The 89,073-nt window shown below is 39.0% G+C and carries 78 protein-coding genes, 5 tRNA genes and 2 pseudogenes; 27 read left to right on the forward strand and 58 right to left on the reverse strand.

The annotated features are described in order from the left end of the window. Window positions 1-90: 90 nt before the first annotated feature. The 3 genes from HNQ41_RS16945 to HNQ41_RS14315 form a co-directional block, all read right to left on the reverse strand. A complete protein-coding gene (locus HNQ41_RS16945) occupies window positions 91-363 on the reverse strand; it encodes a TIGR04104 family putative zinc finger protein (RefSeq protein ID WP_184665121.1) in 273 nt (90 codons plus the stop codon). 31 nt (window positions 364-394) lie between these two features. After that, window positions 395-1,219: a hypothetical protein gene (locus HNQ41_RS14310; RefSeq protein ID WP_184665122.1), complete on the reverse strand. Its 825-nt coding sequence runs from the start codon at window positions 1,217-1,219 to the stop codon at window positions 395-397. Window positions 1,220-1,730: 511 nt separating this feature from the next. Continuing rightward, the gene (locus tag HNQ41_RS14315) at window positions 1,731-1,871 is read right to left on the reverse strand and encodes a hypothetical protein (RefSeq protein WP_184665123.1); all 141 of its coding nucleotides are present in this window, start codon (window positions 1,869-1,871) and stop codon (window positions 1,731-1,733) included. 126 nt (window positions 1,872-1,997) lie between these two features. On the opposite strand from HNQ41_RS14315, the pseudogene HNQ41_RS14320 reads away from it, so the two are divergent. Further along, a pseudogene (locus HNQ41_RS14320) lies at window positions 1,998-2,270 on the forward strand (IS3 family transposase); the annotation flags it as partial. 428 nt (window positions 2,271-2,698) lie between these two features. On the opposite strand, the gene HNQ41_RS14325 reads toward HNQ41_RS14320, so the two are convergent. Both HNQ41_RS14325 and HNQ41_RS14330 read right to left on the reverse strand, forming a co-directional pair. Beyond that, on the reverse strand, window positions 2,699-3,160 hold the full coding sequence (locus HNQ41_RS14325; protein ID WP_184665125.1) for a hypothetical protein: 462 nt from the start codon (window positions 3,158-3,160) through the stop codon (window positions 2,699-2,701). Between the two features lie 84 nt (window positions 3,161-3,244). Beyond that, window positions 3,245-3,385 (reverse strand): hypothetical protein, encoded by a 141-nt coding sequence (locus tag HNQ41_RS14330; protein ID WP_184665126.1) that lies wholly within the window; start codon window positions 3,383-3,385, stop codon window positions 3,245-3,247. 131 nt (window positions 3,386-3,516) lie between these two features. On the opposite strand from HNQ41_RS14330, the gene HNQ41_RS14335 reads away from it, so the two are divergent. Then, entirely contained in the window at window positions 3,517-4,428 is a 912-nt protein-coding gene (locus HNQ41_RS14335; protein WP_184665127.1) for a helix-turn-helix domain-containing protein, read from the forward strand. Window positions 4,429-4,496: 68 nt separating this feature from the next. Here HNQ41_RS14335 and rd read toward each other — a convergent pair whose 3' ends face one another. Genes rd through HNQ41_RS14350 form a run of 3 tightly spaced genes read right to left on the reverse strand, consistent with a single transcriptional unit; the run spans window position 4,497 to window position 7,160 of the window. After that, a complete protein-coding gene (rd, locus tag HNQ41_RS14340; protein WP_184665128.1) occupies window positions 4,497-4,664 on the reverse strand; it encodes a rubredoxin in 168 nt (55 codons plus the stop codon). A 17-nt stretch (window positions 4,665-4,681) separates the two neighbouring features. Further along, the gene (locus tag HNQ41_RS14345; RefSeq protein WP_184665129.1) at window positions 4,682-5,920 is read right to left on the reverse strand and encodes an NAD(P)/FAD-dependent oxidoreductase; all 1,239 of its coding nucleotides are present in this window, start codon (window positions 5,918-5,920) and stop codon (window positions 4,682-4,684) included. A 10-nt stretch (window positions 5,921-5,930) separates the two neighbouring features. Continuing rightward, the gene (locus tag HNQ41_RS14350) at window positions 5,931-7,160 is read right to left on the reverse strand and encodes an FprA family A-type flavoprotein (RefSeq protein WP_184665130.1); all 1,230 of its coding nucleotides are present in this window, start codon (window positions 7,158-7,160) and stop codon (window positions 5,931-5,933) included. 181 nt (window positions 7,161-7,341) lie between these two features. On the opposite strand from HNQ41_RS14350, the gene HNQ41_RS14355 reads away from it, so the two are divergent. The 3 genes from HNQ41_RS14355 to HNQ41_RS14365 all read left to right on the forward strand — a co-directional run bounded on the left by HNQ41_RS14355 (window position 7,342) and on the right by HNQ41_RS14365 (window position 8,964). Then, a complete protein-coding gene (locus HNQ41_RS14355; RefSeq protein WP_184665131.1) occupies window positions 7,342-8,439 on the forward strand; it encodes an SDR family oxidoreductase in 1,098 nt (365 codons plus the stop codon). Window positions 8,440-8,565: 126 nt separating this feature from the next. Then, a complete protein-coding gene (locus HNQ41_RS14360; protein ID WP_184665132.1) occupies window positions 8,566-8,751 on the forward strand; it encodes an H-type small acid-soluble spore protein in 186 nt (61 codons plus the stop codon). Between the two features lie 18 nt (window positions 8,752-8,769). Then, on the forward strand, window positions 8,770-8,964 hold the full coding sequence (locus HNQ41_RS14365) for an H-type small acid-soluble spore protein (RefSeq protein WP_184665133.1): 195 nt from the start codon (window positions 8,770-8,772) through the stop codon (window positions 8,962-8,964). A 50-nt stretch (window positions 8,965-9,014) separates the two neighbouring features. Here HNQ41_RS14365 and HNQ41_RS14370 read toward each other — a convergent pair whose 3' ends face one another. Beyond that, window positions 9,015-9,272: an SHOCT domain-containing protein gene (locus tag HNQ41_RS14370; protein ID WP_221301958.1), complete on the reverse strand. Its 258-nt coding sequence runs from the start codon at window positions 9,270-9,272 to the stop codon at window positions 9,015-9,017. A gap of 88 nt (window positions 9,273-9,360) precedes the next feature. Further along, on the reverse strand, window positions 9,361-9,648 hold the full coding sequence (locus HNQ41_RS14375; protein ID WP_184665134.1) for a hypothetical protein: 288 nt from the start codon (window positions 9,646-9,648) through the stop codon (window positions 9,361-9,363). Window positions 9,649-9,807: 159 nt separating this feature from the next. On the opposite strand from HNQ41_RS14375, the gene HNQ41_RS14380 reads away from it, so the two are divergent. Both HNQ41_RS14380 and HNQ41_RS14385 read left to right on the forward strand, forming a co-directional pair. Continuing rightward, window positions 9,808-10,521 (forward strand): response regulator transcription factor, encoded by a 714-nt coding sequence (locus HNQ41_RS14380; protein ID WP_184665135.1) that lies wholly within the window; start codon window positions 9,808-9,810, stop codon window positions 10,519-10,521. Beyond that, on the forward strand, window positions 10,499-11,884 hold the full coding sequence (locus HNQ41_RS14385; RefSeq protein WP_184665136.1) for a sensor histidine kinase: 1,386 nt from the start codon (window positions 10,499-10,501) through the stop codon (window positions 11,882-11,884). The genes HNQ41_RS14380 and HNQ41_RS14385 overlap by 23 nt, the downstream gene beginning before the upstream one ends. Before the next feature lie 310 nt (window positions 11,885-12,194). Here HNQ41_RS14385 and HNQ41_RS14390 read toward each other — a convergent pair whose 3' ends face one another. The 3 genes from HNQ41_RS14390 to pulA form a co-directional block, all read right to left on the reverse strand. Further along, window positions 12,195-16,100, reverse strand: a complete 3,906-nt coding sequence (locus tag HNQ41_RS14390) for a YhgE/Pip domain-containing protein (protein WP_184665137.1) — start codon at window positions 16,098-16,100, stop codon at window positions 12,195-12,197. 90 nt (window positions 16,101-16,190) lie between these two features. Further along, window positions 16,191-16,772, reverse strand: a complete 582-nt coding sequence (locus tag HNQ41_RS14395; protein ID WP_184665138.1) for a TetR/AcrR family transcriptional regulator — start codon at window positions 16,770-16,772, stop codon at window positions 16,191-16,193. A 167-nt stretch (window positions 16,773-16,939) separates the two neighbouring features. Further along, window positions 16,940-19,051, reverse strand: coding sequence for a type I pullulanase (gene pulA / locus HNQ41_RS14400; RefSeq protein WP_184665139.1), 2,112 nt, complete (start codon window positions 19,049-19,051; stop codon window positions 16,940-16,942). Window positions 19,052-19,320: 269 nt separating this feature from the next. Between pulA and glgB the strand changes: the two genes are divergently transcribed. From glgB to HNQ41_RS14430, 6 genes are all read left to right on the forward strand, one after another. After that, window positions 19,321-21,243, forward strand: a complete 1,923-nt coding sequence (glgB, locus tag HNQ41_RS14405; RefSeq protein ID WP_343043376.1) for a 1,4-alpha-glucan branching protein GlgB — start codon at window positions 19,321-19,323, stop codon at window positions 21,241-21,243. Next, entirely contained in the window at window positions 21,243-22,385 is a 1,143-nt protein-coding gene (locus HNQ41_RS14410) for a glucose-1-phosphate adenylyltransferase (RefSeq protein WP_184665140.1), read from the forward strand. The genes glgB and HNQ41_RS14410 overlap by 1 nt, the downstream gene beginning before the upstream one ends. 33 nt (window positions 22,386-22,418) lie before the next feature. After that, the gene (gene glgD / locus HNQ41_RS14415) at window positions 22,419-23,534 is read left to right on the forward strand and encodes a glucose-1-phosphate adenylyltransferase subunit GlgD (RefSeq protein WP_184665141.1); all 1,116 of its coding nucleotides are present in this window, start codon (window positions 22,419-22,421) and stop codon (window positions 23,532-23,534) included. 19 nt (window positions 23,535-23,553) lie between these two features. Further along, entirely contained in the window at window positions 23,554-24,996 is a 1,443-nt protein-coding gene (locus tag HNQ41_RS14420) for a glycogen synthase (RefSeq protein WP_184665142.1), read from the forward strand. A 13-nt stretch (window positions 24,997-25,009) separates the two neighbouring features. Next, entirely contained in the window at window positions 25,010-27,439 is a 2,430-nt protein-coding gene (locus HNQ41_RS14425; protein ID WP_184665143.1) for a glycogen/starch/alpha-glucan phosphorylase, read from the forward strand. A gap of 271 nt (window positions 27,440-27,710) precedes the next feature. Next, window positions 27,711-28,997 carry an L-lactate MFS transporter gene (locus HNQ41_RS14430; RefSeq protein WP_184665144.1) on the forward strand — a complete coding sequence of 429 codons (1,287 nt, stop codon included), beginning with the start codon at window positions 27,711-27,713 and terminating at the stop codon, window positions 28,995-28,997. A 132-nt stretch (window positions 28,998-29,129) separates the two neighbouring features. On the opposite strand, the gene HNQ41_RS14435 is transcribed toward HNQ41_RS14430, so the two are convergent. Beyond that, on the reverse strand, window positions 29,130-30,422 hold the full coding sequence (locus HNQ41_RS14435) for an MEDS domain-containing protein (protein WP_184665145.1): 1,293 nt from the start codon (window positions 30,420-30,422) through the stop codon (window positions 29,130-29,132). A gap of 205 nt (window positions 30,423-30,627) precedes the next feature. On the opposite strand from HNQ41_RS14435, the gene HNQ41_RS14440 reads away from it, so the two are divergent. Then, complete coding sequence (locus HNQ41_RS14440; protein WP_184665146.1) at window positions 30,628-30,759, forward strand: DUF4023 domain-containing protein; 132 nt, start codon at window positions 30,628-30,630, stop codon at window positions 30,757-30,759. A gap of 102 nt (window positions 30,760-30,861) precedes the next feature. On the opposite strand, the gene HNQ41_RS14445 is transcribed toward HNQ41_RS14440, so the two are convergent. Then, complete coding sequence (locus tag HNQ41_RS14445) at window positions 30,862-31,200, reverse strand: ASCH domain-containing protein (RefSeq protein ID WP_184665147.1); 339 nt, start codon at window positions 31,198-31,200, stop codon at window positions 30,862-30,864. Window positions 31,201-31,637: 437 nt separating this feature from the next. Then, the gene (locus HNQ41_RS14450; protein WP_184665148.1) at window positions 31,638-32,510 is read right to left on the reverse strand and encodes an ion transporter; all 873 of its coding nucleotides are present in this window, start codon (window positions 32,508-32,510) and stop codon (window positions 31,638-31,640) included. A gap of 515 nt (window positions 32,511-33,025) precedes the next feature. On the opposite strand from HNQ41_RS14450, the gene ahpC reads away from it, so the two are divergent. Next, window positions 33,026-33,589, forward strand: coding sequence for an alkyl hydroperoxide reductase subunit C (gene ahpC / locus HNQ41_RS14455; RefSeq protein WP_184665149.1), 564 nt, complete (start codon window positions 33,026-33,028; stop codon window positions 33,587-33,589). 28 nt (window positions 33,590-33,617) lie between these two features. After that, a complete protein-coding gene (gene ahpF, locus HNQ41_RS14460) occupies window positions 33,618-35,147 on the forward strand; it encodes an alkyl hydroperoxide reductase subunit F (protein WP_184665150.1) in 1,530 nt (509 codons plus the stop codon). 130 nt (window positions 35,148-35,277) lie between these two features. Here ahpF and HNQ41_RS14465 read toward each other — a convergent pair whose 3' ends face one another. The 3 genes from HNQ41_RS14465 to HNQ41_RS14475 form a co-directional block, all read right to left on the reverse strand. Then, window positions 35,278-36,807 (reverse strand): malate:quinone oxidoreductase, encoded by a 1,530-nt coding sequence (locus HNQ41_RS14465; protein ID WP_184665151.1) that lies wholly within the window; start codon window positions 36,805-36,807, stop codon window positions 35,278-35,280. 482 nt (window positions 36,808-37,289) lie between these two features. Then, window positions 37,290-39,026 (reverse strand): nitrilase-related carbon-nitrogen hydrolase, encoded by a 1,737-nt coding sequence (locus HNQ41_RS14470; protein ID WP_184665152.1) that lies wholly within the window; start codon window positions 39,024-39,026, stop codon window positions 37,290-37,292. Window positions 39,027-39,120: 94 nt separating this feature from the next. After that, a complete protein-coding gene (locus tag HNQ41_RS14475) occupies window positions 39,121-40,392 on the reverse strand; it encodes an ATP-binding protein (protein ID WP_184665153.1) in 1,272 nt (423 codons plus the stop codon). A 322-nt stretch (window positions 40,393-40,714) separates the two neighbouring features. On the opposite strand from HNQ41_RS14475, the gene HNQ41_RS14480 reads away from it, so the two are divergent. Continuing rightward, window positions 40,715-41,623: a nuclease-related domain-containing protein gene (locus HNQ41_RS14480; protein WP_184665154.1), complete on the forward strand. Its 909-nt coding sequence runs from the start codon at window positions 40,715-40,717 to the stop codon at window positions 41,621-41,623. Window positions 41,624-42,549: 926 nt separating this feature from the next. Here the strand turns inward: HNQ41_RS14480 and rlmH are convergent. The 26 genes from rlmH to HNQ41_RS14610 form a co-directional block, all read right to left on the reverse strand. Next, window positions 42,550-43,029, reverse strand: coding sequence for a 23S rRNA (pseudouridine(1915)-N(3))-methyltransferase RlmH (rlmH, locus tag HNQ41_RS14485; RefSeq protein WP_184665155.1), 480 nt, complete (start codon window positions 43,027-43,029; stop codon window positions 42,550-42,552). 56 nt (window positions 43,030-43,085) lie between these two features. Continuing rightward, entirely contained in the window at window positions 43,086-43,256 is a 171-nt protein-coding gene (locus tag HNQ41_RS14490) for a CxxH/CxxC protein (protein WP_184665156.1), read from the reverse strand. A gap of 179 nt (window positions 43,257-43,435) precedes the next feature. Further along, the gene (locus HNQ41_RS14495) at window positions 43,436-44,671 is read right to left on the reverse strand and encodes a S1C family serine protease (RefSeq protein ID WP_184665157.1); all 1,236 of its coding nucleotides are present in this window, start codon (window positions 44,669-44,671) and stop codon (window positions 43,436-43,438) included. A 162-nt stretch (window positions 44,672-44,833) separates the two neighbouring features. Then, window positions 44,834-45,628, reverse strand: a complete 795-nt coding sequence (locus tag HNQ41_RS14500) for an MBL fold metallo-hydrolase (protein ID WP_184665158.1) — start codon at window positions 45,626-45,628, stop codon at window positions 44,834-44,836. Window positions 45,629-45,674: 46 nt separating this feature from the next. Further along, window positions 45,675-46,445, reverse strand: coding sequence for a two-component system regulatory protein YycI (locus HNQ41_RS14505; protein WP_184665159.1), 771 nt, complete (start codon window positions 46,443-46,445; stop codon window positions 45,675-45,677). After that, window positions 46,432-47,793 carry a YycH family regulatory protein gene (locus HNQ41_RS14510; protein ID WP_184665160.1) on the reverse strand — a complete coding sequence of 454 codons (1,362 nt, stop codon included), beginning with the start codon at window positions 47,791-47,793 and terminating at the stop codon, window positions 46,432-46,434. The genes HNQ41_RS14505 and HNQ41_RS14510 overlap by 14 nt, the downstream gene beginning before the upstream one ends. Beyond that, window positions 47,790-49,607 (reverse strand): cell wall metabolism sensor histidine kinase WalK, encoded by a 1,818-nt coding sequence (walK, locus tag HNQ41_RS14515; protein ID WP_184665161.1) that lies wholly within the window; start codon window positions 49,605-49,607, stop codon window positions 47,790-47,792. Before walK ends, HNQ41_RS14510 begins: the two co-directional genes overlap by 4 nt. A 3-nt stretch (window positions 49,608-49,610) precedes the next feature. Further along, window positions 49,611-50,321 (reverse strand): response regulator YycF, encoded by a 711-nt coding sequence (yycF, locus tag HNQ41_RS14520; protein WP_184665162.1) that lies wholly within the window; start codon window positions 50,319-50,321, stop codon window positions 49,611-49,613. A gap of 245 nt (window positions 50,322-50,566) precedes the next feature. Further along, entirely contained in the window at window positions 50,567-52,096 is a 1,530-nt protein-coding gene (locus HNQ41_RS14525; RefSeq protein ID WP_184665163.1) for a LysM peptidoglycan-binding domain-containing M23 family metallopeptidase, read from the reverse strand. Window positions 52,097-52,300: 204 nt separating this feature from the next. Further along, a tRNA-Thr gene (locus HNQ41_RS14530) sits at window positions 52,301-52,376 on the reverse strand. Between the two features lie 5 nt (window positions 52,377-52,381). Next, window positions 52,382-52,457 (reverse strand) — tRNA-Phe (locus HNQ41_RS14535). Between the two features lie 4 nt (window positions 52,458-52,461). After that, a tRNA-Asp gene (locus HNQ41_RS14540) sits at window positions 52,462-52,537 on the reverse strand. 100 nt (window positions 52,538-52,637) lie between these two features. Further along, a tRNA-Met gene (locus HNQ41_RS14545) sits at window positions 52,638-52,714 on the reverse strand. A 4-nt stretch (window positions 52,715-52,718) separates the two neighbouring features. Continuing rightward, window positions 52,719-52,793, reverse strand: a tRNA-Glu gene (locus HNQ41_RS14550). A 295-nt stretch (window positions 52,794-53,088) separates the two neighbouring features. After that, a complete protein-coding gene (locus tag HNQ41_RS14555) occupies window positions 53,089-54,375 on the reverse strand; it encodes an adenylosuccinate synthase (RefSeq protein WP_184665164.1) in 1,287 nt (428 codons plus the stop codon). Window positions 54,376-54,558: 183 nt separating this feature from the next. Further along, window positions 54,559-55,923, reverse strand: a complete 1,365-nt coding sequence (gene dnaB / locus HNQ41_RS14560; RefSeq protein ID WP_184665165.1) for a replicative DNA helicase — start codon at window positions 55,921-55,923, stop codon at window positions 54,559-54,561. A gap of 33 nt (window positions 55,924-55,956) precedes the next feature. Beyond that, on the reverse strand, window positions 55,957-56,400 hold the full coding sequence (gene rplI / locus HNQ41_RS14565) for a 50S ribosomal protein L9 (RefSeq protein ID WP_184665166.1): 444 nt from the start codon (window positions 56,398-56,400) through the stop codon (window positions 55,957-55,959). Then, window positions 56,397-58,364, reverse strand: a complete 1,968-nt coding sequence (locus tag HNQ41_RS14570; RefSeq protein WP_184665167.1) for a DHH family phosphoesterase — start codon at window positions 58,362-58,364, stop codon at window positions 56,397-56,399. The genes rplI and HNQ41_RS14570 overlap by 4 nt, the downstream gene beginning before the upstream one ends. A 14-nt stretch (window positions 58,365-58,378) precedes the next feature. Next, window positions 58,379-59,317, reverse strand: coding sequence for a YybS family protein (locus HNQ41_RS14575; RefSeq protein ID WP_184665168.1), 939 nt, complete (start codon window positions 59,315-59,317; stop codon window positions 58,379-58,381). Window positions 59,318-59,576: 259 nt separating this feature from the next. Beyond that, entirely contained in the window at window positions 59,577-59,804 is a 228-nt protein-coding gene (rpsR, locus tag HNQ41_RS14580) for a 30S ribosomal protein S18 (RefSeq protein WP_184665169.1), read from the reverse strand. 59 nt (window positions 59,805-59,863) lie between these two features. Beyond that, a complete protein-coding gene (ssb, locus tag HNQ41_RS14585; RefSeq protein WP_184665170.1) occupies window positions 59,864-60,397 on the reverse strand; it encodes a single-stranded DNA-binding protein in 534 nt (177 codons plus the stop codon). Between the two features lie 39 nt (window positions 60,398-60,436). Then, window positions 60,437-60,724 carry a 30S ribosomal protein S6 gene (gene rpsF, locus HNQ41_RS14590; protein WP_184665171.1) on the reverse strand — a complete coding sequence of 96 codons (288 nt, stop codon included), beginning with the start codon at window positions 60,722-60,724 and terminating at the stop codon, window positions 60,437-60,439. Between the two features lie 187 nt (window positions 60,725-60,911). Further along, the gene (ychF, locus tag HNQ41_RS14595) at window positions 60,912-62,012 is read right to left on the reverse strand and encodes a redox-regulated ATPase YchF (protein WP_184665172.1); all 1,101 of its coding nucleotides are present in this window, start codon (window positions 62,010-62,012) and stop codon (window positions 60,912-60,914) included. A gap of 161 nt (window positions 62,013-62,173) precedes the next feature. Then, window positions 62,174-62,359, reverse strand: a complete 186-nt coding sequence (locus tag HNQ41_RS14600) for a hypothetical protein (protein ID WP_184665173.1) — start codon at window positions 62,357-62,359, stop codon at window positions 62,174-62,176. A 51-nt stretch (window positions 62,360-62,410) separates the two neighbouring features. After that, complete coding sequence (locus HNQ41_RS14605) at window positions 62,411-62,620, reverse strand: DUF951 domain-containing protein (protein WP_184665174.1); 210 nt, start codon at window positions 62,618-62,620, stop codon at window positions 62,411-62,413. 93 nt (window positions 62,621-62,713) lie between these two features. After that, window positions 62,714-63,733 carry a YkvI family membrane protein gene (locus HNQ41_RS14610; RefSeq protein ID WP_184665175.1) on the reverse strand — a complete coding sequence of 340 codons (1,020 nt, stop codon included), beginning with the start codon at window positions 63,731-63,733 and terminating at the stop codon, window positions 62,714-62,716. Window positions 63,734-63,832: 99 nt separating this feature from the next. On the opposite strand from HNQ41_RS14610, the gene yyaC reads away from it, so the two are divergent. Further along, window positions 63,833-64,426, forward strand: coding sequence for a spore protease YyaC (yyaC, locus tag HNQ41_RS14615; RefSeq protein ID WP_184665176.1), 594 nt, complete (start codon window positions 63,833-63,835; stop codon window positions 64,424-64,426). Window positions 64,427-64,474: 48 nt separating this feature from the next. Here the strand turns inward: yyaC and HNQ41_RS14620 are convergent, their stop codons facing one another. The 4 genes from HNQ41_RS14620 to HNQ41_RS14635 all read right to left on the reverse strand — a co-directional run bounded on the left by HNQ41_RS14620 (window position 64,475) and on the right by HNQ41_RS14635 (window position 68,101). Next, window positions 64,475-65,209, reverse strand: a complete 735-nt coding sequence (locus HNQ41_RS14620; protein ID WP_184665177.1) for a DUF554 domain-containing protein — start codon at window positions 65,207-65,209, stop codon at window positions 64,475-64,477. Between the two features lie 11 nt (window positions 65,210-65,220). After that, on the reverse strand, window positions 65,221-66,378 hold the full coding sequence (locus HNQ41_RS14625) for an aminotransferase class V-fold PLP-dependent enzyme (protein ID WP_184665178.1): 1,158 nt from the start codon (window positions 66,376-66,378) through the stop codon (window positions 65,221-65,223). 108 nt (window positions 66,379-66,486) lie between these two features. Beyond that, on the reverse strand, window positions 66,487-67,347 hold the full coding sequence (locus HNQ41_RS14630) for a ParB/RepB/Spo0J family partition protein (protein WP_184665179.1): 861 nt from the start codon (window positions 67,345-67,347) through the stop codon (window positions 66,487-66,489). After that, window positions 67,340-68,101 (reverse strand): ParA family protein, encoded by a 762-nt coding sequence (locus HNQ41_RS14635; protein ID WP_184665180.1) that lies wholly within the window; start codon window positions 68,099-68,101, stop codon window positions 67,340-67,342. Before HNQ41_RS14635 ends, HNQ41_RS14630 begins: the two co-directional genes overlap by 8 nt. 518 nt (window positions 68,102-68,619) lie before the next feature. Here HNQ41_RS14635 and HNQ41_RS14640 point away from each other — a divergent pair. Next, window positions 68,620-68,856, forward strand: a pseudogene (locus HNQ41_RS14640) (transposase); the annotation flags it as partial. Between the two features lie 524 nt (window positions 68,857-69,380). Here HNQ41_RS14640 and noc read toward each other — a convergent pair. The 9 genes from noc to rpmH form a co-directional block, all read right to left on the reverse strand. Next, a complete protein-coding gene (gene noc, locus HNQ41_RS14645) occupies window positions 69,381-70,217 on the reverse strand; it encodes a nucleoid occlusion protein (protein ID WP_184665181.1) in 837 nt (278 codons plus the stop codon). Between the two features lie 114 nt (window positions 70,218-70,331). Beyond that, window positions 70,332-71,045, reverse strand: a complete 714-nt coding sequence (gene rsmG, locus HNQ41_RS14650) for a 16S rRNA (guanine(527)-N(7))-methyltransferase RsmG (protein ID WP_184665182.1) — start codon at window positions 71,043-71,045, stop codon at window positions 70,332-70,334. Window positions 71,046-71,057: 12 nt separating this feature from the next. Beyond that, window positions 71,058-72,977, reverse strand: a complete 1,920-nt coding sequence (mnmG, locus tag HNQ41_RS14655; protein ID WP_184665183.1) for a tRNA uridine-5-carboxymethylaminomethyl(34) synthesis enzyme MnmG — start codon at window positions 72,975-72,977, stop codon at window positions 71,058-71,060. Between the two features lie 36 nt (window positions 72,978-73,013). Next, on the reverse strand, window positions 73,014-74,390 hold the full coding sequence (gene mnmE, locus HNQ41_RS14660) for a tRNA uridine-5-carboxymethylaminomethyl(34) synthesis GTPase MnmE (RefSeq protein WP_184665184.1): 1,377 nt from the start codon (window positions 74,388-74,390) through the stop codon (window positions 73,014-73,016). Between the two features lie 608 nt (window positions 74,391-74,998). Continuing rightward, window positions 74,999-75,616 carry an RNA-binding cell elongation regulator Jag/EloR gene (gene jag / locus HNQ41_RS14665; protein ID WP_184665185.1) on the reverse strand — a complete coding sequence of 206 codons (618 nt, stop codon included), beginning with the start codon at window positions 75,614-75,616 and terminating at the stop codon, window positions 74,999-75,001. Next, window positions 75,613-76,422, reverse strand: coding sequence for a YidC family membrane integrase SpoIIIJ (gene spoIIIJ, locus HNQ41_RS14670; RefSeq protein WP_184665186.1), 810 nt, complete (start codon window positions 76,420-76,422; stop codon window positions 75,613-75,615). The genes jag and spoIIIJ overlap by 4 nt, the downstream gene beginning before the upstream one ends. 93 nt (window positions 76,423-76,515) lie before the next feature. Next, complete coding sequence (gene yidD / locus HNQ41_RS14675; RefSeq protein ID WP_184665187.1) at window positions 76,516-76,746, reverse strand: membrane protein insertion efficiency factor YidD; 231 nt, start codon at window positions 76,744-76,746, stop codon at window positions 76,516-76,518. A gap of 30 nt (window positions 76,747-76,776) precedes the next feature. Beyond that, a complete protein-coding gene (gene rnpA, locus HNQ41_RS14680; protein ID WP_184665188.1) occupies window positions 76,777-77,124 on the reverse strand; it encodes a ribonuclease P protein component in 348 nt (115 codons plus the stop codon). 208 nt (window positions 77,125-77,332) lie between these two features. After that, window positions 77,333-77,470 (reverse strand): 50S ribosomal protein L34, encoded by a 138-nt coding sequence (rpmH, locus tag HNQ41_RS14685; RefSeq protein ID WP_184665189.1) that lies wholly within the window; start codon window positions 77,468-77,470, stop codon window positions 77,333-77,335. A 598-nt stretch (window positions 77,471-78,068) separates the two neighbouring features. Between rpmH and dnaA the strand changes: the two genes are divergently transcribed. The 8 genes from dnaA to HNQ41_RS14725 all read left to right on the forward strand — a co-directional run bounded on the left by dnaA (window position 78,069) and on the right by HNQ41_RS14725 (window position 88,767). Next, complete coding sequence (gene dnaA / locus HNQ41_RS14690; protein WP_184665190.1) at window positions 78,069-79,424, forward strand: chromosomal replication initiator protein DnaA; 1,356 nt, start codon at window positions 78,069-78,071, stop codon at window positions 79,422-79,424. A 231-nt stretch (window positions 79,425-79,655) separates the two neighbouring features. Beyond that, window positions 79,656-80,798: a DNA polymerase III subunit beta gene (dnaN, locus tag HNQ41_RS14695; RefSeq protein ID WP_184665191.1), complete on the forward strand. Its 1,143-nt coding sequence runs from the start codon at window positions 79,656-79,658 to the stop codon at window positions 80,796-80,798. Window positions 80,799-81,015: 217 nt separating this feature from the next. After that, window positions 81,016-81,234 (forward strand): S4 domain-containing protein YaaA, encoded by a 219-nt coding sequence (gene yaaA / locus HNQ41_RS14700; RefSeq protein ID WP_184665192.1) that lies wholly within the window; start codon window positions 81,016-81,018, stop codon window positions 81,232-81,234. A gap of 16 nt (window positions 81,235-81,250) precedes the next feature. After that, window positions 81,251-82,366: a DNA replication/repair protein RecF gene (recF, locus tag HNQ41_RS14705; RefSeq protein WP_184665193.1), complete on the forward strand. Its 1,116-nt coding sequence runs from the start codon at window positions 81,251-81,253 to the stop codon at window positions 82,364-82,366. Between the two features lie 10 nt (window positions 82,367-82,376). Then, window positions 82,377-82,649, forward strand: coding sequence for an extracellular matrix regulator RemB (gene remB / locus HNQ41_RS14710; RefSeq protein ID WP_184665194.1), 273 nt, complete (start codon window positions 82,377-82,379; stop codon window positions 82,647-82,649). Between the two features lie 51 nt (window positions 82,650-82,700). Beyond that, a complete protein-coding gene (gyrB, locus tag HNQ41_RS14715) occupies window positions 82,701-84,614 on the forward strand; it encodes a DNA topoisomerase (ATP-hydrolyzing) subunit B (protein WP_425506991.1) in 1,914 nt (637 codons plus the stop codon). 265 nt (window positions 84,615-84,879) lie between these two features. Next, complete coding sequence (gene gyrA / locus HNQ41_RS14720; RefSeq protein ID WP_184665196.1) at window positions 84,880-87,420, forward strand: DNA gyrase subunit A; 2,541 nt, start codon at window positions 84,880-84,882, stop codon at window positions 87,418-87,420. Window positions 87,421-87,657: 237 nt separating this feature from the next. Then, window positions 87,658-88,767: an HD-GYP domain-containing protein gene (locus HNQ41_RS14725; RefSeq protein ID WP_184665197.1), complete on the forward strand. Its 1,110-nt coding sequence runs from the start codon at window positions 87,658-87,660 to the stop codon at window positions 88,765-88,767. The last annotated feature ends 306 nt before the right edge of the window (window positions 88,768-89,073 follow it).

The raw sequence follows: 89,073 nt of genomic DNA on the forward strand, positions 1-89,073 counted from the left end.
ATAGTTACAGAATGAAGAATCGAACTTCCATTTTTAAGGAAGAAAGTGTTCAGAATTAATTAGCAAAAAGTGTTCATTTTTACTTGACGCTTACACCCCTATTGCAAAATCTAATAAAATATTGTTAAACGGAGCGATGTATACACTTACAATTAATAATGGAAAGACAGTTATACATACAAACATAATTCTACCTGAAATTGTTAGTATGTGCTTGGAGCCACACTTATTACATATTATTGGTTTGTTTGACCAATTCCAAAATGATTTAAAAAGTCGGTACCATGTAAACCTCATGTTACAATATTCACATTTCTGCAATAATCCTTTCCCTCCAGCTTTCGTTCTTTTTAAACTCTTCAATTAAATAGATACCTTTATTGCTTTAAATTATTTATAGGTTATCAATAACTACATTGTAGATACCCATGTCGAGCATTTCTTGGTTAGACATGGAATCGTCACCATACTCAGTTGGGTTAACATAATATGTATTACCTAAATCATCTTCAGCCTCGGTATCTACTATGCCGTGTTCTACTTCAAGACCCAATTCGCCTTGAGAAGTAACACTGTATGTCGTGTTACGGTCACGAGTTCTAACTGTCCCTTCAAATGGAGATAGAATTATATCATTAGCAAATTCAGTTCCAAATGCAGCCAGGACAGCAGGTAAAGCACCACCTGTTTTGTAACCAGCAAGAGCACCTGCAATAGTTACTAACGCATCCCCAGCTTGGTAAGCGAATGTATAAGAGGTACCATAAGATGTAGTTTCATCAAGATAAAGATATCCAGTTTCTCCCCACTCATTACTGTAATGAGTGTCAATATGTGTCCCGTATTGCATAGTGGTAAACTCTTCCTCAACATTAGCTGTACCCTCATTGACTTCAATTAAGTCTTCTAAATGATATTCTTCTACATCTCCATCAGCATACTCTGTTGTAAGTATATCAGTAGTTTTATCCAATGTACTCATGGCTAGGAGTTCTCCCTTATAATCATAATGAGAAGTAATAAACTTGCCACCTTCATCCTCAATCTCTATAGTTGATCCATCATCAAAAGATAATTCATCATTATCATTACTTTTTACCTCATCACTGTTATTAAATTCTTCAATTGTTTTGTCATTTTTTTCAGATGCTGCGACCGGGGAGATAGCCCCTCCTGCGAATAAAAGAGACACCGACATTATAATAAATGCTTTTTTCATGTTAATATACTCCTTCCAATATTAGAACCCTTGAGTCCAAGGGGCTAAGATTTATAAAATTCATTCAATTCATGACAACACACAACATGTTTAAACACAGATCATTATATATTTATAAGATAGACGCCCCCCCCTCATTTTTATTTCCATTATGATAATGTTGAGGAGTAGTATATTTTATATTATTGATACGCCCCCCTTATTTCCTTCAATTCTTCCTCACTTATTCATTCAACCTTTTCTTTATCACTTTTACAGAAAACCTTTTCTTATAGCCCTCAACTTCTTTAATACCTAATTCGTTCTGTTCATCAGCAAATGTAACAAAATGTCTCTACTTCTAAGTATGAAACGTTTTTTTCATTTGAAGGTTGGTCATAGTTGCTAGCTCCAACTGTCATCGGAGTTATTACGGTTGAAGATAGAACTAAAGCTGATAAAAGTAGTTTTGATGTTTTCATGTTTTAGATTCATTTACATTAAAAGTTATTATGATTGATAAAAAGGTGAATTATCCCTCATAAGGTAAATCCATTTCAATTTCAGCATTTTTATCAGTTTTTTCTACTGATTCATCAGCAGAAGCAACAGCACCATAACTCGACACTGCAATCAATGAAATCATTAAAACTGTAAACAATGTCTTCTTCATTTGATCCCCTTGTTGTCTTTTCTTGCCTATATGTAATTTTAGTGACAATATGTAATAAATGGAACAAAATATAAATAGATTTATATATTTATCAAATTTTGCTGATATCATATCTATATACGGCGGGTTCACTATACTCATCCAGAGTTCCAGAACAGAGTGAAAAAATTAGGGGTATGTCAGTCTATGTCAAGAAAGGGAAATTGTTGGGATAACTCACCAATGGAATCATTCTTTGGACATTTCAAAGATATGGTCGATCACAAAGCATGCCAGAACTTTATACAATTAAGACAAGAAGTAGATGACTACAGGGAAGAATATAATGGTCATCGTTACCAGTGGGGATTAAAGAAAATGACCCCGGCTCAATACCGAAGTCATTTACTAGCTGCATAGGTCTCTTTTATAACTGTCCATTTTATAGGTTACAGTTCAAATCTAATATTTTGGTTCTTTTTATGTATTATCATCACTTTATCTAATGCTTATGTTAATCATTAAATCACTCGGGACTTATGTATCGGGACTTTCATTTTAATACAGCTGTATAGTGCAAAATAATATTGGCTGGTCCCTCCGCCTCCTGTAATCTATTCAGAAATCTTTTGAGCTATAATGAGTGATACTACAAACATCATAAAAACTAATAAACCGTTAATAAACATTCTCGGACCTGATGTGTAGGAAGCCCAAAATAAAGGAATATATTCCAATACTAGATGAGTGATAAAATAAAAGAAAATAATAGTAATCATAAGGGTTCCGTAAAAAATCACATTTTTTCTCATGAAAAATCTCCTCGTTATTCTTTATTAATATAAAGTTTATTTATAAACATCTAATTTTAGTTCGTAGAAATATGCTTCATCATTTATTTCAAAATACATGTAATAGATTATTCCATTTGTTTTAATGAATTCAGTTTCTTCTTCTGAAAGGCTATCATATGATTTTACAATATCCAATTGAGTGTGTTCAATAGATTGTCCAGGGTTTATTATTCCCATTACGGGTTGAGAAGTTTCCGTAGAACTAAGATAGTAACTTTCTAATTCTCTAGGAGCTTTAATTAAGAACTGAACCGAGATTTCTTCTTTAGATACATTTTTAACGTTAAAAACGTAAGATAGTTTATCTTGTAATTCATCATAGCTTTCTAAGCTTTGATTATATACATCAATTTCTACAAACTTATCTAAGGGGGGTTCTTCCATTTCCCTTAAAGCTGCTATTTCTTTTTCAAGTTTATTACCCTCTATTGTTAACTCGGGGACATCTTCAACCAACATAGGACTTTCTATGTTATCTGGAGTTCTTTAAAGGTCTACAATAGAACATCGCTAAATAAGTGCTTTTTACAATTGATCCCTTTATCCTTCATAGGGAAAATCGGAATTAATTTCAACGGTATCATCATACTGCTCAACTGATTCATCAGCAGAAGCAACAGCACCATAACTCGATACTGCAATCAATGAAATAATTAAAACTGTAAACAATGTCTTCTTCATTTGATCACCTCCTAGATTTCTGTTCTTGCCTATATGTAATTTTAGTGACAATATGTAATAAATGGAATGAAATATAAATAGATTTATATTTTTATCAAATTTTAGCGCTTTTTAACAGGAGGGGTTCATATATGGGGATCAAGGAACTTGGTCAAGCGATTTCAATGCAAAGGAAAAAATTAAAGATGACACAAGCGGAGTTAGCTGAAGGGATATGTACTCAACCTGCGCTAAGTTCAATAGAGAAAGGTGAAACTACCCCTACATTAGAAAATTTATTTTTTCTCTCTTTAAAGTTGGGTAATTCTCTAGATGATATCCTATTCTATTTAAACGAAAGTATTGACCCTACCCGTGTTAAGGGAGAAATCAATACCATAGAACGATCGTTGTCTAATCAGGAATACAAAATAATCCAAGAACTGGCAGATAAAGAAATTAAAGAATTAGAGGGAACAGGAGAAGTGTCATGGTATCTCCATTATTTGTTTTGGGCTAAATATCTCAGTGATTATAAGTTAAATATTATTGGTTATCAAAAAGCTATCGATTTATGTAAATCTTTACTTGCTGAGGAATATTCCATTATAAATAAAATGAACTCATTGTCTCTAAGAATATTAAATACAATTGCCTTTATTCATGCGGAAAATAATAATTACGACATGTCTTTAATGTACTTTGAAAAGGCATTACATGCTACAGATCATTTGGAGATGAAACATTCAATGCTATCTCCTGAGCTTTTTCGTGTAAAGATGCTCTATAATAAAGCAAAAACCCAATACGATCTTGGTTTATATGATGAATCCATAATGACAATTCAAACTGGAATCCGAGAGTCAAAACAAAAGGAAAGCATGTCATTACTGGGTAACTTTTATTACTATTTAGGGCAATGTTATGAAAAGCAAGAAAAAGAATATCAAGAAATTGCAGATGCATATATTAAAGCAAAACATATTTTAGAGATTTTAGATCGAAAAAAGTATTTAAAGATTCTTAATGATTTGAAGTACAAATACATAAAAAGCGGTACTTAAAAAGCACTGATCACAAAATAATCAGTGCCTTTTCTGTCGGGAGTAGATATTTTTTTAACGATTTACGCTTACTCTTCATCTACAGGAGCAAATTCTTCTTTTCCTTCACCGCAAACTGGGCATTCCCAGTCTTCTGGCAAGTCTTCAAAAGATGTACCTGGTTCAATATCTTCTTCTGGGTCTCCAAATGCTGGATCGTAAATGTAACCACATGGTTTGCAAATATATTTTTTCATCATTGATTCCTCCTCATTTATATAGAAACGACTTGTTGATTTTGTTTTTCTTTCACTGCATTCATTACTTCTTGCACGTTTGCCGTGGTAACATCGATGTCTGCTAATGACACTTCTTGTTCAATCGCTGATTTATAGACCATAGACTGGGCAACGCCTTCAAGCGAGATGACACCAATAATCGACTGGTCTTTGATAAATAATGTTGTATACGTGCCGTCTTCACGGTTTTCTTTGATCGTCTTGTCAACTTGCGACTCGTCAACATTACCAATAGAGAATAACTCTGTATCAAAGGCATTGAAGATCGTCATGATGGTTGCCTTTTCATAATTTGTTTGTTTACCGGCCATGTACTGTCCTGCGACTTTCCCTTCATCCATCGCTGTGTTCCATAACCCATCTACGACACTGTTTAGTTCTGCAACGTCACCAGCTGCAAAGATATCTGGATCATTTGTTTGCATTTGTTCATTGACGACGACACCACGGTTCGTCTTAATTGATGACCCTTTTAGTAATTGGATATTCGGTATCACACCAATTGAGTAAATGACACTTTCACAGGTGATGATCTCTCCACCGTTTACTTGAACACCCGCCACTTCTCCGTTTTCTTCCACGATTCGGTCGATCGCCGTATTGACGTAAACACTGACACCGGCCGTTTCCACTTTTTCTTTCACAAGCTGTGATGTTTGCTCATCTAATTGACGAGCCATAAGCCGCGGTGCTAATTCAATGATCGTTACGCGTTTTCCTTCTTGCTGCAAAGACCATGCTGTTTCTAAACCTTGGATACCCCCACCGATAACAACGACATCGGTTTTGTTTTCCATATATGCTTTAAAGTCCTCAGCATCTTGTTTATCACGGATCGCAAACACCCCAGGTAGATCAACGCCATCTACAGGTAAGGGGCGGTTGTTTGCTCCTGTACAAAGCAATAGCTTATCGTAACTAACTTCATCGCCTTCGGAAGTCGTCACATATTGCTCTGTTGTATTGATCGCTTCAATTTTTACGCTTGTATGCACTTGAATCTCGTTTTTGGCATACCATTTTTCCTTTTTAATCAACACTTTTTCGCTCGCTAAATCAGAGTATAGTGCTTTTGACAGCTTGATTCGTTTATACGGTAATGACGGCTCAGCACTAAATATTTGAATGATTCCTTTTTTATCTTCATCACGAATAGCTTTTGCGGCATTCACCGCTGCCGGGCCAGACCCGACAATGACATAACTTTGCATCAAAAACCCACCTTTACACGCTTAATAGTTGTTCAGCGACAAATGTAGCGGAATGGTCAACTTTTTCACGTTGCTCATCATCAAGGGAAAAGCGTACGCGGATTGGAAACTCAACGTGTGTCATCCCTGTTGTCTTAATGACTTGCGACGTGCTTTGTACAGTCATATTCGTTTCATATAGGTAATCTTGAATGACTTCGATTGCTTCACCGCTCCAGCCATATGAACCAAATGAAGCAGCAATTTTTCCTTCTAAGTCCATCTCAGTAAGTGCTTTTAGAATATCTTCAAGATTTCCGATCATATCGGCATACTTTGTGGAACTACCGATAAATACGGCATCCGCTTGTTGAACACTTGCTAAAACCTCGTCGTGGTCAGCTTTATCAGTATTGAAGATCTCCGTTTCAATCCCGTCTTTCTCTAAGGTTGATTTTAGATATTCAGCCACTTTACGTGTGTTCTTACGAATGGTTGTAAAGATGATCGTTGCTTTTTTATTTTCTTGTGTGTTTGCGCTCATTTCTCCATAAAGATCAATGTACTTCTGTACGTTTTCACGCAAAATGTAACCGTGAGAAGGTGCGATCATTTGCACATCTAACTCTTCCAATGCATCCATCAGCGTCGCCACATATCGACGGTGTGGGTGGATGATCAGATTGTAGTAAGTGATAAAGTCCTCGGTAATGTCAATGGACGCTTCATCATTAAAGAACTCTTCATTTGCAACGTGCGTACTGAAGATGTCACATGGGAATAAAATTTTGTCCTCAATGCTGTACGTAATCATCGTTTCTTTTGTATGAAGATACGGTGTTTCTTTAAACTTCAATGTTTTTCCGCCAATGTCTAACGTATCGCCGTCATGAACAACGAGGAAGTTGCGCTGATGAAGTTTATACATTTCTTTTAGCTCATAAACAGCAGGTTCTGTACATACGATCGTTGCTTCAGGTGCACGTGCTGCTAAAGCTGCAAGTCCTCCAGAATGGTCAGGTTCAGTATGGTTAATAACGATATATTGAATCGTTTTTGGATCAATTTGTTGGCTTAAATTTTCGACGAACTCACGACCAAACGCAAAGTCGACCGTATCGATGATCGTTGGCTTTTCGGTTTTCAATAGGTACGCATTGTACGTCGTCCCTTTTGCTAAAATAAGACGGTGAAACGGCACCTCACGATTGTCGTTTTTCCCTACCCAATATACGTCTTCGGCAATTTTTACTTCTTGATTCATGTAGAAATCCTCCCTTATCTATTCGTTCAATGAAATTGATTGTTGTTCTCAACTGCTGTTAAGTCTACGGGATCTTTTAAAAAAACAAGAGGATTTGAATCACAGTTTGAAAAAAAGTTGTTCATGGCGATGAAAAAATGTATTGTAGGATGTAATGAACAGGTGAAAGGGGGAGGAGATCGTGGGAGATCATTATTTCATGACTGGTTTTCCTGGCTTTATTGCACGGGCAATAATGAAGAAGTGGATGCGCAACGACAAACATATTGATCGAGTAACGCTTCTAGTTGAACCTCACCTAGCAGAACTTGCTCAAAAAGAACTGAATGAGCTTGCAAATGAAGAACACAATTCATGTGAATGGTTTTCGATCGTTCATGGTGATATCACCGAAACGAACCTAGGTATCGATGCTGCGATCAATCAAGACATCCAACGTTCAGTTACCCATGTTATCCATCTCGCTGCCATTTATGATTTAGCTGTTTCTAAAGAACTCGCTTATCGGGTGAACGTTATCGGTACTGAGAAGGTCAATGAATGGGCGAAAACATTGCCGAACCTAAAGCGCTACATATACTTTAGTACAGCTTTCGTTTCTGGTAACCGGGAAGGGCGTATCTTTGAAAACGAGTTAGATAAGCATCAAGGTTTTAAAAATCATTATGAAGAGACGAAATTTGAAGCGGAAAAGCGCGTGCGGGAAGTGATGACTGATTTGCCTACGACGATTATTCGTCCGGGCATTGTCGTAGGAGATTCTAAAACAGGCGAAACATCGAAGTTTGACGGTCCGTATTTTATGCTCAATGTATTTGATCGGCTTCGCTCTCTCCCTTTCATACCATATATCGGTCTAGGGCGAGCAGAAGGGAACTTTGTTCCTGTCGATTATTTAGTTGATGCGACCACTTTTTTTATCCATGCGGATGTCGCGATCTCTAAAACGTACCATTTAACCGACCCATCACCATATAAAATGAAAGACGTTTATCACATGCTCATGAGATCCTACCTTGGCAAGAAGCCTTTTGGGATCGTCCCTGTTTTTTCTGTAAATGGAATTATGTCTTTCTCATCCATTCGCAGATGGCTCAATATTGAAAAGGAAGTTTTAGCTTATTTTTCATGTAAAGCGCAATTTGATTGTTCTCAAACGATTCAAGATTTACAAGGAAGCGGGATTTCTTGCCCTGATTTAGCTCATACGTTAGACACAATGGCAACATTTTACGAACAACATAAAGATGATGAAGATAAACAAATAAAGGTGAAATAAACATGAGGCAAATACGATCCGACATGATCGATTTGCCTTTTGTTATGTCATTGGTAAGTTTCGCCGCGTATAGACCGGTAAGAGCACGAGAAAATAAATGAAGAACATTGCAAAGGAGGTTTGGCAATGAATACACAGCGTGCTCAAGAAATTATCAATGCGCCTGTTATGATTAATGTCGAGTATCACGGGATTCCCGTTTACATTCAAGATGTAAATGAAGATGATGAAACCGTCACGATTTTCCCACTAGATGAAATGGACAATACACAAGAAGTCGACTTGACTGGTTTGGTGGAAGTTGGCCCATAGTGGAAAGGAGTTTTTCATATGAACCAGGAGCGTGCAGAGGAAATATCTCAATCAGCTGATACAAAAAATGTGACTTTTCAAGGGAAAAGAATCTATATCCAACATGTCGATCCTCATAGTAAAACGGCACGCGTGTTTGATTTAGACAATCCTGAACATGAATTTGACGTACAATTAACCGCTTTACAAGAACATGATTCACCAAACATGTAAGGATCCAGAAGTAAATAGGGCCTGACCATTGATCGTAACGGTCAGACCCTTTAACTTTTATAAACGGATTCACTTAAAACCTTTTTCTTTTGTTTAAATTCCTCTTCATCGATCTCTCCTCGAGCAAATCGCTCTTCTAAAATTTCCAAGCTCGCTTTACCTTTCTGATCATTAGCTTCATTTTTTTGGGACGGTTGTAAAACCGTTTTGAAAAGATAAATAACGAAATATATCACAGCGATAATGAATGCAACTTGCAGAAACATTCCAAAAATCCCTCCAAAACCGTACGTACCGCTCATCATCATTGGTCACCTCTTTTTGTTTCACATGAACAGAAGGAAAGGCTGTACCCTCAGAGGAACAGCCGCTAAAATCAAAACTCCTGTTTACAGGTTAAAATTGTTTTGCCCCAGGTCCTTTTCCTTGGCCTGGCCCTTGTCCTGGTCCTTCTCCTTGTCCCGGTCCAAAACCTCCGCCATGTCGCGGACGCTCACCTTCTCCATGACAATTATTATACATCGTTTCTAGATCTTCTTCAGACCAGTTTGGATGCATTTCCTCCATAAATGGCCTAAAGTCTTCAAAATTAGATGAGTCCTCACCACTATCACTTGCAAATACAGACGTACCAATCGTAAATACTAGTCCTAAAGATAATAAACCGGCAATTGCTTTTTTCATAAGATCATCTCCTTTTGTTGTTCTAACTTCATTTTAACGATGAGATATAATGAACTCATAAAGAAGATATGAAGAAAATGTGTGTTTTTTCATGACTGTAAGTTGGTATATTGGTCATATGATATAATGTCGAAAACAAATGATGGAGTGGATTCACTCATGGCTGTAAAAGTTTTTATTGTTGAAGATGAACCAATGATTATTGAAGTATTGAAAGCTTATCTTGAAAAATCAAATTACATTGTTGAATATAGCGAGAATGGAGCTGAGGGCTTACAGCGAATCAAAGAAAGCCAACCGGATTTTATCATCCTTGATTTAATGCTTCCTGATATGCCAGGGGAGGACATTTGTAAACAAATTCGCGAAACATCGGACATCCCGATCATGATGCTAACAGCAAAAACAGCTGAGGAAGATCGTATTGAAGGGATTGTCATCGGGGCAGACGATTACATCACTAAGCCATTTAGCCCTCGTGAAGTGATTGTTCGTATGGAGGCGATTCTACGCCGTACACAAACATTAAACAAACTTGATGTTTACTCGTTTAATCAAGGTGAATTGGCCATTGATTTTGCGAAACGCGAAGTACGTTCACGAGGAAACATTCTATCTATGACACCGATAGAATTTAACATTTTGAAAGCAATCGCGAAACATCCCGGTCGTGTGTTTAGTCGGGCAGATTTATTGCAAAAAGTTCAAGAAGACCATTTTTATGAAGGATATGAACGCAATATTGATGTTCATATTAAAAACTTACGAAAAAAGATCGAAAAGGATACAAAGCAGCCGCAGTTCGTTTTAACTGTCTTTGGAATGGGTTATAAGTTTGGAGGAACGCGTGATGTTTCGTACACTTCACAGTAAGTTACTGACATTCTTTTTGGCTCTTTCCTTAGGCGGTATTCTTCTTATTAGTATTGCCATTTTTTTTGGGTTTCAAGAAACATTTAATGATTACTTAACCGCTAACCGTGACGAGCAGATTGAACAAATATCTCAAGAGTTAAAATTTGAATTTCAATCAGAAGGTCGATTGAGTGGTCAGTCGATCCAAATGATGCTGAATCATTATGCTGTTCATGAACAACTCTTTTTTCGAGTATTTGACGCAAACGGACAAATGATTGTCGACTCTACTGAACAAGGAAATCATATGAACCACCGTATGATGGGTCGATCGAGGAATTCAGGTGAACAGGTAGATGTTGATTCAGATTTGTTTGATGAAAAGACTATGCCATTAACTGTAAACGGCGAAGAGGTCGGTACGTTAATTGCACATTATCCTGCTACATTTATGAGTACAGATGTAGAATTTCTAAAACAATTTAGCAAATATTTAATTGGTGCTGTCCTAATTATGACGATTCTTTCATTTATATTGAGCTTTGTTTTTTCAAAAAGGCTTAGTAGCGGACTAAAACAAATGAGTCAAGCCACAAGCGCTTTAAAACAGCAAGAACTAAATGTTCGCGTCCCTACTGAACATCACGTCAAAGAGCTCGAAGAATTATCAGAGGGGTTTAATGATTTGGTTGATTCTTTACAAACAGGTGACAAGCTGCGAAAACAGTTTACGAGTGACCTCGCTCATGAATTAAGAACACCGCTTGCAACATTACGAAGTCAACTAGAATCTTTTCAAGATGGCGTATTTGAGCCTACACCAGAACGGTTAAATCAGTGCCACCACGAATTGATGCGTCTTGTCCGTCTCGTCAATGAAATGGAAAAATTACACGCTGCGGAAAACCCACAAATCAAGCTAAATCTTGAATCAATAGACGCAAAAAAAGTTCTTCACGCCCTTTATAATCAGTTTTACACCACTTTTCAGGAAAAAGGGGTTCAGTTATCTATTAAAGAGCCTGAAGATGTCTTTTTTTCAGCTGATCGTGATCGATTCATGCAAATCATGACAAACTTATTAAATAATGCACTAAAATATACAGACCCCGGTGGAAGCGTGACGTTACACGTGGAACAAAACGAGGAGGGGACGCACCTCTCCGTCACCGATACTGGACGTGGGATGAATGAGGAAGAATTGACTTTCATTTATGAACGGTTTTATCGTGGCGAAAAATCGAGAAATCGGGAAACTGGTGGGCTAGGTATCGGGATGTCGATCGTGAAAGCATTAGTTGATGCGCACGGTGGTATGATTGATGTTAAAAGTGAAAAAGGTCGAGGCACTACGTTTACAGTTACATTTCGGACAGTTTGAGGTGAATAAGCTGTAGAACTGTCCGAATATACGCCGAGTTCGGACAAGTTCAGATGAATAATACCTAATTCTGTCCGAATATACGCGTCTTTCGGACAAGTTCGGATGAAAATAACCTAGTTCTGTCCGAATTCTCGCGTCTTTCGGACAAGTTTGGATGAATAATACCTAGTTCTGTCCGAACATAGGCCATTTTCGGACTAGTTCAATTCAACCCCCCTCTCGAACTGTCCGAATACAGAGAGTATCCGGACAATTGAAGAGGAAAGCGAGAAAATAAAAAAACATTATTTCAATAATTGCTTTATTATCATTCGACGAGTCGACTCGATTTTGATTTTTGGTACGTCTCTTCTATTCTCGCTGCAAGGATCGGCTTTAAAATGAAGCCGATTAAAATAAAAATGACCCAAAACACTAATAACATCAATAAACTCTTCCAAGCGAGTGACGGAATCACTCCACCTACCGCTTCCCTAAACAAATCAATTGCATAAGTAAACGGTAAATAAGGATGCATGTTTTGGAAAAACTCAGGCGCGACTTCAATCGGGAACATGCCGCCTCCGCCAGATAATTGGAGTACCAGCATCACGATAGCAAGGGCCTTCCCAATATTTCCGAGTATTGACGTCAATGTATAAACCATTGTCATGAAGATGACACCTATGACCACCGAGAACAAAATAAATAATATTGGATGGGCGGTATACGCTCCTAATAACGTTAAGTTTCCAATACTTACAACCAATCCTTGTAAAATCGCGACAATTAAAAACAAAATCATGCGTCCGAAATAAATATCACGTAAAGAATATCCTTCACGGGCATCATCGCCTTGAAGCTTCGTACTGATCAAGTTACATAACAAGAGCGCACCAACCCATAAGCTCAGTGTTGTATAGAAAGGTGCATTTGCCGATCCGTAATTCGGTATCGGAAACAATTTCGTTTCATCCAATTGAACTGGTTGAGCGAAAAAGTCACTCTCTTCATCGAGGTCATTCCGTAGAAGAGATATTAATTCATTCATTTGGTCATCTTCTTCTATTTCACGAATTTGGTCAGCTGCTGTACTAATGTTCTCTTCAAGATTCGGCAGTTTTTGCTTTGCAATATCTGATAAATCAGCAAATGCGTGTTCTATATCTGATAAATTTTCTTCCAAGAAATTTGCGATTTTTCGATATTCCTCTTCTACAGCTGGGAGATCATCACGAATGACATCAGCCATTTGGTAGACCATTTCTTCAAGGTTAGAAAAGTCACCGCGGATAAAATCCCCCATTTGTTCAAGTGCATTAAGCACTACTGGTAATTCTTGCTCAATATTTTCTGCTACCTCTTCAACTTGCTCTTCCCACTCAGGCATTTGTTGAGCGAGATCATCCAACGTTTCGTCTGCGGTACTTGCGATGTCTTCAGCATAGATTAGCACCTCTTCTAACACATCAACATATTCATGTGCTTCCTCTAAGGTGTCATCCGCTAAATCTAGACCATCACGAATTTCTAGAAACACTTCATCTATTAATTCTTCCGCTTCGTATTCGAGAAACCCATATAGTTGCTGAGCTTGTTGCCCCGCAGTTTCTAAGTCATTTCGGAATGAGTTGATTTGCTCACTTCCCGGGACCTCTCCCGATTCAAGATCTTCTGTTAACTCATCGATCGATGTTTCTAATGTTTCTAATGTAGAGAGCGTATCAGCGATTTGCTCATCGATTTCTGCTAAGTTAATGTCTTCTGTCACTTCATCTAGGACATCAAACAGTGCTTGAGTGTCTTCTAACATGGATAGTGGTCCATCTAATTGCTGACTTACATCTTGCAGTCGTTCGCCCGCATGCTCCCAAGTCTCCTCATCTTGGAGTAACTCATCGAGCTCAGCAATGGCCTGGTGAACAGAACCAAGCGAATCGATCAAGATATGAAGTAAGATGCCTAATACATCTTCTGTCCCCTCAAGGGCTCCGTCTATATTACCTGATTCCTTGCTAAATTCTGCGACAGCTTCCTTAGCTTCGCTTTGGTTCTTTTGGACACCCTTAATTTCTTCAGAATCTTGCTCTTCTTTACTCACAAGCTCATCGATATCCTGTTGAAGTTGCAACAACGTGTCTTTGACCGCTTTGTCGGAATTGGGATCATACTCATTTTCTTCTTCGGCATCTCCGTTTTCAACTGGTTCATCTGATCCTGTGTCTTCTTGGTCTTCATCGTTTTTAACAGTCTCTTCACTGTCTCCTTCTCTACCGTCCTCATTCTCAGCTGTCTCTTCCGCGTCCTCTTCTTCTACAGCATCTCCGTTCTCAATAACCTCTCCAGTATCCGATGCTTCTTCTATGACTTCTTCAGTTTCCAAACCGTCTTCCAGCTCAACATTTTCTAATGCTGCAGCTTCCGGGGTACCTTCACCTTCCCACATGTCAATCAAATCTGAAATTTGCTCATCTTCCGTTAGTTCGTATAGACGACGATACTGATCAATGACATCATCTACGGCAGCGATGTCTGACTCTAATGTATCACCATGTTCTTCTAACGATTGAACATATCCCTTCCATTGCTCTTCATTTTCCACACTTTCATATAAGTCTGAGAGTTCTTGGTCAATTTGATTGAGGGTGTCGTTTAATTGCTCAACCTGTTCATTTAAATCATCATTCATGTTTTCTTCCGCTTCAATGAGCGATTCTTCCAATTCCTCGATATAAGAAGAAATGGTTTCACTTTCACCTTCTAAATTAGCCAGGTAAATTAAAATCACTTCTTCATTTTCCTGCAAAAACGTATAGATCTGGTCGATTTCATTACTTACTTGTTGAAGTTGATCCTGGAGCTCATCCATTTCTTCAGGTATTTTCCCATTTTGAAGTTCATCGCCTAATTCGGTTAAATCATTTTGCAATTCTTGAATGGACACGATACTTTCACTTAGTTGCTCATCTAAATCCGTCACTGTTTCATCGACATCATGCTCATCTAACTGTTGAAAAACATCCTGTGAAAGACTTAAAAGCGCAATCGCTGTAGAAATATCTTCATTTAAACGCTGAAGCCGATCAGCAGCTTGTAGAAGATTCTCTTCATCTTCTAATTCGGCGAGGGCATCATCTATCGTCGAAATCGTTTCTTCAGCGAATTGTACATTCCAAGCTAACGAAGACAATAATGGCTCAATACCCTCTTCTGTTTCATCTAAAAATGTCCTTAAATCCGCGATATATTCCTCTACAACTTGAACGCGATTTTCAGCATCTGGAATCAATGATTTGGCCTCTTCAATCTTCAGAATCGCTGTCTGCGTACCTTCTTGTGATTCTTCAACCACTTCTGTTAATTCTGGAAAGCGTTCACTCATCTCGATCATTTCTTCTACAGCTTGTTCAATTTCTGGCGATGCTTCTTCTAAGTCAAGTATTCGCTCAGTTGCTGCCACAATCTCCGGCATACGCTCTTCTAACGCTAAAATCCGACTTGTTCCTTCATAAATGTCAGGGATCATTTCTTCAAGTGCTATAATATGCTCTGCGTTCTCTTCAATCTCTTCCCAACTGTCATCGATCTCAATAATTATGTCACCAAAATCACGAATTTGAGGAAAACGATCCTCCAACTCATAAACAATTTCTTTGGTTCTGCGAAACGTCGGTAGTTCTTCTTCCAAACGAATACCAAGTCGGTCAAACTCTTGAAACATCGCACTCGATGCTGCTTCAACAAATTGTTGATTGATTTGATCTGTAATCGCTGAAGCACCTGATTCCGTCATTTTAGGCGCAATCGAATTAATTTTTTCATTTACTTCGTACTGCACTTCAGCTGTAATTGGACTTCCTGAGACGACACTCGTGATATCTTCGGAAAAAGATTCTCCGATATATATACTCGCATAATAATCGCCATATTCGACACCTCGTTCAGCCTCTTCTTTACTAACAAATTGCCAACCGAGGTTATCGTCATTTTTTAAGTTATCCTCCAATTCCCCCCCGACATTTAATGTGTTACCGTTCAGTTCTGCCCCTGCATCCTCGTTGGCAATCGCTACACGAACACCTTCAGTATTGGAGTATGGATCCCAAGATGCACTTAAGTTAAACCACGCATATAAAGCAGGCAAAATCGCTAATCCAATTAATAAAACCCCTACGAGCGGAACGCGTTTTATATTTTGTAAGTCTTGTTGAAAGATACGCCAAATATTGCTCATCATTACCTCCTAGGTATAGGCTCGCACAAAAATGTCTATATGACCAATATAGTTTTTTGGTCACATCAAACGAAAAGAAAAGCTAACATTTTACATATTATTGTTAGCTAACCCTTCGATAAAATAAAGATTGATTAAACTGGCAATTTGCTCTTTAGGTAAAGACTCGTGACGCTCTTTCCAATCGTTCACGAGATTAATATACATTTTGAACATGAGAAAAGCAGTAATTTTCGGATCGCATTCTCTTAGTTCCCCTCGTTCAATCGCTAAAAGAATTCTCGATTCAATAAAATCACAGATTTCATTTTCTAAAGATTGAAGTGCCTCAACCGCTTCAGGAGTGCCAAACTCTTTAACTTCTTGAGAAAGTTTAATTGTGAGTTCTTGTTGTTCACGGAACTTTACGACTTCGTGCAATGCCTCATTAAAATTAGATACAAATGAATTCCCTGGTGTAATCGCATCAGTAGCTACTTGCCTCATTTCTGCGGCGAAGTTTTGGATAATTTCTTTTAATAATTCTTCCTTTGTAGAAAAATAATTGTAAATCGTTCCTTTTCCAACCTTAGCGATCTTTGCAATTTGGTCCATTGATGTTGCTTTATATCCAAAGTGCGCAAAAGATGTTGCTGCTGCATCGATAACGCTTTTCCGCTTATCACTGGTCAATTTGTTTCTCTCCTTCTAGTGACTAAAAAACCATTTTAGTCATATCGTTCTTTCAATAATCTATCACAACAATACAGCTAAGGCAAATCGTCATCAATTAATAGAAGCAATGCTTCAAAAAAGTGAGCCCTTTTTATTATCCAAGGCCCACTTTTTTTGTTACATACTCACACTTTCCGATCTTTGATACAAACGATATAAGTTAAGGGTGGGACCGATGTTAAGTCGCCTTGGATCTCATCAGGGATATTGTCGTCATTACTCGCCTGAACTTTCCAACGCCCAAAGCGGGAGAGTTCTACTTCTACTGGCTGGAACCCTGGATTCCACAAGCACGTGATGTCTTCGTTTTCTCCAACAAGCACAACGCCAAACACTGGGTCTGGCAATGAAAGCTCATGGATACGGGATTCTATGTCTTCACGTGAAGACATTCTAAATAATGGGTAGTTGTCTCGCAGTTTCAATAAGTCTCTCACCAAACAAATATCTTGGTCATAATGTTCCCTTTGCTTCCAATCTAGCGCATTGACCGCATCACCTGAGATGTAACTATTCGCGTCCCCGTTTTTCGTTCTGTACATTTCTTGGCCTGCATGTAAAAACGGAATGCCTTGACTTAAAATCGTAAAAGAAGTTGCTAGTTGGTGAATACGCCGCTTTTCTTCAGTGCCTTCTTCAGGATTCGACCGCTCTAATTTATCCCATAAGGTTAAATTATCATGGCATTCAATATAATTTACACTTTGAAGAGGGTCGTTAAAGTGTAAAATGCCAGGTGTCGGTTGAATCGACCCTGTAAATAAATGGTATATCGTTTCTTTGCCTGCGCCCTCTCCGTTAAAGTAACCACGCGCCGCTTCTTCAAAAGTAGACCCTTTTGTCGCATCGCGAAACAAATCGTTAAAAAACGCAATGCCTGGTAGTTTTTGAGCATGGAAACTCGTCGCTTGTTGCTTGGAATCTAGCGCTGTCGGCATATCCCAACCTTCACCTAGTAGAATCATTGGAAGGTTTTCCTCATCAGATCGTTTTTTTATTTGTTGCATCGTTTCAATATCTAAAATCCCCATTAAGTCAAAACGAAACCCATCTACTTTATAATGGCGCAACCAGTGATCGACTGTATCAAGAATAAACTTTCGAACCATTGGACGTTCACTAGCGATATCATTTCCACAACCTGTGCCGTTACTTAACTCACCGTTAGGACCGTAACGAAAATAATAACCTGGGACAGTCTTTTCAAACGATGACGTTTGCCAAATATAGACGTGATTAAAAACGACATCAACGATCACTGACAATCCTTCTCTATGAAAGGTATCGATCATTTCCTGACATTCAGTGACACGACTAATTGGGTCAGTTGGGTCGGTCGTATAACTTCCTTCTGGTGACTGGAAAAATAACGGATCATAACCCCAATTATAATTACTTTCGTGATCTAATTCGTCGACGCGCCCAAAGTCGTTGATCGGTAGCAGTTGGACATGAGTTACCCCTAATTCTGCAAAGTACGAAAGACCTGACGTATAACCATTTGGTGTCTTTGCATTCGTATCTGTAAGACCTAGAAATTTGCCGCGATTTCGGAAAACACCGCTATCAGCATTCGACGTTGCATCACGAACGTGAAGTTCGTAAATCACTGTATTTTCTCGACTGTTCACCGCCGCTTCAGCGCGTTTTTTATCACAAGGCGCTTTCGTTTGCGCAAAATCTATTACCACCCCCCGCTTACTGTTTGCGGTTAATGACGGAGTATATGGGTCAATGACCTCAACGGTTTCCCCATTCCTCGTTATTTCATAATGATACGGTTTCCCGTGGCAGTTGTATGGAACATTCACCCACCAAGTCCCGTTTTTCTTTTTATCAAGGGCGTAATCTGTATCACCGACGATCAAAACGACCTGCCTTGCTGTAGGTGCCCAAATGGAAAAGTGCGTTTCATTTCCTTTAGTCCAAACGCCGAGACGTTCATCAATGGCATAAAAGTGCTTCTCAAATTCTTCACTTCGGACAACTGCCCCGAAATACACAGGCAATTCCGTTTGATTGAAGGTTACGACAAGCTCACCGTGTAACGGAAATTCTTCTTCACCTCGAATCCAAACGTATTTTTCGTCTCTTTTCCATTCTGCTACTTCATACGTTTTCTTGTGATCAAAGATCTTGATTTCATTTTCAGCAAATGTATTTGCTAATGTTTCAATTTGATTCTCTTCGATTTTTATCCATTCTACAGATTCCATCCAAGCATTTGCATGTGTCATTGCATCCTCCTTGACGCTGTTTTCTGTTTCTATTTCATATCTTATTTTCTGTTTGCCAAAAGACGTCATTGAATTTTTAGACATTCTTTTTGAACATGCTTCATATCTTCTTTACAGGGTATTCATCGCACAATCAATGATCACCTTAAACTTTATATTTGCTAAGGCTTTTTTCGTCTAGATTGTTGTCATTTGAACTTTGTTCATGGCAACTAAACACGACAACCTTATAAAACAAAGTCTTGCAAAAAAGATAGGAGAGGGTTGATGTGAACACGACTTTGCAAACATTAACGGATGAAGACATTTATCTTTTTCACCAAGGGACGCACTACGAAAGCTATCAATTTTTAGGCGCTCACCCTGCAGCAGAAAATGGTGAAACGGGCTATCGTTTTACGGTTTGGGCTCCACACGCTAGTCGTGTGCAAGTAGTCGGAGATTTTAATGACTGGTGTGGAGATCACGATGAGATGAAGCGGATAAGTGAAAATGGACTTTGGTCTCTTTTCATCGCAAATCTTTCTGCGCACACGCGTTATAAATACGCAATTGAACATCCAAATAGAAGTTGGCAACTAAAAGCAGATCCATATGCTTCTCAAGCAGAAGTTCGACCCAATACCGCTTCCTTGACACCGCCATGTTCGCCATACATTTGGAATGACCATAAATGGCAAGAAAATAAAAAAGCAGACCAACCTTATTCAAGTCCTATCCTCATCTATGAAGTACATCTCGGCTCTTGGAAGAAAAAACAGGATGGTTCGCTTTTAACATACCGAGAACTTGCTGAAGAACTCATTCCATATGTAAAGCAATTAGGCTATACCCATATTGAATTGCTTCCAATCTGTGAACATCCCTTTGATTTGTCATGGGGTTATCAAATTACTGGCTACTACGCACCGACAAGCAGACACGGAAGTGCAGACGATTTTAAGTTTTTTGTAGATCAATGCCATCAACACGACATCGGCGTCATCCTCGATTGGGTGCCTGGGCACTTTTGCCGCGATGATCACGGTTTAAGAGAGTTCGATGGTGAGGCACTTTATGAATATAAAGATTTACGAAAAGCGGATAAGCCGACATGGGGAACGCTTAGCTTCGATTTTGGAAAGCCAGAAGTACAAAGCTTTCTCATTTCAAACGCGGTGTATTGGTTAAAGGAATATCACCTTGATGGCATACGGGTTGACGCTGTCGCTAGTATGATTTATTTAAATTTTGATCGTGATGAAAATGAAGAACGCCTTTTAAATACATTCGGTGGTGAGGAAAATTTAGAAGCACTTGCCTTTTTGAAGAAATTAAATGAAGTTGTTTTTGCCTATGAACCAGGTGTACTCATGATGGCCGAAGATAGTTCTGATTGGCCGAACGTAACCGCACCAACGGACATGGACGGGCTCGGTTTCAATTTCAAATGGGATATGGGTTGGATGAATGACATGCTTGATTATATGGAAAAAGATCCTGTTTTTCGAAAATATCATCATAATGCGCTCACGTTTTCGCATATGTATGCAGGAAGTGAAAATTTTGTGTTACCCCTCTCTCATGACGAGGTAGTACACGGAAAAAAATCTATGCTCGATAAAATGCCTGGTGATCAGTGGCAAAAGTTTGCGCAATGGCGGCTTTTATACGGCTACATGCTCACACATCCAGGGAAGAAATTACTTTTTATGGGTGGAGAACTTGCGCAATACGCGGAGTGGAAGGATCAAGAAGAGCTCGATTGGCATCTACTCGATTATCCTTTGCACCGAGGAATGTTTGATTATGTTAAGGAGATCAATCACTTTTACTTAAACCATCCTGAATTATTTGAAGGCGATCATGATACAAATGGCTTTCATTGGATCGATCCGGACAACAAAGATGCAAGTATCATCACATTCCGAAGGGTATCGCCAAAAACAAAGCGTGAACTTATTATTGTTTGTCATTTCACGCCTCTTGTTTTATATGCATATAAAGTGGGGGTTCCAAAATCAGGAACTTACAAACAAATCTTTAACTCAGACGCAGCAAAATTCGGCGGATCTGACCAAATAAGCGATGCGGAACATTTTACAATCCCTGAGCATTGGAACGGTTATGACCAACATATTGAAATCAAAGTTCCCCCGTTTGGTATCACCATTTTTGAACGTGTCGATGAAGACAAAGGAGGAAATGATTGATGAAAAAAGATTGTGTCGCCATGCTTCTAGCAGGTGGAAAAGGAACAAGATTAGGCCCATTGACAAAAAACTTAGCTAAGCCGGCGGTCCCATTTGGCGGCAAATATCGAATTATTGATTTTGCTCTCAGCAACTGCGCTAATTCACGGATTGAAACTGTTGGTGTCCTCACGCAATATTCACCAATGGTTTTAAATAAACATATCGGGGCTGGCAAGGCTTGGGACCTCGATCAACCATCAGGTGGACTGTTTATTTTATCACCATTTACAGCCAGCAACGGCGGACAGTGGTACGAAGGAACGGCTGATTCCGTTTATCAAAACATTCATTACATTGAACAATATGAACCTGAAAATGTACTGATCATTTCAGGAGATCACATTTACCACATGAACTATGAACTGTTACTAGAACACCATATAGAAAGCGGGGCTGACGCAACGATTTCCGTCATCGAAGTCCCTTGGGAAGAGGCTTCACGTTTTGGGATTTTGAATACGGACGAAGATCTATCGATTTATGAATTTGATGAAAAACCTGCTGCCCCCAAAAGTAACTTAGCATCTATGGGTATTTACGTTTTCAAATGGTCAGTGCTCAAACAATACCTGATCGATGATGCCGACACTGAACGATCGAGCCACGATTTCGGGAAAGACGTCATCCCTGCAATGCTCAATAACGACTGCTCGATGTATGCTTACCCTTTTCATGGTTATTGGAAAGATGTCGGGACAATCCAAAGTTACTGGGAAGCAAATATGGATCTATTAGAAGAAGACTTTTGCCTCTCCCTTCATAACAAAGAATGGCGTACGTATTCTAATGACTCAGATGACCCACCGCAATTTATTGCCGATACGGCGACAGTACGTAATGCCATTATCAACTCGGGGTGCTTTGTTAAGGGGACGGTGGAACGGTCAATCTTGTTTAGCCATGTAAAAGTCGGTACCGACAGTATTGTTCGAAACTCGATTATTCATCCGAATGTAACAATCGGAGAGAACGTAACCATCGATCGGGCCATTATTCAAGAAGGAACAACAATTCCAGACGGTACAGAGATTATTACATCTGCCAATGACGAACCACTTGTGATTGATCAGGAATCAATGTCAAACCTTGTCTTTAGCTAACACTACTTTATAAGAGGAGGATCATCAACAAATATGAAATCAAAACAAATGATGGGATTAATTAACCTAGAACACGAACGCGATGCCCTGCACGAATTGACATACTTTCGCTGCCCTGCTGCTGTTCCATTTTTCGGTCGTTACCGTTTGATTGATTTTGTCCTTTCTAATATGACGCGTTCAGGGATTCAAGAAGTGGCCATATTCGCCAACCATAAGTATCGCTCTTTAATGGACCATTTAGGTACAGGAAGCCATTGGGGGTTAGCAAGACGCCACGGTGGCCTCTTCATCTTTCCGCCTGATTGGAATGATCCGACTGACATCTCACGCGGAGATTTACGCCATTTTCACAATAATCGTGATTACTTTCATCGCTCTAAACCCGATTACGTCCTTATAAGCGGAAGTCAATTTATCGCAAATACCCAGTATAAAAAAGCCTTTGACAAACACCTAGAAACAGGAGCTGACGTTACCTTAATTACAACCGAAGCTTACCCTGAAACTGAAGGCGAGATCACAAGATTAAGACCAGAAACCGATGAGCAAGGGCGAGTGCATTCACTCACAAATGACCCTAATAACACGAACCTTTTTACTGACGTTTACATTCTTCATAAGGAACTACTTATCGATCTCGTAGACGAATGCATTGCCCAAGGAAAAGAACATTTTTTTAACGACGCCATTAAGGCAAAACTCGATCAACTTTATGTTCAGACATATCATTATCAAGGAATTTCTGCATTCATAGACTCTCTGGAGAGTTTTTACAAACAAAATATGAATTTATTAAGTGCATCCAAGTATGAGCAAATGTGTTTACACAGCAATCCTGTAAGTACAAAGAATAGTACTGAACCTCCAGCGAAATATGAGCCTACAGCAGATGTAAGTGGTTCAATTGTTGCTAATGGCTCTATCATCGCAGGAAAAATTGAAAATAGTATTATCTTTCGTGGTGTAAACGTAGCCCCTGATACACATATAAAAAACGCGATCATTATGCAAGGATGTAAAATTGAAAGCGGCGCAAAACTTGAAAATGTCATCCTCGATAAAGACGTCCATGTTTCAGCAAACCAACAGTTTATCGGTTCTTGGGATAAACCATACACCGTCGCAAAACGATCAGTACTCGTTTAAAACAGGAGGAGGAACACGCATGTACAACGTCTTATTTGTCGGATCGGAAGCCACTCCTTTTATTAAAACAGGGGGGCTTGCAGATGTCATCGGGTCCTTACCGAAAGCCATTAACGAAACGGGTGACGCCGAAGTCTCCGTCATCCTCCCTCTTTATCGAGACATCAAAGAAACATGGCGTAAAGACATGCAAACAATTGCTTCAGTGGAAGTGTCTCTTGGTTGGCGTCAGCATCAAGCCAATTTGCTTACTTACGTTTTCGAAGGCGTTCGCTTTTACTTTATTGAAAATGACTTCTATTTTGGGCGTGACGGCATCTATGGCTATATGGATGATGGGGAACGGTTTGTATTTTTTAATAAAGCCGTTCTCGAATGTCTTCCACACCTATATCAACAACCAGATGTTCTGCATGCTCATGACTGGCATGCAGCATTAAGTGTGGCACTTTTAAAAACGTTCCAATCAGCACCTTCAATTAAAACGGTGTTGACGATTCATAATTTAAAATTCCAAGGCAAGATGGAACACGATGCATTTTTTGACTTGATCAACCTTCCGCCTAAACATTTTAGCGGTTTTGAATGGGATGGCATGGTCAATTGTTTAAAAGCGGGTTTGTTTCATGCTGATCACATTACGACTGTAAGCCCTTCATACGCCGAAGAGATTAAGACATCATACTTTGGGGAAGGACTCGATCCTATTCTATTAGAACGAGCGAACGATTTAAGTGGGATTTTAAATGGGATTGACACGGAGAGCTACAATTCAGCTACAGATGATGCGCTATATACTCATTTTCAATACCATCCAACTTTGAAGCAAGCAAACAAGCGCTTTATTCAAGAGAAATTCGGTTTGCCTGTTCGAGATGATGTTCCACTTTATGCCGTAATCTCTCGATTAACCGAACAAAAAGGGTTTCACCTTCTCACCCGCGTTGCTTCAGAGTTTTTAGAACAAGATGTTCAACTCGTTGTCTTAGGAACTGGGGAATCTCGCTTTGAACATGATTTCACACAAATTGCTGAAGCAAATCCGACTAAAATGGTCACAAAGCTCATGTTTGATGAACAGGTTGCAAGACAACTTTATGCTGCTGCTGACTTTTTCATTATGCCTTCAAAGTTTGAGCCTTGTGGGCTCGCTCAACTTATCGCATTGCAATATAAAACAGCCCCAATCGTAAGAGAAACAGGTGGTCTAAAAGACACTGTCCAGCCTTTCAATGAGTATGACGGATCAGGAAATGGATTTTGTTTTTCAAATTATAACGCCCATGATTTATTAAATGTTCTTCGTTATTCATTTGATGTCTATCATGACTGCAACCGATTTTCTAAACTTTATGACAACCTAACGGGCCATTCATTCACCTGGTTTACTTCAGCAAAATCGTACGTTGACGTTTACAAATCTCTCTGTCGCGCCGAATCGTACGAACTTGTATTAGCATAAGGAGGAACGCCCGTTGAGAAACGACTTTGAAACTTTTTTTCAACTGACTAAAGAGAAGTTAGAAAATGAATGTCAGACGACCGTTGATGATTGCACCGCTAGCGATGTTTACTATGCTATTGCCTCAATTGTTAAAAATGACCTCATTGGTGATTGGTCAAAAACCGAAAATGAAACAAATAACAAATCTGCAAAAAAAGTTTGTTATTTATCAATGGAATTTTTGGTGGGGCGCCTTATAGAGAACAATCTCATTAATCGGGGCGTATTGAATATAGCGAAAGAAACGATTCAGGAACTCGGATTTGAACCAGAAGAAGTATTCATGCAAGAACCAGATGCTGCACTCGGTAATGGAGGGTTAGGTCGACTTGCTGCTTGCTTTCTCGACTCTCTTGCCTCCCTTCGTTATCCTGCTTGCGGTTATGGTATCCGCTACCGTTACGGCTTGTTTCAACAACGCATCATCCAAGGTGAGCAAATCGAGCTGCCTGATTACTGGCTTGAACAACGTTATCCATGGGAAGAGCGCAAGTTTGAAGAAGCGGTGTCCGTACACTTTGGAGGAACTGTGCGCACCTCCACGCACGAAGATGGCAAACTTCAATTTGATTATGAACATACCGATGAAGTCCTCGCCGTTCCTTATGACATTCCAATCACTGGTTTTGATAATGAATTTGTTAATACATTACGCCTTTATAGTGCAGAGACGCCTTCTCCATTAGGTGATCCAGTGACTTGCGAAGATGTTGCCTATTATCATGAGCTCGGCCACGAACATGACATTACGCAAATATCGGGCTACCTTTATCCAGATGATTCTTCATATGAAGGGAAACGATTAAGGTTAAAACAACAATACTTCCTTGTTTCGGCAAGTTTACAAAACATGCTTCGTTCCTTTAAAGAAAACAGCCAACGAACGCTTAATGAATTTCATGAGTCCTTCGCGATACAAATCAATGACACACACCCTAGCTTAGCCATTCCCGAATTGATGCGCTTACTCATGGACCAAGAAAGACTGTCTTGGGATGAGGCATGGAAGATTACGACACAAACCTTTGCTTATACGAATCATACAACGCTTCAAGAAGCTTTGGAAACATGGCCAAAAGAGATGCTCGAGTCATTGTTACCTCGGATTTACATGATTATCGATGAAATTAATGAACGTTTCTGTCAAAGCTTATGGTTTGACTATCCAGAACTACGCGAGAAAATTCCTGAACTAGCGATTATTGCAGATGATCAAGTAAAAATGGCTCACCTTGCACTTGTGGGAAGTTTCAGCGTTAATGGTGTCGCCCGACTACACACGAATATTTTAAAAGAACAAGAAATGAAAACATTCTACACGCTTTTTCCTGACCGTTTTAATAACAAAACAAATGGGATCACCCATAGGCGTTGGTTATTACAAATTAACCCTTCCTTAAGCTCTTTAATTACCGATGCGATTGGTCCCAAATGGATCCATGAACCACAAGCACTCATTCAATTACTACGTTACGCTAATGATGCGCCATTTCTCCAGCAAATGGATGAAGTAAAAAGAGAAAACAAACGTCTACTTAGCGAGTATATCTATCAAGAAACAGGCATGACTGTCGACGAAAATTCAATATTCGATGTTCATGTAAAACGACTACATGAATATAAGCGACAACTTTTAAATGTTTTCCACATTCTTCATTTATACAACGAACTAAAAGAAAATCCTCAGCTCGATGTTACACCACGAACGTTTATTTTTGGCGCAAAAGCAGCACCTAACTACTACTTAGCAAAAGAAATCATTAAGTTTATTAATGTTGTTGCCTCGATCATTAATAACGATCCAGACGTTCGGGACAAATTAAAGGTCATCTTTCTGGAAAATTATAATGTCAGTGTCGCTGAACGAATTATTCCGGCAACAGATCTTAGTGAGCAAATTTCAACAGCAGGAAAAGAAGCATCGGGTACTGGGAACATGAAGATGATGATGAACGGTGCGGTGACGATCGGGACACTTGACGGAGCTAATATTGAAATACGCGATCTTGTTGGTGATGAAAATATCTTTATTTTCGGTTTACGTGCCGAAGAAGTGCAAGCCTATCACAACAATGGAGGGTACATGGCGCGTGACCTTTACAATACGGACCCTCGCATTAAACGCATCCTCGACCAAATGCACAATGGAACGTTTGGAAGAGAAGAAAGAGCTTTTAAAGATTTATATTACAACCTTCTTTATCATAACGATCCATATTTCGTGCTGAAAGATTTCGATGCTTATATTGAAACCCATGAACTTGTCGAGCGAGCTTATCGCAACCGCGGTGAATGGACACAAATGAATGTTGCAAATATCGCTTACTCTGGAAAATTCTCTAGTGATCGAACAATCCAAGAATACGCATCGCAAATTTGGAAATTAAAACCTTTGCTGTAGTAGAACACTAAATCACAAAGATTTTTCGACATTTAATCGTATCAAAGATCATTCAAACAAAGACATCATATTTTAATAAGGTGATTAATAAGCTTGTTAGCTGCCTGTTAACAAGCTTATTTTCTAAATAACAGCTTCATTTTGATAACATATTATCTAAAAATTATGTATTTTTTTGACGGATTTAGCAGAACTGGTATACAACAAGGTAAATAGTATATATAATTTATAATATTACAAATATTCTAAAAGAGGGAGGAATTAAAAAAAGATGAAAACTAAGAAAAATAGGTGGTTGATTGCCCTTTCGGCTATTGCCATCCATCTATCGATCGGTGCCGGATATGCTTACAGTGTGTATACAAACCCTATCAGTGATGAAATGGGCTGGGCTGTTTCTCAAGTAACAATAGCCTTTACAATCATGATGGGGCTTGCTGGTTTCTCTGCTGCGTTTTTTGGATCATTTGTTGAAAAGCAAGGTCCGAGGCGATCCGCTTTGCTTGCTGCTGTATTGTTCAGTTTGGGACAATCTGGTTCTGGTTTAGCGATTGTTTTAGAATCCTTACCTTTATTCTTATTAACATACGGTTTACTGAGCGGACTTGGTTTAGGTATTGGTTATATTTCTCCTGTATCAACACTTGTTAAATGGTTTCCTAATAGGCGAGGGCTTGCAACTGGAATGGCTGTATTAGGATTTGGTATCGGTTCTCTTTTGACAGCGCCAGTTGCAGCACACCTTATAGGAGTCGTCGGAATCTCCTCAACGTTTTTTATTTTAGGAGCTAGTTACTTTATTTTAATGGTTAGCGGTGCGTCTTATATTGCGCCACCACCAAAGGATTGGGTACCTGAAGATACGAAGAACACGTCTAAAGATAGTAAAAAAGAAACAAGCAGCGACATCGTTCAACTAACAGCAAAAGAAGCTGTAAAAACAAAGCGCTTTTGGATGCTTTGGTCTATGATGCTTATCAACACAACTGCTGGTGTCATGATTATTTCTGTTGCCTCACCAATGGGACAAGAATTGGTCGGCTTAACAGCAGCAGGAGCAGCGACAATGGTCGGTATTATGGGTCTATTTAACGGTGGTGGTCGACTTGGCTGGGCAGCTATTTCTGACTACTTAGGTCGAACAACCATCTTTATGACTTTCTTTATCATTCAAGTCATTGCGTTTGCGTTTATGCCGTTTATTGCAAACGTTATCATATTTCAGTTGTTCATTTTCCTTATTGTTAGTTGTTACGGTGGTGGGTTCTCTAACTTGCCAGCAGCAGCTAGCGACTTGTTCGGAACAAAATCATTAGGTTCGATTCATGGTTATCTTTTAACAACTTGGTCTCTCGGTGGTATTTTTGGACCAATCATTGCATCGGAAATTCACTCAACAACAGGTAGTTACATTCCTGTATTTTATTTATTCGCCGGGTTAATGGCATTTGCCTTACTCATTTCTGTATTGCTTAAATTCGAATTTAAAAAGTTGCAAGCTGGAGAAAGCGACCAGGAAGGCTTACTTACAAAAGACTTAAAAAGTTCCAACGGCTAAAATGGTTTGATAGAACCGTTCACGTTGTTTCATACTTAGAGACACAAACACATCATCTATTTCATCATCTATTAAGTGATGAAACACCGAAAATGCCTAGCACGAAAATAAGTCGTGCTAGGCATTTTAATATTAGCAACAGAACGGAATTGTAACAGTAAATGTCGTACCGACCCCTTGCTCACTTTGTACCTCTATTGTTCCTTGAAAATCATCGACAAGCTTTTTCACCATAAAAAGTCCAATCCCTTGTCCACTTTGCTCTTGATTTATTTTTTCATATTTATTATAAAGCTTTTCTAACTGCTTCTGAGACATTCCTACTCCTTCATCCTCAACCTTTATAACCAATGATTCATCATCTGAATGTACGCTAAAGTAAACTGTATCTTCTTCTAAACTGTATTTAATGGCATTACTGAGTAAATTAGAAAGGATCATTTTAAAACCCATTGAGTTACTTAAAATCATTTCTTTACCATGAAGGCAAATATCCGTTTTCAATGCAATGTTTTGTGTTTGTGCCTTAATCATCATCGTTTCAACAACTTCATCGATGATCGGCTTTGCCATAATGAACTTTTTTTGCCATAGTGCATCTGTCGATAGCATTTGTTCTGTACTTATAATATGAGATATTTCATTATCAATCACGGCCGCATAGTTTTTAATTTGTTCTAACCTAAACCGACGATCCTCATCATCCTCTTGAAGTTCGAGGAGTTGTGCAAATGATTTAATCACGGTTAAAGGGTTACGTACTTCATGTGAAACAACATGAACAAAATCCAATTTTTGCTTGTAAAAATCCATCTCTGATTCTATCTTCATTTGCGCAGACAATGACGGGAATATCGTTGGATTGTGTTCGTTTGACGTCTTATATAAATTACTGCGCACAAGCTCATCATCTGTCATCAAATATTCATGACTCTTAGACATCTCCAACAAAATATTTGAAGGTACCTTTTCGCCATCATAAGCACACACCGTCGTAAAGCCTAACTCTGATACTGTAATGTCACAATTACATTCGTATGTATGAAGCTTATTGACGACGTGATCCTGATCTCTCCAATCAACATGTCCCCAAATTCGAATGATTCTATCTTTTTCTAAATAAGGTTCAATTGCTTTTTTTAAATTAGCTAAAACCCGGTCACAGTAGAATTCATCATTCATTCCATAAAATTCATAGGCATCTACATAATGAACATTGCTCGTATCAGTAGATCTTAATTTTTCCATGACCAACTCGAACCTTTTTTTATCATCAATAAAAATGACATGCTGTCCTTGTTCGATGCCTTTCAAAATATATGATGCCGCATTTTCTATATATCCTTCAAGGGAATTATAAAAATATAAGATATGAGAACCTGGATGAACCTTCAATGAACTTGTTAATGGCATTAATGTATTCATCATAACCTCCATGTTCCTACTAAAGTTGATGTACCTCGACCTTTTTTTGCCATTTTAACACTTGATTTTAAGGCTTTATACGCATTCGACAGAATCGGTGTGAAAGTTACAAAAACTTTAGGAATGTTAATGTTAACAGGGATACATGTACTGACCTCTAAATGGTTAAAGTAACAGTAAGGCTGTACACTGAGGAGGTTTTGAAATGGAAAATACACATGATTTTGTAGAAAATTTGCATAAAAGACAAGCAAAAGATGAAAAAAACAAAGAACGACAAGGCCATAAACATGCAAATCAAAAGTTACCTAATAAGCAACATAGCACAAATAAATAACCTTACACGAATCTGATGAAATCATCTACCTAAATACGCATAGATGTCATCAACATGAATGATGACACCTATGCGTACAAATGTAATGAAGGTAGATTTAGTTTAGTTTACTTCACTAAATTCATGGGCCCATACTTTCATTTCTGGCTTCCACGGCATTCCTGGATGAATCGATAAAATGGACTGTTTATATTCTTCCAAGTTTTGATATCCTTCTTGCATACCGATTTCATCGGTGAGATCACCTAAGGTTTGCCTATAAACAGCCTCAATTTTAAATGAACGGCCCTCTAAGACCATCACTTCTCCGACATCTGCATACCTTCCATTACGCCGAGTTGCGTTTTTTTGTCCTTCTAAAACCTTTTTAATATCCTCAGGCCTGGTAATTAAACGATCAATTTCACAAGTTTTGGGTGGTAATGCTTCTTTCTCTGGCATCACAATTCCTCCTTTTATTCCCATTTTACAATACTCAATATCGTTAATCATTATTCTGCTTTTTTTGTGCTTAATTTACAGGATTGTGATATAATGAACGAAAGCGAAAAATTCTGACTTATTCTACATAAATGAATTTCATAAATGATGATGTAAAGATCATTTCCGAACATGGATGGTGATTTTCACTGCATGCGGACGCTTTCCCAAGGGCTTGTCTTCAGTTAAATTCAGCTCCACAAACCGTCGCTGAATTGGATCTTCAGACTGCGCTTATCCTTTGGGCGTCGCCGCCTTACGTTTCAATCACTCGTTCAAAAAACAGACGTTCACCTTCGTGATGTTTGTTAAAACCCTTCATTATGAAATTGATTCACATAAGAAAACCAATCAACAACATCATTGATGGCGATTGGCTTCTCAAAGGTCATTAAGTATTATCCATTTTCTTGATGAACTTCTCTTTCTTCATTTGTTCTCACGCTTTCATTTTCGTTGCGTTCCATTAATAACTGTTTAACTTCTTGAATATCTTTTTTCAGCTCTTTATTTTCTTCAAATAATTGATTCATTTGTTCATCTCGTTGACCTTCATCTTCTTGCCCTAAATAGTCTATAATTACTGCGACAACAAGATTTAAAACCACTAGCGCACCAATGATAATAAAAGATATAAAGTAGAACCATGACCAAGGAATCTCATTAATAATTGGTCTGGCAACCTGACTTGCCCACGATTCAAACGTTACGACTTGCATCAAAGTAAACAGCGCTGAATGGAAACTACCAAAAAACTCATCAGGGAGGACATCACTAAAAAAAGTTGTTCCGATAATAGCATAAATCGAAAAGATCAAGATTGATAACCCTAAAATGCCACCTAAAGCTGGTAAAGACTTTAATAATGAATCGATGATTTTCCGAAGCGAAGGTATAGCTGGAATCATTCTAATCAAGCGTAAAACCCTTATCAACCTCAGAACGCTTACAAATGGCGTTGCGTAAAACACGAGACTTCCTACAACAATCGAGAAATCGAACCAATTCCATCCTTTAGAGAAATACCCTTTAAAACCAAGACCCAGCATTTTTATGACCATTTCTAATACAAAAATCCATACAATGACTTGGTCTAACATTAATAGCAATTCATTTCCACTCAAATACGTTTCAGTAACGATCACAAGTCCGTTTAATAATATGATTCCTATAATCAATGACTGAAAATATGCGTGCTCTACGATTTGTCTCATTGTTGTTCTCAAGGAATGGTTTTGAGGATTCGGTTCTTGTTTTTTGATTACTTCCATTTTATCAACCCACATGTCCCTTCTATGAATTTACAATGCTTTTACAAAGTCTATTTATCAAAATTGTCATTCTAATCTTCTATTATAACAGTTTTACGATGAACCCGATAATATTTTTCCTATTAATAATCTTCATTTTAAATTGGATCTATAAAACGATTTACGGTTACGCGTAGTGATCATGGTATTTCACATACATTTTAAAACAATTTCATTTTCCTAATTGATAAATTTGATTATTTATTGAGAAAAGATTTATGAGCATATAAATTTCAAATGAAATGGTAATACTCTATAATATGGGTGTACCTTAAAATTCCACCTTTCAGTGAATGGTCATTGGTGCACCACGTATTGTTGTAAAAGAAAAAAACAAATAGATTGTTTATTCTCTTGACAAAAAAACAATTCTATATGATAATGAGTATCGAATTATAATTATTACAATTAAATAAATTCTTTACTCAAGTTTTTATTAATCCTAAAAAAAATCACACTAAGGAGGATGATTGATTATGTCAATTATCGGAACAGAGGTACAACCATTTAACGCAAAAGCATTCAAAAACGGTGATTTCATCGACGTAAACGAAGAAACCTTTAAAGGTCAATGGAGCGTTCTTTGCTTCTACCCTGCAGACTTCACTTTCGTTTGCCCAACTGAGCTTGAAGATCTTCAAAACGAATACGCAACTTTAAAAGACATGGGAGTAGAAGTGTATTCCGCTTCAACAGATACTCACTTCACACATAAAGGTTGGCACGACAGCTCAGAAACAATCGGAAAAATTACTTATACGATGATTGGTGACCCTTCTCAACAACTTTCTCGTAACTTCGAAGTACTAAACGAAGAAGCAGGTCTTGCTGACCGCGGTACGTTCATCATCGACCCAGATGGTGTTATCCAAGCTGCAGAAATTAACGCAGAAGGCATCGGCCGTGATGCAAGTACTGTTGTTAAGAAAATTAAAGCAGCACAATACGTTCGCAACAACCCAGGCGAAGTTTGCCCAGCTAAATGGGAAGAAGGCGACGAAACACTTACGCCAAGCCTTGACCTTGTAGGTAAGATCTAAGGATCTCTAATCCAAAGGAGTGCTGAGAATGGTACTTGACGAAAATATTAAATCACAGTTGAATCAATATCTTGATTTATTAGAAGGAGAGATCCTGCTAAAAGTTAGTGCAGGTTCTGATAAAGTTTCAAATGACATGCTAGCTCTTGTTGAAGAGCTAGCCCTCATGTCATCAAAAATCTCCGTTCAAAACACACAATTGAAGCGTACACCAAGCTTTAGTGTGAATCGTCCTGGAGAGGATACAGGTGTTACATTTGCTGGTATTCCGTTAGGTCACGAATTCACCTCTCTCGTTCTTGCGCTACTCCAAGTAAGTGGTAGAGCGCCAAAGGCCGACCAAGAAGTCATCGATCAAATTAAAAATATCGATGGGGAATACCACTTTGAAACATACGTCAGCTTAAGTTGTCAAAACTGTCCTGACGTTGTGCAAGCATTAAACATGATGAGTGTTCTTAACCCTAACATTACGCACACGATGATTGACGGTGCAGCGTATAAAGAGGAAGCAGAGCGTAACAACGTCATGGCCGTACCTGCGGTTTACCTAAATGGCGAATTCTTTAGTGGTGGTCGCATCACAACCGAAGAGATTCTCAACAAAATGGGTCAAGGTGTAGATGCTTCCGAGCTCTCTGAAAAGGACCCTTACGACGTGCTTGTTGTAGGTGGTGGACCTGCTGGAGCAAGTGCTGCCATTTATGCTGCACGTAAAGGCATTCGTACTGGTGTCGTTGCTGAACGCTTCGGTGGTCAGGTCGAAGACACATTAAGTATCGAGAACTTTATTAGTGTTCCGAAAACAGAAGGACCTAAGCTTGTCGCAAGTCTTGAAGAACACGTAAAAGACTATAATATTGATCTCATGAAATCACAGCGTGCAAGTAACCTCGAAAAGAAAGACCTTTTCGAACTTGAACTTGAAAATGGCGCTGTGCTAAAAAGTAAAAGTGTCATCCTTTCAACAGGTGCTCGTTGGCGTAACATTGGTGTACCTGGTGAGGAAGAATTCAAAAACGCGGGTGTTGCATACTGCCCTCACTGTGACGGACCATTATTCGAAGGTAAAGACGTAGCAGTGATCGGTGGCGGTAATTCTGGTATTGAAGCTGCGATAGACTTGGCTGGTATTGTGAAACATGTAACAGTTCTTGAATTTGCACCAGAACTAAAAGCTGATGAAGTGCTACAAGAACGCGCAAATAGCCTTCCTAATGTGACCATCATCAAGAACGCGCAAACAACAGAAATCACTGGTACAGACAATGTCAACGGCATTAGCTATATTGACCGTGAAACTGAAAAAGAACACCATGTTGAATTACAAGGTGTATTCGTCCAAATCGGGCTTGTACCAAACACTGAATGGTTAGGTGAAACGGTTGAACGAAATCGCTTCGGTGAAATCGTCGTTGATAGCCACGGAGCTACAAACGTACCTGGATTGTTTGCTGCAGGTGACTGTACAAATAACCCATATAATCAGATCATTATTGCCATGGGATCTGGTGCTACAGCTTCCTTAGGTGCATTCGATTATCTTATTCGCAATTAATATTAATCATAAGCCGCTATACTAGCTTAAAGTTAGTATAGCGGCTTTCTTTGTTATGTTTCTCTTTTTGACGATGTAATCATACTTTTTTTTAAAAAAAGAGAAGCATAAAATGTGCTACAATAGACATTTACGCTTCCTGAAATATTTTCGCATCTGAACGATCAACTTCTTTTTCTTGATCATCTAAACCAAGCGTTTGCGTCGTCGAAGTTTGGACTTCGCGCAATAAGTCTGGGTTTTCCATAAGGGACAAACCATAAGAAGGAATCATTTCTTTTATTTTTGGTTCCCACTCTTTCAAATATTCCGGAAAGCATCTCTTGATGACATCAAGCATAACGTTAACAGCCGTAGATGCTCCTGGCGACGCACCTAACAATGCTGCAATGGAACCGTCTTGATCAGTAATCACTTCTGTGCCAAATTGAAGTGTTCCTTTACCTCCAGCTTCAGTATCTTTAATCACTTGCACACGTTGACCTGCTACAATTAAATTCCAATCCTCATCTTTAGCATTCGGGATGAATTCTCGTAATTCTTCCATTCGCTGATCCTTCGTCAACATCACCTGCTGGATTAAGTATTTCGTCAATGGCATCTCTTTTGCACCTGCTGATAACATCGTTAAGACATTATATGGTTTTACTGAATTTAATAAATCAAAATTTGAACCATATTTCAAAAACTTGGGTGTAAAGCCTGCAAATGGGCCAAACAACAATGTCTGTTCATTATCAATATTCCTTGTATCAAGGTGTGGAACGGACATTGGAGGCGCTCCTACTTTCGCTTTCCCGTATACTTTTGCATTGTGTTGTTCAATCACTTCAGGATTTTTACAAGCCATAAATAAACCGCTTACAGGGAACCCACCAATATTTTTAGATTCAGGAATACCTGACTTTTGTAATAAATGTATGCTTCCCCCACCAGCACCTATAAACACGAATTTGGCACGGCGACTCTCCGTGCGACCGCTTTCAAGATCTTTCACTTTTAATTCCCACAAGCCATCGCTCGTACGTTTGATGTCATTTACGCTATGGTTGTAATTGATATTGACACCTTTCGTCTTCAAATGATCAAACAACATACGCGTCAATGAACCAAAGTTAACATCTGTCCCTAAATCCATTTTCGTTGCTGCAATATGCTCATTCAACTTGCGATCTTTCATAATAAGAGGAATCCAATCCATCAGCTTTTGTGGATCATCGGAAAACTCCATCTCTTGAAACAATGGATTGTTCGTAAGCGCTTTAAAACGATTCTTTAAAAATTGGACATTTTGCTCCCCTTGAACAAAACTCATATGCGGAACGCGAGTAATAAAGTTTTCTGGATTATGTATTAGGTTGTTGTTTACTAGGTAAGACCAAAACTGCATTGACACTTGAAATTGTTCATTAATTTTTACCGCTTTGCTTATATCTACTGAACCGTCCGATTTTTCAGCGGTGTAGTTCAGTTCACAAAGCGCCGCATGTCCCGTACCTGCATTATTCCATTCGTTGGAGCTTTCCTCCCCTGCATCTTCGAGCTTTTCAAACACTGTAACTTCCCATTCCGGTACTAATTCTTTCAATAGCGTCCCTAAAGTCGCACTCATGATTCCAGCACCAATTAAAATCACATCTGTTTTCGCTCTTTTACTCATTTTTACCGCCCTTATTTTATAATATTTTCAGAAAAGTGTAGAACTACGCCTGTTTAACTTTGATTATCCTAGGTAGTTCAAGACCTTTTCTGATAAACATACATTCTAACTTTATTTTATCAGAATTTTCCATAGATTGAAACACTTTTTACTGTGAATGAATTGTTTAATAAATATTCCATAGAGGTTTTTATACAATTTTCAACCAATACAAGTATTTCCATTTTATCGCTCAAATATGTGCGCTTTCTCAAAATTCATGTTCAAACTGGGCGTCAGGAAGTATTTAATATGCGAGTTTCATTTGGTGGAATTTTCTGATTTATTTAAGTTTAACTTACTTTATTTCAGAAAACTAGAAAAAAGTACTCGTATACGAAGATTTTATGAGTTGATTCTAAGATTTAAGAGCCACCGCTGCTAAACGATAGCCCTTTTATTCATCATAGTCGGAAAACTAGAAGCTTCTCTTTATTTAGAAACTAAATGATAGGAGGAAAGCTTGTAACGAGTGTTTTATAATAATCCGTTCGCCGAGTTAAGATGAGACGCTCTTGGTCTAACCACCAATCTGTTTTCATTGTTTTAAAATCATTCATTAAAACTTCTTCTTGATTTTCAGAAGCTATAACTGTTTGATCGTTTAAATAGTTTTGATCTAAGTTATAAATGCCGCTTCTTCCTTTGTAATGACGTTTTGTTCCTACAAAGTTCGCTACGATTGTATATGATTGTGACCCTTTAGCCACTGCATCCCAAGTTGTAATCGCACCATTAGGATAAGGCTTAGGGAATATTTTTTGATTCATACTAATGTCCGTACCATATTCACCGCTCCAGCTAGAAGGTATACAAATCAGGTCTGCTCGTTTTACTGCCAATACACCTGCTACCTCAGGGAAAGTAGCGTCATATCCGATCATCATACCAACTCTACCAAATCCATCTACTGGTGTAACAGAAATTTGATAACCTGGTGTAGCCCAAGATTCATCCCAATTATTTAAATGAATTTTCCGATGTTTCCCAATAACTTCACCATCAGGGCTTATTAAAACGGCTGTGTTATAAAATTTCACTCCTGATTTTTCAACGAAACCAAATACTAAGTAAGTCTTTATTTCTTCAGCAAGCTTCTTCATTTCGAATACTGATGGTCCGTCATCCGTTTCTGAATATGGTGCGATATCATTCTGCTTCGATGTTTCAAGAGGACCAACGAGTGTCAGTTCAGGTAAAACAATAAGATTGATATCATCTTTAACTTGATCATAGATTAATTCTTTTACTTTTTTTAAGTTTGCATCCTTATCTCCTATTATTGGTTCATACTGAATAGATGCTGCATGAATGTGCCGTGATGTTGTGTTTTTTGTGTAATCCCATGGGCCTAAAAACAACATGAGTTCTTTATAAGTTTCTATACGTCTTTCAAGAATTCTTTCTTTTGCAGAATTGACATATAGCGATGGATCCACCTCTGCATAGAGGATTTGAGGGTTATCTTTGGACTCGTCTTCGATATCAGAATAAGGTGACTCTGCAAGCTTCTCGCCTTTAGGGGACCATACAGCACTCAAACCGACCATATGGAAATCTTCCTCCGTATTTGAGCGATTGGCACTAATGACATAAAGTCCATTTATTTCTGCCCAATGTTGTAAAAGGGAGATGGAGGAACCAGAAGAGTTTGTCGGAAAGCACAAAATATCTGCTCCATTGACAGCAGCCAGTCTAGCTGATTCGAAATACGTTGAATCCTGGCAAATAATCATTGAGATATTTCCAAGTTCCGTTTCAAAAACCGAACAACCAAGGTCGCCCCAGCAAGACCAATAATTTTCAATGACCCATTGGTGAATTTTTCGATATTTTCCGATATAACCTTCAGGACCTACTAAAGCTGCAGAATTATAATATAAGCCACTTGTCATATCATACTCCGCCATGCCGATAACAATATAAGTTTGGTATTCCTTTGCAATTTGCGAAAGTTTCGCCGTTGTAAAACCAGGGATTGTATCAACGTAAGGAGAAATCGTAGAACGATCCAAATAGTGATATCCTGTTGTCGCCATTTCAGGAGTAACAATCAGTTTCGCACCATTCTCGGCCGCTTCCTGTATTAACTTAATTAGTGAACTTATATTAGTATTACGACGATTGATTTTAGGGTTAAACTGAATACTGGCAACTTTAAATGGGGAATTTGTCGACATATCATCATCACCCTTTCATTCATCATTCTGCAACTAACCTCTATATGTATCACCTTTGTTAGGGTTCACAATAACAATTTCACCGTAAAATAACTTATTTAGATTCTTGTATTTCTTTATGTGTTAAAGGAAGTGTGAAAATCATTTCCGTTCCTTTTCCATACTCACTATGAATTAAAATCGTTCCCTCCATTGCTTTAATAATACTAAAAGCAACCATCATTCCAAGTCCTGTTCCTTGATCCTTTGTTGAGTAATAAGGGGTTCCTAAGCGGTTAACTTCATCTGGGGTCATTCCAATTCCATTATCTTTAACGGTTATTTCACATTTATTTTTATGACGTTTTGTTTTCACTTCTAGCCATCCACCTTGTTCCATCGCTTCAACACTATTTTTTAAAACGTTTAGCATACATTGGTGGAATTTAACTTTATCTCCATTTATAAATCCCGTATCTTCAATTGATACGTTTAATTCAATCCCTTTCATCGTGGCTAAGGGCCTGATTAATTCAATAACTTTTTTTAATTCAGTTGTTAAATTGAGCTTCTCAACCTGTTCCATTTTTGGCTTTGAAAACGTTAAATAATCTGACAGTATATGATTAGCACGATCTAACTCTTGTATCACCATACTAAAGTATGTTTTTTGCTTTTCTACTGGTACTTTGTCTTCCATTAACAATTGAACAAAACCTCTCGCTACTGTTAAAGGATTTTTCACTTCATGTGAAATACTCGCAGATAATTCACTAGTGACTCTTAATTTTTCTGTCTGAATCAGTTCTTCTTGTATCCGGCTAATTTTAATTAGAAATTCAATTAACAGAGTAACAAATAAAATCCCTAATATAACGATAGAAGCTAACATCACCCATTCAGAAAGTGAAAGCAAGAAATCTAATTGAAGGTTTAAGGTATAATTAAATAACATGATTAAATGAAAGAAAACCATCATGAAAATAGGCAGCAATAACTTAACTTTTAAAGAGTATTGATAAAATTTCCTGGAGATCATCGCCACAATAATAAAAATAGCAGTATATAAAATGAGGGAGACAACAAAGCCATCGCCTCCAAGGGAGAAACGATATAGCAATGTTCCTAGCAACACCCAAAAACCAACCTTATATCCTGCATACAATACTGTAATTGTAAATGGTATTGTCCGTAAATCAAAATAAAATCCATCAGCCAACTCGATGGTATATTGCATACACATGATAATCGAAAATAAAGAAAATACGGTAATAATACCTCTTTTATATGTACTACCCATCGTTGGTAGAAGTGAAAAAATCATATAAATTAAAAACAGTGGAAGAAGAATAAATAATATATTTAATAAAAGTACATCTATGTCCATTTTTTGTACTCCTTACTATTATATACCAACTAGTATAACATGGTTGATTTTAGACGAATATAGAGTTATTTATTAAGGAACTACTATTCTTTTTGTGAGGACAAAGCACAATCAAATGTGAAATTAAAGAAGGAGATCGATAATATTGAAACTTAGCTCCATACATTCAATACAATAAAACAAAATGAACTTAGCATTCAACTAAGTTCATCAGTCTACCTCAATAAATCTAGTTAACAAATTTACATATTATTCATATTTCGCGGAAAAAATGATGGTCATTTATTGTAAAATAAGTTTAGAGATAAGAAAGGAGTGACCTATGTTACTAAAAAGGCGATCTGAATCCCATGAATTAATGATTATGCGTTATTTGAATACGCGTATGAGGTTAAATGAAAAGGAAAAGTTTCGTTATTTAAATCTCGAAAAAGGCTATGATGGTGAGGTGAAATTTGATAAGCTTACTGAAAGTTTTCAAGAAGATAAATTTGTTTTAAATGACTTACTACTGGAAGTGAACAACTCGTATTTTCAAATTGATACATTGATTATTTCACAGGGAATTATTCATCTTCTTGATATAAAAAACCATGAAGGTGACTGTTACCTAGAGTCAGACAAGCTTTATTCAGTAAACAGTGACCGGGAATATAAGAATCCCGTTAACCAACTAAAAAGAAGTGAAAATCTTTTCTCCCAATTGCTGCAAAACCTCAAATATACTTATCTCGTTGAATCCTCTATTATTTTTATTAACCCTGAATTCACCCTATATCAAGCTCCTATGAACCAGCCCATTATATTACCAGCCCAAGTAACTCGTTTTATAAATGACTTAAATCGTACACCCTCACAGCTAAATGCTAAGGACAAAGAATTTGCCCAAAAACTCATTTCCTTACATCAACCAAAGAACCCATTTAATGTACTACCTAACTATCATTATGACGATCTGAAAAAAGGGATTTATTGTACTAAATGTAAATCCTATCTTATTTCCACGAAAACTAAACACTTTGTATGTAGAAATTGTGGTGAACATGAAACAATAAGGACTTCAATTTTGCGTAATGTCCATGAATTCCAACTACTGTTTCCAGAACGAAAAGTTACAACAAAAGGCATTTATGATTGGTGCAATACGGGTTTAAGTGAAAAGACGATTCGTAGGGTTTTAAAGAAAAACTATACTAAAATGGGAAACACAAGTGATACTTATTATCAATAAAAATCGTCATATGTATTGGTTGACCTTTAATCTTTCTATATCATTACGGTGATATAGATGTATTTCGGACAGTTTTTTGGCTTTCTCTTCGATTTCTGTCCGAAGTCACCCTTGTTTCGGACAGTTTATCGGCTTTCTCGCTGCTTTCTGTCCGAAGTCAATCCTTTTTCGGACAGTTTTTTGGCTTTCTCGCTGTTTTCTGTCCGAAGTCAATCCTTTTTCGGACAGTTTTTTGGCTTTCTCGCTGCTTTCTGTCCGAAGTCAATCCTTTTTCGGACAGTTTTTTGGCTTTCTCGCTGCTTTCTGTCCGAAGTCAACCTTGTTTCGGACAGTTTATCGGCTTTCTCGCTGCTTTCTGTCCGAAGTCAATCCTTTTTCGGACAGTTTTTTGGCTTCCTCGCTGCTTTCTGTCCGAAGTCAATCCACTTTCGGACAGTTTTTTGGCTTTCTCTTCGATTTCTGTCCGAAGTCACCCTTGTTTCGGACAGTTTATCGGCTTTCTCGCTGCTTTCTGTCCGAAGTCAATCCTTTTTCGGACAGTTTTTTGGCTTTCTCGCTGTTTTCTGTCCGAAGTCAATCCTTTTTCGGACAGTTTTTTGGCTTTCTCGCTGCTTTCTGTCCGAAGTCACCCTTATTTCGGACAGTTTTTTGGCTTTCTCGCTGCTTTCTGTCCGAAGTCACCCTTGTTTCGGACAGTTTTTTGGCTTCCTCGCTGCTTTCTGTCCGAAGTCAATCCACTTTCGGACAGTTTATCGGCTTTCTCGCTGCTTTCTGTCCGAAGTCACCCTTGTTTCGGACAGTTTATCAGCTTTCTCGCTGCTTTCTGTCCGAAGTCACCCCTTTTTCGGACTGGTTCTTGGCTGCCAATCAGGTCCCTAGCCAAATTCACTCAATTCACTCTCTCTTACAGACTGGTCAACGCGCCTCTATTTATGGTACGGTTCCCCCCGATTGATCCGAAACGCACGATAAACTTGTTCCAGCAACATCAACCGCATAAGTTGGTGTGGAAATGTCAGCGGTGAAAAGGAAAACTGCTCGTCTGCCCGCTTTAACACATCTTCACTTAAACCGAGAGAACCGCCTATCACAAATGCGACTTTACTTTTTCCGTACGTAGCTAGTTGATCTAGTTTTTGAGCAAATTTTTCTGATGAATACGTTTTTCCTTCAATCGCTAATGCAATCACATATGTATCGGCTGAAATTTTCCCCAATATACGTTCGCCCTCTTTATCCTTCACTTGCTTTTCTTCCGTTTCACTCAACGTCTCTGGCGCTTTCTCATCAGCTACTTCTACGATTTGAACTTTCGCATAAGGTTGCAATCGTTTTTCATACTCAGCAATCCCTTGTTTTAAGTATTTTTCCTTCAATTTTCCGACCGTAACAATTGAGATATTCACAACCTAAAATCCTTTCTCCACAAGTTATCCACATAAGTTATCCACATATACACATGTTAATTGTGGGTTTCGTTGCTCACCTTATAATTAGCCGCTTCCTCGCAAAACGAACATGTTGTGGATAAATGATCTGTGTTCGATAATTCCTCAATCTTTGGCGCTACTCCATAACGGTCTACAACTTCATCTATTGCTTCTTCTACGTGTTCTTTACAACTATAATACACGTTGATGTCTCCCTTCTTTTTGCAAACTTGTCCTTCTTTATTTTAACATACCCATTTTTCCACTGTGGATAAATCATATCTATTCCATTAAAAAAAGACCTTTACTCTTTCGGATATATTATCCCTGTCTTTGTGGATAAATACAACCGATTTCGTAAAGGTCCTCATGAATTGTTTTTTTACATGCTCGTTTGTTCTAAAGTTACTTGTGTAGATTGTTGTTCGCCATTTCGGTAATAATGAATGTCTATCGTATCTCCGATCACTGCTTCCGTATATAAAAACTTACGTAAATCGTGCGTATCTCTAATTTCTATATCGTTCATTTCAACGATGACATCACCTTCAGTTAAGTCGGCGCGATCTGCTGGTGAATTTGGTTCGACGCCTTCTAGATATACGCCACCTTCTACATCTTCAGGTAGTTGTAATGTGCTTTGCCAATGGAAACTTGGCAGTTCATTGAGTGATCGAATCAGTACGCCAAGCTGAGGGCGCTGCACTTCACCGTAGTTTTCCAAATCTTCAATGACTGGTAGTGCAACTGATGTAGGAATCGCAAAACCAATCCCTTCTACAGCTTGTTGAGCAATTTTCATTGAATTAATCCCGACAACTTCTCCAGTAATATTGACGAGTGCACCGCCGCTGTTTCCTGGATTGATCGCTGCATCGGTTTGTAACACTTCAGAATTCCAATCTGCTTGACCGTTCCCACTTAAATCAATCGGAATGCTTCTTTCTAAAGCACTAATAATACCGAGCGTAACGGTCCCTTCAAATGCTAGTGGGTTCCCAATAGCAATAGCTGGTTCACCTACTTGCAGGCTATCGGAATCACCAAAGTCTGCAACCGTATCAACCTTATCTGCCTCTACTTGTAACACAGCTAAATCGGTCAATTCATCTTCGCCTATAAGTTCTGCAGGGATTCGATTACCGTCACCTAATGTAATATCAATTTCACTAGCGCCTTGAATGACGTGTTGATTTGTAACGATGTACGCTGAATCTCCTTGCTTTTTATAAACAACACCAGATCCTGTTCCTTCACCTTCTTGTCCTGGACCAAAAAAACTATCAGGGACTGCTCGGACATTCACAACACCTACGACAGCATCTGAAACACGTTCAACCGCTTCGGTAACTTCTGAACTCACTGAAACACCAACCGCTGGATTTGAGGTTTCAGCAATCTCCTCATTGAACAGGCCCTCTTCTTGGTTGGATGCTTCTTGTTCTCCTTGAGGAAGGATTTCGTAAGGAAGAAGACCACTGTTTGCAAGGAATGGAAGAGAAAACACAACGATTAATGCACCTAAGATACCAGATAGCAATGCATAGATGCCTGTTCTTTTCGAATCTTTTGATTCGCGCTGCCGTGAAGGATCAACATGATCATCATAGTAACCCATCGCTTATATACCTCCTTACCCAACCTAACATTCGCTTAACCTGTGATTCTATTTTATTGGAGTGGTTTGTTTTCCGTCTAGCAAAATTCATGACTTTTGACCATTTTCTATACATATAAAATATACCCATAGAAACATATTTTTAAACAGCTTCCGCTTTACTTACACGCTCGCAAGCGCAGTTGGTTGAACAGGGTCTGTATCATATAAATGTAAACCGTCCCCAACGAGAAAACCTAAGCTTTCCATCGTTTGCTTCACGGTCATATGAGCAAGATCTTTCATGTTATTATCTTTGCTTAAGTGAGCAAGATAAACATTGGTCTCTTTCTCACCGATCAAATCTCCTAGGGCAAGGCCTGCGTCCTCATTAGAAATATGACCGAGATCACCGAGAATACGCCTTTTCACATTCCAAGGGTATTTCCCCATTCTCAACATTTCCATATCGTGATTTGCCTCGAATATGAAAGTATCTGCTCCACGGACAGTTCCTTTAATTCGTTCGCTTACATATCCAAGGTCTGTTACTACTGAAAGCTTTTGTCCCTCATGGTGGACATTGAAAAACATCGGTTCTGCCGCATCATGGGAAACACCAAATGATTCTATATCTATATCACCAATCGTCATCGTCGATTCCGTACTGAACGTAAAACATTGCTCAGAAGAAAGGTCACCGAGGTGACCTTCCATTGCTTTCCACGTTGGGCCATTGGCGTAAATCGGTAAAGCATAGCGACGTGCCATAATGCCAGCCCCTTTAATATGATCGCTATGTTCATGACTAATCAGTAACGCATCTAAGGTTTTCGGATCGACTTCGATTTGTTTCAATGAAGCTTCGATCTTTTTTCCACTAAGGCCAGCGTCTATGAGCAACCGTTTTTTTTCAGACTCAACATATATCGCATTACCAGTGCTCCCACTAGCTAATACACTAAATCGAAGACTCATCTACTATACACTCCTGTATTCAAGTATTTTCTCTATCGTAAATATTTTAATTTTGAATGGCCCCATCTATTGCATTGACGTAATAATTTTTACCATTAACGTTCACACGCCACATTGGAGCAAAAATTTGTATATCATCAATCGGTTCAAACAAGCTATAGTACCCTAATTCAACATCATTAATCGCTGTGTTTTCGGGAATTAATTGCTCATTAAATAGATTTTCGATCGCTTTGACTGGTGTGAGAACTTCTTGTTCTCGTCCGTGTTCATTAAGAGACATATTTGTCTGGTAATAAGCTTCCACTTCCATATCATCATTGATATGGATTTCGAGGTGATAGCGATTCGCATCAAAATGTTGAATTTTAATATCTTCAAACGTTTGATGTAGGCGGATCACCTGTTCATCTTCATCGTATTCTGAAAGCTCATACTCACTTCCATAAATGACGTTTTCATTTAAAAATGATCTTACACTTGCTGACATGTTCGAAGATGTTAATAAATAAGGGTCGTCTAGTCTTGAATATAAAATCACATCGTTGATGATCTCTATCTCTTGCTCTTCTAAAATGGCGGCTTGTTGTTCATCGAAAGACCGTACTGACCCTGTTAAATGAGTCCCACTTTCCACTCCTTCTGAATCATCAATGTTGATTTCAATATTCATTTCTTCAAGCCGCTCATGTATTGTCGCTTCTGATAAAACATTCATATCCCGTTCTTCTTGTCTATCCATCAATTGATAAAACAAAAAGACGTTGAGGAATAAGAAGGTGACAATAAAGATTGTCTTTGCTTTACTCCAATCCACGTACTGATACCTCCCCAGCGACTTCTTGCTCTGACTCATCTAAATCAGGAATTGGTTGCCATGAGCCATGATATTTCATAAACCATTGCGGCTGAAAAATCAGAAATGACTGTTGTTTTGTCATATGTTGACCTATTTGGATATCGTCAACTGAATCGATATCGACTTCTTCACTTTTATCTAACTTTTTCAAGATTTCAGTCGCTGGTGATAGCGAAATACTCTCTTCAAACTCGAACGGGTCATCTTCTAGTTCAAATAAAGGTCTCGTGTACTCTTCAATTCGACCACTCGTCTTTTGCAAGTTCATCGTGTACAAACGGTCATCCCCTATATTCGAACCTAAAACGGGTGTACCTGAAATCGAGAGTCGAAATGTCACATTTTCATGGTAAGTTGACACGTTGTAATCATCGTATAAATACGTATCTGTCCAACCTCCGTGACTATTTACAAAATCCAAACTTTCTTGAACCATCCCATCCCCTTCAGTTGGTTCTGGATCACTGAGTACGGGATGGACATAATTAATGACGTCTCCGCCATTTTCGATATTCAATATTCGATTACCATCACTAAAAGACTCTTCACTATTTCCCTGAAAATAATGCTGAACATGTTCAGGATCGCTGAACATCAGTTCTTTAAACGTTTTGACTTGAATGACGTTAGACATAAACGTATAACGTTTCATTTCTAACGGTTCACTAGGAAAATAACTTATTTCTTCAATATCAGATTCTTCATTTTCGTTAAAAACCTCTGCTTTTGCTGGGACTGTAACATTCTCAACATTGGCCCTTAAAGCTTCTAGATCTTCGAAAGTCATATCGGTTTTTCCTTGTACAACTGATTTTTCATCATACGAAATGAATTGAATAGACACGTCAGCTTGTTCGTTTTGTTCATTAACAAATAAAACAATCCGATCAACCTTTGAAATAGACATCTCTTCTTCTGATATATCAAATAATTGTTCAATATCTTCACTGTATATTGGTGCAGGATAAATAAACTCGAAGCCACCGATTTGTTGTGACATTGAGACAGCGGTAGAAGATGATGTGACTAACTGTTCGATTTCAAGTTCTGTTAACTCAGCGAGAAACATCGATACATGATCTTCACCTGGAATGAGCCATTCATGTCTGACTCCATCGTGAAAAACAATTTCTCTAGGACGTACAATATCCGTCACTTCTTTCTCTTCACCGATTTCTGTACTTTCTATATACTCTGTAGGTTCCAAAAGACGGTATTCAGGTTGATACGTCCAAATCAGCCAAGTTAAATAAACGCTCGTTAAAATGAGAACAGTTAGTAAAACCGTTTTAATATGTTCGATCATGCTTCCTCCACCGTCCCATCATCATAAGGGAGACTAAAGAACATTGTTGTACCTTTCCCCCAATCACTACTTACCCAAATTGATCCTCCGTGAGCAAATACAATTTCCTTGGCAATCGCTAAGCCTAACCCTGTACCGCCTAAGCTTCGTGCACGTGCTTTATCAACACGATAAAAGCGGTCAAAAATATACGGAATATTTTCTTTAGGGATTCCTACACCTTCATCACGAACACTTACAACGACGCGATGTGCTTCTTGTTTAATTGTACAAACGACCGCTCCTCCTTCTGGAGAGTATTTAATCGCATTGGAGATCGTGTTATCAAACACTTGGGTTAGCTTATCGTGATCTGCTTGAACTTTTACAGGTTTATTTGGAAATTTACGCTTAAATTGGATCGATGCATGTTTTGTAGACATTTCAAACCGATCAACAATTTGGTTGGCAAACGTAACAAGGTCTAACGTCTTCTCGTTAATTTGATAGTCTTTACTATCCATTTTCGATAGCTGCAATAAATCATTAACGAGACGGATCATTCGTTCTGTTTCATTTTGAGTTACATGCAGAAACCTTGGTGCAATTTCCGGATCATATAACGCCCCGTCATCCAGTGCTTCTAAATAACTTTTCATCGATGTCAGTGGTGTGCGCAGCTCATGTGAGACATTGGCAACAAATTCACGGCGTTCTTGTTCTACCTTTTCTTGCTCAGTGACGTCGTGTAAAACAACAATAAGTCCGTTTTTCTCTCCATTTTCTTGGGTGACTGTAGAAATGTTTGCTTCCACAACAAATTCCTGGTCAATACCGCTAAAGTCGAGCAGTAAAGGCTCGTCCATTTGATACATGTCTTCAATGGTGACCCCTTCGATATGAAGGAGATCTGTAATCGGATATTCGATGCCTTCTTCGTTTGTCGTATTCAAAATTTCCTCTGCTCGTCGGTTCATTAAAATGACACGGCCCCCACGGTCTGTTGCCATGACCCCGTCAGTCATATTCGCGAGCACAGAGCTTAATTTGCGACGCTCTTCCTCTGTTGTTGCTTGAGCATCTTGAAGTTTATCACTTAAATCGTTGAATGATGTTGCAAGTTGGCCGATTTCATCTGCCCCATATACTGTTACGTTTCGTGAGTAATCACCTTCACCTAAGGATACGGTTTGCCTTTTCATATCAACAATCGGACGTGTGATCGTTCGTGATAATAAAATCCCTAAGAGAGCAGTAATACCTAAAGCAATCATCGTACCAGTCATTAATATTTGATTGATTTGTTGCATTTCATCGTATATTTCTTCCATTGATGCTTGGATGTAAATCGCGCCTATCGTCTGGTCCTCAGAAGAAACAGGTGTCGCTAGTACGCGCATTCGATGCCCCGTTTGTGGCTCACGAACAATATCTTCATCAGGTGTACCAACTAATGCTCGTTTGACTAAAACATTGGTTGTTCTTTGTCCGACAATATGACGTTCTGTAAAATCGGATGTGCTAACAACCACATTATTTTCATCAATGACTTGCGCTTTTGCTTGTTCAATATTAAAAAACTCATTTAACAAAGAGTCAATCGACGCTTGTAAAGATGGGTCATCGTCATCGCGGTCTGCAATCATTTCCTGCTCAACATTATAGGAAAGTAAATCTGCCCGATCATCGATCATTTCAAAAAAGTTCGTCACGAGCTGATCTTCAAGCTGTCTCGTGAAATAAACACCGATAACTTGCATCGCAACAAGAATGAGCAAAACGTAAATAATGACGATTTTTACATGAATCGATTGTAAAAAATGAACTTTTTTCATCCTTTAAGACTCCTGCTCAACTTGACGCATGTAATACCCAACACCACGACGAGTAATAATCCAATTCGGGTAACTTGGGTTGTCTTCTACCTTCTCTCGTAGACGTCTTACTGTAACGTCAACAGTTCGCACATCTCCAAAATAATCATATCCCCAAACAGCTTGTAGTAAGTGCTCACGGGTCATGACTTGTCCGATATGCTTAGCTAGGTAATGAATCAATTCAAATTCACGATGCGTTAATTCAATTGCTTCCCCACGCTTTGTGACTAGATAGGCATCCGGGTGAATAGTGAGCGCGCCAATTTGAATATCATTTGTTTCCGATACTGCTTCTTTAGACTGTACTTGATTACGACGTAAATTGGCTTTTACTCTTGCTAATAACTCGCGCGTACTAAAAGGTTTTGTAACGTAATCATCTGCACCTAGTTCTAACCCGAGTACTTTATCAATCTCCGAGTCTTTTGCTGTCAGCATAATAATCGGGATTTCAAATTGTTTTCTTATTTCCCTACATACTTCCATTCCATCTTTATAAGGCAACATAATATCTAAAAGAACAAGGTCAGGAACGGGGTCTTGTACCTTTTCTAAAGCTTCATTACCATCATAGGCACAAGTGACTTCAAACCCTTCCTTTTCTAAATTAAATTGTAAAATATCTGCAATCGGCTCTTCATCATCGACAACTAAAATTCGTTGTTTATCCATATCAGCTAGCCTCCAATTCATAATCAGCGCAGTTCATCAAAAATCTCTACCTATATTCTATCATAATCAGCAAAATCGTCTCTATTTCATAAATGGGAACTACCCCCTGTATATAACTTACAATCATACAAATGAAGCTGATCCATAACAAAGTCGGTCCTCAATAAAAGAAAACGTAAAACATTGCGTTCTACGTTCTCCCTTTCTAACAGGATACCAGCTTTGTAGTGAATCAGCTTGATCATTTAATAAGTCACGTAATTTAATGGGTCTTTTACTTGTCCATTTTCATGAACTTCAAAGTGTAAGTGAACGCCTGTGGATCTACCAGTCGACCCCATTGTACCAATCGTCTGACCTTGACCTACAGTTTGTCCGACACTTACATCAATAGATGATAAATGAGCATATACAGTCTCCATACCATTATTATGATTAATTCGAACTGTATTGCCATAACCACCTTCATTACCCGCTGAAGAAACGACACCATTGTCTGCTGCTAAAATATCACGGTTCGATACACCAGCAACATCAATGCCATTATGCATTCGTCCCCAACGTGGGCCCATTGGACTTGTCATTGTTCCTCCAACAGTTGGACGAACGAGATCCCCTGTCCCTCTCGATGGAGAAGTTTTTGTTCCATGCACAACAATGCGATCTTTCGCTTCTTTAGTAACTTCCTCTTCAATAATTTCTTCTGCTACAGATTGACCATTTTCATACACATTTGCTGAGGTGATCAATTTTTCCCCATCTGAACCAGATTGTCGAACTTCTGATTCCCCTTGCCAAATAGCGTCATCTTCCTCTGTTCTTTCTTGATATCGAATCGTTTGTTCTTCTTTTTTTATACGTTCAACAACAACATCAATCAGTGGTTCGTAGACAGTGACGCTAAGTTCATCACCCAATTGTAGCAAAGTATCTTCATCAATATCATCGTTTAACGCTAACAATTCATTTAGAGAAAGGTCATGATCAGATGCAATAGACCCGAGCACATCGCCTTCACTAACTTCATATTTATCTTCTTCTAACGTTCCGTTAATAATTACGTCTTTTGCCTCATCAATACTTAATATTTGATCAGGGTGAGCACTTGATTGTTCACTCTCGATGTCTGCTGATAATTCAATGTCAATTAATACTTCTTCACCAGACTGAATGTCTTCAATCACTTCTTCTTCATCGAGTGCTTCTCCAGCTCGTTCTTGCCATTGTTCCCATTCATCATCACTTAAATAGTCTTTAATCAAGCTCTTTCTAATTTCCTTAACATCTTTATCAGCATCAATATGACCAACAGTTTCACCATCAACAGTTATGTATTCACTTGGTACATGAACTTCAAGATAGTCTTCTAACTCACCGATCGTTTGTTGATTATCTACACGACTTTGAAATACACGCTCTACAGTATAAGAGATGTTTTCCCCAACTAACAGTTCTTTACCTTCAAATTGGTCAGCATTTTCTTTTAACACTTTGTCCATTTTATCTTCGACAATTTGATAGTTATCGACAGAACCAATCCGTTTGTCATCTACTTCAATATGATAGATTTTCTCTAATTCTTCAAAGTAATTAATATGTGCACTTGCTTGTGCCATTGAAAGTGAAGAAACACCCAATGAAACAGCAAAAGCAAGCGTACCTGTAACAATTCGTTTATGATAATTTTTCCATTGGTGTTTAATCATTTGCTGTTGTTTTCTCCATCGATCATAAATGAAAGACGAAAAAGACGACAACCGTATTTTCCCCTTCATATTGTTCTCCTCCTACGATTTCAACTCAATATATATTCAAGACAATACTTTAGTTTTTAACCTATTGCATTTTAACACAAACCGACAATTTTTTAGCAATTATTACGAAATTGTAATATAAATGTATTGTTGATGTTAAAGATAGACATGAGCAAAAAAAAACTACTTATCCTCTGATAAGTAGATGTTTTATAAATATGTAACTGGTGCTGGCCAGAGGACTTGAACCCCCAACCTACTGATTACAAGTCAGTTGCTCTACCAATTGAGCTAGGCCAGCAAAAGTGGTGGCTCGAGACGGAATCGAACCGCCGACACGAGGATTTTCAGTCCACTGCTCTACCGACTGAGCTATCGAGCCTAAATGGCGGTCCCGACGGGATTCGAACCCGCGATCTCCTGCGTGACAGGCAGGCATGTTGACCGCTACACTACGGGACCATTATTGGAATATATGTTTTGTGCTTGTCCATTTGTACTTTTTCAAGTACACAATCCCACCTTGCTTTGATGATTATTCGACGAAGTTGCGATGGTATTTTGGTTGCGGGGGATGGATTTGAACCACCGACCTTCGGGTTATGAGCCCGACGAGCTACCAGACTGCTCCACCCCGCGATGTTGGTGACCCGTAGGGGATTCGAACCCCTGATACCGCCGTGAAAGGGCGGTGTCTTAACCACTTGACCAACGGGCCTATTTCAATCAATTTCATTTTGTGTTTGCGACTGAGCAGTTATCCTGTCAGCGACATTTATAATAATATCACTTATATTTTTGAAATGCAATAGCTTTTTTAAAAAAATATATTTTTTTCTTAGCAACCAGCTATTTGCTTTCTGCTCTCAACAAGTCTTTTACTACTTTAACTAATTTTTTATGATTTCGCAAGTCTAAATTCGTTGGAAATATATAATTTCATGTTGGGATAAGCGACTGAATCGTTAATAAAAGTCCCGATCAACCTTGAACCGGTAATCGGGACTTTAAAATTAAGCAAATACGCCTCGAACTTGATTCGTTTGTGATCGGTCAGGTCCAACTGAAAACACGCTTAGTGGAATCCCTGTTAACTGCGAAATTCTTTCAACATAATAAAGTGCATTTTTCGGTAAATCATGGAGAGATTTTGCCCCTGTAATATCTTCTGTCCATCCTGCAAGTTCTTCATATACAGGCTCACATTCGGCTAAAACATTTAAATTTGCTGGGAACTCTTCAATGATTTCACCTTTATATTTGTATGCGACACAAATTTTGAGTGTTTCAATGCCCGTTAATACATCGATTGAGTTTAATGAAAGGTCTGTGATTCCACTAACTCTCTGAGCATGGCGAACAACAACACTATCAAACCAACCAACGCGGCGCGGACGTCCTGTTGTCGTTCCGTACTCTTTCCCAACTTCACGAATCTGTTCACCTATTTCATCGGTCAATTCTGTTGGAAATGGACCATCACCAACGCGTGTCGTATAAGCTTTGGATACACCGACGACATGATCAATTTTTGATGGACCAACGCCAGAGCCAATTGCCACACCACCCGCAATTGGGTTTGATGAAGTAACAAATGGATATGTTCCTTGGTCAATATCTAACATTACGCCTTGTGCGCCTTCAAACAATACACGTTTTCCTAGTTCAAGGCCGTCATTTAGCACAACAGAAGTGTCTGTTACGTATTTAGCAATTTCTTGGCCATATTGAAAGTACTCTTCTAAAATATCCTCTTTCTTAAAGCCCTCTACTTCATACATTTTCTCTAATAAACGATTTTTTTCTTGTAAGTTATACGTTAGCTTCTCATCAAAAGCAGAACGATCTAAAAGGTCTGCGATTCGAATACCAACGCGGGCAGCTTTATCCATATAGGCTGGACCGATGCCTTTTTTCGTCGTACCTATTTTATTCGCACCTTTACTCTCCTCTTCTACCACATCTAGTTTAAGATGGTACGGTAAAATAACGTGGGCGCGATTACTAATTCGCAAATTACTCGTATCTATTCCACGTTCATGTAAATATTCAAGTTCTTGCACAAGAGCCTTGGGATCGATCACCATCCCATTTCCAATCACGCAAATTTTATCATTATAAAAAATCCCTGATGGAATCAAATGGAGTTTAAATGTTTGTCCATTAAATACGATCGTATGTCCTGCATTGTTTCCACCTTGATAACGTGCAACAACTTCTGCTTGTTCTGATAAGTAATCAGTAATTTTACCTTTTCCTTCGTCTCCCCATTGCGTTCCTACTACGACTACCGACGGCATCGGCCAGCACCTCCGTTACGAATATTTAAAAAAGCAAAATTAATTTCGTTCGTATTCATTATTAAACACACTTTGATTTTACCAGTTACATGAATAACAGTCAATTAAACACGAACGTTACTCATTGTTAACTCTACGTTATTCGTATTTAAAAAAAGGTGACGAAAACAAGTATCGTCACCTTTACGCACCTGGTGGCATGTCCCCTTCATCAAAGCGCCTTTCCAAGTTTACAAACTTATTATATTCTTTTACAAAGGCTAGTTCGACAGTTCCAACAGGACCATTACGTTGCTTAGCAATAATAATTTCGATAATATCTTTCTGCTCCGATTCTTGATCGTAATAGTCATCACGATATAAGAAAGAGACGATATCGGCATCCTGCTCAATACTTCCTGATTCACGCAGGTCACTCATCATTGGTCGTTTATCTTGGCGTGACTCAACGCCACGAGAAAGCTGGGATAAAGCAATCACAGGTACATCTAGTTCACGGGCAATCCCTTTCAGTTCTCGGGAAATTTCACTGACTTCTTGCTGACGATTCTCGCCATTTCGTCCATCCCCTTGAATAAGTTGTAAGTAGTCAATCATGATCATACCAAGTCCTTTTTCCTGTTTTAGACGTCGACACTTGGCACGAATATCATTGACTTTTACACCTGGGGTATCGTCAATATAAATGCCCGCATTAGATAATGAACCCATCGCCATCGTTAACTTTTCCCAGTCTTCTTCTTCAAGCTGTCCAGTTCTTAACCTTTGTGCATCAATATTACCTTCAGCACACAGCATACGCATCACTAATTGAGAAGCCCCCATCTCAAGACTGAAGATCGCAACGTTTTCTCCAGACCGAGTAGCGACATTTTGCGAGATATTTAAAGCAAAGGCTGTCTTACCTACAGAAGGTCTAGCAGCAACAATAATCAAGTCACTGCGTTGAAAGCCAGCTGTAATATTATCAAGTTCTGTAAAGCCTGTTGCAATACCAGTGACATCCTCCGTTTGCGTTTGTAACAACTCGATCTGATCATAGGCTTCGATGAGTACATCCTTAATGGATGTGAAAGCACTCGTATTCTTTTTTTGCGCAATTTCAAGTACTGTACGCTCAGCATCATTGAGAATATTTTCGACTTCTTCTTCAGCTGCATACCCTTCAGCTGCGATATTCGTTGCTACACGGATCAGGCGACGTAGTAACGATTTTTCTTCAACAATTTGACTATAATAATCGATGTTTGCAGCAGTAGGAACGGCATTGGCAAGATCACTCAAGTAAGAAACGCCACCGACTTCCTCTAACCACTTGTTATCTTGTAGTTCACTCGTTACTGTCACTAAGTCAACTGGTTCGCCTTTTTCCCCTAACGTGAGCATAACTTGAAAAAGTCGTTGATGGGCTGCGCGATAAAAGTCATCTGGGTCCAAACGTTCTGAAGCTGTGACTAGCGCTTCGCCTTCTAAAAAGATCGCACCAAGAACCGCTTGCTCCGCTTCAATATTTTGCGGAGGCGTTCGATCTGCAAACAAATCGCTCATTGTTTCTCCCTCTTTCTATTAAGCCAAATTTCCTTAGGCTTCTTTCACATGTACTTTTAAGGTAGCTGTCACTTGTGGGTGAACTTTTACCGTTACATTCGTATAGCCTAAGTTTCTGATTGGCTCATTCATTTCAATTTTTCTTTTATCAATCTTTAAGTCCATCTTTTTCAACTGTTCAGCAATCTGCTTATTCGTCACGGCACCGAATAAACGTCCTTTGTCTCCTGATTTTGCACTCAATTCTACCGTGGTGTTTTCTAGCTTTTCTTTAAATTGTTTTGCTTCTTGTAATTTATTCTCTTCTTCACGTTTTTGGCTTTCTTGTTGTTTTTCTAAAGCTTTGAGGTTAGCTTTTGTCGCCTCTTTTGCTAGATTATTTTTCAATAAATAATTGCGAGCATATCCTTCAGAAACATCTTTCACTTCACCTTTTTTTCCTTTACCTTTAACATCTGCTAAAAAAATGACTTTCATGACGATTGACCTCCTTCAAAGTATTCATCTATTTTTTCATTTAATAGCTCCTCAACTTCTTCAATGCTATAACCATCTAGTTGAGTCGCTGCATTCGTTAAGTGGCCACCTCCGTCAAGCTTTTCCATAATCACTTGTACGTTGACATCACCTAAGGACCTTGCACTAACATTGACGCGCTCTTCATCTACATGAGAGATGACAAATGAAGCGACGACATCTTTTAGTGTGAGCAGTGTATCAGCTGCTTGCGCAATAAGGACACGACCGTAAGTTTCCGCTGGGTCTCCTTTTGCAATTGCAACACTACCTCGGTATACAGAAGCACTTTCAACGAGCTTTGCTCGCTTTACATATTGACTTATATCTTCTTTCATTAATTGTTGTACGAGCGTAGTGTCAGCTCCTTGTGTTTTCAAAAATGAAGCTGCGTCGAAGGTACGAGACCCTGTTCTAATCGCGAAACTTTTCGTATCAACAATAATACCTGCTAAAAGTGATGTTGATTCTAACACATCAAGACTTGGTGTGTGCGGCTGATACTCTAATAGTTCTGTTACTAGTTCTGCCGTTGAAGATGCATATGGTTCCATATAAACAAGAACAGCATTTTCAATAAATTCCTCACCTCGTCGGTGATGGTCAATAACGATCACACGATTTACTTTCTTTAATATCTCCGGGTCGATCGTCATCGATGGTTTATGCGTATCAACAACGACAAGTAATGTATCTTCAGTTAATTCTTCGTGTGCTTCTTCCGGTGAAATAAATTGTGACCATAGACGATCATGCTCACGAACCTCTTCTAGAAGATTACTAACGCTTTCTGTGTCATTTGGATTAACGACGACGAGCCCTTCCTTGCCATTAACTTCAGCAATCTTTGCCATGCCAATTGAGGAGCCGATCGCATCCATATCTGGGTTTTTATGCCCCATGATGAGTACTTTATCGCTTTCTGCGACAAAATCACGCATCGCGTGGGATATGACACGGGCACGTACACGTGTCCGTTTCTCAACAGCATTGGATTTTCCACCGTAGAATCTTACTTGCCCGTTTCGTTCTTTGATCGCAACTTGATCTCCCCCACGCCCTAATGCTAAATCAAGGCTCGACTGTGCAAGTGAACCGAGCTCGCGCAAGGAACGCTCACCACTTCCAATTCCAATACTTAACGTGAGTGAAACATTCTCTTGCCCTGTTACTTCACGGACTTCATCGAGAATTGTAAAGCGTTCTTCTTCTAACTGTTCAAGCGTCCCTTCATTTAATACAGCAATGAACCGATCCGCTGATGCACGCCGTAAAAAGATATCATATGTTTGCGACCATTGATTTAATGATGAAGTGACATGGCTCATCAATTTACTCCGTAATTGATCGTCCATCCCTTGCGTCACTTCTTCGTAATTATCTAAATAGACCGTTCCTAGAACGGTTTTTTCTTGTTCAAATCGATGTTTCAGTTCTTGTTCGTCAGTGACATCGAACAAATACAACAAGCGCTCGTTACGTTTGACAACGACGCGATACGCACGTTCGTTCACTGTTATCACAAATTCATCTTGCTCAGCACGGAGGCGTTTTGGTAATGATTCGCTAATCACATCCACCGTCTCCCCAATTAAGGTATGATCCAGGACTTCATTCATATAAGGATTCACCCATTGAATAACACCTGTTTCACTATAGGTGACGATTCCTATTGGTAATGAAGTGACTGCTTCTTCGCCAACTTTGTTAATTCGATAAGTTAAACGAGAAATATAATCAGTCATCTCATTTTCAAAGCTGTTTTTAGCACGCAGCATCAAAACTAAAATCGCAACACCTACAACTAGGCTAAATGAGCCTAATTGCCACTGATAAAATAACAAGATAAGTGACAGGACAATCGACCAAGAAAACAGTGCGATGAGATGGTAGCCGTGCCACCGTCTCAATATCGTTTTCGGCATAGCTCGAACAACTCCTATTTGCCTGAATTCATCCGTTTTCGAAGGTCGAACCCTAAATCAATCAGACCTAGAATTCGGACGATACTTAAGAGGAACGGCATAAAAAGACTCACGATGACAATCGTAATCGGAAACGCACGCGTAACTCCTTTATTATAGAAATAGAAGAAAATAAACGCAAAACCTTGAATAATCATCGCCATTTCTAATAATGGCGTAAGGTTCATCACCACAGTATACATCGTATCCCCTTGTTCGAAACCAATCATAAGCAAGATTAGCATGATCAAATAATACCATATAAACGATTTCGGAAACGACCATTCTCTAAGTGGTGGAAAGGTCGATATTTCATACTTCAAGCGACGTAAAAAGGTTGACGCAATCCATTGTATGAATAAAGCATAACCAATACCCGTCACAATAAATAGAAACGGTGTAATCACCATCAATTGATCAATAAACGTTTCCATTTGAGTAAGAACGTCACCTGATTCACTTTGTCCAATTGAACTTAACAGCGTCTCAGCTGTTACTACGGATTCATAAAGCATTTCTTGCATCGTTTCAATCGGATGGATATCCAAAAGAACAATACTAATAATAAAATTAACAAGTAACGTTGCAATGAACGTTAATGATCCTGCTAACAAGACAGCAAAGGCTTGTTTTTTACGCCGAAACATTTCCCCAATTACAAGCCCACCTGTTGCAAATGTGAACGTAAGCGGTAATGCCATTGGCGTCAGTAACATCAACGTTAAAAACAAACTTGATACCCATACAAAAACGCCAGGTTTAAGACCGTGACGCATAACATATAAAATAAAAGGAATGGGCAACAACCATAACACAAGGGAGCCAACAAAAGGAACCCAAAATGAAATAAACAAAAGGACCATATAAATGGACAGAATCATGGCACCTTCTGTCACTGTTCGCGTTTGTTGCATGTTTTTCCCTACTTTCTATTCTAGTCAATGAAATTCAAATACCCAAGTTATATTGTAGCACGTCTTCTTTCATAAAGACAAAGTAACATCATATGTACATTTTCCCTCTTTTTAACCTCTTTTTAACCCCTTCTAAAACTTTAGGAAAACATTCATTTGTTCCACGTGAAACGAATGCGTTTTCATTTATCGAACTCAGAAATACTTTGAGATACAAAAAACTCTCAGTAGCTTCGTCACTACTGAGAGTTTTCATTTACTATTCAGTCACATATGGCAATAAAGCCATTTGACGTGCGCGCTTAATTGCACGAGTCAATTGACGTTGGTACTTCGCGGAAGTTCCTGTTACGCGGCGAGGAAGAATTTTTCCACGCTCGGAAATGAACTTCTTAAGGAGATCAACGTCTTTATAGTCAATTTTGTTAATCTTGTTAACCGTAAAATAACACACTTTACGGCGTTTTGGTCGACCACGACGTGCCATTTCCACCCCTCCTTTACTTTTAGAATCGTTATTTTGAAACACATGCATGTTTTATTGAATTAGAATGGGAGATCGTCATCGGAAATGTCGATCGGCTTCCCATCGCTTGCGAATGGATCATCGGATAAATCAGTCTGACCTTTTTGACCACCTGATCCAGGTGCTTGACCTTGGTTACGCTGAAATCCGTCGTTTGCTGGTTCATATGGGTTCGGACTAGGGCTTGGATTCCCGTACGATTCCTGTGAGCCAAATCCGCCACCACCACTGGCATTTTTCGGTTCTAAAAACTGTACGCTTTCGGCAACAACTTCTGTTACAAAAATGCGACGTCCTTCTTGATTTTCATAACTACGCGTTTGCATACGCCCGTCCACGCCAGCTTGACTTCCTTTTTTAAGGTAGTTAGCCACGTTTTCGGCTTGCTTTCGCCATACGACACAGTTAATAAAATCGGCTTCTCGATTTCCTTGTTGGTTCGAAAAAGGACGATTTACTGCGAGTGTAAAACTCGTAACCGCAATTCCATTGGCAGTATAACGCAATTCTGGATCTTTTGTTAACCTTCCAACCAGCACGACACGGTTAATCATCGTAACTCCTCCCCATTTTCTCCTTAATTTAATAAGGGTTTATTCATCATCTCGAACAGCCATCGTACGAAGAACATCGCCGTTGATTTTAACACGACGGTCGAACTCGTTGATCGCTTCTGCGTTTGCATTTACGTTAAGAAGAACATAGTAGCCTTCTTTATAGTCATTGATTTCATAAGCTAAACGACGTTTACCTTTTTCGTCGACATTCTCGATTTCAGCACCGTTATCTTTAAGCACTTGATTGTAGCGCTCGATTAACTCTTTAGTTGCTGATTCCTCGAGATTTGGACGTACAATGTACATGATTTCGTATTTACGCATCTTACGTCACCTCCTTTTGGTCTAACGGCTCCTATTACTAGGAGCAAGGAACAATGCTTAATTGCTCGCATCTGCATATTATAGCAGAAGCCGTTAATGTATACAAGCCGATTTTTATGAAAAGCGACAAAAGAGGAGGAGCCGCCAAGTTAACCGCTTGATGCTTACCTCCCCCTTCAAGATTTACTTATACATTAAAACGGAAATGGACAACATCGCCATCTTTAACGATGTACTCTTTCCCTTCTAAACGTACTTTCCCTTTTTCTTTAGCCGCACTCATAGACCCTTCTGTTGCAAGGTCTTCATAAGAAACAACTTCAGCTCGAATGAATCCACGCTCAAAATCAGAATGGATCACACCAGCTGCTTGTGGCGCCTTCGTCCCTTCTGTAATCGTCCAAGCGCGCACTTCTTGCTCTCCGGCAGTAAAGTACGTCTCTAAACCAAGCAATTGGTATGCCGCTTTAATTAATTGATCAAGACCAGATTCTGCTATTCCTAGTTCATCTAAAAATTCTTGTTTCTCATCACCTTCAAGTTCTGCAATCTCTGCCTCAATTTTGGCACAGACTACAATCACTTGTGATCCTTCATTTGCAGCGTATTCTTTTACTTTTTGCACTTTCGGGTTTTCATCCGCTTCTAACAATTCTCCTTCACTTACGTTAGCAACATAAAGCACAGGTTTCATCGTTAGTAAATGTAAGCCTTTTGCAATTTTTTCTTCCTCATCTGATAGTTCTACGCTGCGCGCAGGCTTGTCCTCTTCTAGGGAATCTTTGATTTTTGAAAGCACATCATATTCAGCAATAGCTTCCTTATCTTTCTGTTTTACCTGCTTTTCAACTTTAGCCATTCGCTTTTCAACTGTTTCGAGGTCAGCTAACACTAACTCTAAATTTATCACTTCGATGTCACGAATTGGATCGACACTACCTGATACGTGAGTGATGTCGTCATCTTGAAAGCAACGTACAACATGGGAAATCGCGTCCACTTGGCGAATATGAGAAAGAAATTGGTTTCCTAAGCCTTCACCACGACTTGCTCCTTCTACAATCCCGGCAATATCTGTAAACTCAAATGCTGTCGGTACGGTTTTTTTCGGTTTTACTAATTCTGTTAATTTTGTCAAACGGTAGTCAGGAACTTCTACGATCCCAACGTTTGGGTCAATGGTACAGAACGGATAGTTTGCCGATTCTGCACCTGCTTGTGTAATTGCGTTAAAAAGCGTCGATTTTCCTACGTTCGGTAAACCGACGATCCCTGTTGTTAAAGCCATTTGTCATACCCCTTTATCACAATGTTTCATTAGAAACGATTTGATTTGCTTCATTACCTTATTCAATTATAGAGACAAACGAAAAAAAAGACAAGAAACCGTATTGTTTCTTGACTTCCTTTCACCGGCGATGATTTCGTTTCTTTTTGGACAATCCAAGCCTATGAAACGTTCTTTTTTTGTGCTGAAGAAAATATATGAATGGAACAGATGATCGTTCCTAAAATATTAAAACCGAGCATGGATAGAACATATATTGAAACTGAATCTTCAACAACGTATGTCAGGTAACGTACAGTATTGATTGCAAATATGGCAAGCAACAAAGCATACAGTTTCCTGTTCATACAGAACCTCCGTAACCTTCTTCACTATTAAAGAAAGAAGGTAGAAAAATATTAAGAGTTGGACGATGACTCATGGCGTTCTATTACTGACTTTACTTTTTTTTCAAACTCACGCCGAGGCATTAAAACACTATGCTCGCAACCGAGACATTTAATTCGAATATCCATTCCCATACGAATGATTTGCCAACGATTTTCCCCACAAGGATGTTGTTTTTTCATCTTAACAATATCGTATAAATCAAACGTTTGATCAGCCATGTCTTACACCCCTTTATTACTCGAAAATGCTTGTACGCCAATTATACTATATATTACGGCACTTCTGCACGCGTATCTTAAGCTTAACTTTATCTATACCTTTTCAAAACGTTCTAAAATTGGGTAAAGGACAATCGCTGCTAACATGTATAAATTTAGAATTCCGTATAACGGATATAGCACGGCAACAAGTTGTGAAAAACCAAATGTCGTAAGAGGGATCATTGTACAAACAGCGATAAGCGCTAATAACCATAATGGGAAGGGAAAACGGTGTTGAATTCGTGTACAAATGCCAAATACACCAGATGCTGCAGATGTATAAATCGCTCCCCAAAGTAAGCCAGACATAATCAAAACCATAAAATGAGGGTAATTTGCAATAATCGCAAACAATGGAATTTCATATAACATTGCTTCATGAGCTACTTGTAGTAATGATTCATTATATAGTAACGATACGCTTCCCAAAATACCAGCACTACCTAAGCTAGCTATCCATATCTCACCAGGGTGGGAGATTTTTTGTCCTACAGCAGATAAAACGGCGATAAGCGGTAAGATATTTAAAGCTGTAAATGTAAATGCCGTCGGCCAATTACTTTGCCTCATCACATCAAACTGAATCGGAAAACCATTCATCCATTGGAATGCTAGAAGCGATCCTATAAGGAATAAAATAAGTAGAGGGATGATCAATGCATTCATGGACGTCATTCCACGAATCCCCCAAATAAATAAAACAACAAGAAGTGCCGACATCAAAATGACACCGTACCAATACGGTACATACATCACTTCTAACGTTGCTCCACCACCAGCAATCATAATAACGGACATTGAAAATAAATAGAGAAAAATCATACCATCATAAAACCTTGTCAATCGCTTCCCTACCAACGCTTGTAAAATTGGAATATAATGCTGAGATTGTTTTTCATAACTAATGGACATAATCACAAAGCAACATACAAAAAAGAAAATTGCAAACAAGATGATCGCAAGCGTACTTTCTGACCCGAAAAACTGCCACAACTCACGCCCCGATGCATATCCAGCCCCGATCATTGTTCCGATGATAAGAAACATCCACTTGAACCCTGCCTGCCACATGATCACTTCACCTTTTTCCCTTTTCATTGTTGGAAATGTATAGAAATAACACTGTTTTCCTATACTGTTAATACTTATGGACAAAGGGTGGCTTGTATGATGTTTCCTAAAGAACTTTTTAAAAGAGATCGTGAAAATACGTTTCGAATCGCTGCGGATAGTGAACTAAGTGACAGTAAAATTGCTAAGCAAATGATAAATCTCTTCCCTGAAACAACAGGTAAAGATATAGTGATCGTTTGCATCGGTAGCGACCGTGCAACAGGTGATTGTTTCGGGCCTATTATCGGATCAAAATTAAAACAACGGTTAAACGAACCTTTTTTCGTTTATGGAACATTAAATGAACCTGTTCATGCTGTAAATCTACAAGAAACGCTCACATACATTGCCAATGAGCACCCTGATGCTTTTGTTATTGGCATTGATGCCTGTCTTGGTATATCTAGTAATGTCGGCACAATCACGTTGGCGCAAGGACCGGTCTACCCGGGAGCAGCTATGAAAAAAGATTTACCAGCTGTCGGAGACATTCACTTAACCGGTATCGTCAATGTTGGCGGGTATATGGAGATGATGGTTCTTCAAAATACTCGTTTGTCAATCGTGATGGATATGGCTCACGTTGTCAGTAGTGCCTTTTCAATCGTTGAAATTAAACTTAAACATTTATCATTACAAAAAGGCGGATAACTAACCATCAACATTTTTGTACGCTGGTTCTTCAATATTTTTCAGGTATTAAAAGAAATAAACTTGTCCTACCACTAGTAAAATGACGACGATGAGGCCTGGAAGTAGGTTGGCAACGCGAATATTGGTGATTCCAAGCAAATTAAAGCCAATCGCCATAATCATGACGCCCCCTACTGCCGTCATTTCTATAATAAATTGGTCAAGAATGTCCGTAGGCAACCACTCTACAATAAAGGAAGCAAATATAGCGATACTTCCTTGATACAGAAGGACTGGAAATGCAGCAAAAAATACACCAAAACCTAACGTCGTTGCAAATACAATCGATGAGAAACCGTCGATCAATGACTTGGTATATAAAATCGAATGGTCATGCCTTACTCCACTATCTAACGCACCAATCACAGACATTGCACCAACAACAAAAACAAGCGTAGCTATGACAAACCCTTGCGCAAGAGAAGGTCCATCTTCATTTTCTTCTCCTTGATTCTGAGTGCGCTCATTATTTAAACGTTGTTCCAACCACTTTCCTGTGTGGTTAAGTTTTCCTTCTAAGTTTAAGCGCTCACCTATGACCCCACCAACAGCTAAACTAATAATCACAAATAAAAATTGTTCACTTTCTAATCCCATCGACAACCCTAACATAATCACTGCAAGGGAAATGGCTTTCATGACCGTTTCCTTCATCGACTCAGAAAACCCTTTGATTCGTAATCCGATTAATGCCCCGATCATGATCGCTAGCCCGTTTACGACCGTTCCTAATAAAATCATATTTTCACCTCTTACACACCGAGCAACCCTTGACAAATTTCATCGATCGCTTTGATTAAATCATCTACTTCTTCTTCTGTATTATAAGGACCTACACTGACGCGAATCAGTCCTGTATCGATCGTCTCTAACCATTCATGAGCGGCAGGGCTACAGTGTAAGCCAGCACGCACAGCAATTTGATAATGTTCATCTAAAATCATCGCAACTTCATGGACATTGACCCCTTCTATTTCAAAGGAGATGACACCGATCCTATCATTGCTTTGATCAGGGCCAACATAACGAACATGTTCTATCGCCTGTAACCCTTGTAAACAGCGATCCACTAGCTTTTTCTCATGATTGGCAACCTCTTCAAGTCCAATCTTTTCTAATTGCTCTATAGCCTTCGATAACCCTGCAATTCCCGGTGTATTTAATGTACCGCTTTCCATACTTTCAGGCCAATTACTTGGTTGTAAACGGGATTCCGATTGACTGCCTGTTCCGCCTTGGATAAGGGGAGTAAGTTGAATACCTTGCTGTGCCATTAAAACACCTGTCCCTTGAGGACCTAATAACCCTTTATGTCCTGGAAATGCCAATAAATCAATGTTTTGTTCACTCATGTCAATTGGACGAATTCCAGCCGTTTGTGACGCATCTACACATGTGAGTATACCGCGTTGTTTTGCGTACTCACAGAGGCGTTCAATGGGTAAGAGGGCTCCTGTCACGTTTGACGCATGTGTAGCAATGAATAATTTTGTATTAGGAAGAAAAGATTCTTCTAGCTTCTCCTCACTTACATTGCCGTTGTAGTCTGGGTGAATATACGTCACTTCTATGCCATGGGAATCTTTAAGCTCCTCTAGTGGACGACGTACAGAATTATGCTCCATCGCTGTCGAAACAACATGGTCGCCTTCTTGAAAAGGCAATCCTTTAACCGCTTGATTAATTGCATACGTTGCGTTTGGATAAAACAACACACGCTCAGGATGTTTAAACGAAAAGAATGAAGCTAATTGTTTTCTTGTGTGAGAAACAACTTGGTGAGCACGTTGCGCTAACTGATGCCCCCCTCTTCCAGGGTTGGCAGCAAATGATTCAACCGCTTCTACCATTGCTTCTGTAACACCTTTTGGTTTTGGAAAACTAGAGGCAGCTTGATCAAAATATATCATCTTTCTATCTTTCTCCTTTCCTTTTGCACACGAAAGGGTCAGACCGTTCACATTAATATTTTGCACGATTCATGTGAATGTCAGACCCTATTGAGTCAAAATATCAAGTTATTCTTGTTCCTGTTGTTGCAAAAGGGACAATACTCTTTCTAGATCATCTTCTGAAAAATAATCTATTTCGATTTTCCCTTTTTTCTTACCTGGTTTTATCGAAACGCTTGTCCCAAAATAATCTCGAAGCGTCGCTTCTTTTTCTTTTAAAAATGGACTTAATTTCGGCTCTCGTTCTTTCGTTTCACGTGAAACACGATCATTTTTTTGTTGAATCCATTCTTCTAATTGACGCACACTCCACTGCTCTTTAATGACTTTTTGAATGAGTGGCGCTAACGCATCTTGAGATTTTAACCCCAATAATGCACGACCATGCCCCATCGATAATTTCCCTTCAGCAATGTACGATTGCGCTAATTCAGGAAGTTGGAGCAAACGTAAGTGGTTAGCAACATGCGGTCGACTTTTACCAAGTTTACGCGCTAACTCTTCTTGCGTTACTTGTGCATGTTCCAATAACTTTTGATATGCTTTGGCCTCTTCTAATGGATTCAAGTCCTCACGCTGAATATTTTCAATCAAGGCCATTTCCATCATTTGATCGTCCGTTAAATCACGGATAACAACAGGGATGGTTTCCAATTTTGCCTCTTTTGCAGCACGATAACGCCGTTCACCAACGACAATTTCATAACCTTTAATACTCGTGCGAACAATCAGTGGTTGTAAAACCCCATGTTGTTGAATCGATTCTTTCAATTCATTGATTGATTCATCAGAAAAAGATTTTCGTGGTTGATACGGATTCGGTCTTAATTCACTAAGTGAGACTTCTTTTATTTGTTCATCTTGTACAGACTCACTTTCAGCGTCAGGAAAGAATGCCGATATACCTTTTCCTAACCCTCTAGCCATTGGCAACAACCTCCTCCGCTAAGTCTACATACACTTGCGCACCTTTAGAACGTGCGTCATATTTTATAATTGGTTCCCCATAACTTGGTGCCTCTCCTAATCGGACATTTCGTGGAATCACAGTTTGAAAGACTTTCTCTCGGAAGTATTTTTTCACTTCATCAATCACTTGAATACCTAAGTTTGTCCGCGCATCGAGCATCGTTAGTAGAACACCTTCGATCACTAAATCGTGATTTAAATGTTTTTGTACGAGTCGTACTGTATTGAGTAATTGACTCAACCCTTCAAGAGCATAATACTCACATTGAACAGGGATGAGTACGGAGTGTGATGCGGTTAAAGAATTTAATGTTAGTAATCCTAAAGATGGCGGACAATCAATGACGATATAATCATATTTTTCAGACACTTCTTCCAAGGCTTTTTTTAACCGAACTTCCCTGGAAATGGTCGGAACAAGTTCAATCTCCGCACCAGCTAATTGGATCGTCGACGGTAATACATCAAGGTTGGGCATAGACGTTTCGACGATTACTTCTTCAGCACCACATTCTTCTACAAGAACGTTGTAAATACACTGGTCTACATCTCCCTTATCAACACCCACGCCACTCGTGGAATTTCCTTGTGGATCAATATCAACCATTAATACACGATTACCAACATGTGCTAGACATGCACTTAAATTGACAGCTGACGTCGTTTTCCCGACGCCTCCTTTTTGGTTCGCAATTGAAATGATTCTCCCCATCTTTTCACCTACCTAACTCATCGCTTGCTTTTTCGTGGCTGATGTTTCACTGTTGTCTATTTTATCATGAAAATGTCATTATGCCTTACAAAGAGTGACAAAAATTTTTGTAAACAGGACATCTTTCCTATGTGAATGAATCTCGCTAATCATCCCTACATCATTTTCGTATCAAATGTTGTTATTAGGGCTTCAGTCCAAATGCACACCACTTGAGTACAGGCGGACGGTGTGACATTCGCCCCTGTTTTTTCTTCGTTATCACAGTCAACCAATGCCTCTCCTCAGAATCACGCATCACTGACGAGGCAGGGCTCCGATTTAAGAAACTCATGCATGTGAACCAGTTTCATAATGAAGGGTTTTAACCAACATCACGAAGATTAACGTTCGTTTTTGAAACGAGTAATTGAAACGAAAGGCGGTGACGCCCAAAGGATAAGCGCAGTCTGAAGATCCAATTCAGCGACGGTTTGTGGAGCTAAATTTAGCTGAAGACAAGCCCTTGAGAAAGCGTCCGCCTTAGTGCACCTGCACGTGGTTCTCTAGCCTGGAAAGAACGTTACAAGGAACGTAGTTCCGTTGAACGAGTTATTGGATATCTAAAAGAGTTCTTTCAGCTAAATAATGTAAGGTATCGTACTGGCAAACGAGCGAAAGTCCAATTTGATTTAACAACAATGTTTTACAATGGAATGAAGTTGGCAAGTGCACGTTTAAATCATAAATCTGTAAAGAGTCAAACAGTAGCTTAAATGAAAAGGTGTTTAATTTGAATTTCATTACTTTTTTATATAACGCTACAGCGTAGTTGGACGGAATCTGCGAGACTCCTGCGGGAATAGCAATAGCTGAAGACCCCGCAGAGGCGCACAGGACGTGGGTCAGTTCGGCGTTGCAACAGGACGTTGCGAACTTAGCCGAACTTCCCAACGAGGAGGCTGAAGCATTGCCCGCGGAAAGCGAGCAATTCTTTTTTGCGACGAGTAATCGCAGGAGCAGATGCAGTCCAACGAAGCTGCATTGTACGTTAAATTACTAATTTGCCAGTTTAAAAATACAATGATAATATCATTTCATTCTGTTTTTATATTCATTTTTAAGGAAGTGAATTATGAAATTCATTCAAGTATAAAATAAATATGGAAAACATATTATAAAATAAAAGGGTCAGACCCCCTTGTGAACAAACTCAATTAAGCAGCTTTTCGGTGCTGCTAGACAGTTTGTTCACAAAATTAGGAGTCGACCCTTTAACAAGTAGATTGAAAACATTCTATTACTTCTTCGGTACACGAATTGTAAATTGAACATAATCTTCATGGTCTTCTTCATCGGTATCAATATCCATTCCTGTCTTCATAACCATATCTACAGATTGGCGAATCGTGTTTAAAGCTAAGCGCGTATCTTTAGATACACTTTTACGAACAGGCTTTGGCTTAGGTTCTTTCTTTTCCTTCATTTTAGCTACTTGGGCTTCCGTTTGCTTAACGTTTAACTCTTGTTCGATCACTTTCTTCAAGACTGCTTCTTGTTCCTCAAGGGTTTCCAGAGCAATTAAGGCGCGTGCGTGCCGTTCCGTAATCGTTCGATTCAATAAAGCATCTTGCACCGACTGGGGAAGGTGAAGTAAACGAAGTTTGTTCGCAATGGTCGATTGCCCTTTTCCTAGTCGTTGAGCTAAGCTTTCTTGTGTTAACCCATGCAGTTCAAGAAGTCTTTGATAGGCCGTCGCTTCTTCAATTGCAGTAAGCCCTTCCCGTTGTAAATTCTCAATAAGAGCGACCGATGCCGTTTGCGAATCATTGAATTCACGAACAACAGCTGGGACCGTTTCCCACCCTAGAAGTTGGACTGCTCGCCACCTACGTTCACCAGCAATCAACTCGTACCCATCTTCTTGTTCACGTACGACAATTGGTTGAATCATGCCGTGTGTTTTTATCGTTTGTGCCAGTTCTTCAATTCGCTCATCCTGAAAAATCGTTCTCGGCTGAAAGCGATTTGGTATAATATCGGCTACCGGCAAATCTTTTACTTCATCCTTCTCGCTTGCTTCCACCTTCTCCTCTTTATCGTTCAACCCTAATATACGGGAAAATGAATGCTTCATCGCGACACCACCTTCAAAAAGCTAGCTACTCTTTAGATTCGGGCTTTCGACCAATTTATCCTTCTTTTTCTGCGGTAAATTATGATAATATTTCCAACGTTTCACGTGAAACGGTTATAAGGGTTGTTTATTAGGCATACCTGGTTTACGTGGATACTTTTTCGGCGTATCGTGTTGTTTATTCATAATGATGATGTTCCGATCACCGCCGCCTTCAGGTAAAGATAATGAATGATGATTAACAATTTCCCCACCTAATTTTCGAATTGCCTCATTTGAGGTTGTTAATTCGTCTTGTACTTCGGAACCTTTCATGGCGACAAATGTTCCACCTTTTCGCACAAGAGGAAGACACAATTCACTCAACACTGGAAGACGTGCCACGGCACGGGCCATGGCGACGTCATACGATTGACGGTGTTCTTTCTTTTGAGCAAATGCCTCAGCTCGATCATGATAAAAAGCCACACCTGTTAAATCAAGCTCTGATGCTAGTGCATTTAAAAAGGTTATTCGTTTATTTAATGAGTCGACAATAGTTACATTCCAATCAGGAAAAGCTATCTTAATCGGCAAACTTGGAAAACCTGCACCCGCTCCAACATCGACAACTCTTGGAGAAGAATCAATATTTGCGTAAAAAACAGCTGTTATTGAGTCGTAAAAATGCTTCAAGTACACTTCTTCTTCATCTGTAATCGATGTTAAATTCATTCGTTGGTTCCAGTCAACAAGAAAACGATAATATAAATCGAATTGTTCAAGCTGTTCTTGATTCAATTCAATATGATGTTGTTTCAAACGATCCCGAAATTGATCCCGATTCATGAGTCGCCTCCATTACTCCCTGTCGCCTATAGCTTGGCTCGATGCATTTTCATCGACTCGTTGCAGTCGACCTTGCTCTAAATATACAAGTAAAATTGAAATGTCCGAAGGGTTAACACCTGATACTCGTGATGCTTGCGCCACCGAAAGCGGGCGGACTTCGGAAAGTTTCTGTTTCGCTTCAATCGCCAATCCATTAATTGCATCGTAGTCAAGATTTTCAGGGATTTTTTTGTTTTCCATTTTCTTTAGTTTATCAACTTGCTCTAATTGTTTTGCAATATACCCTTCATACTTAATTTGAATCTCGACTTGTTCTTTCACTTCTTCACTTAATGGTTCAGGTGCCGTCGTCAGTGTTTCGATATCATTATAGCTGACTTCAGGGCGCTTTAATAACACAGATGCTGATACGGCGTCATTTAGAGAAGATGAGCCTACGTTTTCTAACATCGTTTGTACTTCTTCACCTGGTTTAATGATTTGTTTAGACAACCTCTTTATTTCTGAAGATATTGCTGCATTTTTTTCATCAAATTGCTTCTTACGATCATCATCAATGAGCCCGATTTCATGACCTAATTCAGTCAACCTGAGGTCAGCATTGTCATGGCGCAGCAGCAAACGATACTCGGCTCTCGATGTTAGTAATCGATACGGTTCATTTGTCCCTTTGGTAATTAAATCGTCGATAAGGACGCCGATATATGCTTGCGAACGGTCCAGGATGACTGGTTCTTGGCCTTGCACTTTACGTGCAGCGTTAATGCCGGCCATAATTCCTTGTCCTGCAGCCTCTTCATATCCTGACGTACCGTTAATTTGCCCTGCAGTAAATAAGTTTTCAATCCGCTTCGTTTCTAAAGTTGGCCATAGTTGTGTCGGAACGATCGAATCATACTCAATCGCATAGCCAGAACGCATCATGCGGGCATTCTCTAGGCCAGGTACTGTTCGAAGCATTTCTTCTTGTGTATCTTCAGGAAGACTCGTTGATAACCCTTGAACATATACTTCTGACGTGTGTCGTCCTTCTGGTTCAAGGAAAATCTGGTGTCGTGGCTTGTCATTGAAACGAACAATTTTATCTTCAATGGAAGGACAGTAACGCGGCCCTGTCCCTTCAATCATCCCTGAATACATCGGGGAGCGAGTTAAATTATTGTTAATAATTTCATGAGTTTGTTCATTTGTATATGTCAACCAACATGGTAATTGATCAGTAATGTATTTTGTCGTTGTATATGAAAAGGCGCGTGGCTCTTCATCACCTGGTTGCTTTTCGGTTTTATCATAATCGATGCTGCGGCTATTAACTCGCGGTGGGGTACCTGTTTTAAAACGAACCATATCGAATCCTAATTCTTTCAAATGATACGCTAAATTAACCGATGGCTTCGAATTGTTCGGACCACTTTCATATGACAGGTCGCCGAGAATAACTTTTCCTCGCAAATACGTCCCCGTAGTGATAACGACCGATTTCGCTTTAAACTCAGCACCCGCTTGCGTCACGACCCCGTGACAAATCCCATTCTCAACGATTAAACGTTCGACCATTCCTTGGTGAAGTTGGATATTTGGTTCATCTTCCAAGGTCTTTTTCATTTCGTGCTGATACATGAATTTATCCGCTTGCGCGCGCAGTGCTCGTACAGCTGGTCCTTTTCCTGTATTAAGCATACGCATTTGAATATGCGTTTTATCTATGTTTCGTCCCATTTCGCCACCGAGTGCATCAATTTCTCGAACAACAATTCCCTTAGCTGGCCCCCCGACAGATGGATTACAGGGCATATAAGCGACTGCATCGAGGTTGAGTGTCAAAATTAATGTTTTGGAGCCCATTCTTGCAGCTGCAAGGCCGGCTTCGACTCCTGCATGCCCGGCTCCAATAACGATAACATCATATTCTCCGCCTTGATAACGCATTGATCCATTCCTCCTTTTTTCCTGCTGTCTGAACCCTTACTTTCCAAGGCAAAATTGAGAAAAGAGTTGGTCGATCAGACTTTCATTTACACTGTCACCAATGATCTCCCCGAGCAGCTCCCATGTTCTCGTCACATCAATTTGAACCATATCTAGCGGTAACCCTTCATCAAGTGCTGTCGTTGCTTGAGCAACTGTATCCTTTGCTTGATGCAATAATGCAATGTGGCGTGAATTGGAAACATACGTAAAGTCCTCCGCTTCTAACTCCCCAGTAAAAAACAGATTAGCAATCGCTTCTTCTAATTGTTCAATCCCTTTATCTTCAATCAAGGATGTGGAAATAACTGGAGATGAACCAGCTTTTTCGTAGACAGCATCCATATCAATCTTCTGATCTTGGTCTGTCTTGTTCATGATCACAATACGATCTCTATGTTCACTGATTGAGAATAACTGCTCATCTTCTTCTGTTAATGGTTCGTGATGGTTTAAAACAAGCAATACTAACTCTGCCTCTTTAACAACTTCACGTGACCTTTCGACACCGATTTTTTCAACGACATCCTCTGTTTCACGTATCCCTGCTGTATCCAACAATCGCAACGGTACACCGCGGATATTGACATATTCCTCAATAACATCTCTTGTTGTACCTGGCACATCGGTTACGATCGCTTTCTTTTCATTTACAAGGCTATTTAGCAAAGAAGATTTCCCCACATTTGGTCGACCAATAATAACTGTCGACAAGCCTTCTCGTAAAATTTTCCCTTGTTGAGACATGCGTAACAACTTTTCAATTTCCTTTTCCACATAAGAAGCACGTTCACGTAATATATCAGATGTCATTTCTTCAGCATCGTATTCTGGGTAATCAATATTCACTTCTACGTGAGCAACGGTTTCAAGTAACGCTTGGCGAAGTGACTCAATTTTCGTTTTCAAACGACCTTTCACTTGCGACATCGCAACATTCATTGCTCGGTCCGTCTTTGCACGAATTAAATCCATCACACCTTCAGCTTGTGATAAATCGATTCGACCGTTCATAAATGCACGTTTTGTGAATTCACCTGGTTCAGCAATTCTTGCACCGTACCTTAAAGACAACTGGAGTACACGGTTTAAAGGTACGATCCCCCCATGACAATTGATCTCAACGATCGTCTCGCGAGTAAATGTTTTTGGGGCATGCAGCACCGTAACCATTACTTCATCTACGACTTCATCGTTATCTAGGTCTTTGATATGCCCATAATGAATCGTATGGGAAGATACTTCTTTAAGGGAATGGCGACCAACATATATTTGGTCAGCAATATCAAGTGCTTGATCTCCACTAATGCGAACGATACCAATAGCTCCTTCCCCCATTGGCGTCGAAATCGCTGCTATTGTATCAAATTCCACACCCTCACCTCCTTTTTCTTTTTGGCTGTTTTCTGAAAGATTGCTTTTTAAAGAATTCGTTCACACTCGGATTAGCTACAGTTGGATCGTGGTTCGGGTTTCCCCGTAACGGTCACGGACATATGTTCCGTTCATCGTCTCTGTTGCAGACAATAAAGGAAAATTTTTTGCAAATAGCGGAACTCATGTCTGTAAAAAGCCCACAACCACCCTTTTCCAAGTGAATAACGGAATCAATGTCCACAGTTTAGAGCAAACGACACGGTGGACGTAGCTGCATTTTATCAACTTGAAGTCGTCACCTTTCGCTTCTCCGAGTTTTTCAAAAACAACATCGTTTACGAAAAGAGCCTTCTTTTTTGTACTTCAATATATATCATCTCACGACTTTAGCGAATCATAACATCCTATCCAAGACATTAGAATACCATAAAGGGTAGGTTGTTGAAAGGATGAACAGTTTCACACCCCGGAAATGGTACCGTTAGCACTTTGTCATATTTCATCGACAATTACACCTTTGAGTCATTAATAATTGAAAATGATCGAATATACACGATGAATGTAGAAAAAGTGCCACAACGAGGTGGCACTTCATTTGGTACGTATTATTTCGGAGCTACAACAATTCGCCGGTTTGGTTCCTCACCTGAAGAAAACGTTTTGACGTCACCGTCTTTTTGCAATGTTGTATGAATGACTTTTCTTTCTTGTGCACTCATCGGCTCCAAACGTACTTCTTTCTTCATTCTTAACACTTTATTGCGTATACGCTCAGCTAGCTGTTCTAAAGCTTGTTTACGTCTTTCTCTATACCCCTCTGCATCGAGCGTTATGCGAATGTACTCGTTAGCATAGCGGTTCGCAACAAGGTTGACTAAATATTGTAACGAGTCGAGGGTTTGTCCTCGTTTTCCGATCAAGATGCCAATTTGTTCGCCGGTTATTTGGAAAACGAATCCGTCTTTTACTTCCTCTTTTTCAATGCTGACTTCAACGCCCATTTTATCAATCGTATCCCTTAAAAAGTTCAACGCTTCCTGACAAGGATCAGGTTTAAGGGTCAATTCAACAATAGCTGGACGGTTGCCTATTAAACCAAGAAAACCTTTTTGGGGTTCTTCAATGACTTTAATATTAACATTCTCTTTCTCGACTTCTAGTTTGTCCAATCCAGCATCAACAGCTTCCTCGATCGTTTTCCCCGAAACCGTTACATTCTTCACTTTTTACTCGCTCCCCCCGTATTGGCATCGTTTTTGTCTTTGCCTACATTCGGACCAGTAATGAAGTAAGTTTGAGTAATCATAAATAAGTTACCAATCACCCAGTACAATGCTAATGCTGCTGGGAAGAACATCGCAAATACTAAGATCATAATCGGCATTAAATACAATAACACTTTCATCTGCGGATTATTGACGTTAACCATCATCATTTTTTGTTGTATAAATGTCGTTGCTGCTGCAATAATCGGCAATAAGAAATAAGGGTCTGCACTACCGAGTTCGAACCAAAGGAATTGTTCTGGCTGATAATGCGAATATTTTTCTGAAATATCTGGGTTAATTTCCGGTGTTCGAATAATTGCATGATAAAGCCCAATCAAAATCGGCATTTGTACAAAGATCGGTAAACACCCCGCAAGTGGGTTAACACCATGTTGTTGGAACAGTTGCATCATCTCTTGCTGTAATTTCTGCTGTGTTTGTTGGTCTTTTGCACTGTACTTCTCACGTAGTTTTTCCATTTCAGGTTGGATCGCTTGCATCGCTTTTGTACTTTTCGTTTGCTTAATCATTAATGGTAAAATGAGCAAACGAATAAGGATCGTAACAAGAATGATCGCGATACCATAGCTATTACCAAATGTTTCAGCTAACGTAGTCATCAACCATGACAACGGGTACACAAAATAAGAATCCCATATACCCCCATTTTCCGCTAAAATCGGTTGGTCAATATTGAAACAGCCGGTCATGACAATCATTACACCCAATAAAACTGCTAACAATGCTATTTTTCTTGACACACGCTTTTCCTCCTTGCTTCCGCATAAATCCTATATCATCTTATCACTTTTCCCCGCCTTAAGACGAGCACAATTAAAAAAGTTACTGAAAATTTATGTCTTCCCATGTTCTTTTTCAGGTACTGGATCATAGCCACCTGGGTGAAATGGTTGGCATTTTATCATTCGTTTAAACAGCAACCAACCGCCTTTGAATGGACCAAAGCGGCCAATAGACTCCAATCCATATTGTGAACATGTCGGATAAAAACGACACGTCGGAGGTGTATAGCGAGAAATAAAGCGTTGATAAAAACGAATAAGGCCTAATAAAATCGTTCGCAACGTTCACACCTCTTTTTACCCATACTGATTTTACTTACGACGGTCCAAAGCACCCGCTTTTTTACTTACATGATGCAGACTTTTTTGAATATCATTACTGCTCATATTACGGATCGGTTTTCTGGCAATAACGATATAATCATACCCACCTTTTAAAGGAGGGTCCATATGACGAATCGCCTCGCGTAAATACCTTTTTATTTGATTACGCACAACGGCATTGCCGATTTTTTTACTTACTGACAAACCAACTCTAAAGTGTTCCTGGTTTTGATTTTCACATTTATATAAAACGAGTTGTCGATTCGCAAAAGACTTCCCTTTTTTAAAGACCTCTTGGAATTCCTCATTCTTTTTTAAACGGTACTCTTTTTTCATCTTATCCCTCATCTATCATACAAAACAGGATTTTAAACCCTTTATTAACTAACACTTATCATTATAACCTATTTTCTTTCTGTTCAAAATCTCTTCTCTAAAACGTCATAAATCTCTTCGCTTCCTCATAAAGATATACGGATCCATATCCATTTCCGGATAAACCTCGTTAAATAAGAGAAAAAAAGACCACTGAATATCAGCGGCCTTATGCGGACAATACTTTTCTACCTTTACGACGACGATTAGCTAGTACCTTACGGCCATTTTTCGTGCGCATACGAGCACGGAAACCGTGGACTTTTTTACGTTGACGATTATGTGGATTAAATGTCGGTTTTCCCATTAGTCATACACCTCCTGCGAAAAATTGCAGTCATAGACAGTCTTGTAAATTATATGGGACGTCTATTCCAGTTGTCAAGTATCGCATTGATATTACCCATTTGTCTACCCCTCATTTATTGCTTATTCCTTCCTCCAATAAATCTGTGGATAAATCTTCTCCACCTCCACTTCGTCTTCAACAATGTTATCAACAAGTTATACACATGATCTTGTGTTGTGGATAAAAGTAACACACAACCGGTTGGGAATGTGGATAACCGCACCGACCCCTTGAAGTAACAGGGTTTAACTGGTACAATATCCTTGTTTAACCCCGTGGAAACCCGATAAACCTACTCACTTTTATCCACATAGATGTTAACCCTGTGGACAACTAAATTTGCATATCTGTATTGTTTTTTCCACAACGTTGTGTACAATGTGTATTGTTCGTTCTCTTACTATAATAATATACTGTGGACTTTTCGACACATTTTTTATGTCGTATACATCTTTATGCATAGAGGTTGTACAAACCTTGTACAGCAATTAGGAGTACACTAAAAATCGGTTTATCTGTTATAATACATCGCGTTGTACTAAAGGAGGGACGATGATTGCAGAATTTAACAGAGTTGTGGGAACAAGCCCTCAATCATATTGAACAAAAAGTAAGTAAGCCCAGCTTTGAAACATGGTTAAAATCCACAAAAGCTGAACATTTTGATCAGGAAACATTGACGATCGTCGCCCCAAACGAATTTGCAAGAGATTGGTTAGAAAATCGTTACTCTGGAATTATTTCTGAAACTTTATATGATTTGTTAGGCGACCATGTTCAAGTGAAGTTTACGATTCCAACAGAAGAACCTATTTCTGAAGACGAATTAACTGAAAAAAGCAAACCTGCGCCTCAAGCCGTTGAACAGACAAACAATGACACTCCAAAAAACATGTTGAATGACAAATATACTTTTGACACTTTTGTTATCGGTAGTGGAAATCGCTTTGCTCATGCCGCTTCATTAGCAGTAGCAGAAGCCCCGGCGAAAGCTTATAACCCATTATTTATCTATGGTGGCGTCGGATTAGGTAAAACGCATTTAATGCATGCCATCGGTCATTATGTCATTGACCACAATCCAGATGCGAAAGTTGTTTACTTATCATCTGAGAAATTTACGAATGAATTTATTAACTCTATCCGTGACAACAAAGCCGTTAATTTTCGCAATAAATATCGAAATGTTGATGTTCTCCTGATTGATGATATTCAGTTTTTAGCAGGAAAAGAACAAACCCAAGAAGAGTTTTTCCATACGTTTAATTCTTTACATGAAGAAAGTAAACAAATCGTTATTTCTAGTGATCGTCCTCCAAAAGAAATTCCAACGTTAGAAGATCGGCTTCGTTCTCGGTTCGAATGGGGATTAATCACGGACATTACGCCTCCAGATTTAGAAACGAGAATTGCAATTTTGAGGAAAAAAGCGAAAGCGGAAAATTTAGATATTCCAAATGAAGTGATGTTGTATATCGCAAATCAAATTGATACCAACATTCGTGAATTGGAAGGTGCACTTATAAGAGTTGTTGCTTATTCATCATTAATTAATCAAGATATGAATGCTGATTTAGCAGCTGTCGCATTGAAAGACATCGTCACCAACAGTGGACCAAAAACAATTACGATCCAAGATGTGCAGCAGACGATCGCTGAACAATTCGACGTAAAAGTAGAAGAATTAAAAGCGAAAAAACGAACAAAAACCGTCGCTTTCCCTCGACAAATTGCGATGTATTTATCGCGTGAATTGACAGAAAGTTCCTTACCGAAAATCGGGAATGAGTTCGGTGGACGAGATCATACGACTGTCATTCATGCTCACGAAAAAATCAGCAAAATGATGGCTGAAGACCAAGATTTACAAAAGCAAATTCAAGATTTATCTGAGCAATTAAAATCGCATTAAAAAATGGGTTGTTGATAAGTGGATAGAAATTAACGGGGTTATCAACAAGTTATACACAAGTGGATAACTCCAGTCCTCTGCACTCTTTCGACACTTTTCCACATGTTCACATCCCCTAATACTTCTATTACGACTTAAAATAATTAAAATAATATATATATATGCCAATACTTGTTGTTTGATGACATGAAAAATAGAATTTACGCGAAGAAAGCTAGGAGGATATAAATTATGAAATTCAAGGTTCATCGAGATCAGTTCGTTCAAGGCGTTCAGCACGTTGCTAAATCGATCTCTCAACGAACGACGATTCCGATCTTAACGGGGATGAAACTAGAAGCTTCTGCTGAGGGCGTGACTTTAACGGGAAGTGACTCTGATATATCGATCGAATATTTTATTCCGAAAGAAGACGAAGAACATCAATATGTGGAAGTTTTTGAAGAAGGAAGCATCGTATTACAAGCGAAGTATTTTACAGAAATCGTCAAGAAACTCCCCAAAGAAACAGTTGAAATTAGTGTTCAAGATCAATTTGCAACGACTGTGATGTCAGGCTCAGCTGTCTTTAATTTGAATGGTTTAGACCCTGAAGAATATCCTCGTTTACCGCAAGTTGAGGAAGATAAGACATTTCAAATACCAAAAGATTTATTAAAAAACTTGATTCGTCAAACCGTTTTCGCGACGTCTAATGCTGAAACGCGCCCAATTTTAACGGGGGTGCATTGGCAATTAAATGATGAACAGTTGACCTGTTCAGCTACCGACAGTCATCGACTAGCAATGAGAAAAGCAAAAATTAATACGAATAGTTCCGGTTTATCATTTTCTAATGTCGTCATACCTGGAAAAAGTTTATCGGAATTAAGTAAAGTGCTTAATGACAGCGATGAGTTAGTAGATGTTGTCGTTAGTGAGAATCAAATTTTATTTAAAGCTGATCATTTTCTATTTTTCTCTCGCCTACTTGAAGGGAATTATCCAGCTACAGAAAATATGATTCCTACGGAGGCAAAAACGAGTGTCATACTTCAATCAAAGCGCTTTTTAAGTGCTATTGAGCGTTCGATGCTTCTTTCTGAGGATAATAAAAATAATGTTGTTAACTTAAAGACAATCGGAAATGGAATGTTAGAAATCACTTCTGTTACTCCGGAAGTTGGTAAAGCAACAGAAGAAGTGACGAGTGAAGAAATGTCTGGTGAGGATTTAAGAATTTCGTTTAATGGCAAGAATTTAATTGATGCCTTAAAAGTTGTTGATTCAGAAGAGGTGAAAATTGATTTTACAGGTGCAATGAGTCCGTTTGTATTAAAGCCAACAGATCACGATCATTCACTTCACCTATTTAGTCCAGTTCGAACATACTAAAAAACTTATCATTCTCCCTGGAGAATGATTCTTTGGTCGCGTAAAGAAAAGAAAGAGGCTGACAAATATACAGAGTCAGTCTCTTTCATAACTTCTCGCCAAATTTTAAGGGTGTAGCATTTTTCGGGATATTTTAGTACAATATAGTGTGAGGCTTTATGACGGTTAAAGCATGTACGGAGAATAAACTACGTTTTATGAAAGTGAGTGAACGCCGTTGGAAACAAATGTAAACATCACTTCGTCATATATCACCCTCGGTCAATTGTTAAAAGAAGCTGGTCTCATTGATACAGGAGGAGCTGCAAAATGGTACCTTCAAGAGTTTGCGGTCTCGGTCAACGGCGAACCAGATACAAGACGAGGGCGTAAATTGTATCCGAATGATAGCGTGGCGATTTCTGAAGTCGGCACGTTTGTTGTGACAAAGGAATGAATCGAGGGGTTCTTGCGTGCATATTGAACAATTAACGTATGAGAACTACCGCAATTATGCTAAAACCGACTTAACATTTGATCATAATGTTAACGTGATTATTGGTGAGAATGCTCAAGGAAAAACGAATTTACTTGAGGCGATATACGTTTTAGCAATGACAAAATCGCACCGGACGGCTAAAGATAAAGAACTGATTCGTTGGGAAGAACCTTTTGCAAAAATTCAAGGACAGATCAAAAAACGCACAGGGCCACTTCATCTGGAAGTGGTGTTTTCTAGTCAAGGGAAAAAAGTAAAATTAAATCGACTTGAACAAGAGCGGATCAGTCAATATATTGGTGCGTTAAATATTGTGATGTTTGCTCCGGAAGATTTACGACTGGTAAAGGGGAGTCCTAAAGAACGGCGGCGTTTTATTGATATGGAGATGGGACAGATCAGTCCTATATACCTTTATCACTTATCTCAATATCACAAAATATTAAAACAAAGAAACCGATTGTTAAAAGACGCTTACTCGAAATCATTTGATGATGCCATGCTTGATGTATTAACTGCACAGTTAATTCCAGAAGCAGCACAAGTCATCCGAAAACGATATGATTTTTTAAATAAACTTCAAGTATGGGCAAATGACATTCACGAGCAAATAAGCCGTGGATTAGAACACTTGAAAATTGAGTACGTTCCGTCGGCAGAGGTATCAAATTCTATGAATTTGTCGACACTAGAGGAAAAACTTCAAGAACAGTTTAACAGCGTGATAGATCAAGAAAAAAGGCGAGCGACAACACTCGTTGGTCCGCACCGTGATGATTTGCGTTTCATTGTAAATGATAAAAATGTGCAAACATACGGTTCGCAAGGACAACAACGAACGGTGGCCCTTTCTTTGAAATTAGCAGAAATTGAATTGATCCACGAACAAGTTAAAGAATATCCGATCCTTCTATTGGATGACGTGTTATCTGAATTAGATGATCATCGGCAGTCTCATTTGTTGAGTACAATTCAAGGCAAAGTCCAGACATTTGTAACGACGACAAGTGTTGATGGAATTGATCATAAGACGTTGAACGAAGCAGAGCTTTTCAGGGTTGAAAATGGAGAGGTTGTTAAAAAGAAGTGAGGTGGCGCCTATGTTTGTACACATTGGTAGTGATACGGTTATCCGTTCGCGGGATATCGTTGCGATCTTAGAGAGTCAAAATCAAGGGTCAACACAAGTGAATCAAGATTTTGTCAACTCTTATTCTGAAGAAAAAGACGACCGAATTGAAGTAACTGAAGATGAGACGAAATCTGTTGTGGTCACAACGGAAAAAGTCTATATGTCACCGATCTCGTCAATGACCTTAAAACGACGAGCAGAACAAGCATCAGACTTTGAGGATGAAAGTGAATTTGAGTGAAAATTAAATGTGCAGAGAAATGAATTTTGCACAAAAGTGTAGGTGAAGAAAGTGACGATTGATCAACAATCATACGATGAAAGTCAAATTCAAGTGTTAGAAGGTTTGGAAGCGGTCCGAAAGCGTCCCGGGATGTATATCGGTACGACAAGTAGTCGGGGTCTTCACCATCTTGTTTGGGAAATCGTTGATAATAGTATTGACGAAGCGATGGGCGGATATTGTGACAAAGTGACTGTAACGGTCGAAGAAGATAATAGTGTAACAGTTGAAGATAACGGACGCGGGATCCCAATTGGTATGCATGAAAAGATGGGACGCCCTGCTGTTGAAGTCATTATGACTGTTCTCCACGCTGGTGGTAAATTCGGCGGCGGTGGTTATAAAGTTAGTGGTGGTTTGCATGGTGTTGGCGCATCTGTTGTTAATGCATTATCTACAACACTTGAAGTTTATGTTCATCTTGACGGAAAAGTGCATTACCAACGCTTTGCTCGCGGAATTCCACAAACAGAATTAGAGGAGATCGACACGACAGAAAAACAAGGAACGATGATTCGTTTTAGTCCGGACCCAGAAATCTTCACTGAAACCGTAGAGTTTGAAGAGGAGATTCTAACAACTCGCCTTCGAGAATTGGCGTTTTTAAATAAAGGATTAGAAATTACATTCGAAGACAAACGTGAAGAACCAAAATCCTCAACCTATTACTATGAAGGTGGGATTTCTTCCTTTGTTGAGCACTTGAATCGTACGAAGGAACCGTTACACGAACCACCAATTCATATTGAAAGCGAAAAAGAAGGGCTTACTGTTGAAGTCGCGATGCAGTATAACGACGGCTTTGCGAGCAATATTTATTCATTTGCCAATAATATTAACACGCATGAAGGTGGTACACACGAATCTGGCTTTAAAACAGCATTGACACGTGTCATTAATGATTACGCTCGTAAAAACGGTTTGTTTAAAGAAAATGACCCCAACCTAGTTGGTGATGATGTTCGTGAAGGGTTGACAGCGATTATTTCTGTGAAAATTGAAGACCCACAGTTCGAAGGGCAAACAAAAACGAAACTAGGAAATAGTGAAGCACGTACGATCACGGACTCGGTGTTTAGTGAAGCTTTAGCGAAATTTATGAACGAAAACCCAACGGAAGCTCGCCGAATTGTCGATAAAGGGCTTATGGCATCTAGAGCAAGAGATGCAGCGAAGAAGGCCCGTGAATTAACGCGTAGAAAATCAGCGTTAGAAGTGAGCTCCCTGCCAGGTAAATTAGCTGACTGTTCTTCTAAAGATGCTTCAATCAGTGAATTGTACATTGTTGAGGGTGACTCAGCTGGTGGGTCTGCAAAACAAGGGCGAGACCGTCATTTCCAAGCGATTTTACCGTTGCGTGGTAAAATTCTTAACGTAGAAAAATCTCGACTTGATAAAATTTTGTCCAATAATGAGGTTCGCTCGATTATTACGGCATTAGGTACCGGTGTCGGCGACGATTTCGATATTTCTAAAGCGAGATATCACCGCATTATTATTATGACTGACGCAGACGTTGATGGTGCACATATTCGAACGCTTTTACTCACCTTTTTCTATCGCTATATGCGTCCGCTCATTGAGGAAGGGTACATTTATATTGCACAGCCACCTCTTTATCAAATTAAACAAGGAAAAGCCGTTCATTACGTTTATCATGAAAATGAACTTGAACCGAAGTTAGCTGAAATGTCAAGCAATCCAAAGCCAGGGATTCAGCGTTATAAGGGTCTTGGTGAAATGAACCCATCTCAGCTTTGGGAAACGACAATGAACCCTGAAGTTCGAGCAGTTCTACAAGTTGCCCTCGAAGATGCGATGGTCGCTGATGAAATCTTTGAAACGTTAATGGGAGATAAAGTAGAACCAAGACGAGACTTTATCCAAGAAAACGCACATTACGTTAAAAATTTAGATATTTAACTCGAAAAGCACAAGGCGCTCGCCAATCGGCGACAAGCACTGGAGGGACGACAAGCAGAAGCGCACGTCAGCTTCAAGTGTCGTACCGAAGTGATCTCGAGCCGATAGCGCCTGAAGCTAGATGAGAAAACACCAAAAGATTTATAAAACTACACTTCTTCCCAGTTGGAACACTTCGAATTGCTATCAATATCGAATTCGTACGGGTAGAACGATGTACCAATAGGCATTTCAAGTTGCCGCACGGGAAACGGAGGTTCATTCGATGTCAGAGCAAGATCATTCGAAAGTTAGAGAAATTAATATTAGTCAAGAGATGAAAACATCGTTTATGGATTATGCGATGAGCGTCATCGTCAGTCGTGCGCTCCCAGACGTTCGCGATGGGTTAAAACCTGTTCACCGCCGTATTTTATACGCAATGAATGAATTAGGGATTACCGCTGATAAATCGTATAAAAAGTCGGCACGTATCGTCGGGGAAGTTATCGGTAAATATCACCCCCATGGTGACTCAGCTGTTTATGAAACGATGGTTCGTATGGCACAAGATTTTAGCCACCGTTACATGCTTGTCGATGGGCACGGAAACTTTGGGTCGATCGATGGTGATGCAGCAGCAGCGATGCGTTATACTGAGGCAAGAATGGCGAAACTTTCCCATGAAATGGTTCGGGATATTAATAAAGATACAATTGACTATCAGGAAAACTATGATGGTGCTGAAAAAGAGCCGATCGTCCTCCCGGCGCGCTTTCCAAACTTATTAGTTAACGGTGCTAGTGGTATAGCGGTTGGAATGGCAACTAACGTTCCCCCACACCAACTAGGGGAAGTTATTGATGCTGTATTAATGGTAAGTGAAAATCCAGATGTTACGATTCCAGAAATTATGCAAGTAATGCCAGGTCCTGACTTTCCGACAGGAGCTGAAATCTTAGGTACGTCAGGAATCCGAAAAGCTTATGAGACTGGTAAAGGTTCTATCACACTTCGAGCAAACGCAGAGATTCAAGAGGATAACGGCAAACCTCGAATTATCGTCAGCGAAATTCCTTACCAAGTGAATAAAGCACGTTTAATTGAAAAGATTGCCGAACTAGTTCGCGATAAGAAAATTGATGGCATTACTGATTTACGTGATGAATCAGACCGAAATGGAATGCGAATTGTTATTGAATTACGACGTGATGTTAATGCCAACGTCTTACTGAATAATTTATATAAACAAACGGCTCTACAAACGAGTTTCGGTATGAACTTACTTGCACTCGTCAATGGCGAGCCAAAAGTGTTAGATGTCAAATCGATTCTTTCGCACTATTTAGACCATCAAAAAGAAGTTATTCGCCGTCGTACAGCGTTTGAACTTCGAAAAGCTGAAGCAAGAGCGCACATTCTTGAAGGTTTACGCACAGCACTCGATTATCTCGACCAAGTTATTGAATTAATTCGAGGATCTGAGACGACAGAAATTGCTCGAGAAGGTTTGATGAATGAATTTAAGCTAAGTTATGACCAAGCTCAAGCGATTCTAGATATGCGTCTCCAACGATTAACTGGTTTGGAACGAGAAAAGGTTGAAAATGAATATGCAGAACTCGTCGAACGTATTAAAGAGTTAAAAGCGATTCTAGCTGACGAAGAAAAAGTGCTTGAAATCATTCGAGAAGAAATGTCTGAAATTAAAGAACGTTTCAATGATGAACGAAGAACAAAAATTTCAATTGGCGAGAATTCCTTTGAAGATGAGGATTTAATTCCTCGTGAAAATGTCGTTATTACGTTAACCCATAATGGATATATTAAACGGTTACCTGTTTCCACATACCGTAGCCAAAAACGAGGTGGCCGTGGTGTTCAAGGGATGGGGACACATGGTGATGATTTTGTAGAACATTTATTTATCACAAATTCCCATCAAACGATTCTATTCTTCACGAATAAAGGTAAAGTGTATCGCTTAAAAGGGTATGAAATTCCTGAATTAAAGCGAACTGCTAAAGGTGTACCGATTATTAACTTACTTCAAATTGAGCAAGATGAGTACATCAGTACAGTCATACCAATTGAAGAATTCAGCGATGATGAGTATCTCTTCTTCGTAACAAAACAAGGGATTATTAAGCGTACTGAACTTTCAGCATTTGCAAATATTCGCCGTGGTGGATTATTTGCAATCAACTTGAAGGAAAATGATGAATTACACGGTGTACGCCTAACGGATGGCACACGTAACCTCATTATTGGAACGAAACATGGTATGTCTATTCGTTTCCCAGAAACAGATGTACGCTTTATGGGGCGAAATGCTGCAGGCGTAAAGGGGATTAGTTTAAATGAAGGCGATCATGTTGTAGGTATGGATATGATCGAAGACGGTGAACATGTGTTGATTGTAACCGAAAAAGGTTACGGTAAACGAACACACATTGATGAATATCGTGATCAAAGCCGTGGCGGTAAAGGGATTAAAACATGCAACATTACTGATAAAAACGGGGAACTGGTTTCTTTGAAAGTCGTGGCTGAAGAGCATGATTTAATGCTTATTACGACAAATGGCGTTCTCATGAGAATGCACATTAACGAAATTTCTCAAACAGGTCGAAATACACAAGGTGTACGCCTCATTCGCGTTGGTGATGAAGAAGAAGTGGCGACAGTTGCGCGTGTAGATATTGATGATTCTGAGGATGAAGAATTAAACGAAGAAGAAACGACTGACCAAGAATCTAATGACCAAGAAGAAACGACTGACCAAGAAGCGGTTGAGCAAGAAGACCCTGAAAAAACAGAAGAATAATGTTGAAGGATCTTTCGTAGTATCAACGCTATGTTCGTGATCTATGCAAAGTCAATTCTGAAAAGACTGTCCGCATAAAGAGTCTCCCTTTTTATGTGGACAGTCTTCTTAATATGTTCAAAACGATACGTTACCTAAAATCTAATCTAAAAAATGTTTTGCGCATAGTTAAATCTTGACAGCTTCATCATTTTCCCGATACGTTTAAGGTAATGACTTTGAAGGGGACGATTTAGTATGCGAGTGAATATTGACCAATTGGAACCTGGTTGTATATTATCAGAAGACATTTTTCTACGAACAACTATGCCTTTGATGCGCAAGAAGACAGTTTTGACTGAAGAAAATATACATATATTAAAAACTTTTCTCGTCGAAACAGCAGCCGTTGAAACCAAATTAATTAATGGAAAACCATTTAAACCCTCAAAAACAATCGTTGATGAAAAAGAAAAAAAGAAAAAACAAGACGAAAAACCAGTAACAAAGACAGTAGCAGAACAACCGTTTATTGACCGTTATCTTGAAGCTGTACAAAAATATAAGCAATTGTTTATAACATGGCAATCAGGCATAAAAGTTGATATTTGGGCAGTACGTCAACTGTTTTTAAATGTCTTTACTGAAAATCGACCAAGCAAATATGAACTGTCACAACTTCATCATTATGGCACAAAAACTGATTACCATTATTATCACGCTGTCAGTGTTGCTATACTTTCAGCAAGTTTAGGTGAAAAACTGAACTTATCTTCAGGAGACATTATCCAATTAGGAATTTCCGGTTTATTAGCTGACTGCGGAATGTCTAAAGTTCCTCCTAAGATCTTAAATAAAAAGGGATCACTAACAGAAAGTGAAAATAAAGAGATTAAGAAACATCCTTTATATAGTTATCAAATGCTCAAAGACTTACCTGGGATTTCACAAAATGCTCTTCAAGGAGTCTTACAACATCACGAACGCTTAGACGGTAGTGGCTATCCAATGGGTTATCAAGTAGATGTCATCCATCATTACGCAAAAATTATTTCCGTTTGTGACATGTACCACGCAATGACAACAGAAAGACATTATCGCAGCAAGCAATTACCTTTTAAAGTATTAGAACAACTACACAAAGATGAATTTGGTAAGTTAGATCCGATAATAGTTGAGAAATTTATTTCAATAATAAATACAATTTCAATTGGTTCACAAGTTCGACTAACAAACGGTTATCTAGCAGAAGTAATTTATGTAGATCAGAAAGAACAAATGCGTCCGTTAGTCCGATTAGAAAACGGTGAAATGTTAGATTTAAAATCAGAAACAAATGAATATATAGCAGAAGTAATAAAACAATAATTAATAATACAAAGAAAACGTCATATAGAATAATTTTTGTTTTATTGTTGCAATCTACGAGAAACCATGATATATTATTAAAAGTCGACAAAAACAAACAAACAACACGAAATTTCACCCCCCTTTTCTTGAAGGGAAGAAAAAAAGTGTTGACTTATTGAAATGTCGATGATAAACTTGTTAAGTCGCTGTCGATAACAGCGGGAAACATTGACCTTTGAAAACTAAACAAAAAGCTAAGCGACCAGCGGGATCTTATTTAAGATTCTGTCAATGAAACAATGAAGATGTCAGTGACATCAAACT

The organism is Texcoconibacillus texcoconensis, from assembly GCF_014202575.1.
Lineage (GTDB): Bacteria > Bacillota > Bacilli > Bacillales > Salisediminibacteriaceae > Texcoconibacillus > Texcoconibacillus texcoconensis.

Coding starts and splice junctions, on each gene's coding strand:
- ssb (WP_184665170.1), bottom strand. CDS start 60,397: ATGATTAACCGTGTCGTGCTGGTTGGAAGGTTAACAAAAGATCCAGAA.
- remB (WP_184665194.1), top strand. CDS start 82,377: ATGTTTGTACACATTGGTAGTGATACGGTTATCCGTTCGCGGGATATC.
- mnmG (WP_184665183.1), bottom strand. CDS start 72,977: ATGCGTTATCAAGGCGGAGAATATGATGTTATCGTTATTGGAGCCGGG.
- rnpA (WP_184665188.1), bottom strand. CDS start 77,124: ATGAAAAAAGAGTACCGTTTAAAAAAGAATGAGGAATTCCAAGAGGTC.
- yyaC (WP_184665176.1), top strand. CDS start 63,833: ATGTTTCCTAAAGAACTTTTTAAAAGAGATCGTGAAAATACGTTTCGA.
- HNQ41_RS14310 (WP_184665122.1), bottom strand. CDS start 1,219: ATGAAAAAAGCATTTATTATAATGTCGGTGTCTCTTTTATTCGCAGGA.
- HNQ41_RS14625 (WP_184665178.1), bottom strand. CDS start 66,378: ATGATATATTTTGATCAAGCTGCCTCTAGTTTTCCAAAACCAAAAGGT.
- HNQ41_RS14525 (WP_184665163.1), bottom strand. CDS start 52,096: ATGAAGGGGAAAATACGGTTGTCGTCTTTTTCGTCTTTCATTTATGAT.
- HNQ41_RS14410 (WP_184665140.1), top strand. CDS start 21,243: ATGAAAAAAGATTGTGTCGCCATGCTTCTAGCAGGTGGAAAAGGAACA.
- HNQ41_RS14610 (WP_184665175.1), bottom strand. CDS start 63,733: ATGTGGCAGGCAGGGTTCAAGTGGATGTTTCTTATCATCGGAACAATG.
- HNQ41_RS14465 (WP_184665151.1), bottom strand. CDS start 36,807: ATGAGTAAAAGAGCGAAAACAGATGTGATTTTAATTGGTGCTGGAATC.
- HNQ41_RS14385 (WP_184665136.1), top strand. CDS start 10,499: ATGTTTCGTACACTTCACAGTAAGTTACTGACATTCTTTTTGGCTCTT.
- yycF (WP_184665162.1), bottom strand. CDS start 50,321: ATGGATAAACAACGAATTTTAGTTGTCGATGATGAAGAGCCGATTGCA.
- HNQ41_RS14575 (WP_184665168.1), bottom strand. CDS start 59,317: ATGCAACAAACGCGAACAGTGACAGAAGGTGCCATGATTCTGTCCATT.
- rpsR (WP_184665169.1), bottom strand. CDS start 59,804: ATGGCACGTCGTGGTCGACCAAAACGCCGTAAAGTGTGTTATTTTACG.
- HNQ41_RS14495 (WP_184665157.1), bottom strand. CDS start 44,671: ATGGGTTACTATGATGATCATGTTGATCCTTCACGGCAGCGCGAATCA.
- HNQ41_RS14350 (WP_184665130.1), bottom strand. CDS start 7,160: ATGAATCAAGAAGTAAAAATTGCCGAAGACGTATATTGGGTAGGGAAA.
- HNQ41_RS14510 (WP_184665160.1), bottom strand. CDS start 47,793: ATGATCGAACATATTAAAACGGTTTTACTAACTGTTCTCATTTTAACG.
- HNQ41_RS14430 (WP_184665144.1), top strand. CDS start 27,711: ATGAAAACTAAGAAAAATAGGTGGTTGATTGCCCTTTCGGCTATTGCC.
- ahpC (WP_184665149.1), top strand. CDS start 33,026: ATGTCAATTATCGGAACAGAGGTACAACCATTTAACGCAAAAGCATTC.
- HNQ41_RS14370 (WP_221301958.1), bottom strand. CDS start 9,272: ATGATGATGAGCGGTACGTACGGTTTTGGAGGGATTTTTGGAATGTTT.
- HNQ41_RS14630 (WP_184665179.1), bottom strand. CDS start 67,347: ATGGCTAGAGGGTTAGGAAAAGGTATATCGGCATTCTTTCCTGACGCT.
- HNQ41_RS14335 (WP_184665127.1), top strand. CDS start 3,517: ATGGGGATCAAGGAACTTGGTCAAGCGATTTCAATGCAAAGGAAAAAA.
- HNQ41_RS14365 (WP_184665133.1), top strand. CDS start 8,770: ATGAACCAGGAGCGTGCAGAGGAAATATCTCAATCAGCTGATACAAAA.
- rplI (WP_184665166.1), bottom strand. CDS start 56,400: ATGAAAGTCATTTTTTTAGCAGATGTTAAAGGTAAAGGAAAAAAAGGT.
- rpmH (WP_184665189.1), bottom strand. CDS start 77,470: ATGGGAAAACCGACATTTAATCCACATAATCGTCAACGTAAAAAAGTC.
- ychF (WP_184665172.1), bottom strand. CDS start 62,012: ATGGCTTTAACAACAGGGATCGTCGGTTTACCGAACGTAGGAAAATCG.
- ahpF (WP_184665150.1), top strand. CDS start 33,618: ATGGTACTTGACGAAAATATTAAATCACAGTTGAATCAATATCTTGAT.
- walK (WP_184665161.1), bottom strand. CDS start 49,607: ATGAAAAAAGTTCATTTTTTACAATCGATTCATGTAAAAATCGTCATT.
- rpsF (WP_184665171.1), bottom strand. CDS start 60,724: ATGCGTAAATACGAAATCATGTACATTGTACGTCCAAATCTCGAGGAA.
- HNQ41_RS14635 (WP_184665180.1), bottom strand. CDS start 68,101: ATGGGGAGAATCATTTCAATTGCGAACCAAAAAGGAGGCGTCGGGAAA.
- HNQ41_RS14435 (WP_184665145.1), bottom strand. CDS start 30,422: ATGAATACATTAATGCCATTAACAAGTTCATTGAAGGTTCATCCAGGT.
- HNQ41_RS14470 (WP_184665152.1), bottom strand. CDS start 39,026: ATGTCGACAAATTCCCCATTTAAAGTTGCCAGTATTCAGTTTAACCCT.
- HNQ41_RS14480 (WP_184665154.1), top strand. CDS start 40,715: ATGTTACTAAAAAGGCGATCTGAATCCCATGAATTAATGATTATGCGT.
- HNQ41_RS14440 (WP_184665146.1), top strand. CDS start 30,628: ATGGAAAATACACATGATTTTGTAGAAAATTTGCATAAAAGACAAGCA.
- rsmG (WP_184665182.1), bottom strand. CDS start 71,045: ATGAATCGGGATCAATTTCGGGATCGTTTGAAACAACATCATATTGAA.
- HNQ41_RS14445 (WP_184665147.1), bottom strand. CDS start 31,200: ATGCCAGAGAAAGAAGCATTACCACCCAAAACTTGTGAAATTGATCGT.
- HNQ41_RS14450 (WP_184665148.1), bottom strand. CDS start 32,510: ATGGAAGTAATCAAAAAACAAGAACCGAATCCTCAAAACCATTCCTTG.
- rd (WP_184665128.1), bottom strand. CDS start 4,664: ATGAAAAAATATATTTGCAAACCATGTGGTTACATTTACGATCCAGCA.
- dnaN (WP_184665191.1), top strand. CDS start 79,656: ATGAAATTCAAGGTTCATCGAGATCAGTTCGTTCAAGGCGTTCAGCAC.
- HNQ41_RS14360 (WP_184665132.1), top strand. CDS start 8,566: ATGAATACACAGCGTGCTCAAGAAATTATCAATGCGCCTGTTATGATT.
- HNQ41_RS14390 (WP_184665137.1), bottom strand. CDS start 16,100: ATGAGCAATATTTGGCGTATCTTTCAACAAGACTTACAAAATATAAAA.
- noc (WP_184665181.1), bottom strand. CDS start 70,217: ATGAAGCATTCATTTTCCCGTATATTAGGGTTGAACGATAAAGAGGAG.
- gyrA (WP_184665196.1), top strand. CDS start 84,880: ATGTCAGAGCAAGATCATTCGAAAGTTAGAGAAATTAATATTAGTCAA.
- glgD (WP_184665141.1), top strand. CDS start 22,419: ATGAAATCAAAACAAATGATGGGATTAATTAACCTAGAACACGAACGC.
- dnaB (WP_184665165.1), bottom strand. CDS start 55,923: ATGAGCGATTTGTTTGCAGATCGAACGCCTCCGCAAAATATTGAAGCG.
- HNQ41_RS14330 (WP_184665126.1), bottom strand. CDS start 3,385: ATGAAGAAGACATTGTTTACAGTTTTAATTATTTCATTGATTGCAGTA.
- HNQ41_RS14315 (WP_184665123.1), bottom strand. CDS start 1,871: ATGAAGAAGACATTGTTTACAGTTTTAATGATTTCATTGATTGCAGTG.
- HNQ41_RS14605 (WP_184665174.1), bottom strand. CDS start 62,620: ATGGCTGATCAAACGTTTGATTTATACGATATTGTTAAGATGAAAAAA.
- HNQ41_RS14500 (WP_184665158.1), bottom strand. CDS start 45,628: ATGAGTCTTCGATTTAGTGTATTAGCTAGTGGGAGCACTGGTAATGCG.
- HNQ41_RS14620 (WP_184665177.1), bottom strand. CDS start 65,209: ATGATTTTATTAGGAACGGTCGTAAACGGGCTAGCGATCATGATCGGG.
- HNQ41_RS14375 (WP_184665134.1), bottom strand. CDS start 9,648: ATGAAAAAAGCAATTGCCGGTTTATTATCTTTAGGACTAGTATTTACG.
- HNQ41_RS14555 (WP_184665164.1), bottom strand. CDS start 54,375: ATGCCGTCGGTAGTCGTAGTAGGAACGCAATGGGGAGACGAAGGAAAA.
- HNQ41_RS14420 (WP_184665142.1), top strand. CDS start 23,554: ATGTACAACGTCTTATTTGTCGGATCGGAAGCCACTCCTTTTATTAAA.
- HNQ41_RS14725 (WP_184665197.1), top strand. CDS start 87,658: ATGCGAGTGAATATTGACCAATTGGAACCTGGTTGTATATTATCAGAA.
- HNQ41_RS14570 (WP_184665167.1), bottom strand. CDS start 58,364: ATGCCGAAAACGATATTGAGACGGTGGCACGGCTACCATCTCATCGCA.
- HNQ41_RS14475 (WP_184665153.1), bottom strand. CDS start 40,392: ATGGACATAGATGTACTTTTATTAAATATATTATTTATTCTTCTTCCA.
- pulA (WP_184665139.1), bottom strand. CDS start 19,051: ATGACACATGCAAATGCTTGGATGGAATCTGTAGAATGGATAAAAATC.
- HNQ41_RS14380 (WP_184665135.1), top strand. CDS start 9,808: ATGGCTGTAAAAGTTTTTATTGTTGAAGATGAACCAATGATTATTGAA.
- HNQ41_RS14600 (WP_184665173.1), bottom strand. CDS start 62,359: ATGAACAGGAAACTGTATGCTTTGTTGCTTGCCATATTTGCAATCAAT.